A 113,419-nucleotide genomic window follows, 5' to 3' on the forward strand; every position below is an offset into this window, starting at 1 on the left:
CGCCCGCCGCACCCTTGCAGACGCGGCCTGAGAACACCGCTTACGGCTCGTCGCCTTCCTCTCCGAGGAATGCTGTGCGGAGAGCGGCTGCGGTCCGACGTCCCGACGGAGCGCGCGCGAGGAAGCCGTCTAGCGCTTTTTCGCGCTCCGCTATTTCCAAGTTTCTGGAACTATGGACATCGAAGGAGGGCATCATGAACGCATCTACCGGCCCGGCCGAGCTCCCGGTCGCCATCCTCGGCGCCGGCCCCGTCGGCCTCGCCGCCGCCGCGCACTGTGCGGCGCGCGGCCTGCCGTTCGTCGTGATCGAGGCGGGGGCCGCCGTCGGTGCGCACGTGCGCGACTGGGGCCACGTGCGCCTGTTCTCGCCCTGGCGCTACGACATCGACGATGCCGCACGCCGGCTCCTCGCCCCCACCGGCTGGACGGCGCCCGATCCGGACGCGCTGCCGACCGGTGCCGAGCTCGCCGACCGCTACCTCGCGCCGCTCGCGGACGCGCTCGCCGCTCACGGCCGGATCGAGACCGGGGCGCGCGTCCTCGCCGTGACCCGCGCGGGCATGGACAAGGTGAAGAGCGCACGGCGTGCCGAGGCGCCCTTCCGGGTCGACGTCGCCCATGCCGACGGCCGCCGGACCCGGCTCGCCGCGCGCGCCGTCGTCGACGCGACGGGCACCTGGAGCACGCCGAACCCGCTCGGCGGCGCGGGCGTGCCGGCGCTCGGCGAGGCCGAGGCGGCGGCCCGCATCGCCTACCGCATTCCCGACCCGCTCGGCCGCGACCGCACGCACTATGCGGGCGCCCGGACCCTCGTCGTCGGCGCCGGGCACTCCGCCGCGAACGCCGTCCTCGAGCTCGCCGCCCTCGCGGCGGAGACCGGCGCCGGCGCGGTCGCCTGGGCGATCCGCGGCGCACGACCGATCCGCGCCTTCGGGGGCGGCGCCGGCGACGAGCTTCCCGCCCGCGGCGCGCTCGGTGCGCGGCTCCGGGCGCTCGTCTCGCAGGGCCGGGTGCGGCTGGAGACGGGCTTCCTCGCGGCGGCCCTTCGCGAGGACGCCGACGGCGCGCTTCTCCTGTCGGACGAGGCTGGGCGCACGATCGGTCCGTTCGACCGGATCGTCGCGCTCACCGGGCAGCGGCCGGAGCTCGGCTTCCTGCGCGAGCTGCGCGTCGACGTCGACCCCTGGCTCGAGTGCGCGCGGGCGCTCGCGGGCGACATCGACCCCAACGTCCACGCCTGCGGCAGCGTCTCGCCGCACGGGCACGCGGCGCTCGCCCACCCCGAGCCCGGCTTCTACGTCGTGGGTGCCAAGAGCTACGGCCGCGCGCCGACCTTCCTGATGATGACCGGCTACGAGCAGGTCCGCTCCGTCGTCGCCGCCCTCGCGGGTGCGCGCGAGGAGGCGGACCGGGTGGAGCTCACGCTGCCGAAGACCGGCGTGTGCACCACGGATCTCGCCGACGGCACCGACGCCTGCTGCGCTCCGGCCCCGGAGGGCGCCCGCGGCTGCTGCGGCGGCGAGCAGCCGGCGACGCCGGTCGCGGCCTTCGTGCCGTCCTCGACCCCCGCGCCGGCGACCGCCGGCGGCTGCTGCGGAGCCGCCGCGTGAGCCCTCCCCAGGCGAGCCCCGCCGCCGCGGGAGCCGATCCCCGAGCGGCGGCCGAAGCGGCGGCCGCACCGACGGGGCCGTCGCGCGCGATGGTCATCACGGTGCTGGGCATCACCCAGATCCTCGCCTGGGGCTCGACCTTCTACCTCCTCGCCGTGCTCGCGCCGGTGATCGCGGGCGAGACGGGCTGGCCGAAGACCTTCGTCGTCGGAGGGCTGACCCTCGGCCTCGTCGCGGCGAGCCTCGTCTCGCCGCGGGTGGGGCGCGCGGTCGAAGCGACCGGCGGGCGGCCGGTTCTCGCGGGCTCGGCGCTGGTGATGGCGGCGGGGCTCGCCCTGCTCGGGCTCGCGACGACGCAGGCGCTCTACCTCGCCGCCTGGCTGGTGATCGGGCTCGGCATGGGGGCGGGCCTCTACGACGCCGCCTTCGCCACGCTCGGGCGCCTCTACGGATCGACGGCGCGCTCGGCGATCACCGCGCTCACGCTCTTCGGCGGCTTCGCCTCGACCGTGGGATGGCCGCTCTCGGCCTACCTGGTGGAGACGCTCGGCTGGCGCGGCGCCTGCTTCGCCTATGCCGCGATCCACGTCGTCGTGGTCGCGCCGCTCTACCTGGCGCTCCTGCCGCGCCGGCCCGGGCCGGCGCCGGTCGCGACCCCGACGCTCTCCGCGCACGCTGCCGAGACCGCCGCTCCGGCGGCCGCCTCGGCCTCTTCCCTCGGCGGCGACCGGCTCCTGCGGCTCACGCTCTCGGCGGCGCTGACGGTGAGCGGGCTCGCCACCGCGGTGCTGTCGGTCCACCTCATCACGCTCCTCCAGGCCCGCGACCTCGCGCTCGCCGCCGCCGTCGGCCTCGCCGCCATCGTCGGCCCCTCGCAGGTGGCCGCGCGCGTGCTCGAGGCGTGGCTCGGCCGGCGCCATCACCCGATCTGGACCGCGGGCGCGTCCGCCGCCCTCACCTTCGCGGGCGTGGCGATGCTCGCGCTCGGCTGGGCGATCCTGCCTGTCGCGCTCGTGTTCTACGGCGCGGGGATCGGCATCCGCTCGATCGTCAAGGGCACGCTGCCGCTCGCGCTGTTCGGCCCGCACGGCTACGCGGCGCTGATGGGCCGCCTCGCCCTCCCCCAGCTCCTCGTCGCGGCGCTGGCGCCGCTGGCCGCCGCATGGCTGCTCGAGGCGGCGGGCGCGACGGTGCTCCTGTGGGTGCTCGCCGGCGTCACCGCCCTCGACGGCGTGCTGATGGGGCTGATCCGGCTGCAGATGCGCCGGCGGCCCGCCTAGCTCAGGCCGCCGCGCGCGCCCGTTCCCGCAGGAAGTCGGGCACCGCGGCCGCCGGCATCGGCCGGCCGAAGAGCCAGCCCTGGGCCTGGGCGCAGCCGCGCGCGGCGAGGAACGCCGCCTGCGCATGCGTCTCCACCCCCTCCGCGGTGACGGCGATCTCGAGCGCGCGGCCGAGCTCGATCACGGCGGACGCGATCGCCGCGTCGTCCGGATCCTCGATCAGGTCGCGCACGAAGCTGCGGTCGATCTTGATGTCGTCGACGGGAAAGCGCTTGAGGTGGGTCAGCGAGGCGAAGCCGGTCCCGAAATCGTCCAGCGCGATGCGCATCCCCGCCTCCTGGAAGGCCCGCAGCGTCGCCTCGACGGCCTCGCCGCCCAGCCCCAGGAACACGCTCTCCGTCACCTCGACGTCGATCCGCTCCGACGGGACGCCGGCGCGCGCGAGCTGGGCGAGGACGCGCGGCGCGAGGTCGGGCCGGCGGAACTCGGCGGGGGCGAAGTTGACCGCGATCCGCCCGCAGGCGAGCCCCGCGTCCATCCACCCGCGCAGGTCGGCCGCGATGCGCGCACGCATGCGCTCGCCGATGGCGATGGCGAGCTCCGGGTCCTCGAACGCGGCCGCGAAGCCGTAGGGCGTGACGACGCTGCCGTCCGCCCGCCGCCAGCGCGCGAGCGCCTCGAAGCCGGTGATGCGGCCGGTCTCGAGGCTCACCTTCGGCTGGTAGTGTGGCTCGATCGCGTCCGCCCCGAGCGCCTCGCCGACCTCGCGCAGCAGCGTCACGCGCCGTTCGAAGCCGTCGCGCAGCCGCGGCTCGTAGACGACCAGCCGGTTGCGGCCCGCCTGCTTGGCCGCATAGAGCGCGAGATCGGCGTCCTTGACGAGCTCGCCGGGCGCCGTGTCGTGCTCGGGGCACAGCGCGAGGCCGATGCTGATGCGCCCCACGAGGACGCGGTCCCGGAAGAGCACCGGCGCGCGCATCGCGCCGAGGAAGCGCGCGGCCGTGGCCTCGGCCAGCGTTCGGTCGGCGCGGGCGAGGACGACGGCGAACTCGTCGCCGCCGAGCCGCGCGACGACGTCGTCCGCCTCGACCTCCGCGCTCAGCCGCCGGGCGACCTCGACGAGGAGCGCATCGCCGGCATCGTGGCCGAGCGTGTCGTTGACCTCCTTGAGCCCGTCGAGGTCGAGGAGGAGGAGCGCCGCCCCCGCCTCGCCGGCGCGCCCGCTGCGCGAGGCGGCCCGCGCGGCGATGGCCTCGAGCCGGGCCTGGAACTGCGCGCGGTTCGGCAGGCCCGTGAGCGCGTCGTGGTTGGCCGCGCGCCAGACGCGGCCCTCTGCGAGCTTGCGCTCGGTGATGTCGACGACGGCGGCGAGCAGCGCCTCGCGCCCGTCGATGTCGATGGCGGACGCCGCGAGCAGCACGTCGCGGACCTCGCCGTCGGGCCGGCACAGGCGCGCCTCGAATCCCTCGACGCGGCCCTGCGTCGCGACGGCGGCGACGAAGCGGGCGCGGTCGTCCGGGTTCGCGTAGAGCCCGGGCGTCGCCCACACCTCCTCCGCCTCGTGCCCGAGATAGCACCGTCCGGCGTCGTTGAGCGCCAGCACGCGCCCGCTCGCGCGCTCCGACACGAGGAGCGGGATCGGCACCGTGCGGAACATCCGCTCGAACATCTCGCGGCTGTGGGCGAGCTCGCCGTTGGCGAGCCGCTCGCGCTGCGTCGCCGCCCATTCGAGCCGGCGCAGGCGGTTCGATCGGTTGACGACGAGCAGGAGCGCGACGTTGAGCATGAGCAGGCCCAGGGCGAGGCCGAGCCCGGTCGTCTTCACGCCGGGCGGCCCCTCGCCCAGCACGGAGAAGCCGACGAGCATGCAGATCGAGGCGAAGGCGCCGGTGGCGAGCGCCGTGCGGAAATGGTTGGGCACGACGAGGTAGAACATCGTCGGCAGGACGACGACCACGAAGAGGGCGAGGTCGGAGCGCGCCGACACGAGGAGCCCGACGGCGATCGAGACGACGACCTGCCAGAGCACGATGGCGTGCTCGAGCCGCCCGCTGCGCTGGAGCCGCAGCACCGCGGCGAGGCACGCGAGAGAGGCGAGGATCGTGGCGAGCCGCGCGGGCACGGCGACCCAGAAGTGCGGGTCGCCGGCGAAACGCCAGTCCGACACGAGGAAGATCGTGTTGACGATGGCCGATGCGATCAGGAACAGCCGCGCCTGCCGGGCGGTCTCCGGCAGGCGCTCGGTCCGGAACGCGGCTTCCGTTCCGGGATTGCGGAATTCTCCGCTGAAGGGGCTGAGGGCATAGGCCGGCATGACGGCTACGCTTCGCACGCGCCGGTATAATGCCCGTTAACACCACCCATGCGCGGATGCGCAATCCGGATGGGCTATCCCTGCAGACGGGCGAGCGCTTCCGCCACCTTGGCCTTGCGCGCGAGCGTCTCGTCGAGCCGCTCGCGCTGCTCCTCGACCACCTCCTCTTTCGCGTTGGCGAGGAAGGCGGGGTTGTCGAGCTTGGCGCGGATCTTCCGCTCCTCCCCCGCGAGCTTGCCGTCCTCCTTGGCGAGGCGGGCGCGCTCGGCGTCGAGGTCGACGATGCCCTCGAGCGGGAGCGCCGCGCTCTCGCCGCGCACGACGAGGAGGATGCTCGCCTTCGGCGCGGCGTCCGCCGTCCCGATCTCGGACAGGCGCGCGAGGCGGCGGATCATGTCCGACCACGCCTGTGCCCGGGCGCGCACCTCGGCCGAGGGTGCGATCAGCAGGAGCGGCACCTGCGCGCCGCCGGGAACGCCGGTCTCCGAGCGCGCGGAGCGGATCTCGGAGACGAGGTCGACCACCCAGCCGATCTCGGCTTCCGCCGCCTCGTCGCGCAGCGCAGCGAGGTCCGGCCAGGCGGCGAGCGCGAGCACCGGCTCGTCGCGTGCCGGGCCTTCCGCCCCCTTCACCGCCCACAGCTCCTCGGTGATGAAGGGCATGAACGGGTGCAGCAGCTTGCAGACCTGGTCGAGCAGGAAGGCGGCGGTGGCGCGGGTCTCGTCCTTGGCCGGCTCGTCCTCGCCCTGGAGCACGGGCTTGGCCAGCTCGAGGTACCAGTCGCAGAACACGTTCCAGGTGAAGCGGTAGGCGGCGGCGGCGGCATCGTTGAAGCGGTAGGCCTCGATCGCCGCCGTGACGTCGGCGAAGGCGCGGGCGCATTCGGAGAGCGCCCAGCGGTTGAGCGTCTCCGTCGCCGCCTTCGGGTCGAAGCCGGCGACGCGCGCGCAGCCGTTCATCTCGGCGAAGCGCGCCGCGTTCCAGATCTTGGTCGAGAAGTTGCGGTAGCCCTCGACGCGGGAGACCGCGAGCTTGATGTCGCGCCCCTGCGCCGCCATGGCGGCCAGCGTGAACCGCAGCGCGTCGGCGCCGTACTGGTCGATGAGCGAGAGCGGGTCGATGACGTTGCCCTTCGACTTCGACATCTTGGCGCCCTTCTCGTCGCGGACGAGGGCGTGGATGTAGACCGTGTCGAACGGAACCTCGTCCATGAAGTGAAGACCCGCCATCATCATCCGGGCGACCCAGAAGAAGATGATGTCGAAGCCGGTGACGAGGGTGCTCGTCGGATAATATCGCGCCACCTCCGGCGTCGCGTCCGGCCAGCCGAGCGTCGAGAACGGCCAGAGCGCGGAGGAGAACCAGGTGTCGAGCACGTCCTCGTCGCGGACGAGCGCCACGTCGCGGCCGTGCTTCTCGCGGGCCTGCGCCAGCGCCTCGGCCTCGTCGTAGGCGACGAAGACGTTGCCCTCCTCGTCGTACCACGCCGGAATCTGGTGACCCCACCAGAGCTGGCGCGAGACGCACCATGGCTCGATGTTCTCGAGCCATTGGAAGTAGGTCTTCTCCCAGGTTTCCGGCACGAAGCGCGTGCGCCCGTCCTTCACCGCCGCGAGCGCGCGCTCGGCCAGCGGCTCGACGTTCACGAACCATTGGTCCGTGAGATACGGCTCGACGACCACGCCCGAACGGTCCCCGTGCGGCACGGCGTGGACGTTCGCCACGATCTCGACGAGGAGCCCGCGCGCCTCCATCAGCGCCACGACACGCTCGCGGGCCTCGAAGCGGTCGAGGCCGTCGAGCGCCATCGCCTCCGGCTCGGGCGCGGCATCGCGCAGGAAGTCCTCGTTCTCCTCGAGCGAAACGCGAGCCGAACGGTCGAAGATGTTGACCAGCGGCAGGGAATGCCGCTTGCCGACCTCGAAATCGTTGAAGTCGTGCGCCGGCGTGATCTTCACCGCGCCCGAGCCCTTCTCCGGGTCGGAATACTCGTCGGCGACGATGGGGATGCGCCGGCCCACCAGCGGCAGGATCGCGAACGTGCCGACGAGGTCGGCGTAGCGCTCGTCCTCCGGATGGACGGCCACTGCCGTGTCGCCGAGCATCGTCTCGGGGCGCGTGGTCGCGACCGTTATGAAGCGCCCTTCCTGCCCCTCGATCGGGTAGCGGAAGTGCCAGAGGTGGCCCTTCTGCTCGACCTGCTGGACCTCGAGGTCCGAGATCGCGGTCTGGAACTTCGGGTCCCAGTTGACGAGGCGCTTGTCCTTGTAGAGCAGGCCCTGCCGGTAGAGGTCGACGAAGACCTTCAGCACCGCCTTCGAGAGCCCCTCGTCCATGGTGAAGCGCTGGCGCGACCAGTCGCAGGAGGCGCCGAGGCGCTTGAGCTGGTTGACGATCGCCCCGCCGCTCTCCTCCTTCCAGGCCCAGACCTCCTCGAGGAAGGCCTCGCGGCCCATGGTGCGGCGGTCGGTCCGGTTCTCCGCGGCGAGCTTGCGCTCGACGACCATCTGCGTCGCGATGCCGGCGTGGTCCATGCCCGGCTGCCAGAGCACGTCGCGCCCGCGCATGCGCTCGAAGCGGCAGAGCAGGTCCTGGAGCGTGTTGTTGAGCGCGTGCCCCATGTGGAGCGAGCCCGTCACGTTCGGCGGCGGGATCATGATCGTGTAGGGCTTCGCGTCCGCACGCTCCGGGCGCCCGGCCCGGAACGCGTCCGCGTCCTCCCAAACCGCCGCGATACGCCCCTCGACGGCGGCGTGGTCGAACGTCTTGTCCATCATGAGATCGGCCGATCGTGTCTCGAAACGAATACGCGCCCGTGGTGCGCGCCTGCGGGCCCCGGCTAGAAACCGGAGGCGGGCGCGCAAGTCAACGGGTGGCGGAGCGTGCGCGCGGGTCAGCGACCGCGGGATACGCGCTCGATTTCGGCGCGCACGAGGCGCTCGACGATGCTCGGCAGGTTGTCGTCGAGCCAGTCCTTGAGCATCGGCCGCAGCATCTCCTTGACGAGGTCCTCCAGCGTGCGGCCCTGGTTCGAGAGCACGGCGTGGGCGAGCATGTTGAAGGAGCCGCCGACGGCGGCGTCCGTCGCCTCCGAGAGCAGGCGTTCCTGGTCGAGGGACCGGCGCGGCGGCGGCTCGGGCATCGGCGGGGGCACGAAGGGCGCGGGCTCGTCGAAGACGGGCTCGTCCTCCTCCTCTTCCTCCTCGAAGGCCGCCATCGCGGGCTCGGGCTCCGGCTCGGGGAGCGCGTCGAAGTCCGGCTCGGCCGAGAAGTCGGACGTGCGGAAATCGATGTCCTCGTGCTCGAGGTCGAGCGGCGAGGGCTCGGCGGCCGCCTTCGCCACCGGCTCGGCCACGGTGCCGAGGTCGAGCACCTCCTCCTCTTCCTCCGGCTCGGGCTCCGGCTCCGGATCGTCCCCGAACATGTCGTCGACGGCGGACTGCGAGTTGCCGGCCGAGCCGTCGTCCTCGGGCTCGTCCGCCTCGGGCTCCTCCTCCGGCTCCGGCTCCGCGGAGGACGCCTGGTCGTCGGCGATGATCCGGCGGATGGAGGCGAGGATGTCCTCCATCGTCGGCTCTTCGGACTTGGCGCTCTTGGGGCTGGCCGGGCTCATGAAGCACTCACGTATCGCGATTCCACGCGCCGAGCATCGGTCGGCATGGTCAATGAAAGCTTAACGCGAGGGGGTGATGCGGTGCAAAGCGGCTTTCGACACCATCCACCGCGGGTTACTGGCCGGACGGAGTCTGCGTCCCGTACCAGAGGCCGTCGACCTGCTCGAAATGCACCGAGGGGTCGTAGAGCTGGACGTTCAGCGCGAGCCGCGGCGGCGTCAGACGGCCCATGGCCTGGACGACCGAGTAGGCGGCGACCACGCGGTCGCGCTGGGCCGTGATCAGGTTGACGCGCGCGTTCAGCAGCTCCTGCTGGGCGTTGAGCACGTCGAGCGTGGTGCGCTGGCCGACGCGGGCCTCCTCGCGCACGCCGGTGAGCGCGGTCTCGGCGGCGGAGACCTGCGCCTGCGCGGCGACGATCTGCGCCGTCGAGGCCTCGTACTGCCCGAAGGCGGCGATCACCGCGGCGCGGACCTGGTCCCGCACCAGCTCCACGTCGAATCGCCGCTGCTGCGCGATCTCCTTGGCCTGGCGCACCCGCGCCGAGACCTCGCCGCCCTGGTAGAGCGGCACGTCGAGGCGCGCGACGATCTGGGCGGAGGTCGAGCGGTCTCCGGCGATGTTCGAGCTGTAGCGGTGGCTCACGGAGCCCTGCACGCCCAGGCTCGGCAGCAGCTCGCCCTCGACGAGGCGCACCTGCGCCTGCGCCGCGTCGAGCGCGTGGCGCGCGGCGATGATGTTCGGGTTCTCGGCGAGCGCGGTCTGGACCGCGGCGTCGATCGTGCCGGGGATGAGGTTCTGCGGCACGCTGCCCGGCTGGAGCTGGCGCGGGTCGACGCCGACGATGCGGCGATAGACCGCGATGCTCGAGCGCAGGTTCGCCTCGCCGAGGCTCACCTGCGAGCGCGCCGCGGCGACGCGTGCCTCGGACTGGGCCACGTCGGTGCGCGTCACCTCGCCGACATCGAATCGGTCCTGCGTCTGGCGCAGCTGCTCGCTCAGGACGTCGCGGTTGTTCGTCTGCAGGTTGAGGATCGCGGTGTCCCGGAGCACGTTCATGTAGGCCTGCACGGCCTGGAACAGCACGTCCTGGACGGAGGCCTCGAGATTCTGGCGCGCGGCGAAGACCTGGCTCTCGGCCTGGCGCACCGAGGCCGCGGTGCGGCCGCCGTTGTAGATCGACTGGTCGATCTGGAGCCCGATTCCCCGCGGGGTCAGCGCCGATTCGGTGCGCACGCCGCGCACGTCGCGCTCGCTCCACGTGCGGCCGACATCGGCGCTCGCGCTGATGCGCGGGCGGTAGCCGGCGAGCGCGCGGGGCACGTTCTCGTCCGTCGCGCGCACGCTCGCCCGCTCGCCGTTGATGATCGGGCTCGCGGTGTAGGCCCGCGCGAGCGCGGATTCGAGGGTCTCCGCCAGCGCACCGCCCGACGGCACGATCGAGAGCGCGGACGACACGCCGAGCGCGGCGGTGATCAGCGCTGCGTTCCAACGGGCGGATCTGGCGCGGGGCATCATGTATTTCCTAACTGGCCCGGCCCGCGAACCGAGTGTCGGCCTCGCAGGCTCCGAGCTTCACGCATGAGCGTCCGGAGGGCGATCCCGATCACCGTGCGTCGACGGATCGGCGGGAGGATTCCCGAAACACGGGTGCAGAATACGGGCAAGGCCCAGCCGGGCAATCCCGAAGCGCCACGCTGCGGCCATTTCGTCGACACCCGTTGCCCCAAAACCACGCCCGCCGGGCGTCCGATGGACCACTTCGGCGGGCGCCGGGCGGCGGCGCCGATCAGAAGACGAATCCGAGTTCCTCGCGGAACGGCCGCAGCAACGGCGCGGCGGCGTCGAAGACCGCACGCGATCCGAACGTGTCCCCGGAGCGCACGAACAGGCTCGCGCGGCTCGTACGGCTGCCGTCGCCGACGATGACGCCGAGCCGCCCCTCCTCCGCGAGGCACTCGAGGAGCGCCTGCGGACGCACCTGCACCGCGCCGTTCACGTAGATCACGTCGAAGGGCGCCGCATCCGGGCAGCCGCCGTCGAGGGGACCGACCACGACCTCCACCGAGCCCGCCCCGTGCTCGGCGAGGAGCGCGCGGGTGCGCTCGGCGACGCCGGCGTCCGATTCGAGGATCGTCGGCCGCGCGCCGAGCCGCTGCATGACGACCGCCTCGTAGCCGAGGGCGCTCGCCACGACGAGCGTGCGCTCGCCCGCACGCACTTGCAGGTTCTGGAGCAGGCGCCCGAAGATCATCGCCGGCAGCAGCCAGCGCCCGCCGTCCTCGGTGTGCGCCACGGGGAGGCTCTGGTCGGAATAGGCGAGCCCCTTCGCCTCGTCCGGCGCGAAGGCCTCGCGCGGCACCTCGTTCATGGCCGACAGGATGCCGAGATCGGTGATGTCGTAGGTGCGCAGCTGGTGATCCACCATCATGCGGCGCACGCGGGCGAAGTCGATCATCGGAGCCTCTCGGATCGGGTCGGCGTCTCTCTGCGAACGTCGTGGCTTTTGGTGGATCGGCCCGCAAAAGGCAAGCGGGCGCGCGAGGCTCGCGGACACGCCTGCCCCGGGCGATCGCCCGACGCCGCCGGTGACGGACGCCGTGGCCTCGCGCAACACACTTACCTAAGGTCGTTCTTCTTGACAATTTGGAGCTGCGGCGCCGAGTATGGCCACGCTCGGCGTCGACCGGGCCGGGGGCGGTCGCTCCCGGGCCGCGAGCTCAGACCGCGTTCCCTCGCGCCCGTGCCGAAGGACGAGCAGCCCCATGGCCTGGAACTCGAAGTGCCCCAATGGCGGGCCGATTCCGTTCGACCCGCACGCGGCGGTCGCCGCGGCGGATTTCACCAATTCCGTCTACGTCAACACGGCGACGGTCGGGAGCACCAAGAACCTCACGCGCTACGCCTACACCTATGTCGACGTCCCCGACGGCAACGGCGACACGTGGCGGGTGTGCGTCGTCGGCCATGCCCATTGCGTCGACGACGGGACCCGCTGGATCGCCGGCAACACCTTCATCTGCGGCTGGGACGGCTTCGACGTCCAGACCAGCGCCGCCCATCTCGCGCAGATCGTGGCGCTCCCGGCGAGCCGCGGCACCTTCCCCGACGCCGCGCGCTACCCGGTGAAGCTCACGGGCGCCGGCGCGACCCCGAACGTCGCGGCAGGCGGGAGCACGTCCTCGGCCCCGCCCGAGGCCGGCCCCGTCCCCCTCCGGCCGCCGAAGACCTCGACCAGCGCGCGCAACATCCCGATCGCGAAATACTTCGTCTTCAACGAGACGGGGAACATCATGATCGCCTCGACGGTGCAGGGGGACGCCGCCATCACCCAGGCGGCGCAGGATCTGTTCCAGGAGGTGACGGTGTTCTTCGCCGCGCTGACGAAAGCGGTCTCGAGCACGCTGCGCCCGTCGGCGAAGAACAAGGCGAATCCGGACTTCCTCGACTACTACACGCTCTACGACTACGAGCCGATCGAGGCCATCGTCGCTCGCTCGGGCATGTTCGTCGCGATGAACCGCGAGGACTACCTGTTCGAGAGCAATGCCGGCTCGACGACGTTCAACACCGACCTCATCGCCTCGATCCTCGGCTTCGCCGCCACCGACGGCGCGGACGTGGGGGCGCTGACCGAGGTGCTGCGCTCGATGGGCAAGCAGGCCACCGTGTCGTGGAAGCGCAGCGGCAAGTACGACAAGATGGGGCACCTGACCTTCGTCTGCGAGTACCTGCTCGGCATGCCGATCGTCAACGTGGAGTACTACTCCATCGACGAGGACGTGGTGAAGACGGTCGTGCACGCCGGCCCCTGCGTCTCGGTGACCGACACGAGCATCAAGCTCCAGATCCACAAGAGCAGCTTCCTGTTCGTGCCGCCTCAGTGGCTGCGCAAGTATTCCGGCGACCTCGCCGCCGTCGCCGACATGGACGACTTCCACCAGCTGGTGAAGGACCTCCAGTCCTATATCACCGGCACGCCGGTGATCGTGTCGGTCCGCGACGGCACGGGCGACGATGCGTCGATCACGCTGACCGATCAGTCGAAATACGTCATCGAGGGCATGAACTTCGGTGCCTTCACGCCCCAGGGCGCCAAGACGAGCGGCGAGGTCACGATCGGCGGCGTCAGCCAAGGCGTCACCCAGGCGGACTGGACGACCGATTCGATCACCTTCACGGCCACGAAGAGCACCGTGCAGCGCGGCGGCAAGGCGGTGGACGCCGTCGGTCCCGTCGTGGTGCGCCTGGGCGGCGACGGCCCCATCACGCAGAGCGAGGTGATCTACACGATCCCGGGGTGATGCGCGCGGCGGCCGAAACGGGAGGTCACGACCCGGGCGGTCGAGCTCCCCCCGGCCGACGCGGCGCGAGCGCCGGCAGCGACAGGAGCACCACGCCCCAGGCCGCGCCGGCGATCAGCTCGGCGTGGAGGATGGGGACCTGCTCCGTCAGCCGCCAGGCCGAGCGATAGGCGAGGAACAAGGCGGTGGCGAGCGCGAGCCATCCGAGCAGGAGCGCGCGCAGCGACCGCCCGAGGATCCGGCGCCGGGCGAGCCAGGCGCCGGCGATCACGCCCGGCACGAGCGCCACCGCCATGCGCACCCACAGGTTCGCGGCGTCGCTGCCGAACACGAAGAACAGGTCCCCGAAGGGCGAGCGCGGCTCCTCGGACGGCAGCCGGCCGAGGTCGAAGATCGTGCCCCACTCGAAGGTCCGCCAGACGAGGTAGCTGCCGGCGAGCCAGCCGGCGAGCGTCAGCGCCTCGCGCCAGGGCCGGAAGCGGCGCAGGTGGACGGCCGCGAGCAGCGCGAGGACGCCCGACACGTACCAGAGCCGCCGCCCCGGCGGGTCCCCGAGCGCCTCGACCCCGCCGCCGGAGACGCGGTTGAGCACGGCGACCGCGAGGACGACGAGAGCGGCGTAGCCGAAGTCCAGGGATCGGCGGAGGGCGGATGGGATGCGAAGGCTCATGTCCGCACGGAATGCGGCGGAGCAGTGCGGTGTTCCGCGGGACGACAGCGATGTTCGACGAGACCTGGAGCGGCTCGAAAGCGGATGCGCCGACGCTCCGTCGCCAGCTCAGGCTGCGACCTGTCGGAACTGGTCCGGATCGCTGTCGGCGGGCACGACCCTGTCCGCTTCCTCATTGAGGAGCGCCCGCAGGCTGGCCTCCGTCCCACCGTAATCCGCTAGCGCCACGACCAAGCGCGGGTGATCGTCCGCCGATCGCACGTCGCGGAGCTTCAGGCTCGCGCTCGCCACCGCACTGAACGCGGGCGACACGAACGTGAACAACGCTGCTATGCGCTTTCCCTCGTACAGTCCGGCATCGAAATCCCAGGAGCGCCAGGTGCCGCGCACACCATCCAGATCGAATGCGACGCGTTCGCCGAACGCCGAGCGGAGGCCGGATCGGAAACGTTCCTGCGATCGCTTCCGACGCATGGTTTCGAGCGCCGCTGCCGTCCGATCGACAGCTCTCGTCGAGACGTTGGCGATGACGGCCACCGCACCGGGGAGCGCCTCCCGCGACACGTTCGCTGCGAAGATGCTGCGCTCGCTCAGGGAGACGCCCAGCCGGGCAGCCTCCGTCCGTGCGATGCCGGCGAACGTAGCGCCGGCGCCCATCGTCTCGGCGATGAACGCCCCCTGCCCGTCGTCGGTGACGACATAGCCGCTCTCGTCCGCGTCGATGCGCACCACGACCGCGGAGCCGTTCGGATAGCTGACGGCGGTCGAGACATAGGCCGAACCGCCCTCCACCGTCGCAAACGACAGTGCACGGGCGACCTCCTCGGCGATGTCGGACAGAACGGTTCTTTCCAGCGTCTTCACAGCAGCACCCTCGCCCATGGTGGCGGCGGCACGCCCGGCATATCGGGGCAATTCCACAGTTCGGCACAGAGGTGAACATACTCGGAAAAGGATTCTATCGCACGCGGCAAAGGCGCAATCACGCCTGGCTCGCTTTGCGTGAAGACGGCTAAGGGGCGCTCTCGATTCAGTTCGAACGGATGCCACCGGTCGCGCAGCACGGCGAACCGATGAGCACCCGGAGCGTCGCCTGCGTTTCGATGCTCCCGCATCGGTCGCCACTCCACTGGACACAGCCTCAAGGCCTTCCGGAGTGGCGGCAGCCTGACGGTGATCTGCCCATACACGTCGCAGTCCCAAGCCGATTGCGGAGTCGACAGGAGAAGCGAGACGCCGCCACCCAGCACACCGTCGAGCCGCACTGCAACGACCAAGTCGAGACGTACACCCTCACGATGGTCGCGCTGAACCCACTCCGGCGCAGCATCGAAGGTCGTTCGAGCGGAGACGACGCGACCGAGGTACGAGATGGTCTCAGCGTCGCCCAAGCGTGCCCCCGCGATTGAGTCGCGTCGACACTCGAACTATGCGATTGAAATGCCGGTATCAGCCCCGACAACGCTGCAACGACAAACCGGCAGCGCGGTACCCGTACGTCGCGGGGGCTCCGAACGTACGGCTGATGTGGAGGCCTCGCCCGGAATCGAACCGGGGTGCAAGGATTTGCAGTCCTCTGCGTAACCACTCCGCCACGAGGCCCCACCCGCGGCGTTTCCGTCGCGGGCCATCCTCATATCAGCGGCGCGGGCGCGTTTGCAAGGGCGAAATCGGGGCGCGTGCGCCCCGCCCTCCGCGCCGGTCGCCGCCCCCGGCCGGCCGGCGTCAGGCCTTCTCCTTGAGCACGCCGCGGCGGATCTGGTCCTCCTCGATCGACTCGAACAGCGCCTTGAAGTTGCCCTCGCCGAAGCCGTCGTCGCCCTTGCGCTGGATGCACTCGAAGAAGATCGGACCGATCACCGTCTTGGTGAAGCGCTGCAGCAGCACCTTGGTGAAGCCGCCCTCCAGCACGCCCTCGCCGTCGATGAGGATGCCGTCGCGCTGGAGCCGGGCGACGTCCTCGCCGTGCTCGGGCAGGCGCTTGTCGATGCGGCCGTAGTAGATCTCGTTGGGCGCAGGCATGAACTCGACGCCCTTGTCGATCAGCGTCTCGATCGTCTCGTAGAGGTCGTGGGCGCCGAGCGCGACGTGCTGGATGCCCTCGCCCTTGTACTCCTTGAGGTATTCCTCGATCTGCCCGGACTCGCCCGCGTCCTCGTTGATCGGGATGCGGATCTTGCCGTCCGGCGATGTCATGGCGCGCGAGTGGAGGCCAGTCATCTTCCCCGAGATGTCGAAGTAGCGGATCTGGCGGAAGTTGAAGAGCCGCTCGTAGAAGCCCGCCCACTCGTTCATCCGACCGCGGTTCACGTTGTGGGTCAGATGGTCGATGTAGAACAGCCCCGCCCCCGTCGGATGCGGGTCGCGCTCGCCGGTCCAGACGAAGTCGACGTCGTAGATCGAGCCCTTCGCCCCGTAGCGGTCGACGAAGTAGATCTGCAGCCCGCCGATGCCCTCGATCGCGGGGATGGCGAGCTCCATCGGGCCGATCTGCGTCTTGGCGGGCTTGGCGCCGAGCTTGATCGCACGCTCGTAGGCGTGCTTCGCGTCGACCACGCGGAAGGCCATGGCGGGCGCGCAGGGCCCGTGCTCGGCGGCGAACTTCGCCGCGAAGCTCTCGGGCTCGGAATTGAGCACGAAGTTGATGTCGCCCTGGCGATAGAGCGTCACGTTCTTCGAGCGGTGCTTCGCCACCGCCGAGAAGCCCATGCGCTTGAACAGCGCGTCGAGCTTCTCGGGCTCCGGGTGGGCGTACTCGACGAACTCGAAGCCGTCCGTGCCCATCGGGTTGTCGTCGGTGATCTGCGGCGGCGGCGCGTCGTGCGGAAAGGGACCCATTGTCTTCCTCCTCTGATCTCGTTCGCGTTCTTGCGACGCGGGGGTTCAGGCCGCGTCGGGCTGGTTCTCCGGGGCGGCCGCCGCGAAGGCGGGATGCGCGGCGCAGGTCTCCGCGACGGCGCGGATCCGCGGGAAGGCCTCGAGCGGCACCGAGAACCGTCGTGCGTTGAAAACCTGCGGGACGATGTGGAGATCCGCCATGCCGGGCGCCTCCCCGAAGGCGTAGGGCCGCGGGTCGATCAGCCGCTCGATCGCGGAGAAGCCTTCCTGGATCCAATGCGCGTACCAGGCGTCGACGGCGGCCTGGTCGGCGCCGAGCCGCTCCTTCAGCCAGCCCAGTGTCGCGAGATTGTTGAGCGGATGGATGTCGCAGGCGACGATCGCGCACACGGCGCGCACCCGCGCCCGCTCGAGCGCGTCCTGCGGCAGGACCGGAGGCTGCGGCCAGCGCTCCTCGATCCATTCCAGGATCGCCGGCGACTGGATCAGCATCTCGCCCGCGTCCGTCTCGAGCGCCGGCACGCGCCCCTGCGGATGGCGCGCGCGCCACGCCTCGCTGCGGTGCTCGCCCTTCAGGAGATGGACGGTCGCGTGCTCGAAGGGCACGCCCTTGAGGTTCAGCGCGATTCGCACGCGGTAGGCGGCCGAGGAGCGGAAATAGCCGTGGAGCTTCATCGCGAGACCTCCGAGGCGTCCGCGGGATCGAGGTCGGGCGCCAGGCTGCGCATGCGGGCGTCGAGCCGGTCGATGAGCCCGAACAAGGTCTCGCGCTCGTCCGGCGAGAGCCCCGTGAAGACGGCGCGCTCGAACGCGAGCGCCTCGGGCGCCACCGCCTCGTAGATCCCCCTGCCCTTCGGCGTGAGCGCGAGCAGCTCCTCGCGCATGTCGTCGGCGTTCGGGCGACGCTCGACGATGCCGCGCCCGGCCAGCGAGGCGACGGCCCGCGAGACGGTCGACTTGTGCATCACCGCGTGCGCCGCGATGTCGCGTGCCGTGCGCGTCTCGAACTGGCCGAGCGTCGCGACGATGCGCCATTGCGGGATCGTGATGCCGAAGCGCTCGGCGTAGATCCGCGCCAGGGCGTTCGACACCGTGGTCGCGAGCACGTTCAGCCGATAAGGCAGGAAGCGCTCGAGCGTCAGCGGCTCGGCGCCGTGCACGGGCGCGTCGGCGTCTCGGGGAGCGTGGGCACGCATGTCGTCGGGGGATGACCGCATCGTTGACAGAAATCGGTTGCTGGTGCAACCATTATGCCCATCACGGCCATCTTGGCAAGGGTGCCGGCCCGATCCTCGCAATCGCGCCGGGCGCGCCCGCGCCGCACGGGGACGAGAGAGCGCCATCGAGACGGCCCGAGGGAGAGCATCCCTCGAGGGAACATCCGCGGAGACATCCATGACCGTCCACCAGACCACCGGCTTCACGAGCCCCGACCTCCAGGGTCGGGAGACCGCGATCAAGCCCGACTACATGTCCGGCTTCGGCAATTCCTTCGAGACCGAGGCGCTGGAGGGCGCGCTGCCCGTCGGCATGAACTCGCCGCAGAAGATCAACTACGGCCTCTACGCCGAGCAGCTCTCGGGCTCGCCCTTCACCGCGCCGCAGGCCACGAACCAGCGCTCCTGGCTCTACCGCATCCGCCCCTCGGTGAAGCACTCCCACCGCTACGCGCGGGTCGACCGGGGCTTCATCCGCACCGGCCCGTGCCGCGAGGACGCCGAGACCGCCATCGGCCAGATGCGCTGGAACCCGGTGGCGATCCCCGACGAGGCGCTGACCTTCGTCGGCGGGCTTCGCACCGTCACCACCGCGGGCGATTCGGACACGCAGGTCGGCATGGCCGCGCACCTCGCCTTCGTGACGCGCTCGATGGAGAACGAGTACTTCTTCAACGCCGACGGCGAGTATCTCGTCGTGGCCCAGGAGGGGCACCTGCGCTTCAAGACCGAGTTCGGCGTGATCGAGTTCGGCCCGGGCGAGATCTGCGTCGTGCCGCGCGGGGTGATCTTCAAGGTCGAGCTCGTGGACGGGCCGGCGCGCGCCTACGTCTGCGAGAACTACGGCGGCCAGTTCACCCTGCCCGACCGTGGGCCGATCGGCGCCAACTGCCTCGCCAACCCGCGCGACTTCCTCACGCCGGTGGCGGCCTACGAGGACGTGGAGGAGGAGAGCTTCCTCTACGTGAAGTGGGGCGGCGACCTGTTCGTGACCAGGATCGAGCAGTCCCCGCTCGACGTGGTCGCCTGGCACGGCAACTACGCGCCCTACAAGTACGACCTGCGCCGCTTCTCCCCGGTGGGCGCGCTGCTGTTCGACCACCCGGATCCGTCGATCTTCACGGTGCTGACCGCGCCCACCGAGACGCCCGGCTCGGCCAACATCGACTTCGTCATCTTCCCCGACCGCTGGATGGTGGCGGAGAACACGTTCCGGCCGCCCTGGTACCACCGCAACCTGATGAGCGAGTTCATGGGGCTCGTCTACGGCGTCTACGACGCCAAGCCCGAGGGTTTCGTCCCCGGCGGCTTCTCGCTCCACAACCAGATGCTGCCTCACGGCCCGGACATGCAGGCCTTCGAGCACGCCTCGAACGTCGATCTCGGGCCGACGAAGCTCGCCGGCACCATGGCCTTCATGTTCGAGACCCGCTTCCCCCAGCGCGTGACGGCCTGGGCCGCGGGGCTTCCCGAGCTGCAGGACTCGTACATCGACTGCTGGCAGGGCCTGAAGAAGCACTTCGACCCGAGCCGCCGCGAGCCGAAGTGAGGCCGAACGTTCGAATGCGCCCGGAAATCGAGCCGGCGGGCGCCACCGCGCCTGCCCTACCGACGAGAGCGCTCGGCGCGAGACGTGTCGTGCGGCGGCGGTGTTCGATCGACCGGTCGCGAGGCTTGGTCCCGTCCTTCCCTGTAGGGGAAGGTGGATCGGCGCGAAGCGCCGAGACGGATGGGGCACGCCGACAGGCGTGTTCGGCGAAGCCGAAACGGGCCGCCCCGGGTGATCCGGACAGGATGCGCGCGCCTCCGTTTCCACTGCGCGGAACGCGCGTCCCGCGCGCCCCATCCGTCTCGGCTTCGCCGAGCCACCTTCCCCTACAGGGAAGGAAAGCAGCCGGCATCGCGGCGGCCTCGAGGACCGCCGCGATGCGGATCGCCTCACCCGCGACCGCGGGTGCGGGCCATGAAGTTGTCGAAGGCGAGCTCGTTGACCGGCCACCACAGCAGCGCGTCGTCGCGGAAGGCGCGGTAGCTGTCCCACGAGCGCTTGAACGCCTCGTTGGCAGCGGCTGTCTCGTCGTAGTAGGCGTTCGCCGCCGAGAGCGCGGCCTCCATGACGTCCTGCGGGAAGTAGCGCAGCTCGGCGCCCTTGGAGACCAGCTCCTTGAGCGCGCCCGGGTTCACCGCGTCGTACTTGGCGAGCATCCAGTTGTTGGCCGCCTCGGAGGCGTGGCGCACAATCGCCTGGTAGTGCGCCGGCAGCGCGTTCCAGGCCTCGAGGTTGAAGGCGGCGTGCAGCATCGCCCCGCCCTCCCAGAAGCCCGGCGCATAATAGTACTTCGCCACCTCGTGGAAGCCGAGCTTGAGGTCGTCGTAAGGGCCGACGAACTCCGTCGCGTCGATCGTGCCGCGCTCCAGCGCGGAGTAGATGTCGCCCGGCGCGATCTGCTGGGGCACCACGCCGAGCCGCGCCATCACCTGGCCGCCGAGCCCGCCGATGCGGAACTTGAGGCCCTCGAGGTCGGCGAGCGAGTTGATCTCCTTGCGGAAGAAGCCGCCCATCTGCGCGCCCGAGTTGCCGCAGGCGAGCGAGATCGCGTTCATCGGCGCGAGCACCTCGTTGATCAGCCCCTCGCCGCCGCCGAAGTGCCACCACGAGTGCTGCTGGCGGGCGTTGAGGCCGAAGGGCACGCCGGTGGCGAAGCCGAGCGCCGGCTCGCGGCCGAAGTAGAAGTACAGCGGCGTGTGGCCGGCCTCGATCGTGCCGTTCGAGACCGCGTCGAGCACCTGCAGCCCGCCGACGATGTCGCCCGGCTTGAAGGTCTGGATGGTGAAATTCCCGTCGGTCGCTTCCGAGACGTAGCGCGCGAACGTCTCCATCGTGCCATAGATGGTGTCGAGCGAGTTCGGGAAGCTCGACTGCATGCGCCAGGTCACCGTCGGCTGGGACTGCGCGATCGCCGGGGCGGCGATCGTGGTCGCGGCGGCGGCGACGCCGGCGCCGAGCCCGGCGGTCTTCAGGAACGCTCTTCTGTCGGGATTGGTGGTCATGGGCGGGTCCTTCTCCGGTCGTTTCCCCTGATGGTCAGACAAGCACGAAAGGTGCGCGCTACGCCATGAAATTAGCCTCTCTCAAGCACGGCCGCGACGGCCGCCTCGTGGTCGTCTCGCGCGACCTGACGCACGCCACGGACGCCTTCCCGGTCGTCGCCACGCTCCAGGCCGCGCTCGACGACTGGGAGCGCGTCGGGCCGCGCCTCGAGGACCTCGCCGAGAGCCTCGAGCACGGGGCCGTCCCCTCCTTCCGCTTCCACGAGCACGACTGCGCCTCCCCCCTGCCCCGCGCCTACCAGTGGGCGGACGGATCGGCCTACGTGAATCACGTCGAGCTGGTGCGCAAGGCGCGCGGGGCCGAGATGCCGGAGAGCTTCTGGACCGACCCGCTGATGTACCAGGGCGGCTCGGACGCCTTCCTCGGCCCGCGCGAGCCGATCCGCATGGCCGACGAGGCCTTCGGCATCGACTTCGAGGCGGAGATCGCCGTCGTCGTCGGCGACGTGCCGATGGGCGCGACGCCGGAGGAGGCGGCCCGCGCCATCCGGCTCGTGATGCTCGTCAACGACGTCTCCCTGCGCAACCTCGTCCCCGGCGAGCTGGCCAAGGGCTTCGGCTTCTTCCAGGCCAAGCCCTCCTCCGCCTTCTCCCCGGCGGCGCTCACGCCCGACGAGCTGGGCGAGGCGTGGGACGGGGGCAAGCTGCGGCTGCCGCTGCTCAGCTTCGTCAACGGCAAGCCCTTCGGGAAGCCGAACGCTGGCGTCGACATGACCTTCGACTTCCCCCGCCTGATCGCGCATGCCGCGCGCACGCGGCCCCTGTCGGCGGGCGCGATCATCGGCTCCGGCACGGTCTCGAACAAGGACGAGGGCGGCGGCCCCGGCCGGCCCGTCGCCGACGGCGGTCTCGGCTATTCCTGCATCGCCGAGATCCGCACGGTGGAGACGATCGCGTCGGGCGAGGCGCGCACGCCGTTCCTGAAGTTCGGCGACAGCGTACGCATCGAGATGAAGGACGAGGCCGGCCACTCGCTGTTCGGCGCGATCGAGCAGGTGGTGGAGAAGAGCTGAGCTCTCGTTGCCTGGCAGTGGCGGTGCATCGGCGCCGCAGGCGGCGAAACGGATGGGGCGCGGCGAAGGCCGCGCTCCGGAAAGCGGAAATCTGGAGCGAGACATGTCGAAGAGCTTCGCCTCGACGGGCGACACGACGGAGAAGCAGGTCACCTTCTCCGAGATCGGGCCGGACCTCTACGCCTACACGGCGCAGGGCGACCCCAACTCCGGCATCATCGTCGGCGACGATTGCTGCATGGTGATCGACGCCCAGGCGACGCCGGCGATGGCGCAGGACGTCATCGCCCGCGTGCGGACGGTCACGGACAAGCCGATCCGCTACGTCCTGCTGACGCACTACCACGCAGTGCGCGTGCTGGGCGCCTCCGCCTACGATGCCCAGGGCATCATCGCCTCCGACCTCACCATGGCGCTCATCCAGGAGCGCGGGCAGCAGGATTGGGAAAGCGAGCTCGGCCGCTTCCCGCGCCTCTTCCGCGGCGCCGAGTCGATTCCCGGCCTCACCTGGCCCAACCTCGTCTTCGACACCGAGATGAGCGTCTTCCTGGGCAAGCGCGAGGTGAAGCTCTACCACCTCGGCGCGGGCCATACGGCGGGCGACGTGGTGGCCTGGGTGCCGGACGCGGAGGTCATGTTCTCCGGCGACCTCGTCGAGTATCACTCCGCCTGCTATTGCGGCGACGCCCACCTGCGCGAGTGGCCCGAGACGCTGAACGGCATCCGCAACGCCGACCCCAAGGCCCTCGTGCCCGGCCGCGGCGACGCGCTCGGCGACCGCGCCACCGTGCGCGAGGCGATCGCCATGACCCGCGACTTCGTGCAGACGCTCTACACCCAGGCGGAGCTGTCGGTGGCCAGGGGCCGCAGCCTGAAGGAGACCTACGACGCGACGCGCTCCGTGATGGACCCGCGCTTCGGCTCCTTCGCCATCTACGAGCATTGCCAGCCCTTCAACGTCGCCCGCGCCTACGACGAGGCCTCGGGCGTCGACCATCCCACGATCTGGACCGCCGAGCGCGACCGCGAGATGTGGGCCGCGCTTCAGGGGTGATCCGGGTCAGCCCGTCCCGGCAGGGGACGGTGGATCGGCGCCTCGGGCGACGAGACGGACGGGGCGCGGCGAAAGCCGCGCCCCGCGCATGCGGCAACGGACGGCGGCTCCGCGGATGGGCCCGCCCCGAGCCGCGTCGCGGCATGCCCGCCCCACGAGGCGGGAGAGAGGTCGGAGCATGGTGCAATGAACGCCCGCAAGTCCCTCTACCAATTCGCCTACCGCCGCTCGCCGGACCAGGACGGCGCCGTCGCGCGCCGTCCCGTCGTGGTGATCGGCGCCGGCCCCGTCGGTCTCGCCGGCGCGATCGACCTCGCCCAGCGCGGCATACCCGTCGTCCTCCTCGACGACGCGGACCGGATCGGCGAAGGCTCGCGGGGCCTGTGCTACGCCAAGCGCACGCTGGAGATCCTGGACCGGCTGGGCGTCGGGCGCGCCTGCGTCGAGAAGGGCGTCGGCTGGAAGCTCGGGCGCGTCTTCCAGGGCGAGGACGCGCTCTACGCCTTCGACCTCCTGCCCGAGACCGGCCACGCCATGCCGGCCTTCGTGAACCTGCAGCAATACTACCTCGAGCACTTCCTGGTGCAGCGCGCGAGCGAGCTCGAGACCCTGGAGATCCGCTGGCGCAACGAGGTGACCGGCATCTCGCACCTCCCCGACGGCGTCGCGCTGACCATCGACACGCCGGACGGCCCCTACACGCTCCAGGCCGATTGGGTCGTCGCCGCGGACGGCGCACGCTCCCCGACCCGCGCCATGCTCGGCCTCGACTTCGTCGGCGAGGCCTTCGAGGAGCGCTTCCTCATCGCGGACGTGCGCATGTCGGAGGCCTTCCCCACGGAGCGCTGGTTCTGGTTCGACCCGCCCTTCCACGCCGGGCGCTCCGCGCTCCTGCACAAGCAGCCCGACGGGATCTGGCGCATCGATCTGGGCCTCGGGGCGGACGCGGACGCAGCCCACGAGCAGAAGCCGGAGGTGGTCGGCCCGCGCATCGCGCGGATGCTCGGCCACGAGGACTTCGCGCTCGAGTGGGTCTCCGTCTACACCTTCCAGTGCCGGCGGCTGGAGCGCTTCGTGCACGGGCGGATCGTCTTCGCGGGCGACGCGGCCCACCAGGTCTCGCCCTTCGGCGCGCGCGGCGCCAATTCCGGCGTCCAGGACGCGGAGAACCTCGCCTGGAAGCTCGCGCGGGTGATCCGGGGCGAGGCGCCCGCGGCGCTGATCGACACCTACGACGTCGAGCGGGTCGCTGCGGCGGACGAGAACATCGGCCATTCCACCCGCGCGACCGATTTCATCGCGCCCCGCTCGGCGCAGGAGATGCGCTTTCGCGACGCCGCGCTGGCGCTCGCGCGCACGTGCGACTTCGCCAAGCGGATGGTGAACTCGGGCCGGCTGTCGACCCCGACAACCTATCGCGACACCCCGCTCTCGACGCCGGACGCGGAGCCCTGGGCCGGCTCCGCACGCCTCGGCGCACCGCTTCCCGACGCGCCGATGGAGCGCGCGGACGGCACGCCCGCCTGGCTCCTCGCCGAGATCGCCGGGGACGCGGTCGAGATCGTCATGCCCGACGGCGCCGACCACGGCCCGCCGCCGGACGGGGTGCGCCGGATCGTGATCGGCAAGGACCTGATCGACATCGAGGGGCGCTTCCGCGAGCGCTTCGACGCGGTGCCGGGCGCGACCTGGCTCGTGCGCCCGGACCAGCACCTCGCCGCGCGCTTCCGCCACGGGGATCCGCAGCGCATCGCCGCCGCCGCGCGCCGCATGCTGGGAGACGTCGCATGACCGAGAGACGAGACGCGCCGGCCCCCGCCGGCCTCGACACGACGAGCCGCCTTCCCGACCCGGACCGCGCCTACCGCGCCCTGATCGACGCCCATCGTGGCCTCACCGACGAGGAGAGCGCCGCCCTCGACACCCGCCTCGTGCTGATCCTGGCCAACCAGATCGGCGACGAGACCGTGCTGGAAGAGGCGATCGCGCTGGCCAAGGGGCTGTCCGACGGCTGACGCCGGCGCCCCGCCGTGGAGGCTCGTCGGGGCGGCGAGCCGCCCTCCCCGTCGACACGCGCCGCGAGCCGCGTATGATCCTGCGCGAAACGCCGCGAAACGGCGACCACGAACGACGACGAGGACACGCCATGCCCGCGCGCCGCCGCATCTCTTCCGCCGAGCTGCGCTCTCGCCTGTGGTTCGACAACCCGGACAATCCCGGCATGACGGCGCTCTACCTCGAGCGCTACCTCAACTACGGCCTCACCGGCGAGGAGCTGCGCTCGGGCCGGCCGATCATCGGCATCGCGCAGACGGGCTCCGACCTCGCGCCCTGCAACCGGCACCACATGGAGCTGGCCAAGCGCGTGCGCGACGGCATCACGGCGGCGGGCGGGCTCGCGCTCGAGTTCCCCTGCCACCCGATCCAGGAGACCGGCAAGCGCCCCACCGCCGCGCTCGACCGCAACCTCGCCTACCTCTCCCTCGTCGAGGTGCTCTACGGCTACCCGCTCGACGGCGTCGTGCTGCTGACCGGCTGCGACAAGACCACGCCCGCCTGCCTGATGGCGGCGGCGACCGTCGACATACCGGCGATCGCGCTCAACGTCGGCCCGATGCTCAACGGCTGGATGGACGGCAGCCGCACCGGCTCCGGCACGGTCGTCTGGGCCGCGCGCGAGCGGCACGCGGCGGGGGACATCGACTTCCAGCAGTTCATGGACATCGTCGGCTCGTCCGCGCCCTCGAACGGCCACTGCAACACGATGGGCACGGCGTCGACCATGAACGCGCTCGCCGAGGCGCTCGGCATGTCGCTGCCCGGCCAGGCGGCGATCCCCGCGCCCTATCGCGAGCGCGGGCAGATGTCCTACCTCACCGGCAAGCGCATCGTGGAGATGGTCTGGGAGGACTTGAAGCCCTCCGACATCCTCACCCGGGAGGCCTTCGAGAACGCCATCGTCGCCTGCTCTGCCGTCGGCGGCTCCACCAACGCGCCGATCCACATCAACGCCATCGCGCGGCACGTCGGCGTGCCGCTCGATTGCGACGACTGGGAGCGTGTCGGCTTCGAGATCCCGCTCCTCGTCGACATGCAGCCCGCGGGCCGCTTCCTCGGCGAGGAATACTTCCGCGCCGGCGGCCTGCCCGCGGTGATGGCCGAGCTGATCGAGGCCGGCAAGATCCACGAGGACGCGCTCACCGCCAACGGCGCCACGATGGGCGAGAACTGCCGCGGCAAGCACTCCTGGGATCGCGAGGTGATCCGCCCCTACGGCGCGCCGATGCGCGAGAAGGCGGGCTTCCTGCACCTGAAGGGCACGCTGTTCGATTCGGCCATCATGAAGACGAGCGTGATCTCGGACGATTTCGCGAAGCGCTACCTCGAGAACCCGGACGACCCGCTGGCCTTCGAGGGGCGCGCCGTGGTGTTCGACGGGCCGGAGGACTACCACGCCCGCATCGACGACCCGGCGCTCGGCATCGACGAGGACACGATCCTGATCATGCGCGGGGCGGGGCCGATCGGCTACCCGGGCGCCGCCGAGGTGGTGAACATGCAGCCGCCGGGCGCGCTCATCAAGCGCGGCATCCGCGCCCTGCCCTGCATCGGCGACGGCCGCCAGTCCGGCACCTCCGCCTCGCCCTCGATCCTCAACGCCTCGCCGGAGGCCGCCGCCGGCGGTGGGCTCGCGCTGCTCGAGACCGGCGACCGCGTCCGCATCGACCTGAACAAGCGCTCGGCCGACATCCTGCTCCCCGCCGACGAGCTCGAACGCCGCCGGGAGGCGCTCGCCGCCAGGGGCGGCTTCCCGCATCCCGCGAGCCAGACGCCCTGGCAGGAGATCCAGCGCGGCATGGTCGACCAGCTCTCGGACGGCATGGTGCTGAAGCCCGCGCCGAAGTACCAGCGGATCGCGACCACCTTCGGCGTGCCGCGGGACAACCATTGAGGCCTCGACACCGCCGCTCGGGGCGGTCGGCGCCCGCAGGGCGACGGGTGGGGGCGAACGGTGGCGGCCGACACTCCGGGTGCGCGCCGGGTGCCGATGCCGGCTTTCTCCTTCCCTGTAGCGGAAGGAGAAGGACCGGCGCGCCCGTCGAGCAGCGTATAGGGAGGCGCCGCGGTTGCGGCCGCCTCTCCGCCGTGATCTCCTGTCGCCACGCTAGCGCAGGAGCCCGTCCGTGAGCCTCGAATACCTTCTCACCTCGCTGATCGTCATCCTCCTGCCCGGCACGGGCGTGCTCTACACGCTGGCCTACGGGCTCGGGCGGGGCTGGCGGGCGAGCGTGCTCGCGGCGGTCGGCTGCACGCTCGGCATCGTGCCGCACATCGCGGCGAGCGTCGTCGGGCTGGCGGCGCTGCTGCACACGAGCGCGCTCGCCTTCCAGGTGGTGAAGTATCTCGGCGTCGCCTACCTCCTCTGGATGGCCTGGACGATGCTGCGCGAGGGCGGGGCGCTCGACGTCACCGAGAACAAGGCGCCCACCCCGCCGATGCGGATCGTGACCAGCGGCTTCCTGATCAACATCCTCAACCCGAAGCTGTCGCTGTTCTTCCTGGCCTTCCTGCCGCAGTTCGTCCCCGCGACCGCGCCGGCGCCGACCCTGACGATGCTCGGGCTCGCCCTCGTCTTCATGGGGCTGACCTTCGTCGTCTTCGTCGGCTACGGCGCCTTCGCGGCGGCGACGCGGGCCTACGTGATCTCGAGGCCCGCGGTGGTGACCTGGCTCAAGCGCGGCTTCGCCGGCGCCTTCGGGCTGCTCGGCCTGCGGCTGGCGCTGGCCGAGCGCTGAGGCGCCGGGTCCCGCCGCCTCAGCGCGAGGGGCGCGGGGTGCCGGCGGTGAGCCGCGCCCGGCGGCGCTCGCCCGGCAGGCCGAAGAGTGCCGCGAGGATCGGCCAGGCGACGAGGAAGCCGCCCGCGAACGCGCCCGCCGCGATCAGCGCCATGGCCACCAGGTCGATCGACGCGACCAGGTGCCGGTGGCCGGCATCCGTGAGCCACGGCGCCAGCGCCACGCCGGCGAGCGCGGCGAGGACGCCCAGAGCGAGCGCGCCCCTGCGCGGCGCGCCGCGGAACGGCGCGCGCGCCAGGACGAGGAAGCCGTAGAGCGCGACCAGGGCGGCGAGCGCGAGCAGGCCCACCCAGAGCCAGGTCCCGAAGGTCTCCTGCGCGATGGCGAGGAGGGTGTGTGGAGAAAAGTCCTTCATCGGTCGTCCTCCCTCAGGCGAGCCCGCGCAACATGGCGTGGTAGGTCGGCATCAGCGCCTTCTCCTCGATCACCCAGGCGACCCAGCTCTCCTCGAGCGGATCGATGAAGGGGAAGGACGGCGTCAGGTTGTTGTCGTAGTCGAACTCCACCAGCATCGCCGTGCCGACCCGCGTCACCAGCGGGCAGGACGTGTAGCCGTTGTACGAGGCCGCGAGCTCGCGCTCCTCCAGCCACGAGACGATATTCTCGCAGGCGACCGGCGTCTGCCACTTCACGCTGGCCGCAGTCTTGCCCTTCGGGACGCCCGCGACGTCGCCGATGGCGAAGACGTTCGGGTAGCGGGTGTGCTGCATCGTGTGCTTGTGCACCTCGACCCAGCCGTCCGCGGCGAACGCTCCCTCCTGCCAGGAGAGCCCGCTCTCGCGCACCGGGCGCGGGGCGCGCATCGGCGGCACCACGTGGATGAAGTCGTAGTCGGCCTCGACGAGGCCGTCCGGCGTGCGGTAGGTGGCGCGCTTGCGGCCGGGCTCGATCGCCGCGAGCACGTGCGAGGGGCGCCAGGAGACGTCGCGCCCGGCGAAGATGTGCTCGACCTTGGCCGCCACCGGCGGCACGGCGAAGAGCCCCTGGTTGTGGGCGAAGTAGGTCAGGTTCGCCCGCCCGCGGGTGCCGGCGCCGCGCAGGCGGTCGTCGGTGAGGAGCGCGTACTTGAGCGGCGCGCCGGCGCACTTCATCTCGGTCGCCGGGCGGCCGAAATGGCCCTCCCCGCCGGTCTCGACGAAGGCCTGCATCGCCTGCCAGGAGGCGCCCGCCGCCTCCGGTCCCGCGTAGATCGAGGCGATGCCGTCGCGGCCGATCAGGTCGCGGCTCATGCCGTCGATCGCGTCGTAGGCGAGCTCCAGCCCGGTGGCGACGACGAGAACGTCGTAGGCGACGGCCTCGCCGGTGGTCGCGACCACACGGCGGGCCTCCGGGTCGATCTCGGCGACGTCGGCCTTGATCCAGGAGACGCGCTCGGGGAGGAAGCGGGCGTTGCGGTCGACGGTGCGGCCCGGCGCCCAGACGCCGGCGCCCACCAGCGTGAAGCCCGGCTGGAACCAGTGCGCCTCGCGCGCATCGAGGATCGTGATCGTGCCGTTCGGCAGCAGCGCGGAGAGACGCGCCGCGGCGGTGAGCCCGGCGGCGCCGGCGCCGGCGATCACGACCCGGACGTTGCGGTTCGAGACCCGCGCGGCCCGCGCGGGGGAGACCGCGAGCGGCAGGGCGCCGATCGCGGCGGCGCCGGCGAGCGCCTTGAGCGCGCCGCGTCGGCTGAGGCTGGACGGGCCGGCGGCGGCGCCCCGGTCCCTGATCGTCTCGGCATCCCTCATGACGTCCCTCGGACTTATTGTCTAGAACATGCTAATATTCGCATGTTCTAATCCCGTGGAACAGTCGGGATGTTCCGGATGCGCTCAGGCCCCGCGGATCGCGGCGAACACCGCCTGCGGCGTCGCCGGCATGTCGAGATGGGCGATGCCGCAGGAACGATGGAGCGCGTCGACGACGGCGTTCATCGTGGCGGGCGCGGCGCCGATCGTCCCCGCCTCGCCGGCGCCCTTGATGCCGAGCACGTTGGTGGCGCAGGGCACGTTGCGGGTCTCGAAGACGAAGCTCGGCACGTCCGCCGCGCGCGGCAGCTGGTAGTCCATCAGCGAGGCCGTCACGAGCTGGCCGCCCGCGTCGTAGACGACCCGCTCGTGCAGCGCCTGCCCGATGCCCTGCACGACGCCGCCGTGCACCTGGCCGACGAGGAGGAGTGGGTTGAGCGTCACCCCGAAATCGTCGACGACGACGTAGCCGACGATTGCCACCATCCCGGTGTCCGGGTCGATCTCGACCTCGCAGACGTGCGTGCCGTTGGGATAGGTCGCCGCGGGCGGCTTCCAGGCGTGCGAGGCGGAGATCGGCGCGCCCGCCCGCGCGGCGAGCTCGGCGAAGCCGATCGCGCGGTCCGTGCCGGCGACGCGCACGGCGCCCTCGGCGATCTCGAGATCGGCGGCGGCCGCCTCGAGCGCGTCGGAGGCGAGCGCCGTCAACCGGGTCGCCACCTGCTCGGACGCGCCGGCGACGGCCGCGCCGCCGATCGGGATCGAGCGTGAGCCGCCGGTGCCGCCGCCCGTGGCGATCTCGTCGGTGTCGCCCTGGTGGACGCGGATGCGCTCGAGCGGCAGGTCGAGATGCTGCGAGACGAGCTGGGCGTAGGCGGTCGCGTGCCCCTGCCCGCTCGACTGCGTGCCGATCGTGACGACCGCGCTGCCGTCGGGCTCGATGCGCACGGTGGCCTCCTCCGGCCCTCCGCCGGCGCAGGCCTCGATGTAGCTCGCCATGCCGATGCCGCGGATCCGCCCGCGGGCGCGGGCGTCCGAGGCGCGCGCCTCGAAGCCGTCCCACCCCGCCAGCTCCATGGCGCGGCGCATGTGCCCCTCGAACTCGCCGCTGTCGTAGGTGCGTCCGGTCGCGGTGCGGTAGGGCATCTGCTCCGGGCGGACGACGTTCTTCGCGCGCAGCGCGTCGGGGCTCGCGCCGATCTCGCGGGCCACGTGGTCGACGAGGCGCTCGATGACGTAGGCCGCCTCCGGCCGCCCGGCGCCGCGATAGGCGTCCACGGGAAGCGTGTTGGTGTACCAGCCGCGGATGCGCGCGTGCACCGCCGGGATGTCGTAGACGCCCGGCGTCATGGTGGCGCCGCCCGTCGGGATGAAGGGCGCGAACTGGGAGAGGTAGGCGCCGAGATCCGCGTCGATCGTCACCCGCATGGCGAGGAACCGACCCTCCTCGTCGAGCGCCATCTCGGCATGGGTGCGGTTGTCGCGGCCCTGGGCGTCCCCCAGGAAGTGCTCCGTGCGGTCCGCCGCCCACTTCACCGGTGACCCGAGCTGCTCGGCGGCGAGCGCGCACAGCGGGTACTCGCGGAAGACGAACATCTTCGTGCCGAAGCCGCCGCCGACGTCGGGCGTCACCACCCGCAGCGTCCCCGGCTCGCGGTCGAGTATGCCTGCGACGATGTCGCGCACGCTGTGGCTGCCCTGCGAGCCGAGCGTCAGCGTGATCCGGCCGGTGTCCCGGTCGATCTCCGCGAGGCAGGCACGGGGCTCGACGTAGTTCGTCACGAGCCGGTTGTTGACGAGCGACAGCGAGACGACCCGCGCGGCCGCGGCGAAGGCGGCGCTCGTCGCATCCGGGTCGCCCACGCTCGAATCGAACGCGAGGTTCGTGCCGACCTCGGGCCAGACCAGCGGCGCGCCGTCGGCCTCGGCGGCGGCGATGCCGACCACGGGGTCGAGCGGCTCGTAGGTGGCCGGAAACGCGTCCGCCGCCTCGCGCGCCTGCGCGAGCGTCTCCGCGACGACCATGCCGACGACGTCGCCGACGTGGCGGACCGAATCGGACGCGATCACGGGATAGGGCGGCGTCGCCATGCGCGTGCCGTCGGAATTGCGGGCGGGCGCGAGGCAGGGCAGCGGCTTCAGGCCCGCGACGTCCGATGCCGCGAGGACGAGGCGCACGCCCGGCATCGCGCGGATCTCCGCGAGATCGCCGACGCGCAGCGTCGCGTGCGCGTGCGGGCTGCGCACCACGACGGCGTGGAGCACGCCCTCGGGCGCGAGATCGTCGGTGTAGGTTCCCGCTCCGGTGACGAACCGGACGTCCTCGACGCGACGCGCCGCCTGGCCGACGCCGAATTTCATGGGGCGCATCGCGGTCCTCCTGCTCGATCCCGGATGTCGAGAGGGTGGCGCCGCAGCGCGCCGTGTCAACCGGCGTCGTGCCCGGAACGCTCCGCGGCGGCATGGGCATCCGCGCCCGAGGCCGCCGGCGCGTCCTCGCCACGCGCCACGGGCTCCCCGCCGAGGATCCAGTCCTCGATTCCGCCCTGGTAGTTAGCGACGTCGGAGACGCCCTCGGCCAGCGCCGCGTGCGCGGCGTGCTGGGAGCGCACGCCCGCCGAGCAGGTGAAGACGAGGCGCCGGCCGTCGCGCGGCAGGCGGGCGGGCTCGAAGGCGTCGAGGGGATGGGAGACGGAGCCCGGGATGTGCCCGCGCGCGAAGGCCTCCGGCTCGCGCACGTCCACGAGGAGAATGTCGCCGGCGGCGAGGCCGCGCTTGACGTCCTCGCGGGTCAGGGCCTCGGCGTCTCCGGTCTCGAAGGTCAGCATGTCACGTCACTCCCGTCTGCCGTGCATCGGAGATGCAATGCGCGGCTTGCACATTTGGTCGCGATCGATTCAGGTTTCCGGAACCGCCGCGGGCTTATGCTGACAACGCGAAACCACCCAAGTGCGCACCATGCTCGATTTTCAGGTCCGACGCCGCTTCGCCCTGATGCGCCGCTCCTTCGCGACGCTGGGGTTCTCCGGCGACGCCGCCGGGGCGGCGCGGTCGTCCGACCTCGTCTTCGACGACAGCGGCGTCACGCCCTCGCTGCTGGAGCAGGCGAACGCCGTCGACTGGCGCTGCGACGAGGGCGATGCCGCCGACGGCGTCTCCACGCCGACGCGCGAGGCGGTCTTCCGGCTCGCCTATGCGATCCGGCGCGAGGCCGACACGCTCGACGAGCTCGCGCCGCGCGCCCGCACGGCGGCGCGGCGGCTCTCGCGCGAGGAGGCCGACATCGCCGAGGCCCTCGGCGGGCTCGACCCGCAGGACCTGCGCCCCGCGCTCGATCTGGCCACGCCGCCGGTTGCGAGCCTGGTCGGCGAGGTGGCGGCGACGGCGCTGTCGGTCTCCCTCGCCGCGGTGCGCGCGGGGGCCTCGGCCCGCGGCTTCGCCGAGGCGTCCCGACGCGTGGCGGATCTCGCGGCGCTGCTCGATGGCGCCTGGGCCGGCATCGAGGGGCTCGTCGCCGCGATCGAGGAGCGCTCGGCGGACACCGCCGCGCTGGCCGCCGACCTCCGCCGTCGCGGGGCCGGGCTCGCCGCCGGGCAGCCGGAAACGGGGCCGCGGGACGTCGCCGCGCTGCGCCGCCTCGCCCGCGAGACCGAGGCGGTGGCGAGCCGTATCGCCGAGACGGCGGAGGATCTCGCCCGCGCCGTGCGCGCGCTCTCCGACGGCCTCCTTGCGCTCGTGCGGCGCCAGCCCGAGGGAGAGCGCCGCGCCACGGCGCGCGTGTCGGTGGACCTGCCCTGCGAGGTGCGCGTGGCGACGGGCGTCGTTCGCGGGCGCGTGCGCGACCTCTCGATCACGGGCGCGCTCGTCGCGCTCGAGGAGCCGGTGGTGCTGGCCCCCGGGCAGCCGCTCTCCTTCCGCCTGCCCGACGTGGCGCCGCTCGTGGGCTCCGTCGTCGAGGTGGACGACGCGAGCCTGCGCCTGACCTTCGACCTGCGCCACGGCGCCAACGCCGGCGCCGCACCGGCGCTGGAGCGGCTCGTGCGCCTCGCGGACGATCGCTGAGCGCGCCTTCCAAATCACCTCGCGATCCCGTAGGGAGGAGCCGTCGTCTCATCGAAAGGCGCGTGCGTCCTTGCCCTCCCCCGCCCGCGCCGCTCCGCGCGCGCTCCTCGTCGTCGTCGCCTATCTCGGGTTCGTCTCGCTCGCCCTGCCGGACGTCGCCCACGGCGTCTCCTGGCCGTTCGTGCGCGAGGCGTTCGCGCTGCCGCAGAGCGGGCTGGGGCTGATCATGGCGGGGACGGCGGCGGGGTTCTTCGTCTCCTCCTTCTTCGCGGGGCGGCTGCTCGAGGCCTTCGGCGTCGGGCGCCTGCTCGCCGGCTCGACGGGCCTCGTCGCGGCCGCGCTCGTGGGCATCGCGGTCGCCCCGAGCTTCCCCGTCTTCCTCGCCGCCGCGCCTCTGGTCGGGCTCGGCTCGGGCGCGATCGATTCCGGCCTCAACGCCTATGCGGCGGCGCGCTTCTCCGCCCGCCACATGACCTGGCTCCACGCCGCCTTCGGCTTCGGCGCCGCCTGCGGGCCCTTCCTGATGACGGGCGCACTCGTGGTCGGCGGCTCCTGGCGGCTCGGCTACAGCACGATCGCGCTCATCATGGTCGCGATGGCGCTCGTCTTCCTGTCCACCCGGGGGCTCTGGCGCGCCGATGCCGGCCGCCCGATCGCGGCGGGCGACGGCCCGTCCGGCGAGAGCGCCGCGCCGGCGCGGCCGACGACCCGCGCCGCCCTCGCCCACCCGGTCGTGCGCCTGCAGATCGCGATGTTCTGCATCTACGTCGGCGTCGAGTACGGCGCGGGGCTGTGGATCTTCACCGTGCTCAGCGAGGGGCGCGGCCTGTCGGTCGAGCTCGCCGGCACCATGGCCGGGCTGTTCTGGGGCGGGCTGTTCGTCGGGCGCGTCGGCTTCGGGCTCGTCGCCGATCGGCTCGGCGAGGATCGCTCCGTGCGGCTCGGCCTCGCGGGCATGGCGCTCGGCGCCGGCGCCTTCGCGCTCGCGCCGACGCCGATCGGCCTCGCCGGCATCGTGCTGCTCGGCCTCGCCTGCGCCCCCGTCTACCCGATGCTGATGTCGCGCACGCCCGCACGGCTCGGCGAGGCGCTCGCGGCGCACGCGATCGGCTTCCAGGTCTCGGCGGCGATGCTCGGCGGCGTGATCTTCCCCGCGCTCGGCGGCCTCCTCGCCGACGCGATCGGCCTCGACGCGGTGCCCTTCATGGTCCTCGCCTCGGTCCTCGCGCTCGTCGCCCTCAACGTCGCGCTCGAGCGCCGCACCGCCTGAGCGCCCCCCGTCAGTCGAGCCGCCGGCGCAGGAAGCTCACCACCGCCTCGGCGAAGGCGTCGTTGGCGTCCCCCGCCACCATGTGGCGCGCCTCGGCGACGTCGACGAACTCCGCGTCCGGCGCCATCGCCAGGAAGTCCCGCGCCGCCTCGGGCGTCACCAGCTCGCTCGAGCCGCCACGCACGAGGAGCGTCGGCACTGCGAGTATGGCCGTGGCGTGATGGAGCCGCGCCTCCGCCCGCTCCCAGTCGGCGTTGACGGAGCGCGGGCCGTCGAGGAAGTCCGGGTCCCAGTGCCAGCGCAGCCGGCCGTCGGGCGAGGCCCGCAGGTTCTTGCGCAGGCCGTCGAGCGAGCGCGGCCGCGGGCGGTGCGGCAGGTAGGCCGCCACCGCGTCCGCCGCCGCCTCAAGCGAGACGAAGCCCTCGCGGGCGTTGGCGCGCATGAAGCCCTGGATCTTGTCGACGCCGCGGGGGTCCATCCGCGGGACGATGTCGACGAGGGCGAGCCCGCGGAACGGTGCCGGCGCGCCCTCCGGCGTCTCGCCGAGCGCGAGCAGCGAGGCGATGCCGCCGAGCGAGGCGCCGATCGCCACGGGCGCGATGCCCTCACCTTCGCCCTCGCCGGCGAGCGCGCGGCCGACGGCGGCGGCATCCGCGGCGAAGTCGAGGAAGGAATACGCTCCGCCCGGCGCGCGGTCGCTGTCGCCGTGGCCGCGCTGGTCGAGGCACACCGCCCGCCAGCCCTCGGCCGCGAGGCGCCGCGCGGTCCCCTCCCAGGCGTGACGGGTCTGGCCGCCGCCGTGCAGCAGCAGCGCCGTGCGGGGTCCCTCGCCCCGGATGTCGGCGACGAGGCGGTTGCCGGCGGCGCCGGTGAAGCTGCGCGTCGCGGTCACGGCCGCTCCTCCAGGAAGGCCAGGACGCCGGCCTTGTGCACCTTGTCGCCGACCGCGAGGTTGTGGTCGCGCCCGGGTATGTCGAGCGCCCGCGCACCGGGGATCAGCGCGGCGAGCGCCGGCCCCGAGCCGGCGACGTCGTCCTTCGTGCCCACCGACACCAGCACCGGCATCGACAGCGAGGCGACCTCCTCGCGCGAGAGCGTCTGGCGCGAGCCGCGGATGCAGGCCGCGAGCGCGGCGAGGTCGCTGCCGGTCTGCTCGGCGAAGGCGCGGAACATGCGCTGCATCGGGTCGGAGAGAGCGTCGAGCGAGGGCGCCTCCATGGCGTCGGCGATGCCGAGCGGCAGGCCCACGCCCTCGACGAGGTGGATGCCGAGGCCGCCGAGAAGCGCCGCGCGCACGCGCCCGGGGGCCATCAGCGCCAGGTGCGCCGTGATCCGCGCGCCCATCGAGTAGCCCATCACGTCCGCCCGCGCGAGGCCGAGATGGTCCATCAGCGCCAGCACGTCGCCCGCCATGACCTGCGAGCCGTAGGCCTGCGGCTCGTAGAGCTTGGCACTCTTGCCGTGGCCGCGATTGTCGAGGGCGATCACCCGGCGCCCGGCATGGGCGAGGGTCTTCGTCCACATCGTGTTGACCCAGTTGACCGCGTGGTTCGAGGCGAAGCCGTGCACGAGCACGATCGGCTCCCCGCGATCGTCGCCCGTGGGCGCGAGGTCGATATAGGCGATGTCGACGCCGTTCGAGGTGAAATGCTGCATGGGACCGGGTGGCGTGTTGGCGGGGCGCGCAGACTAGTGCGGATTTCAGCCGAAGGGAATCGAATGCCGCGCGCATCGGCGCCGCTATCGACCTCGATGCGCGCCACGCACGCCCCCGCCGCCGGACCCCGCCCCTGATCCGCTACGCGGATCGTCCCCGCCCCGACGGGGCGGGAGCGGGTGGCGGCTCCTCGCTCCTCCCCCATCGGGGGAGGTGGATCGGCGCCGAAGGCGACGAGACGGAGGGGGGTGCGCCGAAGGCGCGCTTCGGCGAAGCCGAAACCGCACGCTCGGAGCAGCGGGACCTCTCCTCGTCACCGCCCCGCCAGCGCCCCGAGATCCACCGGCGCGAAGCGCGTCGTCTCCACCGTGGTGGTGACCTCCTCCACCAGGACCTCGCGCCAGCCGCGCAGCCGCTCCAGCGTCTCGCGCACGAGCACTTCCGGCGCGGAGGCGCCCGCCGTCAGGCCGATCACGGAGACCTCGGCGACGAAGCGCTCGTCGAGCTCGGTGGCGTCGGCGATCATCAGGGCCGGGCGCCCGAGCACCGTGGCGAGCTCCTTGAGCCGGGTGGCGTTCGACGAGTTCGGCGCGCCGCACACGACGATCCGCTGCGCCCGCTCGGCGAGGACCCGCAACGCCGCCTGGCGGTTCTGGGTGGCGTAGCAGATCGTCTTCACGTCGGGGCCGACGATCGCCGGGAAGCGGGAGCACAGCACCGCGATGATCTCGCGGGTGTCATCGACCGACAGCGTGGTCTGGGTGACGTAGGCGAGGCGCTGCGGGTCCTCGGGCTCCAGCGCCGCCGCCTCCGCGACGCTGCCGACGACGTGGACGGTGCCGTCGATCCGCCCGAGGATGCCTTCGACCTCGGCGTGGCCGACATGCCCGATGACGACGAGCGCGCGTCCCTCCGCCGCGTGCCGGCGGCCCTCCAGGTGGACGCGCCGCACCAGCGGGCAGGTCGCGTCGATCACGTCGAGCCCGCGCTCGGCCGCCCGCCGCTCGACGGCGCGCGAGACGCCGTGGGCGGAGAAGATCGTCACCGCGCCGTCGGGGATCTGGTCCACCTCGTCGACGAAGACGACGCCCTTGGCGGCGAGCTCGGAGACGACGCGGCCGTTGTGCACGATCTCGTGGCGGACGTAGACGGCGCGATCCGTCGCCGCGCGCGCCGCCTCGACCGCCCCGATCGCGCGCTCGACCCCGGCGCAGAAGCCGCGCGGGGCGGCGAGCAGCACGGTCAGCGGCGGGCGCGTCATGGTGCGCTCCGCGCCGGGCGCACGAGCGGCGCCCCGGCCGCCCGCGGCGGCGGGGCGGCGAGGAGGTCGCGCGCGGCATCCTCGCCGGAGATCACGGCGGCCTCGATCGTCGCCGGCAGGCGCGAGAGCCAGTCGCCCGCGAGGCGCAGGTTGACGCAGGGCGCGCGCGGCCGCGGGCCGTCGGGGCCTGCGGCCTGGCGTATCGTCGCCCGCTTCTCCTTGACCACGCGCTGCTCCACGGGCTCGCCGACGGGTACGCCCGCCGCGCGCAACGCGGGGGCGACCTCCTCCCAGATACGCGCGGCCAGCGCCCGCGGATCGCTCCCCACCGCCGCCGCGGCGGCGGAGACCGTCACCGAGACGTGGTCGGGCCGGGCGAGCGCCCAATGCGCCAGCGCGTGGCGCAGGCCGACGAAGCGCGGCCGCGCCGGCCCGGCGACGCGGTAATGCGCGTTGACGATCGGCTCGTAGGCGTCGGGCACCGGCAGCGCCGGGAGCAGGCGCGCGATCTCGGCGGGCGGGAGGGCGAGAACGACCCCGTCGCCCGGCCCGATCGCCACCGTGCGATCCGCCATGACGAGCCCGACGACGCGATCCTCCCGCACCTCGAGCGCACGCAGCCGGGACCCCAGCGCGATCCGCCCGCCGGCGCGGGCGAGCGCCTCCAGCGCGGGCGCCACGAGGTCCGGCCCGAGCCCGCGCTCGGCGACCCAGAGGCGCGCACCGCCCGGGCGGACCACCTTGCGCAGCGCCCGCCCCAGACGGCGGGCGGAGGCGATCTCGACGGGCGTGTTCAGCACCGCCACCGTGAGCGGCTCGACGAAGCTCTCGAGCAGCGCCCGCCCGGCGAAGAGATCGCCGATGGCTCGGTCCGGCAGCGGCAGGGCGAGGCGCGCGAGGCGCGGCAGGTCGGCGAGGCCGAGCCCGTCCGGCCGCAGGCGCGGGCGCAGCCAGGCGAGCGGGTGGAGCCCGACGTGCCCGAGCCGGCCGGTGGCGGCATCGTAGACCGGCAGGCCCGCGGGCTCCGGCTCGATCCAGCGGGAGCGCGCGCCGATGCGCTCGAGCAGGGCGAGCGCGCGCGGGTTGGCGCCGAGCAGGGCATGGGTGCCGTTGTCGTGCCCGAAGCCGTCCGCGGGCGAGATCGTGCGGCAGCGCCCGCCGGCCTGCGGCGCGGCCTCGTGGAGATGCACCTCGGCCCCGGCCCGGGCCGCGTGGAGGGCGGCCGCGAGCCCGGCGACGCCCGCGCCGACGACGTGCAGGCGGCCGCCCGCGCTCATCGGGCGCCGCCGGGCAAGCGCATCGCGCGCAGGACGAGGCGCGCCTTCTCCGGCTTCGTCAGCCGCAGGCGCGGCCCTCGCGGATGCGCGAAGCCGCGGGCGCCGAGCTTGGCGAAGAGAAGGCGGTAGCCCTCCATCATCACGATCGCGGGCCTGAGCGCCCGCCGGTCGAGCGCGGCGAGCATCCGGTCGGCCTGCGCGAACCCGGCCCGCGCCTCCTCGGCGAGCGCCGCGCAGGCCTCGGCGAAGCGCGGATGCGCCACCATCTCCGGCGCGTCGCCGTCGGCGATGCCGAGCGCGGCCAGCCGGTCGAGGGGGACGTAGACGCGGTCGATGGCGGCGTCCTCGTCGACGTCGCGCAGCACGTTGACGACCTGGAGCGTGCGCCCGAGGACGAGGGCGAAGTCGTGCGCCCCCGGCGCGCCGAAGATGCGCACCGAGAGCACGCCCACCGCGCCCGCGACGCGGCGGCAGTAGAGGTCGAAGGCGGCGGCGTCGGGGATGCGCACGCGCTTGCAGGCGTCGCTCTCCATGCCGTCGAGGAGCGCGTGGAACTCGTCCCGCGGCAGGTCGCAGGCCTTCATCGCCCGGGCGAGCTCGCGGCCGATCGGGCCCGTCGGCGCGGCGGGAAGCGCGTCGATCTCGCGGCGCCAGGCGTCGAGGAAGGCGCGCTTCTCGGGCAGCGGGGCGGCGCCGTCGGCGATGTCGTCGATGACGCGGCAGAAGGCGTAGAGCGCGTAGTTGGCGCGGCGCCGCTCGGTGGCCTGCGCCGCCATGCCGAGCTTGAAGGACGAGCCCGAGACGGCGACGATCTCCTTCACCACCCGCGGATCGCTCGACCCGTGCCGCCGCGCCAGCGCCCCGGGAAGGCCGGTGACGGCGGCGGCGACGTCCCGCTTGCCGAGCGCGATGCGCGTCGCGACCGGATCCCCTGCCCGCAGCTTCGCGGCGAGCCGGCGCGCCAGCGCGAGGGTGAGCGCGCTCTCGGCGGCGAGCCGCCGCGAGCGCACGCGCTCGGGCAGGCTCGCCGCGCGGGCGAGGAGGTCGTCGACCCGGTCGAGCGCCGCGTCGAGGATCGGCCGTCGGCCGGACGAATTCGCCGGTGCGAAGAAGGCCGCCTCGCCGCCGGCCTCCTCCATCCAGGGCCCGGGCAGGTAGACGCGGTCGAGCGCCGCGCGGTCCTTCTCCAGGTCCTGGAGGTGGTTGAGGATCTGCAGCGCGCTGCACAGCGCGTCCGCCGGCGCCTGCGCCGCCGCGTCCTCGCCGTGGAGCCGCAGCAGGAAGCGCCCGACCGGGTCCGCCGACCGCCGGCAATAGGCGAGAAGCTCCGCCCAGTCGCCGTAGCGGCTCTTCACCGCATCCTGCCGGAAGGCGTCGAGCAGCGCGAGCGCCTCCTCGACGCCGGCGCCGAAGCGCCGGTCGGCGGCGTGCAGCGCCGCCGCCACGGGTTCCGCCGGATCGCCCGCGCGCAGCGCCCGCTCCATCCCCGCGAGCCGGGCGAGCTTCTCCTGCGGCGCGGCGGCGGGATCATCGGCGACGTCGTCGGCGGCGCGCGCGAAGCGATAGAAGGCGAGCACCGGCGCGCGCAGGGGGCGCGCGATCAGCCGCGAGGCGACGGGGAAGTTCTCGTCGCGATGGGTCTTCGTGGGGGCGGGCGCGGCGGCGATGCTCATGCGCTCATTGTGCCGGATAGACGCGCCCCTTCCAACCGCCCGCACGGCCGCGGCCGAGCTTCAGGAGCGACGCCCATTGGATGGCGAGGCCCACCGAGACGGTGGCCGGGTGCAGCGGCACGGTCCACCAGCTCTCGCGCGTCGCGCGCGTGATCGCCGCGCGCATGCCCAGCGAGAGGACGAGCGCCCCGAGCGCCGGCGCGAGCGGGCCGATTCCGAGGAGCGCGAGGAGCACCAGGAGCGGCGGCAGCACGTGGCCGAAGCCGAGCAGCGCCGTCCAGACCGGCAGCTGCCCCCACGACGCCATGCCCTCGTGCGCGTTCTTGATGAAGCCGGCCCAGGCCGGCCGGAAGCCGTCGTACATGCGGCAGGCGGCGAGCTCGGCGCCGAGAACGACGTCCGTCATGCGGCCGTGGTCGCGCAGGCGCCGGGCGAGCTGGATGCCGTCGTGCAGGAGGTGGCGAATCGATTCATGGCCGCCGATCGCGTCGTAGGCCTCGCGCGGGAACAGCATCGTCTGCCCGCACGCCGCGCCGAGCCCCCGGTCGGGGCGCGTGCGCATCATCGGCACGGGCAGGTAGCCGAGCATCAGGAAGTTGATCATCGGGACGGTGAGGAGCTCGCCCCAGGTCTTCATGACCTGCCGCGGCACGGCGCTGACGAGGCCGAGCCCCTTCTCCTGCTGGTGCGCCACGAGCGAGGCGGCGGCGCGCGGGGCGAGGCGCACGTCGGCGTCGACGAAGAGGAGATGCGTGCCCGACGCCGCGTCCGCGAGCCGCTGGCAGGCGTGGACCTTGCCGGTCCAGCCGGCGGGCAGCGGCGGGGCGCGCTCGAGCCGCACGCGATCGTCCCGCGCGGCGAGCGCCGCCACGATCTCGGCGGTGCGATCGGTCGAGCCGTCGTCCATGACGACGACCTCGACGGCGACGCCCTCGCTCGCGAGCGCGCTCTCGACGCAGGCGGCGATGTTCGCCTCCTCGTCGCGGGCGGGGATCAGCACGGAGACGCGCGTTCCCTCCCCGGCCGCGCGGAAGGCGGGCGTGCGCATGGCGCCCAGGTTCACGGCGGCGAGCAGCGCACCCAGAGCTGCGAAGGCGAGGGCGAGGATGGCGATCACCGTCACGGTCGGTCGTCTCCGGGATGAGGCCGGCGCCCGTGCGCGGCCTCGTAGCGCTCGCCCTTCATCGCCGCGAGCGCGCGCTTCCAGGCCCCGTAGACGCCCCCCACCCCGGCCGCGCCGGAAAGGACGGTCTCGAACCGGGCCGGGTCGCGGGTCGCGACGTCCGCCGACAGGCGGTCGAGCACGCCGGTCAGCCGCTCCTCCAGATGGGTGCGCCGCGCCTCCCGGTCCAGGGCGAGGAGATCCGCGCCGCGCTCGGGCTCGCCGAAGGCCAGGAACGCCTCCGCGCCGCGCTGCTCCCAGAACTGGTACTCCATCGCGAGCGGCACGAAGAGCGCATGCGGCGCGATCTCGGCAAGCCGCGCGACGCCCGGCCGCAGCCCGATCGGGCGCGTGCGCACGTCCATGAAACGCCCCTGCGCCGCGAGCCAGATCGCCGCGTCGTCCCGCGTCAGGATGTCGGCGGAGGCGGCGAGGAAGTCCGCGGCACCCTTCGGGCTCTCGAGGTCGATGCCGTAGGCGCCGATGCGCTTCATGAAGCCGTAGGCCTGGAGCATCTCGGCGTCGATGGGGGCGTAGGACTGGCGGTCGGGGAAGAAGGTGTCCCCGGCCAGGATGTAGGTCGCCGCGTCCCACCAGGCGGGGTGGTTCGTATACAGCACGAGCGGCGCGGCCTCGCCGGCGAAGCCGGGGACGCCCCATGGGGGAATCCACAGCGCGTTCATGTGCTTCTTGAAGTAGCGCTTGAAGTAGAAGGTGAAGAATCCGAGCCGGCGCGGATCGCGCAGGGTGGTGGGCCGCTCGGCCTCGGGCAGCCGCGCGGCGAGGCGGCGCGCCTTGGCGCGGGGGTCAATCATGCGCCCCCTCCTCCCCCATCGGGGGAGATGGATCGGCGGCGAAGCCGACGAGACGGAGGGGGGGCGCCGCAGGCGCGCTTCGGTGGAGCCGAAATCGGACGCGTCGAGCCGGGGGACCCCGCCCCTGATCCGCTCCGCGGATCGTCCCCGCCCCGACGGGGCGGGAGCGGCGCGGCGCCCACCGCCTCACGACGCCTTGGCCAGCCCGCCGCCGCGGGCGTCCTGGTCCAGCGCGTCGGCGGCGATCCAGCCGGACATCATCACCATCGGCATGCCGGGGCCGGGATGGGCCGCGCCGCCGGCGAGATAGAGCCCCTCGATGTCGCGCGAGCGGTTGCCCGGCTTGAACGCGCCGAGGAACCTGCCGTGGCTCGCCAGACCGTAGATCGCGCCGTTGAGCACCTTGTAGCGATCGTGGATGTCCTGCGGCGTGAGGTGCCGCTCGACGACGATGCGCTCGCGCAGGTCCGGCATGCCGCCGGTGCGCTCCAGCTTCTCGATGATCTTCTCGCGGTAGGGTGCGAACATCTTCGACCAGTCGTGGTGCGGGCGCAGGTAGGGCGTGTGGACGAGCACGTACAGCGCCTCCCCGCCCTCGGGCGCGACCGACGGATCGGTCGCGGCCGGCGCGGCGAGGTAGGCCGTCGGATCCGGCGCGGGCTCGCCCTTGTCGTAGATGTGGTGGAACTCCTCCTCGGGATCGCGGGAGAAGACGAAGTCGTGGTGCGCGAGATGGTCGTAGCGCTTGTCGAGCCCGAGATAGAGCACCACGCCCGAGCAGGCGGGCTCGAAGCCCTTCTTGTCGTAGCGTGCGCCGACATCGCCGCCGACGAGCTCGCGGTAGGTGCGGATCGAATCCATGTTCGATACGACCTTCTCGAAGCGCTCGGTCTCGCCCGCCGCCGTCTTCACGCCGGTGACGCGCTTGCCGGAGAGCTCCATCCCGACGATGTCGGTGGAGGGGCGCAGGGTCGCGCCGAGATCGGTGGCGAGCTTGGCCAGCCCCTCGGCGACGGCGCGGGTGCCGCCCATCGGGTACCAGACGCCCTCGGCCACCTGCATGTGGGCGATGGAGCACAGCACCGCCGGCGAGCCGTAGGGGTTCGAGCCGACGTACTGCGTGAAGTGGTCGAGCATCTGCGAGAGCCGCTCGTCCTTCACGTGCGAGCGGATCGTGCCGGCGACCGAAGCGCCCATCCGCAGGGCCATGACGTCGCGCAGGGTGTTGGGGTCGAAGTTCTTCTTGATGTTGATCGTGTCGAACAGGTCCTCGACCGGCTTCCAGAAGAAGAACCGCTCGGAGATCTCGTGCAGGTTCTTCGACTTCGCGATGAAGCGCTCGTAGCCCTCACCGGCGCCGACGCCGGGCGCGAAGGCGTTCATGTCCGCCTTCATCTTGTCGACGCTCTCGCACAGGTCGAAATGCGTGCCGTCCTCGAAGAAGCAGCGCCACTGCGGGTCGAGCCGCACCAGGTCCATGTACTGCGTGATGTCACGCTTCGCCTCGGCGAAGATGCGGTGCAGCACGCGGGGCACGGTGAGGATCGTCGGGCCCATGTCGAAGCGGAAGCCGCCCTCGTGCAGCACCGCCGCCTTGCCGCCGACCCAGGCGTTCTTGTCGAAGAGCGTCACCTCGTGCCCGCGCGCCGCGAGCACGCAGGCGCTGGCGAGGCCGCCGAGCCCGCCGCCGATCACCGCCACCTTCTTGGAAGACCCACTCACGTCACGCTCCTCTCGCTGGCCGGTCCCCCGGGCCGCTTCGTCCGCCGCCGGTGCGCTCCGCTCACCGGCTCTGTCGCTCGATCGCCTGCTGCACCGCGTCCTCGTCGTCGAGCGGCAGGCGCCCGAGCCGCACCGACACCGTGCCGCCGGTCGACGGCAGCTCGAAGGCCGCGCCGCTGAAGGTCGGCGGCGAGAACCGCCCGACGTCGTTGGAAAAGCCGTAGGGCTCGCTCGGCAGGCGCCAGACCAGGACCGGCTGCGTGTCGAGCGCACCGTTGCCGTTCACGTCCTGGTAGGCCGCCACCGCCCAGCGGCCGGGCTGCACGCCGTCGAAGCGGAAGGAGAGCGTGCCGCCGCTCGCGCGCTGGAACTTGCCGATCGGGCATGTGTCCCGATCGAGGGCGCGATCGCACAGGCCCACGAAGACCGGCCCCTGCCCGGCCGCGACGCCGCTCACCCGCACCACGAGGGAAGCGGCCGCGGCGTAGGCCGGCGCGGCGGCGAGGAGGGCGGCACACAGGAGCGCGATGCGGAGGGGCACGTCGTCGTCCTTCTTCTCAGGCGCGGGCGGGCGCGCCGGCCGCGCGCCGGAACAGCGAGCGGCCGGGCCGCGCGCGCTCGGCGGCGAGGTCCTCCAGCAGGAGCCGCGTCGTGATGCGCGCACCCTCGTAGATCACCGGCAGCCCCGAGCCGGGATGCGTGCCGCCGCCGACGAGGTAGACGCCCTTGCCGAAACGGTTGTGCGGCCGGAAGTATAGCATCTGGCCGAGGTCGTGCGCGAGGTTGAAGGTCGCGCCCTCGCTGACGGCGAACTCGTCCTGCCAGCCCGCGGGCGTGATCACCCGCTCGTAGCGGATTCGCCGCTCGATGTCGTGGAGGCCGAGCACCTTCAGCCGCTCCAGCGTCTTCGCCCGGAAGGCCGCCGTCTCGGTCGCCCAGTCGGTGCCAGAGCGCAGGTTCGGTACCGGCACGAGCACGTAGAGGCTCGAATGGCCCGCCGGCGCCATCGAGGAATCCGTGCGCGCGGCGTTCTGGACGTAGAAGGACGGCTTCGTCGGCAGCCGGCAGCTCGAGATCTCCTCGATGTTGTTGGCGTAGTCGTCCGACAGGAGGATCGTGTGGTGCTCGAGGTCGCCGAGATCGCCCTCGATGCCGAGATAGAGCATGAAGGTCGAGCAGGAGATGCGCGACTTGTCGAGCTTCCGGTCGGGCCAGCGCGGGCGATGCGCCTGCGGGATCAGCCGGCGCGCGGCATGGGCGAAGTCGCCGTTGACGACGACCGCGTCCGCCGGCTTGCGCTCGCCGTTCACGACGAGGCCCACGGCGCGGTCGCCCTCGTAGAGGATCTCGTCGACCGGCGTGTCGAGCGCGATCGTCACGCCCATCTTCTCGGCGAGCGTCGCCATCGCGTCCGAGACGGCGCCGCAGCCGCCGATCGGGTGGAACACGCCGTGCTCGTACTCGAGGAACGAGAGGATCGTGAACAGGCTCGGGCACTGGAAGGGCGACATGCCCAGGTACTTCGTCTGGAACGAGAAGGCGAGCCGCACCCGCGGGTCCTGGAAGTAGCGCTTGAGGTCCCCGTCCACGCTCGAGAACGGGCGCATCATCGGCAGCGCCTGGAGCATCGCCGGGGAGACGACGTCGAGCGGGCTGTCGAAGGGCCGCTCGAGGATCGGCCGGAAGAGCTCGAGCTTCTTGCGGTTCTCCTGCATGAAGCGCGCGACGTTCTTCGCGTCCTCGGGCGCGATCGAGGCGATCTCGGCGGCCATGCGGGCGATGTCCGGCGTGGCCTTGATGTCGCCGCCGCCCTCGAACACGACGTGGTATTGCGGATCGAGCCGAACCAGGTCGACATGGTCGGACAGCCGCTCGCCGCAGGCCTCGAAGATCTCGGCGAGGATGCGGGGATAGAGGAAGAACGTCGGCCCGATGTCGAACTTGTAGCCGCCCGGCGCCGTCACCGTCTTGGTGCGGCCGCCGACCTGGGCATCCTTCTCGTAGATCGTCACGTGCGCGCCCTGCTTGGCCAGCAGCAGCGCCGCGGCGAGGCCGCCGGGGCCGGCGCCGACGATCGCGACGCGCGCGCCCTTCGCCTCCTCCATGCCTGCCGACGCGTCGCGCAGGTCGGCGAGTTCCGCCGCCGCGTTCTCGGCGTGCCCGAAATCGGACGCCAGACCCTCCGGGTTCCTCATCGTCGCTCTAACCCCCGACACCAACGCGCGCTCGAATCCGCGGCATGTTCGCCGTCTCCTCAACACGTACGCTGCGGCGCACCCGCAGGATCACACCCGGAGGGCAGGATCATTCGGCGCGCGCGGAGCGACGCCGATCCCCGAGGGCGCGGGGGCCGCCCTGCGGGTCGCCCTCGCCAACGTCTCGTCGATCGCCGCGAGGATCGCGTCCCGAGCGAAATAGTGGACCATGTGCCCGAGACCAGGGAGGAGCGCGACGCGCGCGCCCGGAATTTCCGCGGCGAGGCGCTGGGTGTGCAGCGCGGCGGGCAGCGCCTTGTCCTCCGCACCGTGGAGGAGCGTCACCGGCACGTCGCAGCCGGCGTAGCGCGGCATCAGCTCCGCCGCGGCCGATCGCATCACCGCGAGCTCGGCGGCCGCCGCGCGGATCTGCCCGGGTCGCTCGCCGTAGGCGAAGGGGTAGTCGGCGAGCATGCGTGGCGGGATCGGGTGCGGGTCGAACAGGCGCGGGTAGAGCTTGGGCGCGAGCCGCCGCATCGTCTGCGGGCCCAGCGTCCAGGCGAGCAGATGGCCGACGACCGGCATCGCCGGCAGGCCCATCGCCGCGACGTCGCCGCGCTCCTGCGGATAGTAGAAGCCGGACATCAGCACCGCGCCGGCCACCGCCTCCGGATGATCGAGCGCCATCGCCAGGGAGAGCAGCGCCCCCCAGGAATGCCCGACGAGGAGCGGCCGCTCGACGCCGAGCTCGGCCAGGAACGCGCGCAGGAGATCGGCCTGGTCGCGCGGGTCGTAGGGCCGGCCGGAGGGGCGCGACGAATGGCCGTAGCCCGGCCGGTCGGGCACGATGCAGCGCCAGCGCGTCGCGCAGGCGTCGATCAGGCCGGAGACGAGCATGTCCTCGAGGCAGGCGCCGTTGCCGTGCACGAACAGGATCGGCGGCGCATCGCCGGGGTCGCCGTCCGTCGGGCCGACGTCCACGTAGTGCAGCCGCACCCCCTCGACCTCGACGAAGCGCCCGATCGGCGGGTGCATCTCGCGCGTGACCCGCCGGGTGTGGAGCCAGGCGTGGAGCGCCGAGCCGCCCGCGGCGAGCGCGACCGCCCCCAGCGCGGCGCCCGCGATGCGGGGAGGGTCGATCTCGGCCATGGGAATGTCGTCTCCGGTGGGTCGGCGGTGAGGCTAGCGGCAACCGCGGGCCACGCCCATCCGTTCCGGCTGCGACCCGACGGCGCGCGCGGCCCCGCCCCGGTCAGCTCCCGAACACCGTGTTGAGCTGCGCGCCCACCATCACGAAGGTGGTGCGCTTGGGCACCTCCTTGAGCGACATCGCGCCGATGTAGGTCATCATCGAGCGCACCCCGCCCATGATCTCCTGCATCGTGCCGTCGACCGGCCCGCGATAGGGCACCTCGACGGTCTTGCCCTCGGAGGCGCGGTAGGCGGCGACGCCGCCGGCGTACTTCTTCATCGCCGTGTCGGAGGACATGCCGTAGAAGATCATCTTCGCCGGCTGCTCGACGCCGTCGACCGTCTCGCGCACGATCTCGCCCTCGCACTCGTCGTGGCCCGCGAGCATGCCGCCGAGCATGACGAAGTCCGCTCCCGCGCCGTAGGCCTTCGCGACGTCGCCGGGAACGGTGCAGCCGCCGTCGGCGCAGACGAGGCCTTTCAGCCCGTGCGCGGCGTCGGCGCACTCGATCACGGCGGAGAGCTGCGGGTAGCCCACGCCCGTCATCTTGCGGGTGGTGCACACCGAGCCCGGGCCGATCCCCACCTTGACGACGTCGGCGCCCGCCAGGATCAGCGCCTCGGTCATGTCGCCGGTGACGACGTTGCCGGCCATGATCACCGCGTCGGGGTTCTCGGCGCGCGCCCTCTCCACGATCTCGACGAACTTCTCCGTGTAGCCGTTGGCGACGTCGATGCACAGGAAGTGCACCGGCGCCCGGCGCTTCACGGCGGCGAACTTCTCCCAGTCCGCCTCGGCGGTGCCGATCGTGTAGAAGGTGTTCGCCGCGTCCGGGCCGTTGAAGAAGTCGGCGAGCCTGTCGGCGGGATAGTGCTTGTGCAAGGCCACCATGGCGCCGTGGCGGGCGAGCGCGGCGGCCATGCCCATCGTGCCGGTGACGTCCATGTTGGCGGCGATCAGCGGGAAGCCCGTCCAGGTGCGCCCCGTGTGCATGAAGCGCAGCGTGCGCGTGATGTCGACGGCGGCCCGCGAGGCCAGCGTCGAGCGTTTCGGGCGGATCAGCACGTCCTTGAAGTCGAGCTTCGGGTCGTTCTCGATGCGCATTCTCGTGGGCCTCCCGAGGCCTCTGCGATCGGCGTACGCGTGGGTTGCGCGGGCTCTCGAAACCCGCGCGACGCACGCCGCGATCCGTGTGGATTTCGCCGCAGACTAGCCGCTCGCGTGCCGGCGGACAATGGCGGGCGCGCGCGCCGCGTTCCGGCGCCCGTCACGTCGCCCCTCGCCCTTCCACTCGACAAGCCGAACGCCCAACTCTAGAACGGCCCCACGCTTTCGGCGGTGTCCCCCCGCCTCCCCTTTCGCAGAGTGTCTCCATGAGCGGCGTCAACCAGATCCGGTCGGCCTTCCTGAACTACTTCGCCGCGAACGGGCACGAGATCGTCCCCTCGTCCCCGCTCGTGCCGCGCAACGACCCGACCCTGATGTTCACCAACGCCGGCATGGTGCAGTTCAAGAACGTCTTCACCGGCGTCGAGAAGCGGCCCTACACGACCGCGACGACGGCGCAGAAGGTCGTGCGCGCGGGCGGCAAGCACAACGACCTCGACAACGTCGGCTACACCGCGCGGCATCACACCTTCTTCGAGATGCTCGGTAACTTCTCCTTCGGCGACTATTTCAAGGACCGCGCGATCGAGCTCGCCTGGAACCTGATCACCAAGGAGTACGACCTCCCCGCCGAGAAGCTGCTCGTCACGGTCTATTCCGAGGACGAGGAGGCGGCGGGGCTGTGGAAGAAGATCGCCGGGCTCCCCGACAGCAGGATCATCCGCATCCCGACCTCGGACAATTTCTGGCAGATGGGCGACACCGGCCCCTGCGGCCCCTGCTCGGAGATCTTCTACGACCACGGCTCGCACATCCCCGGCGGCCCCCCCGGCTCGCCGGACGAGGACGGCGACCGGTTCATCGAGATCTGGAACCTCGTGTTCATGCAGTACGAGCAGCTCTCGCCGGAGGAGCGGGTGAACCTGCCGCGGCCGTCGATCGACACCGGCATGGGGCTCGAGCGCATCGCCGCCGTCCTCCAGGGCACGCACGACAACTACGAGATCGACACGATGCGCCTGCTCACGGGCGCCGTGGAGACTCTCACGAACGTCGACGCCAAGGGGCCGCAGAAGGCCTCCCACCGCGTCATCGCCGACCATCTGCGCGCCTCCGCCTTCCTCGTCGCCGACGGCGTGCTGCCGTCGAACGAGGGCCGCGGCTACGTCCTGCGCCGCATCATGCGCCGCGCCATGCGCCACGCGCAGCTGCTCGGCGCGCGCGATCCGCTGATGCACCGCCTCGTGCATCCCCTCGTGCGCGAGATGGGCGAGGCCTATCCCGAGCTGGAGCGGGCGGAGCCTCTGATCCGCGAGACGCTCGAGCTCGAGGAGCGGCGCTTCCGCAAGACGCTCGAGCGCGGGCTCGCGATCCTCGACGACGAGACGAAGGCGCTCGGGCGCGGCGACGAGCTCTCCGGCGAGACCGCCTTCACGCTCTACGACACCTACGGCTTCCCGCTCGACCTGACGCAGGACGCTCTGCGCGCCCGCGGCATCGGCGTCGACAAGGCCGCCTTCGACGCCGCGATGGAGCGCCAGCGCGAGAAGGCCCGCGCCGCCTGGGCCGGCTCGGGCGAAGCCGCGACCGAGACCGTCTGGTACGGCATCCGCGAGGCGGTGGGCGCGACCGAGTTCCTCGGCTACGAGACCGAGCGCGCCGAGGGCGTCGTCGCCGCGCTCGTGCGCGACGGCGCGCGGGTCGACACGATCGGCGTCGGCGACACCGGCCTCCTCGTCGCCAACCAGACGCCCTTCTACGCGGAGAGCGGCGGCCAGGTGGGCGATACCGGCATCATCGCCGGCGCGGGCTTCCGCGCGCGGGTGACGAACGTCGAGAAGAAGCTCGGCGACCTGTGGGTCCACCACGTCACGGTGGTGGACGGGCACCTCGTCGTCGGCCATGCCGCGGAGTTCACCGTCGACCACGCGCGGCGCGCCACGATCCGCGCGCACCATTCGGCCACCCACCTCCTGCACGAGGCGCTGCGCCAGGTGCTCGGCGATCACGTCCAGCAGAAGGGCTCGCTCGTGGCGCCGGATCGGCTGCGCTTCGACATCTCGCACCCCAAGCCCATCGGCGAGGAGGAGCTCGGCCGCGTCGAGGCGCTGACGAACGCGCTGGTGCTGCAGAACGAGCCCGTGGTCACCAAGCTGATGGGCGTCGACGACGCCATCGCGTCCGGCGCCCGCGCGCTCTTCGGCGAGAAGTACGGCGAGGAGGTCCGCGTCGTGTCCATGGGCACGAACCGCGACGGGGCGCTCGCCGGCAAGCCCTACTCGATCGAGCTGTGCGGCGGCACGCACGTGGCACGCACGGGCGAGATCGGCATGGTCTCCATCGTCGGCGAGAGCGCGGTCGCGGCCGGCGTGCGCCGCATCGAGGCGCTCACCGGCGAGGCCGCGCGGCGGCACCTCGCGGAGGAATCGAAGGCGCTGCACGGCGTCGCGGGACTGCTCAAGACGACCGTCGACGAGGTGCCCGGGCGCGTCGCCGCCCTCGTCGAGGAGCGCCGCAAGCTCGAGCGCGAGCTCGCCGATGCGAGGAAGAAGCTCGCCATGGGCGGCGGCGGGGACGGCTCCGGCGCGTCCGACGTGCGCGAGATCGCGGGCGTGAAGCTCATGGCCCGGGCGGTCGAGGGCGTCGCGCCGAAGGACCTCAAGAGCCTCGTCGACGAGGGCAAGCGCCGGCTCGGCTCGGGCATCGTCGCCATCGTCGGCGTGTCGGACGACGGCAAGGCCGGCGTCGTCGTCGGCGTCACCGAGGACCTCACCGAGCGCTTCGACGCGGTGGCGCTGGTGCGCGCGGCCTCCGAGGCGCTCGGCGGCAAGGGCGGCGGCGGGCGCCGCGACATGGCCCAGGCCGGCGGCCCCGACGGCGCGCAGGCGCCGGCCGCGCTGGAGGCGATCGTCGCGGCGATCGGCTGAACGCCGCCGACACGCTCCGACCGCCTCCTCCCCGCAGGGGAGGACGACGGCCGCAGGCCGGAGGGTGGGGAGGGCGGCGATACCGCTCGCCGGAACGATCGAACCGCCCCACCGCCCGCACCTTATCGGTTGCAATCGCGGCCTCTTCCGCTATGTTCTGTATGAGAACAGAACAGGAATGCTCGCCATGCCCGCCGGCCCGACGGGTCGCCCCGTCTCCACGGTCCCCGTCGCACGGATCCAGCAGCTGCGCCACGATGCGACGCGTCAGGAACGGCGCATGTGGGCGGCTCTGCGCCGGCTTCGCCCGGCCGGCTTCCATTTCCGGCGCCAGGTGCCGATCGGCCCCTTCGTCGTCGACTTCGCCTGCCTGAAGGCGCGGCTCGTTCTGGAGATCGACGGCGCACATCATGGCGAGGCGCCGCACGAGGCGCGCGATCGCCGGCGCGACGCCGACCTGCGCCGCGAAGGCTTCCGCGTCGCCCGCTATTGGAACGGGCAGGTCATGCACGAGCTGCCCGACGTGATGGACGACGTCTACGCCCGCCTCACGGATCCGGCCCGTTATTGGTCCTGATCGGGCAGAGGCGGCACGACATCGGCGCCGGCCACCGACCGCCACCTCCCCGCAGGTGAGGACGGAGGGTGGGGAGGGCGGCGATACCGCCCGCCGGGACGATCGAACCGCCCCACCGCCCGCGCTTCGCGCGGACTCCTCCCCTCCGGGGAGGACGCGGGGTCGGCGCATGTGGCGAACGCCGACGACACGCTCCGACCGCCTCCTCCCCGCAGGGGAGGACGACGGCCGCAGGCCGGAGGGTGGGGAGGGCGGCGATACCGCTCGCCGGGACGATCGAACCGCCCCACCGCCCGCGCTACGCGCGGACTCTTCCCCTCCGGGGAGGACGCGGGGTCGGCGCATGTGGCGAACGGCGACGGCACGCTCCGACCGCCTCCTCCCCGCAGGGGAGGACGACGGCCGAAGGCCGGAGGGTGGGGAGGGCGGCGACACCGCCCGCCGGGGCGATCGAACGGCCCCACCGCCCGCGCGTGCCGCGCGGACTCCTCCCCTCCGGGGAGGACCCGGTGTTTAGGCCGCCTCCTCCGCCCGCGCATCGAACTCCGTCGCCAGCCGCGCGGACGCCCGCTCCAGCAGCACCGGTTCGTCGACGATGCGCACCGCCCGCGGCTCGGGGCCGCCGAAGGCCTCGCGCGGGGGCGCGAGGCCGAGCAGGGTCGCGGTCGCGATCGCGGGCAGGTTGACGCCCGCCGCCGCGGAATAGCCGACGCCGCCGGCATAGCGGGTGTTGACCTCGAGGAGCTTCGGCACGCCCTCCCCGTCCGCCTTCGTCTGCACGTTGACGAGCCCGTCGAGGCCGAGCGTGGCCACGACGGCCTCGGCCAGGTCGATCTCGGGCCCGCGGGTCGTCACGACCTGGTAGGCGCCCGACTTGCGCCGCGCCGCGGCGGCGACGAGGCGACCCTCGTCGCAGACGACGTCGACGGAGTGCTCGTCCCCCGGCAGGTAGTCCATCACGACGAGCCGGTCCCGCTCGCGCGCGGCCGCCCAGGCGGCGGCGAACACGTCGGGGTGGACGACGCGACGGTCCGGGTCCTCCAGATGCGCGAAGGCGTCAGCATGCCCGTCGAGGCGCCAGAAGCCCCGGCCGTAGACGCCGGACGCGGGCTTCACGCAGGCGCCGTGCGCGCCCGAGAGGGTCGCGAGCGCATGGGAGAGGCCGGCGGCGTCGACCACGGCGATCGTCTCCGGCACCGGCAGGCCAGCCGTCCGCATCCGGGCGGCGAACAGGTCCTTGCGCGCGCAGGCTTCGAGCGCGTCGGGCGTCGTCGCCCCGCAGGCGAGGCGGATGCCCGCCGCCGAAAAGTCCTCCCGCGCCGCGGCGAGCGCCGCGCGCTCGCGCATGGCGAGGACTGCCCCGACCGCGGAGGCGCGCGCCTCGGCGAGGAGCCAGGCGGCGTAGGCCGCGCCCTCGGCGCGCGGATCGGGTCGCGCGGGCTCGCGCAGGGCGACGTCCGCCCCGTCGAGGATGTCCTCGCGGTCGTCCGCGTGCGAGGCGAGGACGCGCAGGCCCGCGGGAGAGGCGGAGGGCGCGGCGGCGCGCGCGAGCCGGACCACCGCGCGCTGGCTGGCGTGGCCCTGCGTGAACAGGATCGTCTTCATGACGACATGAACCCGTCATCGAGAGAGAGCATGTGCGGAGAGCCGGCGCGCGGATACGCACCGGCCGATTCGCCGCCTGGCTCGGCGCGTTCGCTCGTCGGATGGGTGTCTCGGCGGGTCGGACGGGATGAAAACACCTGCGCGCGACGCGAATTCGGAAAGAACGTCTCGCGCAGTGTTTCCAAGCTTTGCGGCTTGACAGCATTCTCTAGCGGAACCACTTAACGGCGCAAGGGAAATTCGACGCGCGACCACGTTCGGACGAGTCGCGCGTCTCGGAGGGAGGCACGCATGGCGATCTCGTTGTCCAAGGGCCAGACCATCTCGCTCGCCAAGGAGAGCGCCGGCCTCTCGAAGGTGCGCATGGGTCTCGGCTGGGATCCGGTGAAGAAGAAGGGCGGCTTCCTGTCCGGCCTGCTCGGCGGCGGCGGCGGCGGGGACATCGACCTCGACGCGTCCTGCCTGATGTTCGACGGGGGCAAGCAGCTCGTCGACATCGTCTGGTTCCGCCAGCTCAAGTCCGGCGACGGCGCCGTCGTCCATTCCGGCGACAACCTCACCGGAGAGGGCGACGGAGACGACGAGACGATCGGCGTCGACCTCGAGCGCCTGCCCGCCGCGGTGCAGACGCTGGTCTTCACGGTGAACTCCTTCCGCGGCCAGACCTTCAACGAGGTCGAGAACGCCTTCTGCCGCCTCGTCGACGAGCGTGCGCGCAAGGAGATCGCCCGCTACACTCTCACCGAGCAGGGCGCCCATACCGGCGTCGTGATGGCCGTCCTCAGCCGCGCCTCCGGCGAGTGGACGATGAAGGCGATCGGTGCGCCCGCGAACGGGCGTACCGCCCAGGATCTTGCGGGCGCGGCCACCGCTCATATCTGAGACGCAGCCGTCGAGGCCGCGCGAACGGAGGGGTGAGACCGTGACGCAGCTCACGAAGGGCGCGAACGCGCCGGTGAACGCCAGCCAGCCCGTGGTGCGGGTGCGCTTCGCGCCGTCCGGGCCGGTCGCGGAGATCGACGTCTCCGCCTTCCTCCTGCAGGGGAGCGGCAAGGTCTCGGGCGACACGGACATGGTGTTCTACGGCCAGCCGGAGGGGCCCGGCGGCGCCGTGCGGCTCACCTCGCAGAACGCTCCCGCCGCGGGCGGCGTCAAGGAGACCACGTTCTCGGTCTCCCTCGGCGCGATGCCGGCGGGCGTCGAGAAGGTCGCCGTGACCGCGACGATCCACGGTGCCGGGCGGGGTGTCTCCTTCTCGCAGGTCGCGTCGCTCGAGGTGGCGGTGCTCGACGGCGGCAGCACGGTCGTGACCTACCCCGTCGAGACCGCCGGCATGGTCGAGACGGCGCTGATCCTGGGCGAGCTCTACCTGCGCAACGGCCAATGGAAGTTCCGCGCCGTCGGCCAGGGCTTCGCGGGGGGGCTGAAGCCGCTGGCCGAGAGCTTCGGCGTCTCGGTGGACGACGAGCCCGAGCCCGCGCCACCGCCGCAACCCGCCCCCTCCGCCCGGCCCCCGAGCGTGCCGCGCGTCGGCGCCGCGAGCACCGGGAACAGCGGTGCTGCACCCGCTGCGGCACCGTCGATCAACCTCTCCAAGGTGACGCTCACCAAGGAGCGCAAGTCGATCGACCTGACGAAGAAGGCGTCGGGCGGCTACGGCGAGGTGCGGATCAACCTCAACTGGAACCGCAACCAGGCCCCGCCGTCGGGCGGCGGCGGCTTCTTCGGGTTCGGCAAGCCCAAGGGCGTCGATCTCGACCTCGGCTGCCTGTTCGAGCTCGCCGACGGCCGCAAGGGCGCCGTGCAGGCGCTGGGCGACTCGTTCGGCTATTTCGACGGGCCGCCCTACGTCCAGCTGTCGGCGGACGACCGCACCGGCCAGAGCGCCGACGGCGAGTGGCTGCGCATCAACGGCCGGCACTGGGACGAGATCCGCCGCGTGCTGGTCTACGCCTTCATCTACGAGGGCGCGCCGAACTGGGCGGCGACGGACGGCGTGGTGACCGTCTACGCGCCGGACCAGCCGCCGGTGGAGGTGCGTCTCGACGAGACCTCCAACATGGGCATGTGCGCCGTGACGCTCGTCGAGAACGTCGGCGGGCAGATGCGGGTGTCGCGCGAGATCAAGTATTTCCAGAACCACAAGCCGATGGACGAGGCCTACGGCTGGGGCATGCGCTGGACCCGCGGCTCCAAGTAGACCCCGGCAGGGGCACGGAGCCGACCGGCAGAACGGAGCGCGCCCGGCGCGCCTCGCCCCGCCGCACCGTGCGCCGCACGGGGCGGCCCATTCACGAAGAGGGAAGGACCAGGACCATGGTGCTCGACTGGCTCAAGACGAACGTGACGAAGGCCCGCGAGGCGCTGCAGACCGAGGTCGGCCGCTTCAAGAACCGCGAGTTCATGGAGGCGGTGGTGGCCGGCTGCGCCCTCGTCGCCGCCGCCGACGGGGACATCTCCTCGTCCGAGAAGCAGAAGATGATGAAGTACATCGAGAACTCGGACGAGCTGAAGGTCTTCAAGCTCGAGGAGGTGATCGCCTTCTTCAAGAAGATCACCGAGAAGTTCGAGTTCGATGCCGAGATCGGCCGGGCCGAGGCGCTCAAGCACGTCGGCAAGCTGCGCGACAAGCCGGACGCGGCCCGCGTCATGGTGCGCGTGTGCATCGCCATCGGCGCCTCCGACGGCGACTTCGACGACAAGGAGAAGGCCGTCGTTCGCACGATCTGCCGCGAGCTCTCCCTCGACCCCGCCGATTTCGATCTCTGATCCGGCACGCGCGGGCAACGCTCCCGTCGTCCCCGGCGCGCGCCGGGGACGACGGGTCGTGGCCTTCCCCTGCCCTCTCCCCAATCGTACCACCTTCGGAGCCCCGCGTACCCCATGAACGAGCTCGGCGACTACCAACTGACCGTCCTGGCCTTCGGTGCCATTGCGTTCGGTCTCTTCCTCCTGATCAAGGGAGGCGACTGGACGGTCGATGCCGCCGCCTTCATCGCGGAGCGCGCGGGGCTCTCGAAGCTCTTCATCGGGGCGACGATCGTCGCCTTCGGCACCTCGGCGCCCGAGCTGTTCACCTCGGTGAACGCCAACCTGACGGGCTTCCCGGGCATCTCGCTCGGCAACATCGTCGGGTCGAACATCGCCAACATCCTGCTCATCATCGGCGCCACGGCCGTGGTCTTCACGCTCCAGGGCAAGCCGCGGGAGCTGTTCCGCGACATGGCGATGATGCTCGTCGCCACCGTCATCCTCGTCGCGCTGATGCTCTACGGCATCGTGCCGCGCTGGGCGGGCTTCGGCATGTTCGCGCTGCTCGCCGCCTTCATCGCCTACCAGTACTGGAAGGACACGGGCATCGCGGACGACGACGTCCACGACGAGGACGCCGACGAGAAGGGCATCGACACGCCGCTCAAGGGGCTCGGCTTCCTGCTCGCGGGCCTCGCCGCGCTGGTGGTCGGCTCCGAGATGCTGGTGCAGGGGGCGGTGGCCGCCGGCAACGCGCTCGGCGTGCCCGAGGCGGTGATCGGCCTGACGGTGATCGCCGTCGGCACCTCTCTGCCGGAGCTCTCGACCTGCCTGGCCGCGGCCCTGAAGCGCCAGACCAACATGATCATCGGCAACATCGTCGGCTCTAACCTGTTCAACATCCTCTCGATCGTCGGCATCACGGCGATGATCAAGCCGCTCGTCGTCGACGCGACGCTGGTGGACATCGACATGTGGGTGATGGCCGGCGCGACGGCCGCCTTCGCGGCCTGGATGCTCACGGTCTCGCGCATCGGGCGCGGCATGGGCATCGCGATGCTCGCAGCCTATGCGGGCTTCATTCTCTTCGCCTATCAGGACCTGCTTTTCGCCTGACGGGCATGCGACTTCACGAGGCGGCCGGCGGATCGCCGGCCGCGCAACAAGAGGAGACGATCATGGGTGTTTCTCTCTCGAAGGGCGGCAACGTATCCCTTTCCAAGGAGGCTCCCGGCCTGACGAACGTCATCGTCGGCCTCGGCTGGGATCCGCGTGCGACCGACGGCGCAGAGTTCGACCTCGACGCGAGCATCTTCCTGGTGAAGGACGACGGCAAGGTCCGCTCCGACCAGGATTTCATCTTCTACAACAACAAGATCGGCGGCGACGGCTCCGTCGAGCACACCGGCGACAACCGCTCCGGCGAGGGCGAGGGCGACGACGAGCAGGTCAAGGTCGACCTCTCCAAGCTCCCCGCCGAAGTCAAGAAGCTCGTCTTCTGCGTCACGATCCACGAGGGCGAGAGCCGCAAGCAGAGCTTCGGCCAGGTCTCGAACGCCTTCATCCGCGTGATGAACGCCGCCGGCGGCGCCGAGATCGCCCGCTACGACCTCTCGGAGGACGCCTCCGTCGAGACGGCGATGATCTTCGGCGAGGTCTACCGCCACGGTGACGAGTGGAAGTTCAAGGCCGTCGGCCAGGGCTTCGCCGGCGGGCTGGGCCCGCTCGCCAAGCACCACGGCGTCAACGTGGGCTGAGCCCCCTCCCCGCGTATCGACGCGATCCGAGAAGGCCCGTCGCGCCACGCGCGGCGGGCCTTCGCGCGTCAGGGGAGCCGCACGATCCGCGTCACCGGGCCGAAGCTCTTCTCCAGGATGCGGGCGCGGGCCTGCGCCAGCGGCTCGCTCGCGACCGCCATGTGCCAGCCGTTGGCGTGGAGCAGGGTCGCCTCGTCGCGCATGATGCCAACGTGGCCCTTCCAGAAGACGAGGTCGCCGCGGCGGAGCGGCGCGCCTTCGGGCACGGCCTCGCCGAGCGCCGCCTCCTGCATGTCCGTGTCGCGCGGGCAGGCGCGCCCGGCGGCATGGAGCGCCGCGCGCACCAGGCCCGAGCAGTCGAGCCCCAGGCTCGAGACGCCGCCCCAGAGATAGGGCGTGTGCAGGAAGCGCTCCGCCACGGCCACGAAGTCGGCCTCGGGCGCCGCGTCGCGGGCGGCGAGGTGGGGCATGTGGAGCCAGCCGGCGCCCGGCGCGTGGGCGAAGTCGCCGCGGGTCTCGACGATCGCCACCTCGGCGCCGAGGCTCAGCCAGCCTGCGATCGGCAGCTTCATCGACGGGCCGGGATAGAGGAAGGTGCGCAGCGCCGCCACGCGGTGCGTGGGGGCGGGCTCCGCCTCGCCCAGCGCATCCGCGGAGAGCCAGCCGACATAGCCGTCTCGCGCGAGGCGGACGAAGGCGAAGCCTTCCTCGTCGACGTCGAGCACGTCCACCGCCTCGCCCATCAGCGCCTGCGTGTCGATGCCCGCGTCGAGCCGCGGCTGCGGCCGCAGGTCGACGAGCGGCGCGCGCACGCGCTTGGGGGTCGGCGCGGCGTAGCGCGCGGCCGGGACGATGCCCTCGAGGGCGGCGTCGGCGAGGTCCGGGCGGGCGAGGGTGAGGCGGCGGTCGGGGGTCATGCGCTGTCCGGGAGATGCGGGTCGAATGTCCTTCCCTGTAGGGGAAGGTGGATCGGCGCGCAGCGCCGAGACGGATGGGGCACGCTGCGAGGCGTGTACGGCGCAGCCGAAGCGACGCGCATCGACGGCAGGCGACGGACCCCGGCCCTAGCCGGCTGCGCCGGCATTCCCCTCCCCTACGGGGAGGGACGCGTCAGGCGGCGACGCCCGCCATCAGCAGGCCGAGCTCCCCTTCGTTCGTCTCCTCGGGCCGCCGCTCGCCGGTGATGATGCCGCCGCACATGGCCAGGATGCGGTCGGAAAGGCTCATGATCTCGTCGAGCTCGACCGAGACGAGCAGGATCGCAACGCCCTCGTCGCGCAGCGCGATCAGGCGCTTGTGGATGAACTCGATGGCGCCGATGTCGACGCCGCGCGTCGGCTGGCCGACGAGCAGGACCTTGGGGCCGCGCTCGATCTCGCGGGCGAGGACGAGCTTCTGCTGGTTGCCGCCGGAGAAGCTCGCGGTCCTGAGCCGCGGCGCCGGCGGACGCACGTCGTAGAGCTCCATCTTGCGCTGCGCGTCGGCGATCATCCGCCCCTGGCTCAGCATCGGCCCGGTGCCGTAGGCGGGGTCGTCCGTGAAGCCCAGCGCCGCGCTCTCCCAGGCCTCGAAGGACGGCACGAGGCCCATGCGGATGCGGTCCTCCGGCACGTGGAGGAGGCCCATCTGCCGCAGGCGGTGCGGGTCGCGCTCCCCGGCCTCGAGCACGCGCCCGCGCACCGCGATCGTGCCGGCAGCGATCGGCCGCATGCCTGCGATCGCCTCGAGCAGCTCGCTCTGGCCGTTGCCGGCGACGCCGGCGATGCCGACGATCTCGCCGGCTCGCACGTCGAAGGAGACATCGATCACGCGCATGACGCCGAGCGTGTCGGCGACCGAGAGGTTGCGCACCGACAGCATCGGCTCGCCGGGATGATGCGCGCCCTTCTCGACGTGGAGGAGCACGTGGCGGCCGACCATCAGGTCCGCGAGCTGCGCCGGCGAGGTCTCGGCGGTGCGGACCGTCGCCACCATCTCGCCCCGGCGCATCACCGAGACGCTGTCGGTCGCGGCCATGATCTCGTGCAGCTTGTGCGTGATCAGCACGATCGTGACGCCGCGGGACTTCAGCGTCCGCAGCAGCTCGAACAGGCCCTGCGCCTCGTGCGGGGTGAGCACGGCGGTCGGCTCGTCGAGGATCAGGATCTCGGCGCCCCGGTAGAGCGCCTTGATGATCTCGACGCGCTGCTGGAGACCCACGGAGAGGTCCCCCACCAGCGCGTCGGGATCGATGGTCAGCCCGTAGTCGGCGTCGAAGCGTGCGAGCTCCTTGCGCACCTTCGCCTCGCCGCCCGCGAGCAGCTGCCCGCCCTCCGCGCCGAGCATGACGTTCTCGACGACGGTGAGCGTGTCCACGAGCATGAAATGCTGGTGGACCATGCCGATGCCCGCCGCGATCGCGTCCGCCGAGGAGCGGATGCGCAGCCGCTGCCCCTTGACCCTGACCTCCCCCGTATCGGCCTCGTAGAAGCCGTAGAGGATCGACATCAGGGTGGACTTGCCGGCACCGTTCTCGCCCACGATTCCGTGGATCGTGCCGGCCTCGACCCGGAGGTTCACGTCCTTGTTGGCGTGGACCGGGCCGAAGCTCTTGTTGACGCCGACGAGCTCGATGGCGGGGGGCGACGCGGAGGACATGGACGGGCTGGCCCTTACGCTCGTGCGTGCGTGACGATCACATCGACACGGCGGGGCAGGACGAGTCCGTCATGTAGTCGTGCACATCGATCTCGCCGGCGATGATCTGCCGCTCCGCCTCGGCGACCGCGTCCTTCATCTCTTGCGTGATCAGGTTCTCGTTGTTCTCGTCGAGCGCCCAGCCGACGCCGCCCTCGGCGAGGCCCAGCACCTGCACGCCCGGCTCGAACTCGCCCGCCCGCGAGGCGGTGAAGAGCTGGTAGGTGGCGTTGTCGACGCGCTTGAGCATCGAGGTGAGCACCGAGCCCGGATGCAGCATGTTCTGGTTCGAATCGACGCCGATGCCGAGCTTGCCGGCGTCCGCCGCCGCGCGCAGCACGCCGATGCCGGTGCCACCGGCCGCATGGTAGATCACGTCCGCGCCCTGCTCGATCTGCGAGCGGGTGAGCTCGCCGCCGCGGACGGGATCGTTCCAGGCCGCGCCGGTCGTGCCGGTCATGTTGACCAGGACCTCGGCATCGGGCGCCACGGCCTTGACGCCCTGGGCGTAGCCGCAGGCGAACTTGCGGATGAGCGGGATGTCCATGCCGCCGACGAAGCCGACCGTGTCGGACTCCGAGGCCATCGCGGCGAGCATGCCGACGAGGTAGGAGCCCTCGTGCTCCTTGAAGACGTAGGAGGCGACGTTCGGCAGGTCGACGACGGAGTCGATGATCGCGAAGTCGGTCTCCGGGAACTCGGCGGCGACGCGCTCGAGCGCGGACTGCTGCGAGAAGCCCACCGCCAGGATCGGCTCGAAGCCCTGCTCGGCGAAGCGGCGCATGGCCTGCTCGCGCTGGGCGTCGTTCTGGGGCTCGAACTCGCGGAAGTCGATGCCGGTCTCCTCCTCGAAGCGCGTGGCCCCGTTGAAGACGCCCTCGTTGAACGAACGGTCGAACTTGCCGCCCAGGTCGTAGATGATGGCCGGGCGCACGTCCTCCTGCGCCGCGGCCGGGCCGAAGGCGGCGAGCGTGAGCGCGGTCGCGCCCAGGAGGGCGGTGATCGTCTTCTTCATGTGAGCGAACCCCTCTTGCGGAGCGGAGGCGATGCCCCCGTTGAGCGCCAAAGTGGCACGGGCTTTCGCGCACAGTAAAGCCCGTTCGCGTCGCACCGCCGCGATATTCACGGCCGACGCGTGGACCCGCCGCGTCGCACCGCGGCGGCGCGGAGGTGGACGTCCGCGAGCGCACGGCGCGCGGCCGCGATCCGTCGGTCGGCGAGCTCCCCCGAGAGCGCCCGTACGGCGGCGAGCGCCGACTCGATTCTGGCTGCCGCGTCCCCCTCCCGGTGCCTGCCCGACGTCTCCTGCATCCGTCTGCTCCCCGCGCTCGCGCGCGCCACGTCCATGATGATTGCGCGGCGCGTCATCGCCGCCCTTTGCGGCAGGCTCGCGACCCGGATGCGGCGCGCCGGCGGCACTTCCCCTTCGGAAGCGCTTCACGAGGACGTGTAAAAATTGGGCAACCATGCTGTCCTTTTCATCTTGGATTTTGCACTGCACGCGCCTATCTTCCGATCGTGGACGATGCGATCCGTCGCCCGGCCACATGCCCTCCTTGGGCGTTTCCTCCCTAGACTTCAGGCCGCCGTACCCCGGCGGCTTTTTTTTGCGTGGCGGCGCCACGAGGGGTCGAACAATCGCCACGTGCCGTCGCTCGGTTGCCGAGACGCGGACCGCGCCGGCGGACGGCGGCGCCTGCCGGACACGGCGGCGTGCGGCGGTCGGTCGCCGAGAGCGGGCGGTAAGCCGAGGGAGTGCGCGACCCCGGAGCGCGGGTTAACCGTGCTCGCGATTGAGCATTGCGGCCGCGGCCGGCAGATGGTGCATCTCACACGCTGGAACGGTGTGAGCGAGCGAGATGGGATCGACAGGCGATATCCGGCTCTACTGGAGCCTCGGCAAGGCGGTGGTGTCGCTTCTGCTCGCCCTTCCGCTGCTCCTGGTCTCGGCCCTGATCGATCTCATGGCGGACGGGCCGTTCTGGTCCCATCCGGCGACGCTGCTCCTGGCGCCGCCGCCGGCGCTCGCGGCCGCGTACCTGCTCGTTCTCGGCCTGTGGGAGCTCTTCGACCGGATGCCGGTGATCACGATCGGGCCGTCCGGCATCCGCTCGCGGCCCTGGCTCTCGGCACCGCTCCCGTGGAGCGACGTCGCGAGCGTGGCATCGATCCGCATCGGGCGGCCGTTCCGGCCGAGCCTCCGCGCGCTCGGCATCCGGCTCCGGCCCGCCGCGCGCGCCGGTGTTGCCGGGCGCTACGCTCCCGCTCCCGGCTGGCGCGACGCGTTGCAATACGACATCTACCTTCCCGTCGAGCGGCTCGGACTCGCTCCGGATCGCGTGGTCGAGGCGATCGAGGCGTTCGCCCCCGGCATCGTCGAGCCGGACGACGCGCGGGAGCGCCGCGCCTACGGCTACGGGTTCGGCAAGACCCTCGGTCTGGCGCTCCTCACGGCACCGATCGTCGCCCTCTTCGCGTCCTTGGGCGCGTACGGATGGGCGATGGAGCCGCCGCCGAGTCGCGAAGGCCCCATCTTGGCCGCAGTGCTCGTTCTCTTCGCCGCCGGCATGGTCCTCACGGTGATCTGGCGCTTCGCCTCCTCGAGGCCCATCGTCGTTCTCGCCCCCGAGGGCCTGCTCTACACGCACTACATGAAGTGCCCGCTGCCCTGGACCGAGATCGCGAGGATCGAGCGCGACACCCGCACGAGCCGGCACGGTCGGTACGTCTACATCGGCCTCTTCCTGAAGAACCCCGCCGCCCATCCGCACCTGACGCGGCGACGGCTGCCGGGCATTCTCAGCCACCTCCAGGGCCGCTTCGATGCGGTGCTCTGCGTCAACCTCGTCCGGGACACCGGCAAGGCGGGCCTCTTCGATGCCCTGGCGCGCTTCCACAAGCGTTACGGCGCGCCACCTCCCCCGTCCCCCTCGCCCGCCCCGTCCTCCTCGTCGCGGAACAGCACGTAGGCGAAGGCGATGCGCGAGATCGCGGTCATCGCGGTGAGCCCGGCGAAGGCGTAGGCGATGATGGGGAACCAGTCCGGGACGAGGATCATCAGCGCGAAGGCCAGGATCGTCTCCGTGCCCTCCGCCAGCCCGGCGGTGAAGTAGATCGATTTGATGCCCCGCGTCGCGGTCTCCATGCCGCGCTTGGCGGCGACAGCGGCGAAGGCGAGAAAGCTCGCGCCGTTGACGTAGAACGCGAACAGGATCACCGCCGCCGGCAGGCCGAACGCCGCCGGGTCGCGCAGCGCGAAGCCCAGCGGCACCGCGCCGTAGAAGACGAAGTCGAAGACGATGTCGAGAAAGCCGCCGCGGTCGGTCTTGGCGCTCGCGCGCGCCACCGCCCCGTCGAGCCCGTCGCACAGGCGCGAGAGCGCCAGCATGGCGAGCGCGACGGCGTCGGCCGAGACCGCGATCGCCGCCGAGCAGGCGAGCCCGAAGGCGAGGCCCGCGATGGTGATCGCGTCCGCCCCGACGCCCGCACGGGCGAGGATCGCACCCATCCGGTCGAGCGGCGGGTCGATCAGGCGGCGCATCACCCCGTCGAGCACGGATGCCCTCCCGTAGGCGTTCGCGGATTGCCGCGATTGACGATGGGCATGTGCCGGCTTACCACCTCGTGCATCATTTCACCTCGTGTCCGCACGGGCCGGACGCGCCCGGGCCGACCGTGCCGGAGGCCGCTCATGTACACCGCCGTGACGAACGGCGTCCGCGTGACCGTGACGCCGTCCTACATGGAGGAGCAGTCCCGCCCCGAGGAGGGGCGGTACTTCTTCGCCTACACCGTCGAGATCGTGAACCTCAATCCCGAGCGCGTGCGCCTACGCGATCGTTACTGGAAGATCGTCGACGGCCGAGGCCGCGTGCAGGAGGTTCACGGATCCGGCGTCGTCGGGCAGCAGCCCGTGCTCGGCCCGGGCGAGATGTTCACCTACACGAGCGGCTGCCCGCTGGACACGCCCGACGGCACGATGCAAGGCCATTATCGCATGGAGCGTGGCGAGGGCGAGGTCTTCGAGGCCGAGATCCCCGCCTTCTCCCTCGACGCGCCGGACGCGCGCCGCTCGCTGCACTGACTCTCCCCCACCCGCCCCGGAAGGTCCCCGCCTCGATGAGCCCCGCTTCCCTGTCGCCGCTCGAGATGCTCGAGCGGCTCGTCGGCTTCGACACCGAAAGCCAGAAATCGAACCTCCCGCTCATCGACTTCGCCCAGGACTGGCTCGCCGCCCACGGCGTCGAGGCGATCCGCCTGCCCAACGCGGCGGGCGACAAGGCGGCGCTCGTCGCCACCATCGGGCCGCGGGTCGACGGGGGCATCGTGCTCTCGGGCCACACCGACGTCGTCCCCGTCGCGGGCCAGGCCTGGTCGAGCGATCCGTACCGCCTGCGCGTGGCGGACGGGCGGGCCTACGGGCGCGGCGCGACCGACATGAAGGGCTTCGACGCGCTCGTTCTCGCCCTCGTGCCGCATTTCGTCGCCGCGGACCTCGCCCGGCCGATCCATATCGTCCTCTCCTACGACGAGGAGACGACCTGCCTCGGCGTCGTCGACGCCATCGCCGCCTTCGGGCGCGCCCTGCCGCGCCCGGCCGCCGTGATCGTCGGCGAGCCCACCGGGCTCGAGGTCGCGGACGCGCACAAGGGCGTCGCGATGTGCGAGACCCGGGTGACGGGAACGGAGGCGCATTCCTCGCGCATCACCGAGGGCGCGAGCGCCGTGATGGCCGCGGGAGCGCTCGTTGCGCGGCTGAACGCCCTGGGCGACCGGCTGATCGGCGACGGCGACCCGACGGGGCGCTTCGATCCGCCCTTCTCGACGCTCCACGTCGCCACCATCGCCGGCGGGAGCGCGCGCAACATCCTCGCGCGCGTGTGCGACATCGGGTGGGAGATCCGCTACATTCCCGGCGTGGACATGGGCGCGCTCCAGGCCGAGGTCGAGGCGCTCTCGCGCGCCGTGGAGGAAGAGCGGCTGACGCGGTGGGGACCGTTCGGGACGATCTCGAACGTCTGGTCGGTCGACGTGCCGGGGCTCGCGCCGGAGCCGGGATCGGAGGCGGAGCGGCTCGCGCTGCGCATCGGTCGCCGGAACCGGCCGGTCACGGTCTCCTACGGCAGCGAGGCGGGCCGCTTCCAGGGCGCGGGCCTGCCGACCGTCCTGTGCGGGCCCGGCGACATCGCCCGCGCCCACAAGGCGGACGAGTACATCACGCTCGACGAGCTCGCGGACGGCGAGGCGTTCCTGCACCGCCTCGCGGCCGAGCTCTCCCGCTGAGGCATCGCGCACACGACGCCGACCTCCGCGCCCGGGAGGCGCCGTCGGCATCGCGGCCCCGCGACTGCTGAAGGCGACGGGGCGGTGGACGAGGTTCGTGCCCCGGCGGCGCCGTTTGTTCGGCAGAGCGAGGTGGAGCAGGAGGCGAGGTCCGGCGCCGAGGCCCGACCGCCCGATCGCCCGATCGCCCCGAGGTGAGGCCCCCCGGCTTGCTTGCAACTCGCCTCGGAGACGAAGATACGGGGCTCGAGCGCGATGCGCCGGCTCAGCGCCGCGCGCGGGTCTCGCGCGGGGTCTCACCGAAGCGGGCCCGGTAGGCCTGGGCCGTGCGGCCGAAGTGCCAGAGGCCGAGGTCGAGCATCAGCGTCGCGACCCCGCGGGGCTCCGCCGGGTCCACGAGGCAGGCGCGCAGCGCGTCGAGGCGCCGCTCGCGCACCACCTCACCGATGCTCCGCCCGAGGCTCCGCCGGAATGCCGCCTGGAGGGCCCGCAGCCCCGTCCCGGCGGCTTCCGCAAGCGCGACCTGGTCGATCTCGTCGGCGAGATGCGCGTCGATGAAGGCGAGCGCCCGCGCGACGGCTCGCGGCGGCGCCGGCGCCGCGGCCTCGGGGGCGGCGGCGTCGGAGGGCTGCCCGAAGAGAAGCGTCGCCAGCGCCGCGTCCAGCACCTCCCCCATCCGCGCCAGCGCGGCGGGCTCCCGCACCCCCGCCTCGGCCAGGGTGGCCAGGCGCCGCATCTGCGCGACGATCACCGGCCCGACGCCGCGCTCCAGGTCGAGCCGCGGCGCGAACACGAGCGCTCCCTCCCGCCGGTCGAGCAGGCGCGCGGCGGCGCGCTCCACGTGAGCGCGCTCCAGCATCAGGATGAGCTGCGAGCAGGAGCGAGACCAGCGCATCGTCACCGGCTCGGTCGGCGAGAGGATCGACGCGGCCCGCCCCGGTCCGGTCTGCGTCTCGCGGCGGCCACAGGCGATCGTCGCCTCGCCGGCGAGCGGAACTTGCACGAGGTAGAAGCGATCGAGGCAGCCGGGATCGATGGCGACGTCGCCGCCGTAGGCGACGAGATTGATCGCACCCGCCCGCGCCTCGCCGACGCTCACCCCGCAATGGTGATGGCGCGCATTGAACGTCCGCTCGCGCGAAAGAGCCGTGAGACGATGGGCGCAGAAGATGCGGCCGACCTGCTCGGCGGCTTCGTCGACGTCGCGCGTGTCGACCTTCGCGTAGGCGGACAGCAACGGCTCCGGCATTGCGCGACCTCCCTTCGGGAAGGACAGGTCGAGGAGCCTAGCAGGTCGGGCATCCCGTGTCAGCGTCGCGCATTCGCGCGATCGATGCTTCGCCCGGGGGATAGTCGGTTCGCGCAGCGGATAGACGGCCAAGTCCCGCCCGCGCTTCACTCGTCGTCGGGAACAGACGCGGCCGCACGAACCGGAAAACCGGCCGGCCGCGGGAGGAGAGCGACATGGACACGACTCCAGCCAACTTCGCCCCCGTCATGACCGAGCCGGGCATCACCCGGGCCGGAACCGGGGTGCGCTCCGTCGAATGGTCGATCCTCGGCCACACCTACTGGCTGAAGACCGAGGGGCAGAGCTGCTTCTCCTTCGAGACGCTGGATCCGCCGGGCACCTTCGTGCCCCCGCACGTCCACCCGACGCAGGACGAGTTCATCTACGTGCTCGAGGGGCGCTTCGACCTCTACCTCGACGGCGAGCACCACCAGGCGAACCCGGGAGACCTGGTGCGCATGCCGATGGGCATTCCGCACGGCTACTACAACCTCACCGACCGGGACGCCCGCGCCCTGTTCTGGGTGAGCCCGGCCCGGCGCCTGCGCGAGCTGTTCGACAACCTCCACAACCTCGGCGACCCGGCCGAGGTCGTCCGCCAGTCGGCCATGCGCGAGGTCCTCTTCCTGAAGCCGGAGGAGATGACCTTCGATCCCCTGACGATGTCCTGAGGACCGGTCGCGCACCCGCAGCCGACGTCGGAAGAGCTGGAGAACCATCATGACGACACGCAAGCGCGTGTGCGTCGTCGGAGCCGGCGTGTCCGGCCTCGCGGCGGCGAACGCCTTCGCGCGCCACGGGCACGAGCCGACCGTCTACGAACGCGCCGCCGATCTGGGCGGGGTCTGGGAGCCGTCGCGTTCCTATCCGGGCATCAAGACCCAGAGCCCCAAGGACCTCTACTGCTACACGAGCCGGCCGATGCCGACCGGCTATGCGGAATGGCCGAGCGGCCGCGAGGTCTACGAGTACCTGCGCGGGTTCGCCGAGGAAAACGGGCTCATGGCCCACATCTCCTTCGGTCGCAGCGTCGTGCGGGCCGAGCGCCGCGAGGGCGGTGGCTGGGAAGTGCGCACGCGCTGCCGGAACGGCGGCGAGGCGACGTCGAGCTTCGACGCGCTCGTGGTCGCCTCGGGCACGTTCAACGAGAAGAACAGCCCCCGCCATCCCGGCCAGGAGGACTTCGAGACGAACGGCGGACGGGTGCTCCACTCGAGCGAGTACACGGACCCGGCCATGGTCGCGGACAAGGACGTCGTCGTGCTCGGTTTCTCGAAATCCGCGACCGACGTCGCGGTGAGCGCGGCGAAGGCGGGCGCACGCTCGGTTGCGATCGTCTACCGCGAGCCGGTCTGGCGCATCCCCTACCGCTTCGCCGAGCGGATCAACTTCAAGCACATCCTCTACTGCCGCGCGTCGGAGGCGATGTTCCCCGGCTGGAACACCGGCGGCGCCGGACGCGTCGCCTACGCGCTCGCCAAGCCGGCGATCTGGGCGAACTGGCGGGCATTGGAGACGCTGCTCGACCGGCAGTTCGGGCTCACGAAGCTCGGCATGCGCCCCTCCGTCCCCATCGAGGACGCCATCTCCTGCGGCCTGCCGATCGCGACGGAAGGCTTCTACGAGATGCTGCACGCCGGCCGCATCACCGCCCATCGCGGCACGTTCGAGCATTACGAGCCCGGCACGGTCGTCCTCACCGGCGGCGAGCGCCTCGCGATCGACGTGGCGATCCAGGCCACCGGCTGGACGCTCGGCGTCTCCTATCTGCCTCGGGACGTGCTCGACACGATCCGCGAGGCCGACGGTCAGTACCGCCTCCACCGGCTCGCCGCGAGCCCGGACGTGCCCGACCTCGGCTTCGTCGGCTTCAACTCGAGCTTCGCCACCGTGCTGACGAGCGAGATCTCGGCGGAATGGCTGGTGCGCTACATGGACGGGACGCTGGCGCGCCAGCCGACGCCCGAGGCGATGAACGCGGCGATCGACGCGCACCTCGCCTGGCGGCGCAGGGTCCGGCCGGCGGCACAGGTCTATGGGGGGCTGTGCTCGGCACCCTACCACTTCCGCTATCTCGACGAGCTCCTCGCCGACATCGGCTGCCGGGAGCGACGCGGCGGCATCCTCGCCGAGACATTCCTGCCCCCGAGCGCGGCCGCCTACGGGCGCTATCTCGCGAGCGCTCCGGCCTACCGCGCCGCCTGATCCTGCCCGGCCTTGTGGGCGAGCCGGATCGGCTCGGGCAGGCGGTATTTCTCGGTGGTGCGCAGCACGAGCGCGACCGCGCCGTCGAGATCGGCGTGGTGGCCCGGCGAGATGAACATCGGATTCATGCGCGTGCGCGTGCGCACCGCCATGCCGATCGTCTCGCCGTCGTCGGTGAGCGGCGCCATCGCGCCCTTGTCCTCCGGCAGGAGCGCGAAGCGCCCGCACAGCCGCGTCTTGCCGCAGCCGACCGTGGGGCGCCCCAGGAAGAGCCCGAGATGGCAGGCGGTTCCGAAGCGCTGCGGGTGCGCGATGCCCGCCCCGTCGAAGAGGAAGACGTCGGGCTCGTGCTCCAGCTTCTCGAACGCGTCGAGGAGCGCCGGCCCCTCGCGAAAGCTCGTCATCGCCGGGGTGTTGGGCAGCCGCACCGTGCCGCGGCCGTGTACGGTCTCCACCGGCTGGAGATCCGGGAAGGTGGCGACGACGACGACGGCGTGAGCCTCGTCGTCCTTGATGACGACGTCCGATCCCGCGATCAGCCGGATGGCGTCGAGATCGAGCGGCGTCGAGACGTCGACATCCCCCTTCAGCGCCTCCTGGAGGCGCAGGGCGGCGTCGACGTCGAGATCCCAGTCGTGGCGGCGTTCGAGCTTCATGCGATGCCGAACGCCGCGAGGGTCCGTAAGGTTGCGGAGGGGGATTAGGCCGGGATCGACGGCGATCGGCCTCCCCTCAGGGGGCGAAGCGGAAGTGCATCACGTCGCCGTCGCGCACGACGTACTCCTTGCCCTCGAGCCGCATCTTCCCCGCCTCGCGCGCCCCGGCCTCGCCCTCGAGCGACACGTAGTCGTCGTAGGCGATGGTTTCGGCGCGGATGAACCCCTTCTCGAAGTCGGTGTGGATCACGCCCGCCGCCTGCGGCGCGCGGGTTCCGTTCGCGATCGTCCAGGCGCGGGCCTCCTTCGGACCGACCGTGAAGTAGGTCAAGAGGCCCAGCAGCTTGTAGCCGGCGCGGATCACGCGGTTGAGGCCGGGCTCGGCGAGGCCCACCGCCTCGAGGTACTCCGCCTGCTCGGCCTCGGGGAGGACGGCGATCTCGCTCTCGATCTTGGCGGAGACGACCACGGCCTGTGCGCCCTCCTCCTTCGCCCGGGCGAAGACCCGCGCCGAGAAGTCGTTGCCCGCGTCGGCGGAGGCCTCCTCGACATTGCAGACGTAGAGCACGGGCTTGGCCGTGAGGAGCTGCAGCATGTCGAAGGCGCGGCGCTCCTCCGCAGTCACCTGGACGAGCCGTGCGGGCTTGCCGTCGCGCAGCAGCACGAGCGCGCGATTGCACAGGTCGAGGCTCTCCTTCGCCTCCTTGTCGCCGCCCTTTGCCTTCTTCTCGAGGCCGGTCACGCGCCGCTCCAGGCTGTCGAGATCGGCCAGCATCAGCTCGGTCTCGATGGTCTCGATGTCGGCGACGGGGTCGATCTTGCCCTCGACGTGGGTGACGTCCTCGTCCTCGAAGCAGCGCACCACGTGGGCGATGGCGTCGACCTCGCGGATATTGGCCAGGAACTGGTTGCCGAGCCCCTCCCCGCGCGAGGCGCCGCGCACCAGGCCGGCGATGTCGACGAAGGTGAGGCGGGTCGGGATCACCTGCGCCGACTTGCCGATCGCGGCGAGCGTGTCGAGCCGCTCGTCGGGCACGGCGACGTCGCCGACATTGGGCTCGATCGTGCAGAACGGATAGTTCGCCGCCTGCGCCGCGGCCGTCTGGGTCAGCGCGTTGAAGAGGGTGGACTTGCCGACGTTCGGCAGCCCGACGATGCCCATGCGAAAGCCCATGTCCGTCCTGCTCGTCTCGTGTTCAGATCTCGTGAGGCGCGACCTCGAAGGGACTGATCACGGTCACGCCTTCGAAGCGGGTTTCGTGTACCATGTCTTCGCTTCGGGTGAAGCGGCAAATCTCTTCGCGTGCGCTCGGCTCACTTCGGATCGTCGTCGTAGATCTGGTCGCGCGTCGGCGCCCTGCCGTTCTCGTCGAGAAGATCCATGGGCGGCCCGGCGAGGAAGCGCTGCATCGCGATCGTCTGTGGTGTCGGACGCGGCTCGCCCAGGAGATCCGCGATGAGGTCCAGCAAGCCGATACCCCGCAGAGCAGCTTCGTTCCTCAGCTTGTCCAAGACGATGAGATCGTCTCGATCTTCCAACTCCACGGTGGACCTCCTATCGCCCCGGATGGATGAATGACATGAGGGGGCGTTCCTCAAGTCAACCGCCCTTCTCCCCCGGCCGCTTCACGTCGCCCCAGCCGCGCCCCTCCATGGCGAGGTGCACCTTGTTCTGGAACGAGGCGTCGTCGCCCTTGGCCAGCAGCTCGGCGTGGTCGGCCACCGCGCGGCAGAGGTCCTCCACCCACGGCTGCTCGGACTTGGCGAAGTCGTTGAGGACGTAGCCGTGGACCAGCGCCTTGTCGCCGGGGTGCCCGATGCCCAGCCTCACCCGGCGGTAGTCGTTGCCGCATTGCGCGGTGATCGAGCGCAGGCCGTTGTGGCCGGCGTTGCCGCCGCCCTTCTTCATGCGCAGCTTGGCGGGGGCGAGGTCGAGCTCGTCGTGGAGGACGGCGACGTCGTCGAGCGGGATCTTGTAGAAGCGCATCGCCTCGGAGACCGCGCGCCCGCTCTCGTTCATGTAGGTGAGCGGCTTGAGCAGCAGCACACGCTCGCGCCCGACGAGCGCCTCGGACGCCTCGCCCTGGAAGCGTCGGCGCCAGGGGGCGGCAGCGTGGACGCGGGCGATCTCGTCCACAGCCATGAAGCCGATATTGTGCCGGTTGCCGGCATAGCGCGTGCCGGGATTGCCCAGCCCGACGATCAGGCGCACGGGCCCCTCCCCTTCGACGGCGAAACGCTCCGGCCCTGCGGCCGGAGCGCTCGATCCGAACAGACGTCTCAGCCGGCGGAGGATCAGCCCTCGTCCCCGCCGCCCTCGGCCTTCTCGGCGGCCTCCTGCTGCAGCTGCTCGCGCACGCCGGCCGGGACGGCGATCGTCGCGATCGTGAAGTCGCGATCGGTGATCGTCGGCGTCACGCCCTTGGGCAGGGTGACGGCCGAGATGTGCAGGCTGTCGCCGATGTCGAGCGTCGAGATGTCGATGTCGATCGAATCCGGGATCGCGTCGGCGGGGACGTTCAGCTCCACCGTGTGGCGCACGACGTTGAGCGTGCCGCCGCGCTTGATGCCGACCGCCTTCTCCTGGTTGACGAAGTGCACCGGCACCTCGACCGCGATGGTCTGGCCCTTGCCCACGCGGAAGAAGTCGACGTGGATCGGCATGTCCTTGACGGGATCGAGCTGGTAGTCGCGCGGGATCGCGTGCTCGGTCTCGCCGCCGACCTCGATGTCGAACATCGTGGTCATGAAGCCGCCGGCGTAGATCAGCTTCTTCATCTCGTTGAAGTCGACTGCGATGGCGCGGGGCGGCTTGCCGGCCCCGTAGACGACGGCGGGCACGCGGCCTTGACGGCGAGCTTCACGGGCGGCCCCCTTGCCGACCCGATCGCGCGCCACGGCCTGGAGAGTCTTGGTCTCGGACATGGTCGTGGATTTCCTCGATAGTGCTGGAAACGCCGAAGGCCGCCAACGCGGCGGCCCGGCGCGCGCCCGTGCCTCCAAGGGTGTCTAGCGGGCGCGGGCGGCTTATAGGCGGGTTCGGCAGGAAGGGCAAGGCGGAACGCCGCGCGCGCGGCATTCACGAGCGCTGCGTGAGCGGCCGCCCCTTCAGGCCGCGAGCCCGAGCCGCCGCGAGCGGATCGCCTCGACGATGCCGCGCTCGACATGGGCGAGCGCGACGTCGAGCGCCGCGTCCTCCGCCATCGCCCGGCTCGCCTCGCGGGCCTCCTCGCGCGCGGCCTCGACCTCGTAGCGGCGCAGGAGCACGAGGAGCTTGCCGGCCTCCTCCGCCGGCAGCGCCGCGCAGGCGGAGAGCACGCGCTCGACCATCCGCCGCGAGAGCTGCGCGCCGCCGCTCGCCCGGTCTCCCTCCGGCTCGCGCAGCGCCGACAGGGCGGCCTCGAAGGCCGGCAGCAGGGCGGCCGGCAGCTTCGCGCGGCGGTACAGCGCCGGGAAGCCCGCGCCGCGCGGGTCGTGCAGCAGCGCCACGACGCGCTTCGCCGGCATCTCCGCGAGATCCGCGAAGGCGGCCTCGGCGAACGGCATGGCGCGGGAGAGGACGGCGCGCAGGATCATGGCCGGCGTGAGCTGGCCCGAGCGGCGCAGGTGCACGACGAGGCGCATCGCGTCCGCCTGCGCACCGGCCGAGAGCGCGACCGTGGTCTTCTCCCGCGCCTCGCGCACGACGCGCGCGCCGCGCTCCGCCGAGAGCCAGCCGCAGCCGACGACGAAGCGCTCGAGCCGCGCCGCCACGGCGACGGCGATCGTCTGGCGCACGTCGACGGGGCAGTCGGCGCGGGCGAGCAGCGCCTCGCGGATCGCGGGTTCCTCGCCGAGCCGCTCGTGGATGCGGGCGAAGGTCGAGGGCGCGAGGCCCGCCGCGGGATTGCCGAGGAGCTCCTCGACCGCCTGCGGGCAGGCGATCTCCGCGAGCGCCGCCGAGACGGCGGACGAGAGCCGCGGACGCAGCGCGATCGCGGTCTGCACGAAGTCGTCGCCGAGCGCGGCGCAGTCGACGAGATCGGCGTCGGTCAAGAGCGGCGAGCGCGCGAGGACGAGGGCGGCGATGCCGCTCTGGTCGGAGGCGAGCGCCACCACGATGTGGCGCGGCGCCTCCGGCGCGTTCGCCACCGCCTCCGCCAGCGCCCGGCGCACGAGCGGCGAGGGATCGTCGAGCATCGCGGTGAGCGCGGTCTCGGCGTCCCGGCGGTCGGCGTGGGCGAGGTCGCCGTAGAGATAGGCCCGCGCGAGCGCGCTCACCGCCTCGGCGCGGTCGCCGGGGGAGGCCGTGCGGGCCCACAGGAGGAAGCGCCGGACGATCATCGCGCCCCCCGAGCCACGGCGGCGAGGTCGAGCGGGCCCTCGACGCGGCCGGCGGCGCCGCGGATCGGCGCCGTCGAGGGCGCGACCGGCGGCGCGGGCGCCGCGGCGGGCGTCGGGAGGGCACCGTCCGGCGGCGCGCTCCACAGGCTCGCCACCGCCCCGGAGACCGGGCCGGGCGCTGCGCCGTCGGTCCGGAACAGGCCGTGGAAGGCCGGCCCGTCGCGGCGGGCGAAGGCGAGCGGCGCGTCGGCGCCGAAGGCGGGCGCGGCGCCGTCGGGCGCGGGCGCCGTTCCCGCCGTCGCGGCGTGCGTGCGGGCCGCCTCGTGCGCGTCCGCGATCGTGCGATAGAGCGCCGCCGCCGAGCGGGGCGCACCCGCGCCGTCGCGGAACAGGGCCGGGTTCGCCTCCGCCGCGCGCGGGAAGAGCGTCTCGGCGGGGGTCTGCGGGCGTTCGCCGGCGGCGCGGATCAGCGTCGCGGCGCCGGTCGCGCCGAGCACGTGGGCGACGGCGAGGTCGGCCTCGCTCGGCGCCCCGCCCAGCGCCGATTCGAGCGCGGCCGCGTTGCGGTTCGTCAGCGCGCCGGCGAGCTGTGCGGCCAGCCGCGGGTCCTCGCGCAGCGCCAGGATCTCGGCGCGCTGCGCGGGATCGGGCACGTGGTAGCGTCCGTCCGCCCCGCGCACGACGGCGCGTGCCTCCTCGGCGAGGCCCAGGCGCGGCCCCTCGCTGTCGACGAGGCCGAGCCAGGTCTGCTCGATGAACTGGAACAGGCCCGTCGCGGACGACGTGCTCGCCTGCGCGGAAGGATCGAGCGCCGATTCGCGTTGCGCGGTGGCGAGGAGGTAGTCGAAACTGAGCCCGCTCGCCCGCGCTCCGTCGCGGATCGCATCGACGACGGGCGGCGGCACGGCCGTTGCGGACGGGCTGGTCTGCGCGGGAAGCGAGGTGAACAGGAACATGGCGCGCCGCGGGTCCTCGGGCCCGGTCGCGGCCGACGGGCGCGGCTCGGGTCTGGGCTGCATCATCGCCCGATCATGGTAAACGAAGGCTTTAGAGGGCGCCGCGAGCGCACCCGCGAGGAGGATGAACGGCATGGTCGACGAGGCGCGGCGCCACCCCAGGGGCGGGATCTACTTCGAGGACTTCGAGCCGGGCACGGTCATCCCCCATCGCCTCACCCGCACGGTGACGCAGATGGACAACATGCTGTTCTCCAACATGACGCTCAACCCGCAGCCGCTCCACATCGACGCGCATTTCTGCGAGACGCAGACGGAGTTCGGGCGCCCGCTGATGAACTCGCTCTTCACGCTGGGCCTGATGATCGGCATCTCGGTGAACGACACGACGGTCGGGACCACGATCGCCAACCTCGGCATGACGGACGTCACCTTCCCCGCACCGCTGTTCGAGGGGGACACCGTGCGGTGCGAGACCGAGGTCGTCGAGAAGCGCGAATCGCGATCGCGACCGAACGCCGGCATCGTCACCTTCCGCCACAGGGCCTACAAGCAGGACGGCACGCTCGTCGCGCAGTGCACCCGCCAGGCCTTCATGCTCAAGCGCCCGGCGGCGTGAGGAGGCACGGATGCGGTCGTATCTCTTCGTTCCCGGGGACAGCGAGAAGAAGCTCGAGAAGGCGCTCGGCGCGGGGGCCGACGCGCTGATCGTCGATCTCGAGGATTCCGTCGCGCCCGCCGAGAAGGCCCGCGGGCGCGCCGTCGCCGCCGCCTTCCTCGCCCGCGCCGCGGCCGTGGAGGGCCGCCCGCGCCTCCTGGTGCGCGTGAACGCGCTCGACACCGATCTCATCGGCGCGGATCTCGACGCCGTGATGCCGGCGTCGCCCGACGGGATCGTGCTGCCGAAGGCGGCAGGCGGCCAGGACGTCGCGCACCTCGCCGCGCTGATCGCGGTGCGCGAGGCGGAATACGGCCTGCCGGACGGCGGCACCGTCATCCACGCCATCGCCACCGAGACGGCGCGCGCGATCTTCGGGCTCGGCACCTACGGCGGCGCGAGCCACCGCCTGCGCGGCCTCGCCTGGGGCGGCGAGGATCTCTCGGCCGATCTCGGCGCCGAGAGCAACCGCGACGAGGCCGGCGCCTGGACGGAGCCCTACCGGATCGCCCGCAACATGATGCTGTTCGCGGCCGCAGCGGCGGAGGTCGACGCCATCGATGGTGTCCACACCGCCTTCCGCGACCTCGACGGCCTCGCCGCCGAATGCCGCGCGGCGCGCCGGGACGGCTTTGCGGGCAAGCTCGCGATCCATCCGGCGCAGGTGCCGGTGATCAACGAGGCCTTCACGCCCTCCCCCACCGAGGTCGCCCGCGCGCGCGCCATCGTCGCCGCCTTCGAGGCCGACCCCGGTGCCGGCGTGGTTGCGATCGAGGGCGAGATGATCGACATGCCCCACCTCAAGCGGGCCCGGCGGGTCCTCGCGCGGGCCGTGTGACGCCGTCGCTCCGCCCCCGTCGGGGAGGCGGCGGCGCGCGCGTTACCCTGGCGTGATGTCGAGCGGCGGGGCGGGCGGCGGGGCTTCGAGCGCGGGGCCGCGGCGGGTCGGGGCGCCGGCGCCGAAGAGGCGGCGCAGCACGCCCGGCGCGATCGCCGAGAGCGGGTTGATCGTCAGCGCCGGGTCGGAGACCGGGCCGGCGACGCGGAAGTTCACGGCGAACAGCCCCTCGTATTGGCTCCCGCCGAGGATCGTGCCGAAGACCGGCACCTGCGCGAAGGCGTTGTTGAGCCCGTAGGCCGGCACGTAGCTGCCGGCGATGTCGAGGCGCTGCGCCTCCAGGTCGACCCAGCCCTCGAGCGTGAAGCCGAGCTGCGGGCCCCACATCCGCGCGTCGGCGAGCGTCAGGACCGAGCCGTCGCGGATGAAGTCGACCTGCGCCTTCGTGAACAACGCCTCGCTCGCGTCGACTGCGGGGCCGGAGAGGCCGAACCGAGCGTCGCTGCCCGCGCTCGCCGGCAGCTGGCGACCGACGACGCTGCGCAGCGCCGGCTCGTCGCGCAGCACGAAGTCCCACAGGATCAGCTGGCCGGGCGCGCGCGCGCCGTCGAGGCCGACCTGCAGGGCGAGCCGCCCGCCGATCATGCGGTCGTAGAGGTCGAGGAAGCGCAGGGTCGCGCCGGCGTCGGCCGTCTCCACTGCGAGACGCCCGTCGACGATGCGCGCCGTCAGCGGCCCGCCCGGGTAGCGGGCGTCGATCGTGCCGTCCCGAACGGCGCCGTCGACGACACGCAGGCCCGCCGCGACGTTCGTGAGCACCTCGCCGCCGAAGCCGCCGAGAATGTCGACGCGCGCGTCCAGCCTCGCGTCGAGGGCGGCAGCGCCGTCGTCGCCGCCCCCACCGTCGTCGCGCAGGTGCGTCATGATCGGGCGCAGATCGAAGACCGATCCCGTCAGCCGCGCGGCCCAGGCGCCGCCCTCGGTGCGCGAGACGGTCAGCGCAGCGTCGTCGCCTCGGGAGAGCCGTGCGGTGGCGAGATCGAGGCTCCGGAGCGCGCCGTCCGGGCCGACCCGTCCGCCGCCGCGCAGCACGACGGGACCCGATTCGAGCGCGAGATCGCGGAAGACGATCCCCTCCGGGTCGGTGGCGAGGCTGACCGCGAGCGTACCCGGCGCGCCCGCGGCCTTGGTCCAGCCGGGCAGCAGACCGTCGAGCCGCGCCCCGGCGAGATCCGCGGCGATCGTCGCCGAGAGTGCGTCTCCCGGCCCGAGCCGCGCCTCGACCTCGAGGGCGACCGGCCCGCTCGCGGCGCCCTGCGGCACGAGCCCACGCGCGGCGAGGAGGCCCGCGTCGACGCTGCCCGAGACGCGCGCCTCGCCGGGGCTCCCGCGGGGATCGACGAGCGCGACCGTCACCGGCGAGCCCGCGATCGTCCCGGTCCCGTCGAGCCGCAGCGTCCCGTCGGGATCGAAGCCGAGGGCGAGCGAGCCGTCCTCCAGGCGTTCGGCGTCGCCGACGAGCGGCGCCGAGACGTTCTCGAGCCGGCCCGTCGCGGCGATCGGCAGGCGCGCCACCTCGACCGGCTCGCCGATCGGGAAGGAGAAGGCGACATCGAGCGCGACATCGCCGGCCACGGCGTCCGGATCGAGCGCGAGGTCGGCCGCGCCCGAGAGCGCGGGCGTGCGCAGGAAGGCGGCGAGCGCATCGAGCCCGCCCGTGGCGGAGAAGGCGATGCGCGCCGGCGAGGTGGATTCCCAGTAATTCTCCAGGCGGAAGCGGCCGTCGCTCGCGTCGAGCCGCCGGCCGTCCGCGGTGAGGACGTGGGCGCTCGTCGCATCGACGAAGGCGTCCTCCCCGGTGACGGTGCCGCTGACCACGGCGTCGCGCAGCGGCGGGAAGTCCTCGTCGAGCACCAGGCGCACGCCCTCCATGGCGAAGCGCACGTCGATCGCCTCGGGCGGCAGCGGCTGCTTCTCGAAGAGGCCGGCGAGGTCCTCGCCGGTGAGCGCGACGGCGACGTCGAGGTCGGTGACGGTGCCCCTCGTCAGCGCCCGGCGCAGGAAGAGCCTCGGGATCGGTGCGACGAAATCCGGCCACAGCGCGAGCGCGGCGCGCACGGGCAGGTCGACGGCGTCGAGCGCGACGCGCAGGCCGCCGCGATCCTCGGCGCCGCCGAAGGACGCCATCAGCGCGAGATCGACACCCGGTCCGGCGAGGGAGAGCTCCTCGACGACGACCCCGTCCGACCCGCCGCGTGCGGCCACCGACACGCGCGACAGCGCGAGCGTCGGCTCGGCGTCGGTGGCGCCGCGCACGACCGCGTCGCCCCCGGCGAGGGCGAGGCGCCAGCGGCCGTCGCTCCCCTCGGGCACGAGGGCGCCGGCGAGAGTCACGCGGGTGCGCCCGCCGGCGATCTCGACGTTTCGCAGCGCGAGCCGCTTCTCCCCGGGCAGCCAGGTGGCCTCGGCTGCGAGCCGCTCCACCGGGACGAGCGGCATGAACGGATCGCGCGTGCGCAGCCAGCCGGAATTGCTCTCGAGGCGGGCCGAAAAGCGGCGCAGGTCGCCGTCGGGACCGATCGCGATCGCCGCCTCGCCGGTGAGCGTCAGGTCGCGCGAGCCGAGCGCATCGGAAAGGCCGGTCACCAGGGTGAGGTCGCGCACCGGCATCGCCTCGACGGCGAGCCGGGCCGCGCGCCCGCCGTCGGGCTCGCGTCCGACGGAGCCCTCCACGCTCCAGGCGCCGCCGGGGCCGTCGAAGGTCGCCTCGATGCGGCGCATCGCGCCGTCGCGCCGCACGCGCGCATCGACCCGCGCGAAGCCCACGCGCTCGCGGCCGTCGGCACCGACGAGCGTGAGCCGGGCATTCTCGAGCCGCGCCCGCGAGAGCCCGCCCAGCGGGCTCGCCTCGTCGAGGATGCCCGCGAGCGCGCCCGCCACGGCGGCGACCGGGCCCACCGCGGGCAGGTCCGAAGCCGGCGATTCGCCGGCGGGCCGGATGGGCGCGGCGACCGGCTCGCCGCCGTCGGGCGGCAGCAGGGAGACCGTGCCGTCCTCCGCCACGAGGACGCGCAGCTCGACATCCGAGAGCACGACCGCCCGCGGCACGGGCGCACCCGTCAGCAGAGAGAGCGCGCCGACCGATACGATCGCCCGCGGGGCATGCGCGATGCGCGCGCCGTCGCGATCGGTGAGGTCGAGCCCGTCGACGGCGAGCGCGGGCGATCCCTCGTGGAGGGTCAGCGCCGAATCGGCGAGCGACACGCGCCAGGCGGCGCCGAGCCGATCCTCGACCGCGGCGGCGACCCGCTCGGACAGCCCCGCGATCTCGAGCGGCGCCGAATCGAGGCGCAGGTAGAGCGCGCCGCCGAGCGCCACGAGCCCGGCGACGAGCCAGAGCTTGAGGACGAGCAGGCGCCGGCCGACGCCGCGGCGGCGCTTGGCGTCGCGCAGCCCGGCGCTCCGACCGAAACGCCCGCCGCGCAAGGCGCTCGGGCGCAGATGGGTCACCTCCTCGTCCACGCGCTGGTCCGCTCCGGCCACACGCCCCGTGGGGGATGCCGCGCGCGCGTGCGCGGGGCTGGCCCCGGGGTGTGATCCCTGCTTGATTGCCCGCCGTACACGGCGCGCGTTCCTCGCGCGACGACCATATCGCAAAACCGACGAAAGGATGGCACATGGCGCTCGTCATCGGCGACCCGGCTCCCGCCTTCACCCTCCCGGCCGACGGCGGCCGGTCCGTCTCCCTCTCGGACCTGAGGGGCAAGACGGTGGTGCTGTACTTCTACCCCAAGGACGACACCTCCGGCTGCACCAAGGAAGCGCAGGCCTTCAACGGCATGCGCGACGCCTTCGAGGCCGCCGGCGCCGTCATCGTCGGCGTGTCTCCCGATTCGGCGAAGAGCCACGACAAGTTCAAGGCCAAGTACGAGCTCGGCTTCGACCTCCTCGCCGACGAGGAGAAGGGCATGCTGGAGGCCTACGGCGTCTGGGTCGAGAAGAGCATGTACGGCAAGAAGTACATGGGCGTGGAGCGCACGACGGTGCTGATCGACGCCGAGGGCAGGGTCGCCAGGGTGTGGCCCAAGGTGAAGGTCCCCGGCCACGCCGAGGAAGTGCTCGCGGCGGTGCAGGCGCTCTGAGCCGGCCGGGTGTGTTTCCCGTTTGCGGGATCTTAACCCTAACGGGTGTTGAATAGCGTCGAGTTTCCGCAAGGGGATGCGACGCATGCACGACGGACGAGGACGCCTGCGGGGTGAGCGCCTGTCGCACGACCACGTGGTCCGCGAGCGCGACCTCGTGCCGCGCGCGAGCGCACCGCCCCGCACGCTCTTCGCCGTCGGCCCCTTCGCCGCCGCCGCGCTCGGCGTCGTGCTCACGCTGCTCACCGCCTGGGCGGCGGGGGCGACGTGGTACATTGCCTCGCGCGAGGATCTCGTCGCCGAGCTGTTGCGCCGCCAGGCCCTGACGGAGGCGCGCTACGAGGATCACCTCGGCGCCCTGCGGGCGCGGCTCGACCGGGTCGCGAGCCGCAAGCTGATCGACCAAGATACGATGGAGCAGCGCGTCGCCTCGCTGGTGAGCCGACAGGTCGAGGTCGAGACGCGCCAGGCGGTGCTCGCGGACCTCGCCCAGCGGATCGCGCCGGCGGCGGTCACGGGCGCCATCGCCGGCGCGGCGGTCCTGCCGGACGCGGCCTCGGCCTTCGCGCCGCTCGCGAGCCCGCCCGCGCGACCGGAGGACCTCGCGCCTCAGACGCGTCCCCGCCCCGAGCCGAGGCCCGCGCCCGGCCCGTTCGAGCTGCGGCTGCGCGGCGACGCGACGGGCGAGACGGCCGTGGAGCGCGCCGCGACGCTCGCCCTGCCCGCCGCCGCCAGCGTCGGCGCGAATCTCGATGCGGCCGAGCGCTCCCTCTCCGTCGTCGAGGAGGGCCAGATCCGCGCCTTGGAGCGCATCCGCCTGCAGGTCGAGCTCGAGGCCGGCATCATGCGCGACGCGATCGAGACCGCCGGCCTCGATCCCTATGCCCTCGAGCCCGCCCATCCCGACGTGCTCGCAGCCGAAGGGATCGGCGGCCCGTTCATCCCGATCGGCATCGACGCGGAGGCCGGCGGCTTCGAGGCGCGGGTCGCCGAGCTGCAGGAGAGCCTCGTCGCCCGCGACCGCCTGCGCCGCACGACGATCACCATCCCCTTCGAGCGCCCCGTCGACGGCGACATCGCGGTCACCTCGAACTTCGGCGTGCGCTCCGATCCGTTCACGCGCCGCCCGGCCTTCCACGCCGGCATCGATTTCCGCGCGCGCACCGGCGAGCCGGTCTACGCCACGGCGGCCGGACGCATCGTCGCCGCCGGGCGCGCCGGCGGCTATGGCAAGCTCGTCGAGATCGACCACGGCAACGGGCTGACGACGCGCTTCGCCCATCTCTCCGCGATCACGGTGAGCGACGGCGCGGAGGTCGCCGCCGGCGACCTGATCGGGCGGGCCGGCTCGAGCGGCCGCTCAACCGGTCCGCACCTGCACTACGAGACCCGCCTCGACGGCCGCGCCGTCGACCCGTGGCGCTTCCTGCGCGCGGCCGAGGTGCTCGCCGAGCTCAAGGGCGGTCTCAGCCCGGACGCGACCCGCTGAGGTAGCCCCCGACCGCCTCCACCATCTCCCGCGACCCGAACACGAGCGGGCAGCGCTCGTGCAGCGATCCGGCCTCCAGGTCGAGGATGCGCCGGCGCCCGTCCGTGGCGAGCCCCCCGGCCTGCTCCGCGAGGAAGGCGATCGGCCGCCCCTCGTAGACGAGCCGCAGGCGCCCGCGCGCGTAGCCGGCGCGTGCGTCCGCCGGGTAGAGGTAGACGCCGCCGCGGGTGAAGATCCGGTAGGTCTCCGCCACGAGCGAGGCGATCCAGCGCATGTTGTGGTCGACGCGGAGCGGCCCCTCGCAGCCGGCGAGGCAATCGGCGAACCAGGCCGCGAGCGGCGGCTCCCAGTGGCGGCGGTTCGAGGCGTTGATCGCGAATTCCCGCGCGCTCTCTGGCACCCGAAGCCCCGCCCGCGCGAGCCGGAACCCACCCGAGACGCGGTCGAGCACGTAGAGATCGACGCCGCGCCCGACGCTCAGGACGAGCGTCGTCGCCGGCCCGAAGACGAAGAAGCCGGCCGCGCACTGCCCCGTGCCGGGTGCGAGGAAGGCGGCTCGCGGTTCGGCGCCCGCGCCGGCTTCGACGATCGAGAAGATGGCGCCCACCGGGGCGTTGACGTCGATGTTCGAGGAGCCGTCGAGCGGATCGATCGCGACCGCGAGCGGCGCGCCCGGCGCGAGCACGTGCACGTCCTCCCGCTCCTCGGACGCGACGGCGGCGACCGGCGCGCCCGCGAGCGCCGTCAGGAACAGCTCGTCGGCGACGGCGTCGAGCGCGCGCTGCGCGTCGCCCGCTTCGTGCCCCTCCCCGATCTCGGCGCCGAGCGCGCTCTCCAGCGCGCCGCGAGCGACGAGGCCCGAGAGCTCGGCCGCGGCGGAGGCGAGCGCGAGGATGGTGCGCGCGATCGCCTCGCCGTGGAGGCCGTCGGTCGGAAGGCGGGTCTCGAGCGGGGCTCCCACGCGCATGCCCGGGTCTCCTGTGCCGCGGCGGTGGCACCACGCCTATTGCAGATGGCCATCCGTGGCAACGCCGCGGGGAGCGCGGGTCGCGTCAGTCGATCCGCCCGTCCCGCGACATCAGGATGGCGATCGCCCGCGTCTGCGGGCCGGAGGCGAGCACGATCATCAGGATCGAGGTCAGCGGCACGGCGAGGATCGCCCCGGGCATGCCCCAGAGCGCGCCCCAGACGACGAGGGAGAGCAGCACGACGAAGGGGCCGAGATTCGACGAGCGGCTCAGCCAGCGCGGCTCGAGCCAGTTGCCGACGTAGACCTGCGCCGCCACCAGCAGGCCGAGCCCCACGAGCGTCGTCGCGAGCGAGCCCGTCTGCGCCAGGATCTGCAGCACGACGAGCGCCACCGCCGCGAGCGAGCCGATGTAGGGCACGTAGTTGGCGAGCGCGATGAACAGCGACCAGAACACGGCGAACTCGACCCCGAGCAGCATCAGCACGCCGAAGGAGAGGACGCCGAGCACGAGGTTCACCGCCGTTTTCGCGGACAGGTAGGAGGTGATCTGCCCGTTGATGCGCGCGAGGACCTCCTGCGATCGCCCGCTCGGCGCCCTGTCACCGGCGATGGCGCGCAGCTTCTTGGGCATCACCGTCCGCTCCGGCAGGAGGAAGACGACATAGGTCACGATGAGGACGAGGTACGCGCCCGCGTTCGCCAGGGTGTTGAGGATCCACAGCGCCGCGCGGCCGGCGTCGATCCGGTCGATCGTGAGCGCCCGCACCCCCTCCCACAGCGCGGTCCCGGTGGCGCCGAAGGGGGCCGCGACCCGGTCGAGGAGCTCGCGCAGGTTCGACTCGTAGGCGGGCAGCACGAGGGTGAGGCCGCGCAGGTTCGCCGCGGCGAGGAGCCCGAGGAGCGCGAGCGCCGCCAGGAAGGTGATCACCGCCACCACGTAGCGCAGCCAGGTGGGGGTGTGGCCGAGGAGCGGCGCGCGGCCGAGCGCATCGACCGCCCCGACGATGACGTAGGTCAGCATGATCGCCACGACGACCGGCACGAGCACGGTGCGGCCGAGATGCAGGATGACGCCGACGAGCGCGCCGAGCGCCACGAGATAGAACAGGTCCCGGACCGCCATCGGCTCACGCCCTCTGCCGTCCCGCCGCGGCGCGACGATGCGCCAGCGCGATGCGGGGGTCAACGCGCGGCGCCCCCATTTCTGCCGCCGTGCTCGAACCCGGCGCGCGCTCGCGCATTCGTGCTCCCGTCCAACAACCGACGGGAGACGCTCATGACCAGGAATTGGCTCACCACCACCGCCGCGGCCTCGCTCGCCCTCGCCCTGATGGCCGCTCCGGCCGGCGCCCAGGCGTACAACGACTGGGACGCCAACACCGACGCCGTGATCGACCAGACCGAGTGGAACACCGGCTGGGCGAACCAGGGCCTCACCGGCTCGATCGACGCCGACGGCGACGGCTCGATCACGCGCACCGAGTTCGAGGAGGCCCGCGGCGACGAGGCGCGCTTCACCGAGCGCTACGGCGAGACCGCTTTCGAGGACTGGGATACGAACGACGACGACATGCTGAACGACGAGGAGCTCTCGGCGGGCATGTACTCGGCCTACGATGCCGACGACAGCGGCGGCATCGACGAGACCGAGTTCGGCATGTGGGAGGACGACGTGGGCGAGGAGGGCCTCTTCGACATCTGACGTCCTCCTGCTCCGCCGGGATCGAGCGAGGGGCGTGCTCCGGGAAGCCGGGGCGCGCCCCCTGCGCGTGCGGACTCAGCCGACCTTGCGGCTCGCCTCCTCCACCGCGAGCTCGATCTCCGTGCCCCAGTCCCGGCAGAGCTTGCGCACCGGCTCGGGCGGGGGGGCGTCGGTGAAGAACGTGTCGACGTCCTCCAGCGAGGCGATGCGCACGGGCGCGCTGCGCGAGAACTTCGAATGGTCGGCCACGAGGTAGGCCCGCCGCGCCTGGCGCAGGATCGCCTGGGAGACCCGCACCTCGCGGAAGTCGAAGTCGAGCAGGTCGCCCTCCAGGTCGAGCGCCGAGGCGCCGATGACGGCGACGTCGACCTTGAAATGCTTGACGATCTCGAGCGTGACGTCGCCGACGAGCCCGCCGTCGGGCCGGCGCATGACGCCGCCGGCGACGACCACCTCGCAGCTCTCGTTGGCGGAGAGGATGTTGGCCACGTTGATGTTGTTGGTCACGACCATGAGGTTGCGGTGCGACAGCAACGCGCGGGCCACCGCCTCCGTGGTCGTGCCGATGTTGAGGAAGAGCGAGGCGTCGTCGGGGATGGCGCGGGCGCAGGCGCGGGCGATCGCGTCCTTCTCCTCCGCCATCAGGCCGCGGCGGTCCTCGTAGCCGATGTTGGCGACGCCCGAGCGCAGGATCGCGCCGCCGTAGACGCGCGTCAGCTCGCCGGCCTCGCAGAGCTCGGTGAGGTCGCGGCGGATGGTCTGGACGGTGACGTCGAAATGCGCCGCGAGATCCTCCACGACGACCTTGCCGTGCTGGCGGGCGAGATCGAGGATCTCCTTCTGGCGGAAGTTCTGAGCCATGCCGGCCACGCTCCGTACCTGCTCTCCGGCGCGGACCGTGGCAGGACGCGCGGCGAAAGGCAACGCGCATGGCCCGCGCATCCGCGAAAGCGCCGGCGCGCGCTCCGCTGCCCCGGATGCGTCGCGGGAGGCGATTTCACGCGCGAACGCAGTCGATACGAAAATTTGCGAAAATAACGGTTGACTCACCGAAGCCGAGACGCGACGCTCAGCGAAAATAAGCGAGAGGGACGGAACGTCGTGTCGGAGGAAGCCGGAGGCCGCGAGGCCTTCGATCTGTTCATCATCGGTGGAGGCGTGAACGGCTGCGGCATCGCCCGCGATGCGGCCGGCCGGGGCCTCTCGGTCGCGCTCGCGGAGATGAACGATCTCGCGTCGGCGACATCGTCGGCCTCGACGAAGCTCTTCCACGGTGGGCTGCGCTATCTCGAGTACTACGAGTTCCGCTTGGTGCGGGAATCGCTGATCGAGCGCGAGACGCTGCTGCGCGCCATGCCGCACATCTCCTGGCCGCTGCGCTTCGTGCTGCCGCACCATCGCGGCCTGCGTCCGGCCTGGCTCCTGCGGCTCGGCCTGTTCATCTACGACCACCTGGGCGGCAGGAAGGTCCTGCCCGCCACGCGCTCTCTCGACCTCGCCCGCGATCCGGCGGGCGCGCCGCTCAAGGACGACTTCGCGCGGGGCTTCGAGTATTCCGACTGCTGGGTCGAGGACAGCCGCCTCGTCGTGCTCAACGCCCGGGACGCGGAGGCGCGCGGGGCGCGCATCCTGCCGCGCGCCAAGGTCGTCTCGGCGCGCCGCGAGGGCGGCCTGTGGACGATCGACATCGCCCACGCCGACGGGCGGCGGGAGACGGCGCGGGCGAAGGCGCTCGTCAACGCCGGCGGGCCGTGGGTCGCGGACGTGATCGCGGGCGTGCTCGGCATCAACTCGTCCGAGAAGGTGCGCCTCGTGCGCGGCAGCCACATCGTCACGAAGCGGCTGTTCGAGCACGACCGCTGCTACATCTTCCAGGGCGGCGACGGGCGCATCGTCTTCGCCATTCCCTACGAGACCGACTTCACGCTGATCGGCACGACCGACCGCGACCACGAGGGCGGGCCGGGCGAGGCGAAGGCGACGGACGCCGAGATCGACTATCTCTGCGGCTTCGTCTCGGAATACCTGAAGACGCCCATCGGCCGCTCGGACGTGGTCTGGACCTATTCCGGCGTGCGCCCGCTCTACGACGACGGTGCGAAGTCCGCCACGGCCGCGACGCGCGACTACGTGCTCTCGCTCGACGAGAACGGCCCGCCGCTGCTCAATGTCTTCGGCGGCAAGATCACGACCTACCGTCGCCTGGCGGAATCGGCGATGGCCAAGATCGCCCGCTTCTTCCCGCAGGCGTCCGGCCCGTGGACGGCCGGCGTGCCGCTGCCGGGCGGGGACTTCCCCGTCGACGGATTCGAGCGGCTCGTCGCCGATCTCGCGCGCGACTATCCCTTCCTCGGGCCGTTCTGGGCGCACCGGCTGGTGCGCGCATACGGCACGCAGGCGCGCGACGTGCTCGGCGACGCGACGCGCGCGGAGGATCTCGGACGCGCCTTCGGCGCGACGCTGACCGAGCGCGAGATCGTCTGGCTGATGGAGCGCGAGTACGCCGCGCGCGCCGAGGACGTGATCTGGCGGCGCACGAAGCTCGGGCTGCGGCTGACCCGCGAGGAGGCGCAGGCGCTCGACGCCTTCATGCGCGATCGCGGGACGGCGGTTCGCAGCCTGGCGGCGGAATGACGGGAGGCAACACGCGCATGACGCTCGTGCTCGACAACGTGTCCAAGGTGGTCGACGGACGCACCCACATCTACCCGACGTCGCTGACGCTCGAGAAGGGGACGATGAACGTGCTGCTCGGGCCGACGCTCGCCGGCAAGACCTCGCTCATGCGCCTGATGGCCGGCCTCGACAAGCCGGCGACCGGCCGCATCGTCTGGAACGGCGAGGACGTCACGGACCGGCGCGTGCAGGACCGCAACGTCGCCATGGTCTACCAGCAGTTCGTGAACTATCCCACCCTGTCCGTGTGGGAGAACATCGCCTCCCCGCTGAAGGTCGCCCGTCGCCCGAGGGCGGAGATCGACGCCGCGGTGAAGAAGACGGCGGCCCTGATGAAGCTCGACGGGCTGCTCGACCGCAAGCCGCTCGAGCTCTCGGGGGGCCAGCAGCAGCGCTGCGCGCTCGCCCGTGCGCTCGTGAAGGACGCGGGCCTCGTGCTGCTCGACGAGCCGCTCGCCAACCTCGACTACAAGCTGCGCGAGGAGCTGCGCGCGGAGATCCCGCGCATCTTCGAGGAATCGGGCGCGATCTTCGTCTACGCCACGACCGAGCCCGAGGAGGCGCTGCTGCTGGGCGGCAACACGGCGACGCTCTGGGAGGGTCGCGTCACCCAGTTCGGCCGCACGCCGGACGTCTACCGTCGCCCGGCCGACGCGGTGACGGCGCGGGTGTTCTCCGATCCGCCGATGAACTTCCTCAAGATCGCCAAGGCGGGCGACCGGCTCCTGTTCGGCGAGGGCCAGAGCGTGCCGGCGCTGGGCGCGCTCGGCGCACTGAAGGACGGGCGCTATCTCGCCGGCTTTCGGCCGAACCATCTCGAGCTCGAGCCGCCCCATCCGGGCTGCCTCGCCTTCCCGGCGGTGCTCTCGGAGACCGAGATCACCGGCTCGGAGACCTACGTCCACATCGATCACGGCGGTGAGCGGTGGGTCGGCCTCGTTCACGGGGTACGGGCGCTCGAGCACGGGCGGGCGCTGACGGTGCATGTCGACCCCGCCCACGTCTACGTCTTCGAGGAGGACGGCGCGCTCGCCGCACCCGCCTCCTACGCGCTCGCGGCTTGAGGAGGCGCAAGGTGGCCCGCATCCATCTCTCGAACCTCGCCCATTCCTACTCCGGCACGCCGCGATCGGAAGCCGATTACGCATTGAAGCGTCTCGACCTCGTCTGGGACGACGGCTCCGCCTATGCGCTGCTCGGCCCGTCGGGCTGCGGGAAGACGACGCTGCTCAACATCATCTCCGGGCTGATCATCCCCTCGGAGGGACAGATCCTGTTCGGCGAGGAGGACGTGACGCAGCTGCCGACGGCCGCGCGCAACATCGCCCAGGTGTTCCAGTTCCCCGTCGTCTACGACACGATGACGGTGCGCGAGAACCTCGCCTTCCCGCTCGTGAACCGCGGCGCCGACCGCGACTACGTGCGCCGGCGCGTCGAGCAGATCGCCGACATGATCGGCATGGCGGACGTGCTCGATCGCGCGGCGCGGCGGCTCACGGCGGACGCCAAGCAGAAGATCTCGCTGGGCCGCGGCATGGTGCGCGAGGACGTCAACGCCATCCTGTTCGACGAGCCGCTCACCGTCATCGACCCGCACATGAAGTGGGAGCTGCGCACGCAGCTCAAGGCGCTCCATCGCGAGTTCGGGCACACGATGATCTACGTGACGCACGACCAGACCGAGGCGCTCACGTTCGCCGACAAGGTCGTCGTCATGTACGACGGCCAGGTCGTGCAGACGGGCACGCCGGCGGAGCTGTTCGAGCGCCCGGCGCACACCTTCGTCGGCTACTTCATCGGCTCGCCGGGGATGAACGTGATCCCGGCGCGCGTCGAGGGGACGTCCGCGCACGTCGAGGGCGTCGAGATCCCGCTCGACGCCTCCTACCCCGCCCTCTCGGGCAAGGTCGAGATCGGCGTCCGCCCGGAATTCCTCACCCTGTCGAAGGACGGCCCGGGACTGCCGGTGCGGGTGCGGCGGATCGAGGACGTGGGGCGCCACCGCATCGTGCGGCTCGAGTTCTTCGGGCGCGAGATCAACGTCGTCGTGCCGGAGGGCCGCCCGGTCTCGCAGGAGATGAACCGCGTCGTCTTCGACCCCGCGCGGGTCGGTGTCTACGTCGAGGATCGCCTCGTCGAGGGGCGCATGCTGCAAGGGCGGGCCGCGTGATGGACAAGACCGTCAACCAAAAGGCCTGGTTCCTGGTCCTGCCGGTCCTGGTGCTCGTCGCCTTCTCGGCCGTCATCCCGCTGATGACGGTGGTGAACTACTCGTTCCAGGACACGTTCGGCCAGAACGTGTTCTTCTGGGCCGGTTTCGAGTGGTTCGAGCAGGTGCTCGCCTCCGAGCGCATCCGCGACGCGCTCGGCCGCCAGATCCTGTTCTCGGCCATCATCCTCGCCATCGAGGTGCCGCTCGGGATCCTGGTCGCGCTGTGCATGCCGAGGAAGGGGATCTGGGTCTCGGTCTGCCTCGTCCTGATGGCGCTGCCGCTGCTCATCCCGTGGAACGTGGTCGGCACGATCTGGCAGGTCTTCGCGCGCGTCGACATCGGGCTGCTCGGCCGCACGCTCTCGGAGCTCGGGATCGACTACAACTACACGCAGGATGCGCTCGACGCCTGGATCACCATCATCGTGATGGACGTCTGGCACTGGACCTCGCTCGTGGCGCTGCTCGCCTATGCCGGCCTCGTCTCGATCCCCTCGGCCTACTACCAGGCCGCCAAGATCGACCAGGCGAGCCGCTGGAAGGTGTTCCGCTACATCGAGCTGCCGAAGATGCAGGGCGTGCTGCTCATCGCGATCCTGCTGCGCTTCATGGACAGCTTCATGATCTATACCGAGCCCTTCGTCCTCACCGGCGGCGGCCCCGGAAACGCGACGACGTTCCTGTCGATCGACCTGGTGAAGACCGCCATCGGCCAGTTCGACCTCGGTCCCGCGGCAGCGTTCTCGCTGATCTACTTCCTCGTGATCCTGTTGATCTCGTGGGTCTTCTATACGGTGATGGTCAACCTCGACAAGAAGGAGGGCGTGTGATGGCGCAGGCCGCTGTCGTCCGGGCCCAGGGCGCGACGCTCGCGCGCACCAGCGCCGCCGCCGGGCCGCGCGTGAAGACGTCCGCCGTCGTCATGACGCTGTACCTCGTCTTCCTGCTCCTGCCGATCTACTGGCTCTTCAACATGAGCCTGAAGGACAACAGCGAGATCCTCTCGTCCTTCTCGCTGTGGCCGCAGGAACCGACGCTGGACAATTACCGCACGATCCTCACCGACGCGTCCTGGTACATGGGCTACGTCAACTCGATGATCTACGTGGTGATGAACACGGTCATCTCGGTGACGGTGGCGCTGCCCGCGGCCTACGCCTTCAGCCGCTACCGCTTCATGGGCGACAAGCACCTGTTCTTCTGGCTGCTGACGAACCGCATGGCGCCGCCGGCCGTGTTCGCCCTGCCCTTCTTCCAGCTCTACTCGGCGGTGGGGCTGTTCGATACCCACATCGCGGTGGCGCTCGCGCATTGCCTCTTCAACGTGCCGCTCGCGGTGTGGATCCTGGAGGGCTTCATGCGCGGCGTGCCCAAGGAGATCGACGAGACGGCCTATATCGACGGCTACTCGTTCCCGCGCTTCTTCGTGAAGATCTTCATGCCGCTGATCGCGAGCGGCATCGGGGTGGCCGCGTTCTTCGCCTTCATGTTCTCCTGGGTCGAGCTCTTGCTGTCCCGCACGCTCACCTCGGTCGACGCCAAGCCCATCGCCGCGACCATGACCCGCACGGTCTCGGCGTCGGGCCTCGACTGGGGCGTGCTCGCCGCGGCGGGAATCCTGACCATCGTGCCGGGCGCGCTCGTGATCTGGTTCGTCCGCAACTACATCGCCAAGGGCTTCGCGCTCGGCCGCGTCTGAGGAGGAACTTCCATGGACTGGATGGCCTGGACCTGGCCCACCGCGATCTTCTTCATGGTCATCGGCGCGCTCCTCGTGACGATGACGATCATCGCCGCGCTCCGTCCGGAGACGCCGCGGGTCGGGATCCTGCGCATCGAGACGACGCGCGGCGACCGGCTCTTCATCAGCCTTCTCGGGTCGGCCTTCATCTCGCTGGCCTGGCTCGGAATGTTCGGCCCGCCCCTGTGGGGTGCGCTGATCGCCTGCCTGATCTACGCCGCGGCGGTCTTCCGCTTCGTCTGATCGGGTCTGCAACCTGCCGGCTGCACGCCAGGAGCCGGCGGCTCTCTCAACGACAACGGTTCGGGAGGACCACGAATGCGCAAGTACCTGACGACATCGGTCGCCGCGGCGGCCCTCTTCGCGATGGCGACGCCCGCCTTCGCGGACATGGAGGCCGCCCGCGGCTTCCTCGATGCCGAGATCGGCGATCTCTCCAGCCTCTCCCGCGAGGAGCAGGAAGCGGAGATGCAATGGTTCATCGACGCGGCAGAGCAGTTCCGCGGCATGGACATCCGCGTCGTGTCGGAGACCATCACGACCCACGAGTACGAGAGCCAGGTGCTCGCGCCGGCGTTCTCGGCCATCACCGGCATCAACGTCACGCACGACCTGATCGGCGAGGGCGACGTGATCGAGCGTCTGCAGACGCAGATGCAGACCGGCGAGAACATCTACGACATGTACGTCAACGATTCCGACCTGATCGGGACGCACTGGCGCTACCAGCAGGTCCGCAACCTCACCGACTGGATGGCGAACGAGGCCGCGGACGTCACCAACCCGAACCTCGACATCGAGGACTTCGTCGGCATCAGCTTCACCACCGGGCCGGACGGCAAGGTCTACCAGCTGCCGATCCAGCAGTTCGCGAACCTCTACTGGTTCCGATACGACTGGTTCACCGATCCGGAGATCATGGCCGCCTTCAAGGAGGAGTACGGCTACGACCTCGGCGTGCCGGTGAACTGGTCGGCCTACGAGGACATCGCCGAGTTCTTCACCGGCCGCGAGATCGACGGCCGCACCGTGTTCGGCCACATGGACTACGGCCGCAAGGACCCGTCGCTGGGCTGGCGCTTCACCGACGCCTGGCTCTCCATGGCCGGCGCCGGCGACAAGGGCATCCCCAACGGCCTGCCCGTGGACGAGTGGGGCATCCGCGTCGACGAGAACTCCCGTCCGGTCGGCTCCTGCGTCGCCCGCGGCGGCGCGACCAACGGCCCGGCCGCCGTCTACTCGGTCGAGCGTTACGTCGACTGGCTGCAGAACTTCGCGCCCCCGGCCGCCGCCGGCATGACCTTCTCCGAGGCGGGCCCGGTCCCGGCCCAGGGCGAGATCGCGCAGCAGATCTTCTGGTACACCGCCTTCACCGCCGACATGGTCGCCGAGGGCCTGCCGGTCGTGAACGAGGACGGCACGCCCAAGTGGCGCATGGCCCCCTCGCCCCGCGGCGCCTACTGGGAAGAGGGCATGAAGCTCGGCTACCAGGACGCCGGCTCGGTGACGCTGATGAAGTCGACGCCGGAGGATCGCGCCAAGGCCGCCTGGCTCTACGCGCAGTTCATCGCCTCGAAGACCGTGGACGTGAAGAAGTCGCACGTCGGCCTCACCTTCGTGCGTGAATCGACCATCCAGCACGAGAGCTTCACCGAGCGCGCCCCGATGCTCGGCGGGCTCGTCGAGTTCTATCGCTCGCCCGCGCGCGTGCAGTGGACCCCGACGGGCACCAACGTGCCGGACTACCCGCGTCTCGCGCAGCTCTGGTGGCAGGCGATCGGCGACGCGTCGTCGGGCGCGACCAGCGCCCAGCAGGCGATGGACAACCTGTGCGCCGAGCAGGAGCAGGTGCTCTCGCGTCTCGAGCGCGCCGGCGTGCTGGGCGATCTCGGCCCGGTGCTGAACGAGGAGCGCGACCCGCAGTACTGGCTCGACCAGCCCGGCGCGCCCAAGCCGGCCCTCGAGAACGAGGACCCGCAGCCGATCACGATCGGCTACGACGAGCTGATCCAGAGCTGGCAGAACAACTGAGCCGGAAGGCTTGCGAAAAGGGGGCGGGGCCGCGAGGTCCCGCCTCTTCGTCATCCCGGGTCCCGAAGGGAGCCCGGGACCCAGAACCACAGGTGTTCTGCTCAGCGTGCGCGGGAGCGCGCGCGTCCACGAACGCCGCGGGACCCGTCCCCGCCGCGGCGCCGGCGCGCCGCTCGATCGGCACCTGCGGTTCTGTCATCCCGGATTGCGAAGCAAGTCCGGGATGACAGAACCGCGTCATGACCGAACCTCCCGAGAAGCGCCCCGATGCCCCTCCCCTCATTCACCTTCGGCCCCTCCGGCCAGATCGTCTTCGGCCGTGGCCGCGCGGCGGAGGCGCCGGGGCTCGTGGCCGCGATGGCGCGCCGCGTCGTGCTCGTGCACGGGCGCGACTCGGCGCGAGCCGGCTGGCTCCACGAGGGCCTCGTGGCGTGCGGTGTCGCCGTCACGGCGCTCGGCTGCCCCGGCGAGCCGACGTTGCCGCTGCTGGAGGACGCGCTCGAGACCGCCCGCGCTTTCGCCCCCGACGCCGTCGTCGCCATCGGCGGCGGGGCCGCGATCGACCTCGGCAAGGCGCTCGCGGCGCTGATCCCCCAGGAGACGGCACCGCTCGACCACCTCGAGGTCGTCGGCCGAGGCCTGCCGCTGGGGCGCGCGCCCCTCCCCTGCATCGCCCTTCCGACCACCGCCGGCACCGGTGCGGAGGTGACGAAGAACGCCGTCGTCGGCGTGCCGGAGCACCGCCGCAAGGTGAGCCTGCGCGATGCGCGCATGGTGCCGCGCCTCGCCATCGTCGACCCGGCGCTCACCGACGGCCTCCCCCGCGCCCCGACGCTGGCGTCGGGCCTCGACGCACTGACCCAGGTGATCGAGCCCTATCTCAGCGCACGCGCGAACCCCTTCACCGACGCGCTCTGCCGCGCCGCGATCCCGCTGGCGCTGCCGGCGCTGGCGCGGCTGATGGAGGCCGAGGACGCGGACGCCCGCGACGCCATGGCGTTCGTGAGCCTGTGCGGCGGCCTCGCGCTCGCCCATGCCGGCCTCGGCGTCGTCCACGGCCTCGCCGGGCCGATCGGCGGGCTGGCCGACGCGCCCCACGGCGCCGTCTGCGGCGCGCTGCTGCCGCACGCGCTCGAGGCCCTCGACGCCGCGGCCGCGCCCGGATCGGAGCTCGCGCGGCGCCTCGCCGAGGTGCGTCCCGATCTCGCGCCGGCGCTCGGCGTTTCGCCCGAGGAGACGCCGCGCGCGCTGGCCGCCTTCTCCGCCCGCCACGGCCTGCCGGGCCTCGCAGCGCTCGGCGTCGATCCCGCCGACCACGAGACCCTCGCCGAGATGGCGGAGACGTCGTCCTCGATGAAGGCGAGCGCGATCGCCTTCGACGCGCCCGCCCTCGTCGCCGTGCTGCGCGCGGCGGCCTGACGCGCGCCGGCCTCGGAACGGCGCGCGCAGGCGTCGGTTCTCCCGCGACACGCATCGCGAGGAGATCCCATGCGCACGCACCGTCCCCCGAGAGTTCCGCTCGCAGCGACGACGGCCCTCGTCGCAGGCGCGCTCGCCGCCGGCGCCGCCCCGGCGCAGGAGCCGACCTTCCCGACCATCGCCGAGGTCGAGACGCTCTCCACCGACGCCGGCCCGATCGCGGTCGAGCGGATCGCGGAGGGGCTCGTGCACCCGTGGGGCATGGCCTTCCTGCCGGACGGGCGGCTTCTCGTCACCGAGCGGCCGGGCCGCCTGCGCATCCTCGCCACCGACGGCACGCTGTCCGAGCCGATCGAAGGCGTGCCGGAGGTGTTCGCGCAGGGCCAGGGCGGGCTGCTCGATGTGGCGCTCGACCCCGATTTCGCCGAGAACGACCTGGTCTGGCTCAGCTTCGCCGATCCCGCCGCCGGCGGCGCCGCCACGGCGCTCGGCCGCGGGCGGCTCGTCGAGGGCCGGATCGCGGGGTTCGAGACGATCTTCCGCCAGGAGCCGGCGACGTCCGGCGAGAACCACTTCGGCAGCCGCATCGTCTTCACGCCCGACGGCCACGTCTTCCTCGCAATGGCCGAACGCTTCGAGTTCGAGCCGGCGCAGGACCTGTCGAACACGCTCGGCACCATCGTGCGCCTGAACCGCGACGGCTCGATCCCGCAGGACAACCCCTTCGTCGGCGACCCGAACGCCGAGGACGCGATCTGGTCGTACGGCCACCGCAACATCCAGGCCGCGGCGCTGCATCCGGACACCGGCGAACTCTGGGTGGCCGAGATGGGCCCGATGGGCGGCGACGAGCTCAACCAGCCGGAGGCGGGCCGCAACTACGGCTGGCCCGTCGTGAGCTGGGGCCGGCACTACGACGGCCGTGACATCCCCGATCCGCCGACGCATCCGGACTTCGCCGACGCGGCCCTGCAATGGACCCCGGTGATCGCGCCCGCGGGCATGATCTTCTACACGGGCGACCTCTACGAGGCGTGGCGGGGGGACGCGCTGATCGGTGGCCTCGTCTCGCAGGGTCTGGTGCGCGTCGACTTCGAGGACGGGGAGGCGCGCGAGGAGGCGGAGCGCATCCCGCTGGGTACGCGCGTCCGCGACGTCGTGCAGGGCCCGGACGGGCGCGTCTTCGTCCTCTCCGACCAGCAGGACGGCGCCGTCCTGCGGCTCTCTCCGGTCGAGTGAGCGAACGCGCCGCGCGACCGCGGGCCGGAACCCGCGGCGCGCTCCCGCATTCGCGCCCCGCGTCGATGGGCCGGGAGCGATTTCCAGGCAGGAGGCATCATGAGCGACGAGACCACGTTTCGCGAGAACGCCGCACGCGTGGCGCAGGAATACCGCGCGATTCAGGAGCGCATCGACCGGGCTGACCGGACGGGGCAGAGCGGAAGCGCCGGCCGCGAGGGCCCCATGCAGGCGGGCGCACGGCCCTATCCCGAGCTGCCCTATGCGAAGACGCATCAGGACAAGCCGGGCTCCGAGGCCGACCTCGACCCGCGCCCGCTCTACGATGCGCCGTTCTACAGGGGCTCGGGCAAGCTCGACGGAATGGCGACGATCGTCACGGGTGGCGATTCCGGCATCGGCCGCTCCGTCGCCGTGCTCTTCGCCCGCGAGGGCGCCGACGTCACGGTCGTCCACCTCGCCGAGGACGAGGACGCCGAGGAGACGCGCCGCGCCGTCGAGGCCGAGGGCCGGCGCTGCCTCGTCCTGTCCGGCGACGTCTCGGACGAAGCCTTCTGCCGCTTCGCCGTCGCGCGCACCCTGGAGGCCTTCGGCCGGCTCGACGTGCTCGTCAACAACGCCGCCTTCCAGGAGCACGCCATGGCGCTGGAGGACATCTCGGAGGAGCACTTCGACCGCACCATGCGCACGAACCTGCGCGGCTACTTCAACATGACGAAGGCCGCCGTGCCGCACCTGCCCTACGGCGGGTCGATCGTGAACACGGGCTCGGTCACCGGCATCATGGGCAACAAGACGCTGCTCGACTACTCGATGACCAAGGGCGGCATCCATTCCTTCACCCGGGCGCTGGCGAGCCAGCTCCTGCCCCGCGGAATCCGCGCGAACGTGGTGGCGCCCGGGCCCGTCTGGACACCGCTCAACCCCGCGGACGCCCCGGCCGACATCGTCGAGAATTTCGGCGGCGGATCGCCCATGGGCCGCCCCGCACAGCCCGAGGAGCTGGCGCCGGCCTACGTCTTCCTCGCCTCGCCGCAGACGGCGAGCTACATCACGGGCGAGATCCTGCCCGTCGTCGGCGGCTATTGAGGCCGCCGATCAGCGCCGCGCGAGCCGGACGCGGGCGAGCTTGAGGCCCACGAGCACGAGCGCGCCGTAGACGAGCGCGCCCGCGCCGGCGAGGAGGAGGAGGTGCGTCTCCGCCTCGAGCGACGGAAGTCGTGCGGCCAGCGTGCCGGCGGGCTCGCGCAGCGCCAGGACCGCGCCCGCGAGCGCGAGCGCGCCGGCGAGGCTCACCGCCACGGTCTTGCCGAGCATGGCGTCCGGCGCCGTCCAGCGCCGGCGTCGCGCGAGGACGAACAGGAGCCCGACGTTCACCCAGGCGCCGATCGCCGTGGCGACCGCGAGGCCCGGTGCGCCGAGGGGCTCGGTCAGCACGATCTTGAAGGCGACGTTGACCGCGACGCCCGTCAGCGAGGCGAGGACCGGCGTCGCCGTGTCCGAGCGCGCGTGGAAGCTCGCGAGCCCCGCCCGGATCAGCACGACCGCGGGGAGCGCCGTCGCATAGGCCGCGAGCACCGCGCCGGCCGCGGCGGCGTCGGCCGCCGTGAAGGCGCCGCGCCCGAACAGGGCGTACATGATGAGGTCGGGCACCGCCACGAAGGCCGCCGCCGCCGGCAGCGCCAGCACCAGAACGAGGCCGACCGCGCGGTTCTGCGAGCGGTGCGCGCCCGCGACGTCTCCCTCGGCGATGCGCCGGCTCATCTCCGGCAGGAGCACGGTGCCCGCCGCGATGCCGATCACGCCGACGGGGAGCTGGTAGAGCCGGTCGGCGTAGTAGAGCGACGACACCGCGCCCGCCGGCAGCAGCGAGGCGATGATCGTGTCGGCGAACATGGCGATCTGGACGCCGGCCGAGCCGACCAGCGCGGGACCGAGCGTCTTGAAGAACTTGCGGACATCCGGGTCGAGCGTCGGGCGGGCGAGCTTCGGGGCGATGCCCCGCGCGGCGGCGTCCCACCACACGAGCAGGAGCTCGAGCACGCCCGCCACCGCGACGCCCCAGGCGGCGGCGTGACCGGCGCTCGGGAAGAAGCCCGCGAGCAGCAGCCCCGCGACGAGGGAGACGTTCAGCAGGATCGGCGCCCCCGCCGCCGCCGCGAAGCGGTCGTGCGCGTTCAGAACCGCCGAGAGCAGCGTCACCAGCGTGACGAAGAGGAGGTAGGGAAAGGTGATGCGCGTGAGCGTCACCGTCAGGTCGAAGCGGCCGGGATCGTCGACGAAGCCCGGCGCGAGCAGGCCGACGAGCTGCGGCATGAAGGCGAGCGCCGCCGCCAGCACGAGAAGCTGGACCGCGAGCACGAGCGCCGTGATCCGCCCCGCGAAGATCCGCGCGTCCCCGTCTCCCCGCGCCGCGCGCGCCTGGGCATAGGTCGGGATGAAGGCGGCGTTGAAGGCGCCCTCGCCGAAGATGGCGCGGAAATGGTTGGGCAGGCGCAGCGCGACCACGAAGGCGTCGGTGACCGGTCCGGCGCCCAGCACGGCCGCCATCGTCACGTCCCGCGCGAAGCCGGTCACGCGCGAGAGCAGGGTCCATCCGCCGACGGAGACGATCTTCTTGAGCATGGTCGGTCCGCGCTGCCTCGGGCGCTTCGCTCTAGCGCGGCGGCGCGCGCCTGTCATGCGTCCTCACGGCAGGCGACCGAGCCGCAGCGCGATGGGCCAGCACACCGCCTTCGGCTCCGACGGATCGCCCCAGGCCTGCGCCAGCCGCTCCCGGAACACCTCGATCGGCGCCTCTCCCTGGGCGCGGCGCAGCCCGGCGAGGGCGGACCAGGTGGCGACGTAGCCGAGGAAGGCCTCGAGCGGCCAGCGCACGCGGATCGCGAGCGGCTCGTATGCGATCTCCGGGAACGGGAAGGGCAGCGACGCGTATCCGGCCTCGACGTGGGCGCGCTCCGCCGGCCAGTACGGGCCTGCCACGTTCCCGTAGAAATCGCGGACGACCGCGTCCGCCGCCGCATCCTCCGGCAGGTCGAGCGTCGCGTAGGTCACGAGCGCGATCGCCGCGCCCGGCCGGGCGACGCGGCGGGCCTCGGCGTAGAAGGCGTCGAGCGCGAACCAGTGCGCCGCCTGCGCGGCGACGACGAGATCGGCCGTGCCGGGCGCGACGCCGGTCGCCTCCGCGGGCGCGCAGCGATAGGCGATGCGCGGATGCGCCGTCGCGCGTGCGATCTGCTCGGCGCTGGCATCGACGCCCACCACCCGCTCGAACCGCTCGGCGAGAAGCGCGGTGAGCTGCCCGCTGCCGCAGCCGACGTCGAGGGCGAGCCCCGTCGCGGGCGACACGTCCGCCAGCATGCGCGCCAGCTCCGGCGGGTAGGTCGGCCTGCAGCGCGCATAGTCCGCGGAGGTGCCCGAGAAGTGATCCTTGAACGCGGGCATGCTTCGCCTCCGAATCGAGCCGCCACGCTAGCGCCGGGGCAGCGCGCGGGCCAACCGGACGCGAGCGGATGCGTGCGGAAGCTCGCCGACGGGCGGCCCGCCGACTCCCTGTCGTCGCCAAGCTACGCCGACCTGATGGAGGTGCTCTCCTGGCGCCTCGTCCCGGCGCCCGGCTCGGAGTCGCCGTAGAAGCGGTCGACGAGCCGCAGCGGAAAGCTCATCTCGGCGAGGCTGCGGTGCAGGTGCGGCTCGATCGCGGCCAGGCTCTCGCCCACCGGCCCGACGGAGACGAGCCGCAGGCCCGCGACCGCCAGATGGAAGCGATTTCCCACGAAGGCGCCGCCGAGCCCCCGCCGCCGGCCGTCGGGCTCGGCTCCCTCGGCGACGGCGACGAGCGCGTCGAGAAAGGGGCCGTTCAGCCAGGCGCGCGCGGCCGCGGGATCCTGCGCGTACGCCTCGAAGGCGGCCTCGAAGCCCGGGTGGTCGATCTCGACCCGCGCGAGCCGGCCGCGCAGGCTCCTGAGGAGCCCGCCTACCGCGTTGAGCACGCGCCCGTTGTCCTGCGCGATGACGATCGCGCCGGGCGCCGGCCGCGGCGTCGAGAGCGTCGCGACCACGCCCTGGAACACGGTCTCGTGCCGCGTGCGGCTCTTGCCGTCCGAATCGGTGTCGCGCCGGCGCTCGCTGAGGCCGAGCTCGCAGGCGCGAATCTCGACGTCGCGGTGGCGGCCGGCGACCCCGTCCGCCCAGCTCGCACGATCGTAGGGCGGCAGCAGGTCGAGTTCGCGCAGCGGCGCGAAGTCCGGCCGCTCGTCGGCGGCGGGATCGTAGCGCAGTCCGAGGAAGCCGGCGAGGTGCGGCATCAGCTCGGCCTTCACCCGCGCGGCGAAGTCGTCCTGCCCGAGGCTGGCGACGAGGATCGCGGCGGCGAGCCCGCCGAAGGCGACGAACGCGGCCAGTACGAGCCGCAGGTCCCAGTCGATCGGCAGCGCGGCCGTGAGCCCGAACCCGGCGAGGGCCACCGCACCGACGATCCGCAGGCGTCTCGTCCGCCGCCCGAGGATGGCGAGACGCTCGCGCTCGAGCTTCGGCAGGAGGGGCGCGATCTCACGCGCGAAGACCTCCGCGAAGCCGCGCTCCCACGGCGCGCTCTCGGTGAAGGGCTCGATGTGCATGGCGTGCGCACCTCCGCTGCCGTTCTCGACCGCTCCTTCGTCGGGCGCGGGCGCTTTCCGGTTCACCGGGGCGATCGACCAGCCCCGGCGTCACCCCACCCCGAGCCGGTCCATCCAGGCGAGCCCCTCCGCCGTGTCTCCGCGGGGCTTGTACTCGAGGCCGATCAGGCCCTCGTAGCCGCTCCCGGCGATCGCCTCGAAGATCGCGCGATAGGCGATCTCGCCCCCGTCCGGCTCGCCGCGGTCGGGCACGGCGGCGACCTGGACGTGGCCGACGAGCGGGAGGAGCCTGAGAAAGCGGCGGATCAGGTCGCCCTCCCCGATCTGCACGTGGTAGAAGTCGAACAGGAGCTTCACGTTGTCCCGATCGACCTCGGCCAGGACCTCGGCGATCTCGTCCGCCCGCGAGACGAGATAGCCGGGCCGGTCGTACGCGTTGAGCGGCTCCAGCAGGATCGTGATCCCGTCGGGCGCCGCCCGGTCCGCCGCCTCGCGCAGGTTCGCGACATAGGTCGCGCGCGCGGCCTCCCGGTCCGCCGGAACGGGATGGCCCGCCATGACGTGGATGCCCTTCACGCCGAGCCCGCGCGCATAGCCGAGCGCCTCGTCGAGATCGGCGCGGAAGGCCTCCTCGCGGCCCGGCAGCGCCGCGCGGCCCCATTCGCCCGGGCCGCCCGGGCGGGTGTTGAGCCCCGTCATCCGCACGCCCGCCGCCTCGAGGCGCGCGGCGAGCGTCTCGACCGGATGATCGTAGGGGAAATGACACTCGACCTGCGCGAAGCCGCAGGCCGCAGCGGCATCGATGCGCTCGAGGAAGGGCCTGTCGGGGAAGAGCAGCGCGATGTTCGCGGTGAAGCGCGCACGGGGCAGGATCCGGGTCACGGCGCGCCCTCCCCCTCGGCGACCTCCCAGCGCCAGAAGGCGTCGCCCTCCTGCGCCAGGTGGCGGTTGAGCACCATCTTGTGGACCTCGTCGGCGCCGTCGACGAGGCGCGCCTGGCGGGCGTAGCGATAGATCCACTCGAGCACGGTGTCCTTCGAATAGCCCCGCGCGCCGTTGATCTGGATGGCGACGTCCGCCGCCTCGTGCAGCAGGTTCGCCGCGGCGATCTTCGCCATCGAGATCTCCTTCCTGGCGAAGGAGCCGCGATCGAGCGCCCAGGCGGCCTTCATCACGAGGAGGCGCCCCACCTCGATCTTCATGGCGAGGTCACCGAGCATCAGCTGCACGCTCTCCCGGTCGGCGAGGTGCACGCCGAAGCCCTCGCGCTCGGCGGCGTAGGCGCGGGCGATCTCGACGCAGCGCCTGGCGAGGCCGAGCCAGCGCATGCAATGGGTCAGCCGCGCGGGCCCCAGCCGGATCTGCGTCGCCTTGAGCCCGTCGCCCACCCCCATCAGCACGGCGTCGTCGGGGACGACGAGACCGTCGAAGACGAGCTCGCAATGCCCGCCGTGCTCCTCCGGCCCCATGATCGGGATGCGCCGGACGATCTCCCAGCCGGGCTGGGCGGCGTCGAACAGGAAGGCGGTGAGCCCGCGCCGCGCGTCGTCCGACGTGCGGGCGATCAGCACGAAGTGGCGCGCCTCGGCGGCGCCGGTGATGAACCACTTGCGCCCGGTGATCCGCCAGCCGCCCGCGACCCGTTCCGCGCGCGTCGCGATCATGCCGGGATCCGAGCCCCCTCCGGGATGCGGCTCCGTCATGGCGAAGGCGGAGCGGACCGCGCCCGAGACGATCGGCGCCAGCCAGCGCGCCTTCTGCTCCGGCGTCGCGACCTTCTCGAGCAGCATCATGGTGCCGTCGTCGGGCGCGGCGGAATTGAACACGACGGGGCCGAAGATCGAGCGGTTCATCGCCTCGTAGCAGACCGCCATGCCCTGCTTGGTCAGGCCTCCGCCGCCGGTCTCCGGCCGCAGTTGCAGGCACCAGAGCCCTTCCGCCCGCGCCTTCGCGCGCATCTCCCCGAGCACGGGGAGCGCGATGTTCTCGTGCGCGTCCCAGGCGCCGGGATCGCTCTCGAGCGGGATCAGCTCGCGCTCCACGAAGGCGGCTATGCGCCGGCGCAGGTCCTCGACCAGCGGGGGAATGGTGAAGTCCATGGTCACTCCGCGTTCGGGCCGGCCATCGCCGTCAAAGCCCCGACACCAGATGCCCGCCGTCGACCGGCACCAGCGCGCCCGTCATCCACGGCGCGGCGTCGGTGGCGAGCAGCAGGAAGGCCGCGTCGAGGTCCTCCGGGCGGCCGAGCCGGCGCATCGGGATGCGCTTGACGAGCGCCTCCCCCGCCGGCGTGTCGAAGAAGCCCGCGTTGATCTCGGTCTCGATGTAGCCCGGCGCCAGCGCGTTGACGCGGATGCCGTGGCGCGCCCACTCGAGGGCGAGCGCCGCATTCATCTGCTTCACGCCGGCCTTGGAGATGCAATAGGGCGCGACGCCGCCGGCGACGCGCTCGGCCACGATCGAGGCGATCGTGACGATCGTCCCGCCGCGCCCGCCGTCGCGCCAGGCGCGCGCGGCGTGGGTCGCCATCAGCCAGGGTCCGCGCAGGTTCGTCGCCATCACCGCGTCGAACGTGTCGAGCGGCAGGTCGATGGCCGCGCCGGGGCCGCTGACGCCGGCATTGTTGACCAGGACGTCGAGGGGCGCGGACAGCGCCCCGAAGCAGTCGGCGACCGAGTGGGCGTCCGTCACGTCGAGATCGAGCGCGGCCGCACCCGCGGCGCCCGCGTCCTCCAGCTCGCCGACGAGGGTGGCGAGCCGGTCGCGCCGGCGTGCGGCGACGCTCACCCGGGCGCCGTGGCGGGCGCACAGCCGCGCGAAATGCGCGCCGAGCCCGCTCGAGGCCCCCGTGATCAGGACATGCCGCCCGGCGAGCCGCGCCCCGAGATCCATGCCGCTCCTCCACCCGCGGTCTCGCGCCGCGTCGCGACAGGTTCGAACGCCCGCGCCCCACGGTCAAGCGCCACGCTCCTGCGGCATCGGGCGCGGTCCGCGTGGGAGACGCTGCAGCGCGGGAGGAGGCCACTTGACGCCGAGCAACTCGAAGACCTATCATGCCACGATGTGCAATTGATGCGGGAGTGGGCACCAAACGCCGAAACAACATGCGGGCAGCTATATTGACTCAGGGTTGCCGTCATGTCCCATATTGCGGTGCAACATTCCGCACTGCGAGGGCCATGCCATGAACCTCTCCTTCCCGTCCGGCCACGTTCCCCGCTACGCCGACTTCGAGCTCGCCGGCCTCCTCGACGAGACCATGCGCGAGGGCGCCGAGCGCTGCCCCTTCTCGGTTCCCGCCGACCGCAAGGCGGCGCTCGCCCGGCGCATCGTCGACACCGGCGTGCGCGACCTCGTCTTCGGCTCCGCGCCGACCGATCCCGACCTGATGGCGACGGTGCTCGCCGAGCTCGAGCGCGACGGCGCCGCCGAGGGCGTACGGCTCGCCTTCATCCTGCTGCTCAATTGCTGGGAGCCGCTGTTCGAGCGGTTCACCCGCTTCCCCGACGCCCTCAAGGACCATGTCTGCATCAGCTACGGCATGGTCGACCACCGCTCCGACGAGCGGCTGTTCGAGCGCGTGCACGAGCGATTCCGTGGGCTCGGCTTCCGGCACTTCCGCGTCAGCCTGATCAACAACTTCGCACGGGGCGTCGACGAGACGGCCTACGCCCACATCGTCGGCCAGATCGATCGGTCGCTGGCACTCGGCATCGACACGGTGCGCATCAACGATTCGCTGGGCGTCTGCTACCCGGAGACGATGGCGGTGCTCGCCGCGAACCTGGTGCACGACTACCCGCAGGTGCACTTCTGCGTCCACGCCCACAACGACAAGGGGCTCGGGCTGCAGAACGCGCTGGCCTCGATCTACAACGGCTTCGACCTGATCGAGGGCGGCTTCTCGGGCTTCGGCAACCGCTCGGGCCTGCCCGCGATCGAGGTCCTGCTCGCGATCTTCGCCGAGAAGAACATCACCATCCGCGGCATCGGCATCGATCCCGACGCCGCGCGCGAGACGGGCTACGCCGCCGAGGACACGTTCCTCGTCGTGCCCAACGTCTACCGGGCTATGACGGGGCGCATCGTGAACTGGGAGAACCTCGGCGTGGCGAACATCCCCGACTACCTCGGCTCGGAGCGGCGCGCGCGCAAGTTCCTCACCGACGTCGGCACCCACGACCAGACACTGCGCGCCGTGCTGCGCGCGGCGGGCCGCCCGGCGCCGGACGAGAGCAACGGCCTCGAGCCGCTGCGCGCGGCGCTGCACGCGGAGCTCGACGCCGCCTACGTCGCCAAGCGCCGGGCCTACGAGACGCTGGTGGACGGCATCGAGGCGCTCTACGGCGCGGACGTGATGTTCGAGGACGTGGCGATCGCCCGCGCCAAGGCATTGGCCGGTTGACGGCCCTCGCCAATCGATGATCGGGATCGGCGCGTTGCCGATCCCCCGAGAAAGGTCGTGTCGGCGATGCTCCAGATCGTGGCGCCCATCTTCGCGGTGATCCTGGCGGGATACCTCTTCGCCCTGTGGCGGGGCGTCGACAAGGCGGGGACGCGGCTCCTCAACGAGTACGTCCTCTACGGCGCCCTGCCGGCGCTGCTGTTCGTCGCCGTGGCGCGGGCGGACCCCGCGGAGCTGCAGCAATGGAGCTTCATGGGCGCGACGCTCGCGGGCATCGCCGCCGCCTTCGTGCTCGGCGTGCTCGCGGCGCGGCTCGGCGGCACGGCGATGCCGCAGGCGACGATCCCCGCCATGGCGGCCTCCTACGGCACGACCGGGTACATGGGGGTGCCGATCCTGATCACCGCGCTCGGCACCGGCGCGGCGGTGCCGGCCGCCATCGCGACGATCCTCCACAATGTGCCGGTGATCATGACGGTGATCCTGCTCAACGACCTGCTGTCGCGCCGCGCCGACGGTGGCGCGGGCGGCGCAGCGGCGGTCGCGGGCGCGCTCAAGGCGACGCTCACGAACCCGCTCACCGTGGCGGTCGTGGCGGGCGTCGTCGTCAGCGTCGCCGGCGTCGCCCTGCCCGCCTCCCTCGCGCGCTTCGCCGACTTCCTCGGCGCCGCTGCGGGCCCCACGGCACTCTTCGCGCTCGGGCTCGGCCTCGCCCAGCTCGACGCCTCGGCGCTGCTCGACGGGCGGCGGATCGCGCGCATCCTGCCGCTCATCGTCATCAAGGTCGTGATCCAGCCGCTCGTCACCTTCGCGGTGGCGATCTACCTGCTGGGGATGGACCCGACGGACCTCTGGTTCGTGGCCGCGCTGATCATGGCGGCACAGCCGATCGGCGCCGGCGTGTTCGTCTTCGCCTCGAAGTACCGGCATTTCGAGGACGAGACGTCGGTCGCGATCATCGCCTCCCTGATCGTCACGCTGGTGACGCTGCCCATCCTGCTCGCCATCTACGCGAGCTGAAACGAGAACGGGACCCCGCGAGGGGTCCCGTTCGAGGCTCCGTGCCGGAGAGCGCGGCGATCAGGCCGCCTCGTTGTAGAGCTTCTCGACGTATTCCCAGTTCACCAGGTGGTCGAGGAAGGCCTTGATGTAGTCCGGCCGGCGGTTGCGGTAGTCGATGTAGTAGGAGTGCTCCCACACGTCGCAGCCGAGGATCGGCGTCGCGCCGTGGACGAGCGGGCTCTCGCCGTTGGGCGTCTTCATGATGGCGAGCTTGCCGTCCTTCACCGCGACCCAGCACCAGCCGGAACCGAACTGGCCGACGCCCGCCGCGACGAAGTCCTGCTTCATCTTCTCGACGCCGCCGAGGTCCTCGACGATCTTCTTCTCCAGCGCGCCCGGGATGGCGCCGCCGCCGTTCGGCTTCATCCAGCTCCAGAAGTGGAGGTGGTTGTAGTGCTGGCCGGCGTTGTTGAACAGCGCCTGGTTCGTGCCGTAGGAACCCTTGACGATCTCCTCGAGCGACTTGCCGGCGAGCTCCGACCCTTCCAGCAGCTCGTTGCCCTTCGTCACGTAGGCATTGTGGTGCTTGTCGTGGTGGAATTCGAGCGTCTCGGCCGACATGTAGGGCGAGAGCGCGTCGTAGGCGTAAGGCAGGGGGGGAAGCTCGAAGGACATGATACCTCTCCTGGGCCGTTCGTCTCGGTGCGCGCAGGTGCGCGCGGCGCCACAGAACTAAGCCTCGCGCCGCCGTCCGGCAACCGCCGGCGCGGCACGCCGGCACGCGAATAACGCACGAGGACGCCGTTTCGCCCCGCCGCGCGGGCGCGGTGCAAACCTTTTTCGATCTCCGCACGACGAAGTCCTGCCGGCGAGATGTCGGTACAGCTCACGTCCGGAGACCATCATGACGATTCGATCGCTCCTCCTCGAGGACCTCGTGGAGCCCCTGGAAGACGGCGCGCACGATGCCCGCCCGTCCTCTCCCGCCGCCCCGCTCGCGAGCACGCAGCGCTCCGGCATGGTGCTGCCGGCGGCGCCGGACGGCCTCGCGGCCCCGTATCGCGGCGCGGACGCCGGCGGCGCGCCGCGGGCGCCGGAGCCCTTCGGCGCGCTCGTCGGCGAGCGGGACCCGATGAGCGGGGAGCCGACGCAGCAGCTCGCGATCATCTCCGGCACGGAGTACGCCGACATCCTGACCGCCACGGCCGCGACGATCCCGGAGAATTTCATCGGCGTCGCCGCGTACGGTGGCGACGACCTGATCGTCCGCGACCGGACCGGCGACATGAGCGGCAACGACGACATCACCATCGACGGCGGCGAAGGCCACGACACGGTCGACTACTCGCAGGCCGTCGGCCGGGTGGTGGTCGACTTCCTCTTCGGGACCGTGCAGGAGCTCGCCCCGATCTGGGCGCCGCCGGGCTCGCTCGTCCGCAGCCATGACGACCTGATCTCGATCGAGGCCGTGATCGGAACCGATCACGACGACATCTTCAGCGGCAACCATGTCGCCAACGAGATGCACGGCGGCGACGGCGACGACGAGATGTTCGGCTACGGCGGCGAGGACCTGATCCTCGGCGGCGACGACGACGACTACATCGACGGCGGGGACGACGACGACCTGCTCCACGGCGGCCAGGGAGACGACGCCATTCTCGGCGGCGCCGGGAACGACCTGATCACCGGCGGCAGCGGCAGCGACGACATCCTCGGGCAGGACGGCGACGACACCATCATCGCCGGCTCGGGCGACGACCTCGTTTTCGGCGGCGCGGGCAACGACACGATCCATGTCGGCTCGGGCAACGACACGGTCTGGGCCGACGGCGACGACGACACGGTTCACCTCGCGGGCGCCGGCGACAATACGCTCCACGGCGGCACGGGGGTCGACCGGCTCGTGATCACGGGGCCCGTCGACTCCGTCAGCCTGTATCACGGCTGGGTGGACCGGCCCGACGGCTTCGATACGATCAGCGGGTTCGAGAACCTCACCACCGGGAACGACGCCCAGTCGATCATCGGCAGCGACGTCGCCAACGACATCCGGTCGAACGGCGGGAACGACGTCGTCCTCGGCAACGGCGGCAACGATTTCGTCCTCGCCGGCGACGGCGACGATATCGTCGACGGCGGATCGGGGCACGACAGCCTGCGGGGCGGCAATGGCAACGACACCGTCCTCGGCGGGTACGGCAACGACACGATCTTCGGCAACGACGGCAACGACACGCTGAACGGAGACGAGGGCGCGGACGCGATCAGGGGCGGTCGCGGCGCGGACACGATCCGCGGCGGCGACGGCAACGACGACCTGCGGGGCGGGGCGCATGCCGACACCTTCGTCTGGGGCGTCGGCGACGGCGGCACCGACACGATCGCGGACTTCTCGCTCGCGCAGGACAAGCTCTCCTTCCTGCCGGGCTTCCTCGCCGCCGGCCCGATCACATCGGTACTCGGGGCGATCGACGCGGGCGATCTCGGAGCCGCTCTCCTGGGCCACACGGCGCATGGCGGCCTGAAGGTGATCGCCTACCTCGAAGGGGTCGACGCCGACGCGCTGTCGCAGGCGATCGTCGACGGCTCGATCTTCCAGGTCGAGACGACGGGCCTCGGCGACGACGCGCCCGGCGGCTTCGATTTCGGCGGGCTCGGCGGCGGCGTGCTTCCGCTCGAGCCGCAGGGCGGCCTGCTGCTCTGATCCATCGCGAACCGGACGGCGCGCGCGGCCACCCGGCCGCGCGCGTTCTTCGTTCGGCGCTGGCGCGAACCGTTTCGCCCGCCGCCACGACAAAGCAGCATCCGCGCCGCTTCCCGCGCGCCCCGCCTGCTCCGAGGACCCTCCGATGCGCCGAGACGCGACTCAGCCTTCCCCCGCCGCTGCCGCCCGCGGGGGCGTCCTCGCCGTGGCGCTGTTCAGCGCGGTGATCAACATCCTGATGCTCACCGGCGCGCTCTACATGCTCGAGGTCTACGACCGGGTGCTGCCGAGCCGTTCCGTGGAGACGCTCGTCGCGCTCTCCGTCATCGCGCTCGCGCTGTTCGGCCTGCTCGGCGTCCTCGACGTGGTGCGCGGACGGCTCCTGGCGCGGATCGGCGCGCGGATCGACGCGGGGATGGCCGAGCGCGCCTTCGGCTTCAGCGTGCGCCTGCCGCTCGCCGCGCCGGGGGCCGACGCCCGCGCGCCGCTGCGCGACCTCGACCTCGTGCGCTCCTTCCTGGCGGGCCCGGGGCCCACGGCCTTCCTCGACCTGCCCTGGCTGCCGGTCTACCTCGTCGTCGCCTTCGCGATCCACCCGACGATCGGCTGGACCACGGCGGCGGGGGCGGGCCTGCTGATCGGCCTCGCGCTCCTCGCCGAGCGCGCCAGCCGCGGTCCCGGCGCCGCCGCGCTCGAGGCCGGCGCGCACCGCGACCGCATCGCCGAGGCGGGCCGCCGCAACGCGGAGAGCCTCGCCGGCATGGGCCTCGCCGCGCGCATCGGCGACATCTGGAACGAGGCGCACACGGCCGCCGTCGCGGCGCAGCAGCGCGGGTCGGACATCGTCGGCGGGCTCGGTGCCGTCTCGCGGGCGCTGCGCCTCGTGCTGCAGTCCGCTGTGCTCGGTGTCGGCGCGTATCTCGTCGTCGCCGGCGAGCTGAGCGCCGGGCTGATCATCGCCGCCTCGGTCCTCGCCTCGCGGGCGCTCGCGCCGGTGGAGCAGGCGATCGCGCATTGGCGCGGGTTCAATCAGGCCCGCGGCGCCTGGCGCCGGCTCGGCGACCTCGATGCGGCCCTGCCCGCGCCCCCGCAGCCGCTGGCGCTGCCCGCCCCGCGCACGGAGCTGCGCGTCGAGGACCTCGCCGTCGCCACGCCCGGCGACCGGCGCACCGTCCTCGTCGGCGCGAGCTTCGTCCTGCGCGCCGGCGATGCGCTCGGCATCGTCGGCCCGTCGGGATCGGGCAAGTCGAGCCTCGCCCGTGCGCTGGTCGGCGTGTGGCCGGCGCAGCAGGGCGCCGTGCGCCTCGACGGCGCGCCGCTCGAGCGCTACGCGCCCGAGACGCTCGGCCGCCACGTCGGCTGGCTGCCGCAGGACCCGAGCCTCGTCGAGGGCACCGTGGCGCAGACGATCTCGCGCTTCGACCCGCAGGCCCCGGCCGAGGCGATCGTCGCCGCCGCCCGCGCGGCGGACGTGCACGAGCTCGTGCTGCGGCTGCCGCAGGGCTACGAGACGCGCGTCGGCGAGGGCGGCATGGCGCTCTCCGGCGGGCAGCGCCAACGCCTCGCGCTCGCCCGCGCGCTCTACGGCGAGCCCTTCCTCGTCGTGCTCGACGAGCCGAACGCCAGCCTCGACGCGGAGGGCGAGGCCGCGCTGGCGCGCGCGATCGCCGGCGTACGGGCGCGCGGCGGCATCGTCGTGATCATCGCCCACGCCCTCTCGGCGCTCGCCGGCGTCGACACGCTCGCCGCCATGGTCGGCGGGCGCATCGCCGCCTACGGCCCGAAGGCCGACGTCCTCGCCCGCATCGCCCCGCCGCGGCGCGCGCCGCGCCCGAGCCTCGAAGTCGTCGCCGACGGCACCCGCTGACGTCCCGCGAGAGGAAACCGACATGACCAGGACCCGACAGCCCTCCCTCGCCCTGCGGGGCCCCGTCCTCGCCGGCCTCGCCGCGATCGCGCTCGTGCTCGGCGGCCTCGGCGCCTTCTCGGCGACGGCCGCGATCTCCGGGGCCGTCGTGGCGCCGGGCCGGGTCGTGGTCGAGAGCGCGCCCTCGCCGGTGCAGCACCCGACCGGCGGGATCGTGGGCGAGATCCGCGTGCGCGACGGCGCCCGCGTCGCCGCCGGCGCCGTGCTGATGCGCCTGGACGGGACCCAGACGCGGGCCGATCTCGCGGTGATCGACGCCCGCATCGCCACGCTCGCCGCGCGCAAGGCGCGGCTCGAGGCCGAGCGCGACGGGTCGGACACGCTGCCGGCTGCGATCGAAGGGGTCGACGCCGCGCAGCTCGCCGCCGAGACGCGCCTCTTCCGGCTGCGCGAAGAGACCCGCAGCGGGCAGGTGGCGCAGCTCGAGGAGCGCGTGCGGCAATCCGAGGAGGAGCGCGCGGGCCTGCTCCTGCAGGCGCAAGCGAAGGCGGACGAGGCGGCGCTGGTCGGCGCCGAGCTCGCCGGCGTGCGGACGCTGTTCGAGAAGGCGCTCGTGCCGACGACGCGCGTGACCGCGCTCGAGCGCGACCTGACGCGGCTCGAGGGCGACCGCGGCCGCTTCCTCGCGGCGGTGGCCCAGGTCGGCGGGAGGATCGCGGAGACGCGGCTGCAGATCCTCGGCCTCGACCAGGCCCGCCGCAGCGAGGCGGCCGACGAGATCCGCGCGATCGAGGGCGAGCTCGCCGGGTTGATCGAGCGGCGCACCGCAGCCCGTGCCGTGCTCGCCCGCGTCGACATCCGCGCGCCGGCGAGCGGGATCGTGCACGCGCTCGCCGTGCGCGGCGCCGGCGCCGTCGTCGCGCCGGGCGCGACGCTGCTGGAGATCGTACCCGACGACGGGCCGCTGGCCGTCGAGCTGCGGATCGCGCCGCAGGACATCGACCAGCTCGTGGCGGGCCGGGCCGCGCTCCTGCGCTTCTCCGCCTTCGACCAGCGCACCACGCCCGAGGTCGCGGGCGTGCTCGAGCGGGTCTCACCCGATCTCGTCGTCACGGACGGCGTCGCGCACTACCAGGGTCGCGTCGTACTCTCCGCCGAGGCGGCGCGGAGCCTCGGAAGCCGGACGCTCGTCCCGGGCATGCCGGTCGAGGCCTTCGTGCGAACCTCGGAACGCACGCTGCTCTCGCACCTGACGAAGCCGCTGGGGGACCATCTCGCGCGGGCCTTCCGGCAGGATTGAGCCGCACTGGTGCCGGTCGGAGGTCTCGAAGGCGTGCGTGGCATGGAACCGATCGTGCGCCCGGTCGATCCTGCTCGATTGGCAACGGCGTCCGTTCGACATACCGTGGCGGCGCCGCGCGGCCCATGCCACGAGTCTCGAAGGGAACCCATGTTCGCAGTCCTCTACGCCCTCGCCGTCGTCATGGTCGCGGGAGGCGCCTTCGCGATCCTCGCCGGCTGGGAGATCCTGCTGCTCGAGCGCGGATGGTCGATGGTGATCGCGGGGGCGACGCTCGCCACCGGCGGGCTCGTGCTGGGCGGCGTCGCGGCGGCGGCGCGGGCGCTCGCGACGCGGCTCGATACGCTCGCCGAAACCGTGCGCGCGAGCCGGCCTACGCCCGCACCCATGCCCC

General features: G+C 72.2%; 96 protein-coding genes and 1 tRNA gene (1 of these 97 cut by a window edge). 45 read left to right on the forward strand and 52 right to left on the reverse strand.

The window, feature by feature from the left end; all coding sequences use genetic code 11:
- The first annotated feature begins 194 nt into the window (after window positions 1-194).
- Window positions 195-1,610 (forward strand): NAD(P)-binding domain-containing protein, encoded by a 1,416-nt coding sequence (locus G407_RS28010; RefSeq protein WP_052341434.1) that lies wholly within the window; start codon window positions 195-197, stop codon window positions 1,608-1,610.
- An 89-nt stretch (window positions 1,611-1,699) separates the two neighbouring features.
- Window positions 1,700-2,890 (forward strand): MFS transporter, encoded by a 1,191-nt coding sequence (locus tag G407_RS28015; RefSeq protein WP_043539946.1) that lies wholly within the window; start codon window positions 1,700-1,702, stop codon window positions 2,888-2,890.
- 1 nt (window position 2,891) lies between these two features.
- Here G407_RS28015 and G407_RS0115405 read toward each other — a convergent pair whose 3' ends face one another.
- The 5 genes from G407_RS0115405 to G407_RS0115425 all read right to left on the reverse strand — a co-directional run bounded on the left by G407_RS0115405 (window position 2,892) and on the right by G407_RS0115425 (window position 11,276).
- On the reverse strand, window positions 2,892-5,204 hold the full coding sequence (locus G407_RS0115405) for a putative bifunctional diguanylate cyclase/phosphodiesterase (protein WP_029031532.1): 2,313 nt from the start codon (window positions 5,202-5,204) through the stop codon (window positions 2,892-2,894).
- A gap of 74 nt (window positions 5,205-5,278) precedes the next feature.
- Complete coding sequence (locus G407_RS0115410; RefSeq protein ID WP_029031533.1) at window positions 5,279-7,981, reverse strand: valine--tRNA ligase; 2,703 nt, start codon at window positions 7,979-7,981, stop codon at window positions 5,279-5,281.
- Window positions 7,982-8,097: 116 nt separating this feature from the next.
- Window positions 8,098-8,817, reverse strand: a complete 720-nt coding sequence (locus G407_RS0115415; RefSeq protein ID WP_245259098.1) for a PopZ family protein — start codon at window positions 8,815-8,817, stop codon at window positions 8,098-8,100.
- Between the two features lie 115 nt (window positions 8,818-8,932).
- A complete protein-coding gene (locus G407_RS0115420) occupies window positions 8,933-10,333 on the reverse strand; it encodes a TolC family outer membrane protein (RefSeq protein WP_156917604.1) in 1,401 nt (466 codons plus the stop codon).
- 274 nt (window positions 10,334-10,607) lie between these two features.
- Window positions 10,608-11,276: a protein-L-isoaspartate O-methyltransferase family protein gene (locus tag G407_RS0115425; protein ID WP_029031536.1), complete on the reverse strand. Its 669-nt coding sequence runs from the start codon at window positions 11,274-11,276 to the stop codon at window positions 10,608-10,610.
- A gap of 307 nt (window positions 11,277-11,583) precedes the next feature.
- Here G407_RS0115425 and G407_RS0115430 point away from each other — a divergent pair, with 307 nt between their 5' ends.
- Window positions 11,584-13,122, forward strand: a complete 1,539-nt coding sequence (locus tag G407_RS0115430) for a hypothetical protein (protein ID WP_029031537.1) — start codon at window positions 11,584-11,586, stop codon at window positions 13,120-13,122.
- 25 nt (window positions 13,123-13,147) lie between these two features.
- Here G407_RS0115430 and G407_RS0115435 read toward each other — a convergent pair whose 3' ends face one another.
- The 6 genes from G407_RS0115435 to G407_RS0115460 form a co-directional block, all read right to left on the reverse strand.
- Window positions 13,148-13,792, reverse strand: coding sequence for a hypothetical protein (locus tag G407_RS0115435; RefSeq protein WP_029031538.1), 645 nt, complete (start codon window positions 13,790-13,792; stop codon window positions 13,148-13,150).
- A 108-nt stretch (window positions 13,793-13,900) separates the two neighbouring features.
- Window positions 13,901-14,656 (reverse strand): hypothetical protein, encoded by a 756-nt coding sequence (locus G407_RS0115440; RefSeq protein WP_156917605.1) that lies wholly within the window; start codon window positions 14,654-14,656, stop codon window positions 13,901-13,903.
- A gap of 664 nt (window positions 14,657-15,320) precedes the next feature.
- Window positions 15,321-15,394: transfer RNA gene (locus tag G407_RS0115445), tRNA-Cys, on the reverse strand.
- Window positions 15,395-15,517: 123 nt separating this feature from the next.
- Window positions 15,518-16,630 carry a 4-hydroxyphenylpyruvate dioxygenase gene (gene hppD, locus G407_RS0115450; RefSeq protein WP_029031540.1) on the reverse strand — a complete coding sequence of 371 codons (1,113 nt, stop codon included), beginning with the start codon at window positions 16,628-16,630 and terminating at the stop codon, window positions 15,518-15,520.
- 45 nt (window positions 16,631-16,675) lie between these two features.
- Entirely contained in the window at window positions 16,676-17,305 is a 630-nt protein-coding gene (gene maiA / locus G407_RS0115455) for a maleylacetoacetate isomerase (RefSeq protein ID WP_029031541.1), read from the reverse strand.
- On the reverse strand, window positions 17,302-17,847 hold the full coding sequence (locus G407_RS0115460; protein WP_245259099.1) for a MarR family winged helix-turn-helix transcriptional regulator: 546 nt from the start codon (window positions 17,845-17,847) through the stop codon (window positions 17,302-17,304). Before G407_RS0115460 ends, maiA begins: the two co-directional genes overlap by 4 nt.
- A gap of 178 nt (window positions 17,848-18,025) precedes the next feature.
- Between G407_RS0115460 and hmgA the strand changes: the two genes are divergently transcribed.
- Window positions 18,026-19,396 (forward strand): homogentisate 1,2-dioxygenase, encoded by a 1,371-nt coding sequence (hmgA, locus tag G407_RS0115465; protein ID WP_029031543.1) that lies wholly within the window; start codon window positions 18,026-18,028, stop codon window positions 19,394-19,396.
- 389 nt (window positions 19,397-19,785) lie between these two features.
- Here hmgA and G407_RS0115470 read toward each other — a convergent pair whose 3' ends face one another.
- Window positions 19,786-20,898, reverse strand: a complete 1,113-nt coding sequence (locus G407_RS0115470; protein ID WP_043539949.1) for a TRAP transporter substrate-binding protein — start codon at window positions 20,896-20,898, stop codon at window positions 19,786-19,788.
- A gap of 65 nt (window positions 20,899-20,963) precedes the next feature.
- Here G407_RS0115470 and G407_RS0115475 point away from each other — a divergent pair, with 65 nt between their 5' ends.
- From G407_RS0115475 to G407_RS0115500, 6 genes are all read left to right on the forward strand, one after another.
- Window positions 20,964-21,971: a fumarylacetoacetate hydrolase family protein gene (locus G407_RS0115475; RefSeq protein WP_029031545.1), complete on the forward strand. Its 1,008-nt coding sequence runs from the start codon at window positions 20,964-20,966 to the stop codon at window positions 21,969-21,971.
- Window positions 21,972-22,074: 103 nt separating this feature from the next.
- Window positions 22,075-23,025, forward strand: coding sequence for an MBL fold metallo-hydrolase (locus G407_RS0115480; RefSeq protein WP_029031546.1), 951 nt, complete (start codon window positions 22,075-22,077; stop codon window positions 23,023-23,025).
- A 186-nt stretch (window positions 23,026-23,211) separates the two neighbouring features.
- On the forward strand, window positions 23,212-24,816 hold the full coding sequence (locus G407_RS0115485; protein WP_029031547.1) for an FAD-dependent oxidoreductase: 1,605 nt from the start codon (window positions 23,212-23,214) through the stop codon (window positions 24,814-24,816).
- Complete coding sequence (locus tag G407_RS0115490; protein WP_029031548.1) at window positions 24,813-25,040, forward strand: DUF2783 domain-containing protein; 228 nt, start codon at window positions 24,813-24,815, stop codon at window positions 25,038-25,040. The genes G407_RS0115485 and G407_RS0115490 overlap by 4 nt, the downstream gene beginning before the upstream one ends.
- Before the next feature lie 131 nt (window positions 25,041-25,171).
- Window positions 25,172-26,977, forward strand: coding sequence for an IlvD/Edd family dehydratase (locus G407_RS0115495; protein ID WP_029031549.1), 1,806 nt, complete (start codon window positions 25,172-25,174; stop codon window positions 26,975-26,977).
- A gap of 232 nt (window positions 26,978-27,209) precedes the next feature.
- On the forward strand, window positions 27,210-27,821 hold the full coding sequence (locus G407_RS0115500; protein WP_029031550.1) for a LysE family translocator: 612 nt from the start codon (window positions 27,210-27,212) through the stop codon (window positions 27,819-27,821).
- Window positions 27,822-27,840: 19 nt separating this feature from the next.
- Here G407_RS0115500 and G407_RS0115505 read toward each other — a convergent pair whose 3' ends face one another.
- From G407_RS0115505 to G407_RS28020, 4 genes are all read right to left on the reverse strand, one after another.
- A complete protein-coding gene (locus tag G407_RS0115505; protein ID WP_029031551.1) occupies window positions 27,841-28,236 on the reverse strand; it encodes a DUF5368 family protein in 396 nt (131 codons plus the stop codon).
- A gap of 13 nt (window positions 28,237-28,249) precedes the next feature.
- Complete coding sequence (locus tag G407_RS0115510; protein ID WP_029031552.1) at window positions 28,250-29,608, reverse strand: NAD(P)/FAD-dependent oxidoreductase; 1,359 nt, start codon at window positions 29,606-29,608, stop codon at window positions 28,250-28,252.
- An 84-nt stretch (window positions 29,609-29,692) separates the two neighbouring features.
- Window positions 29,693-31,978, reverse strand: a complete 2,286-nt coding sequence (locus G407_RS0115515; RefSeq protein WP_029031553.1) for a xanthine dehydrogenase family protein molybdopterin-binding subunit — start codon at window positions 31,976-31,978, stop codon at window positions 29,693-29,695.
- Window positions 31,979-32,034: 56 nt separating this feature from the next.
- Complete coding sequence (locus G407_RS28020) at window positions 32,035-32,436, reverse strand: rhodanese-like domain-containing protein (RefSeq protein WP_084327565.1); 402 nt, start codon at window positions 32,434-32,436, stop codon at window positions 32,035-32,037.
- Between the two features lie 130 nt (window positions 32,437-32,566).
- Here G407_RS28020 and G407_RS0115525 point away from each other — a divergent pair, with 130 nt between their 5' ends.
- Window positions 32,567-33,670: a PilZ domain-containing protein gene (locus tag G407_RS0115525; protein ID WP_156917606.1), complete on the forward strand. Its 1,104-nt coding sequence runs from the start codon at window positions 32,567-32,569 to the stop codon at window positions 33,668-33,670.
- Between the two features lie 70 nt (window positions 33,671-33,740).
- Window positions 33,741-34,940 carry an MFS transporter gene (locus G407_RS0115530; protein ID WP_029031555.1) on the forward strand — a complete coding sequence of 400 codons (1,200 nt, stop codon included), beginning with the start codon at window positions 33,741-33,743 and terminating at the stop codon, window positions 34,938-34,940.
- Window positions 34,941-34,950: 10 nt separating this feature from the next.
- Here G407_RS0115530 and G407_RS0115535 read toward each other — a convergent pair whose 3' ends face one another.
- The 12 genes from G407_RS0115535 to G407_RS0115590 all read right to left on the reverse strand — a co-directional run bounded on the left by G407_RS0115535 (window position 34,951) and on the right by G407_RS0115590 (window position 48,998).
- On the reverse strand, window positions 34,951-35,832 hold the full coding sequence (locus G407_RS0115535; protein WP_029031556.1) for an alpha/beta fold hydrolase: 882 nt from the start codon (window positions 35,830-35,832) through the stop codon (window positions 34,951-34,953).
- Window positions 35,829-36,596, reverse strand: coding sequence for an alpha/beta fold hydrolase (locus G407_RS0115540; protein WP_029031557.1), 768 nt, complete (start codon window positions 36,594-36,596; stop codon window positions 35,829-35,831). The genes G407_RS0115535 and G407_RS0115540 overlap by 4 nt, the downstream gene beginning before the upstream one ends.
- A gap of 314 nt (window positions 36,597-36,910) precedes the next feature.
- Window positions 36,911-37,858: a 4-hydroxy-3-methylbut-2-enyl diphosphate reductase gene (gene ispH / locus G407_RS0115545; protein ID WP_029031558.1), complete on the reverse strand. Its 948-nt coding sequence runs from the start codon at window positions 37,856-37,858 to the stop codon at window positions 36,911-36,913.
- Window positions 37,855-39,135 carry a hydroxysqualene dehydroxylase gene (locus G407_RS28025; protein WP_052341436.1) on the reverse strand — a complete coding sequence of 427 codons (1,281 nt, stop codon included), beginning with the start codon at window positions 39,133-39,135 and terminating at the stop codon, window positions 37,855-37,857. Before G407_RS28025 ends, ispH begins: the two co-directional genes overlap by 4 nt.
- Window positions 39,132-40,808, reverse strand: a complete 1,677-nt coding sequence (locus G407_RS30585) for a squalene/phytoene synthase family protein (RefSeq protein ID WP_052341437.1) — start codon at window positions 40,806-40,808, stop codon at window positions 39,132-39,134. Before G407_RS30585 ends, G407_RS28025 begins: the two co-directional genes overlap by 4 nt.
- Before the next feature lie 4 nt (window positions 40,809-40,812).
- A complete protein-coding gene (locus G407_RS0115560; protein WP_029031559.1) occupies window positions 40,813-41,931 on the reverse strand; it encodes a glycosyltransferase family 2 protein in 1,119 nt (372 codons plus the stop codon).
- A complete protein-coding gene (locus tag G407_RS28035) occupies window positions 41,928-42,785 on the reverse strand; it encodes a lysophospholipid acyltransferase family protein (protein WP_245259100.1) in 858 nt (285 codons plus the stop codon). Before G407_RS28035 ends, G407_RS0115560 begins: the two co-directional genes overlap by 4 nt.
- Window positions 42,786-42,971: 186 nt before the next feature.
- Window positions 42,972-44,507: a phytoene desaturase family protein gene (locus tag G407_RS0115570; protein ID WP_029031560.1), complete on the reverse strand. Its 1,536-nt coding sequence runs from the start codon at window positions 44,505-44,507 to the stop codon at window positions 42,972-42,974.
- 61 nt (window positions 44,508-44,568) lie between these two features.
- Window positions 44,569-45,048, reverse strand: a complete 480-nt coding sequence (locus G407_RS28040; protein WP_156917607.1) for a DUF2141 domain-containing protein — start codon at window positions 45,046-45,048, stop codon at window positions 44,569-44,571.
- 16 nt (window positions 45,049-45,064) lie between these two features.
- Window positions 45,065-46,612, reverse strand: a complete 1,548-nt coding sequence (gene crtI, locus G407_RS28045; protein WP_052341451.1) for a phytoene desaturase family protein — start codon at window positions 46,610-46,612, stop codon at window positions 45,065-45,067.
- A gap of 180 nt (window positions 46,613-46,792) precedes the next feature.
- Entirely contained in the window at window positions 46,793-47,851 is a 1,059-nt protein-coding gene (locus tag G407_RS28050) for an alpha/beta fold hydrolase (RefSeq protein ID WP_043539954.1), read from the reverse strand.
- A gap of 103 nt (window positions 47,852-47,954) precedes the next feature.
- Entirely contained in the window at window positions 47,955-48,998 is a 1,044-nt protein-coding gene (locus G407_RS0115590) for a GMP reductase (RefSeq protein ID WP_029031561.1), read from the reverse strand.
- A 269-nt stretch (window positions 48,999-49,267) separates the two neighbouring features.
- Between G407_RS0115590 and alaS the strand changes: the two genes are divergently transcribed.
- Together alaS and G407_RS0115600 are read left to right on the forward strand one after the other, a co-directional pair.
- Window positions 49,268-51,928, forward strand: coding sequence for an alanine--tRNA ligase (gene alaS / locus G407_RS0115595; protein ID WP_029031562.1), 2,661 nt, complete (start codon window positions 49,268-49,270; stop codon window positions 51,926-51,928).
- A gap of 187 nt (window positions 51,929-52,115) precedes the next feature.
- Entirely contained in the window at window positions 52,116-52,505 is a 390-nt protein-coding gene (locus G407_RS0115600; RefSeq protein WP_210163121.1) for an endonuclease domain-containing protein, read from the forward strand.
- Window positions 52,506-53,018: 513 nt separating this feature from the next.
- On the opposite strand, the gene G407_RS28055 is transcribed toward G407_RS0115600, so the two are convergent.
- Window positions 53,019-54,110, reverse strand: a complete 1,092-nt coding sequence (locus G407_RS28055; protein ID WP_052341440.1) for an ATP-grasp domain-containing protein — start codon at window positions 54,108-54,110, stop codon at window positions 53,019-53,021.
- A 291-nt stretch (window positions 54,111-54,401) separates the two neighbouring features.
- On the opposite strand from G407_RS28055, the gene G407_RS0115610 reads away from it, so the two are divergent.
- The 5 genes from G407_RS0115610 to G407_RS0115630 all read left to right on the forward strand — a co-directional run bounded on the left by G407_RS0115610 (window position 54,402) and on the right by G407_RS0115630 (window position 58,618).
- Window positions 54,402-54,992, forward strand: a complete 591-nt coding sequence (locus G407_RS0115610) for a TerD family protein (RefSeq protein ID WP_029031564.1) — start codon at window positions 54,402-54,404, stop codon at window positions 54,990-54,992.
- 40 nt (window positions 54,993-55,032) lie between these two features.
- The gene (locus tag G407_RS0115615) at window positions 55,033-56,310 is read left to right on the forward strand and encodes a TerD family protein (protein ID WP_029031565.1); all 1,278 of its coding nucleotides are present in this window, start codon (window positions 55,033-55,035) and stop codon (window positions 56,308-56,310) included.
- 116 nt (window positions 56,311-56,426) lie between these two features.
- Window positions 56,427-56,879 (forward strand): tellurite resistance TerB family protein, encoded by a 453-nt coding sequence (locus G407_RS0115620; protein ID WP_210163122.1) that lies wholly within the window; start codon window positions 56,427-56,429, stop codon window positions 56,877-56,879.
- A 114-nt stretch (window positions 56,880-56,993) separates the two neighbouring features.
- Complete coding sequence (locus tag G407_RS0115625; protein WP_029031567.1) at window positions 56,994-57,977, forward strand: calcium/sodium antiporter; 984 nt, start codon at window positions 56,994-56,996, stop codon at window positions 57,975-57,977.
- 62 nt (window positions 57,978-58,039) lie between these two features.
- Window positions 58,040-58,618, forward strand: coding sequence for a TerD family protein (locus tag G407_RS0115630; protein WP_029031568.1), 579 nt, complete (start codon window positions 58,040-58,042; stop codon window positions 58,616-58,618).
- A gap of 68 nt (window positions 58,619-58,686) precedes the next feature.
- Here G407_RS0115630 and G407_RS0115635 read toward each other — a convergent pair whose 3' ends face one another.
- The 3 genes from G407_RS0115635 to G407_RS0115645 form a co-directional block, all read right to left on the reverse strand.
- Window positions 58,687-59,535 carry a C40 family peptidase gene (locus G407_RS0115635; RefSeq protein ID WP_029031569.1) on the reverse strand — a complete coding sequence of 283 codons (849 nt, stop codon included), beginning with the start codon at window positions 59,533-59,535 and terminating at the stop codon, window positions 58,687-58,689.
- 193 nt (window positions 59,536-59,728) lie between these two features.
- Window positions 59,729-61,255 carry an ABC transporter ATP-binding protein gene (locus tag G407_RS0115640; RefSeq protein ID WP_029031570.1) on the reverse strand — a complete coding sequence of 509 codons (1,527 nt, stop codon included), beginning with the start codon at window positions 61,253-61,255 and terminating at the stop codon, window positions 59,729-59,731.
- A 37-nt stretch (window positions 61,256-61,292) separates the two neighbouring features.
- Entirely contained in the window at window positions 61,293-62,309 is a 1,017-nt protein-coding gene (locus tag G407_RS0115645; protein WP_029031571.1) for a BMP family lipoprotein, read from the reverse strand.
- An 844-nt stretch (window positions 62,310-63,153) separates the two neighbouring features.
- On the opposite strand from G407_RS0115645, the gene G407_RS0115655 reads away from it, so the two are divergent.
- On the forward strand, window positions 63,154-64,263 hold the full coding sequence (locus tag G407_RS0115655) for a hypothetical protein (protein ID WP_029031573.1): 1,110 nt from the start codon (window positions 63,154-63,156) through the stop codon (window positions 64,261-64,263).
- On the opposite strand, the gene G407_RS0115660 is transcribed toward G407_RS0115655, so the two are convergent.
- Entirely contained in the window at window positions 64,197-64,850 is a 654-nt protein-coding gene (locus G407_RS0115660; RefSeq protein WP_029031574.1) for a CDP-alcohol phosphatidyltransferase family protein, read from the reverse strand. The two genes, G407_RS0115655 and G407_RS0115660, sit on opposite strands and share 67 nt — an antisense overlap.
- 135 nt (window positions 64,851-64,985) lie before the next feature.
- Between G407_RS0115660 and apaG the strand changes: the two genes are divergently transcribed.
- Both apaG and argE read left to right on the forward strand, forming a co-directional pair.
- Complete coding sequence (apaG, locus tag G407_RS0115665; protein WP_029031575.1) at window positions 64,986-65,378, forward strand: Co2+/Mg2+ efflux protein ApaG; 393 nt, start codon at window positions 64,986-64,988, stop codon at window positions 65,376-65,378.
- Between the two features lie 35 nt (window positions 65,379-65,413).
- Window positions 65,414-66,577: an acetylornithine deacetylase gene (argE, locus tag G407_RS0115670; RefSeq protein ID WP_029031576.1), complete on the forward strand. Its 1,164-nt coding sequence runs from the start codon at window positions 65,414-65,416 to the stop codon at window positions 66,575-66,577.
- 265 nt (window positions 66,578-66,842) lie between these two features.
- Here the strand turns inward: argE and G407_RS0115675 are convergent, their stop codons facing one another.
- Window positions 66,843-67,826: an AraC family transcriptional regulator gene (locus tag G407_RS0115675; protein WP_052341441.1), complete on the reverse strand. Its 984-nt coding sequence runs from the start codon at window positions 67,824-67,826 to the stop codon at window positions 66,843-66,845.
- Between the two features lie 215 nt (window positions 67,827-68,041).
- Between G407_RS0115675 and G407_RS0115680 the strand changes: the two genes are divergently transcribed.
- Both G407_RS0115680 and G407_RS0115685 read left to right on the forward strand, forming a co-directional pair.
- Window positions 68,042-68,539: a cupin domain-containing protein gene (locus G407_RS0115680; protein ID WP_425337502.1), complete on the forward strand. Its 498-nt coding sequence runs from the start codon at window positions 68,042-68,044 to the stop codon at window positions 68,537-68,539.
- Window positions 68,540-68,588: 49 nt separating this feature from the next.
- Entirely contained in the window at window positions 68,589-70,073 is a 1,485-nt protein-coding gene (locus tag G407_RS0115685; RefSeq protein WP_029031579.1) for a flavin-containing monooxygenase, read from the forward strand.
- Here the strand turns inward: G407_RS0115685 and G407_RS0115690 are convergent.
- From G407_RS0115690 to G407_RS28060, 7 genes are all read right to left on the reverse strand, one after another.
- Window positions 70,058-70,729, reverse strand: coding sequence for an endonuclease V (locus tag G407_RS0115690; protein WP_029031580.1), 672 nt, complete (start codon window positions 70,727-70,729; stop codon window positions 70,058-70,060). The two genes, G407_RS0115685 and G407_RS0115690, sit on opposite strands and share 16 nt — an antisense overlap.
- Window positions 70,730-70,805: 76 nt before the next feature.
- Entirely contained in the window at window positions 70,806-71,903 is a 1,098-nt protein-coding gene (gene ychF / locus G407_RS0115695; protein ID WP_029031581.1) for a redox-regulated ATPase YchF, read from the reverse strand.
- A 140-nt stretch (window positions 71,904-72,043) separates the two neighbouring features.
- Window positions 72,044-72,274 (reverse strand): hypothetical protein, encoded by a 231-nt coding sequence (locus tag G407_RS31810; protein ID WP_029031582.1) that lies wholly within the window; start codon window positions 72,272-72,274, stop codon window positions 72,044-72,046.
- Window positions 72,275-72,329: 55 nt separating this feature from the next.
- Window positions 72,330-72,941 (reverse strand): aminoacyl-tRNA hydrolase, encoded by a 612-nt coding sequence (gene pth, locus G407_RS0115705; RefSeq protein WP_029031583.1) that lies wholly within the window; start codon window positions 72,939-72,941, stop codon window positions 72,330-72,332.
- Between the two features lie 83 nt (window positions 72,942-73,024).
- Window positions 73,025-73,654, reverse strand: coding sequence for a 50S ribosomal protein L25/general stress protein Ctc (locus G407_RS0115710; protein WP_029031584.1), 630 nt, complete (start codon window positions 73,652-73,654; stop codon window positions 73,025-73,027).
- 183 nt (window positions 73,655-73,837) lie between these two features.
- A complete protein-coding gene (locus tag G407_RS0115715) occupies window positions 73,838-75,052 on the reverse strand; it encodes a DUF2336 domain-containing protein (RefSeq protein ID WP_029031585.1) in 1,215 nt (404 codons plus the stop codon).
- The gene (locus G407_RS28060) at window positions 75,049-76,074 is read right to left on the reverse strand and encodes a lytic transglycosylase domain-containing protein (RefSeq protein ID WP_156917608.1); all 1,026 of its coding nucleotides are present in this window, start codon (window positions 76,072-76,074) and stop codon (window positions 75,049-75,051) included. Before G407_RS28060 ends, G407_RS0115715 begins: the two co-directional genes overlap by 4 nt.
- Before the next feature lie 67 nt (window positions 76,075-76,141).
- On the opposite strand from G407_RS28060, the gene G407_RS0115725 reads away from it, so the two are divergent.
- Both G407_RS0115725 and G407_RS0115730 read left to right on the forward strand, forming a co-directional pair.
- Window positions 76,142-76,627 carry a MaoC family dehydratase gene (locus G407_RS0115725; protein WP_029031586.1) on the forward strand — a complete coding sequence of 162 codons (486 nt, stop codon included), beginning with the start codon at window positions 76,142-76,144 and terminating at the stop codon, window positions 76,625-76,627.
- A 10-nt stretch (window positions 76,628-76,637) separates the two neighbouring features.
- On the forward strand, window positions 76,638-77,504 hold the full coding sequence (locus G407_RS0115730) for an HpcH/HpaI aldolase/citrate lyase family protein (RefSeq protein ID WP_029031587.1): 867 nt from the start codon (window positions 76,638-76,640) through the stop codon (window positions 77,502-77,504).
- A 42-nt stretch (window positions 77,505-77,546) separates the two neighbouring features.
- Here the strand turns inward: G407_RS0115730 and G407_RS0115735 are convergent, their stop codons facing one another.
- The gene (locus G407_RS0115735) at window positions 77,547-81,026 is read right to left on the reverse strand and encodes an AsmA-like C-terminal region-containing protein (protein WP_029031588.1); all 3,480 of its coding nucleotides are present in this window, start codon (window positions 81,024-81,026) and stop codon (window positions 77,547-77,549) included.
- 155 nt (window positions 81,027-81,181) lie between these two features.
- On the opposite strand from G407_RS0115735, the gene G407_RS0115740 reads away from it, so the two are divergent.
- The gene (locus G407_RS0115740) at window positions 81,182-81,646 is read left to right on the forward strand and encodes a peroxiredoxin (RefSeq protein ID WP_029031589.1); all 465 of its coding nucleotides are present in this window, start codon (window positions 81,182-81,184) and stop codon (window positions 81,644-81,646) included.
- A gap of 85 nt (window positions 81,647-81,731) precedes the next feature.
- Entirely contained in the window at window positions 81,732-83,135 is a 1,404-nt protein-coding gene (locus G407_RS28065; protein ID WP_156917609.1) for a M23 family metallopeptidase, read from the forward strand.
- Here the strand turns inward: G407_RS28065 and G407_RS28070 are convergent.
- Together G407_RS28070 and G407_RS0115755 are read right to left on the reverse strand one after the other, a co-directional pair.
- Window positions 83,113-84,102, reverse strand: coding sequence for a class 1 fructose-bisphosphatase (locus G407_RS28070; protein WP_052341444.1), 990 nt, complete (start codon window positions 84,100-84,102; stop codon window positions 83,113-83,115). The genes G407_RS28065 and G407_RS28070 overlap by 23 nt on opposite strands.
- Window positions 84,103-84,187: 85 nt before the next feature.
- Window positions 84,188-85,228: an AI-2E family transporter gene (locus G407_RS0115755; RefSeq protein WP_029031590.1), complete on the reverse strand. Its 1,041-nt coding sequence runs from the start codon at window positions 85,226-85,228 to the stop codon at window positions 84,188-84,190.
- Between the two features lie 153 nt (window positions 85,229-85,381).
- On the opposite strand from G407_RS0115755, the gene G407_RS28075 reads away from it, so the two are divergent.
- Window positions 85,382-85,807 (forward strand): hypothetical protein, encoded by a 426-nt coding sequence (locus tag G407_RS28075; RefSeq protein WP_043539956.1) that lies wholly within the window; start codon window positions 85,382-85,384, stop codon window positions 85,805-85,807.
- 75 nt (window positions 85,808-85,882) lie between these two features.
- On the opposite strand, the gene G407_RS0115765 is transcribed toward G407_RS28075, so the two are convergent.
- Window positions 85,883-86,668: a DeoR/GlpR family DNA-binding transcription regulator gene (locus G407_RS0115765; protein ID WP_029031591.1), complete on the reverse strand. Its 786-nt coding sequence runs from the start codon at window positions 86,666-86,668 to the stop codon at window positions 85,883-85,885.
- 240 nt (window positions 86,669-86,908) lie between these two features.
- Between G407_RS0115765 and glpD the strand changes: the two genes are divergently transcribed.
- The 10 genes from glpD to G407_RS0115815 all read left to right on the forward strand — a co-directional run bounded on the left by glpD (window position 86,909) and on the right by G407_RS0115815 (window position 98,214).
- Window positions 86,909-88,441 carry a glycerol-3-phosphate dehydrogenase gene (gene glpD / locus G407_RS0115770; RefSeq protein ID WP_029031592.1) on the forward strand — a complete coding sequence of 511 codons (1,533 nt, stop codon included), beginning with the start codon at window positions 86,909-86,911 and terminating at the stop codon, window positions 88,439-88,441.
- A gap of 17 nt (window positions 88,442-88,458) precedes the next feature.
- Window positions 88,459-89,547 carry an ABC transporter ATP-binding protein gene (locus G407_RS0115775; RefSeq protein WP_029031593.1) on the forward strand — a complete coding sequence of 363 codons (1,089 nt, stop codon included), beginning with the start codon at window positions 88,459-88,461 and terminating at the stop codon, window positions 89,545-89,547.
- A gap of 11 nt (window positions 89,548-89,558) precedes the next feature.
- On the forward strand, window positions 89,559-90,653 hold the full coding sequence (locus G407_RS0115780; protein ID WP_029031594.1) for an ABC transporter ATP-binding protein: 1,095 nt from the start codon (window positions 89,559-89,561) through the stop codon (window positions 90,651-90,653).
- The gene (locus tag G407_RS0115785) at window positions 90,653-91,525 is read left to right on the forward strand and encodes a carbohydrate ABC transporter permease (protein WP_029031595.1); all 873 of its coding nucleotides are present in this window, start codon (window positions 90,653-90,655) and stop codon (window positions 91,523-91,525) included. Before G407_RS0115780 ends, G407_RS0115785 begins: the two co-directional genes overlap by 1 nt.
- 92 nt (window positions 91,526-91,617) lie before the next feature.
- Entirely contained in the window at window positions 91,618-92,394 is a 777-nt protein-coding gene (locus tag G407_RS0115790) for a carbohydrate ABC transporter permease (RefSeq protein WP_245259101.1), read from the forward strand.
- A 12-nt stretch (window positions 92,395-92,406) separates the two neighbouring features.
- On the forward strand, window positions 92,407-92,679 hold the full coding sequence (locus tag G407_RS0115795; protein ID WP_029031597.1) for a DUF2160 domain-containing protein: 273 nt from the start codon (window positions 92,407-92,409) through the stop codon (window positions 92,677-92,679).
- A gap of 75 nt (window positions 92,680-92,754) precedes the next feature.
- Window positions 92,755-94,467, forward strand: a complete 1,713-nt coding sequence (locus G407_RS0115800) for an ABC transporter substrate-binding protein (protein ID WP_029031598.1) — start codon at window positions 92,755-92,757, stop codon at window positions 94,465-94,467.
- A 267-nt stretch (window positions 94,468-94,734) separates the two neighbouring features.
- Complete coding sequence (locus G407_RS0115805; protein WP_029031599.1) at window positions 94,735-95,886, forward strand: iron-containing alcohol dehydrogenase; 1,152 nt, start codon at window positions 94,735-94,737, stop codon at window positions 95,884-95,886.
- A 69-nt stretch (window positions 95,887-95,955) separates the two neighbouring features.
- Window positions 95,956-97,125 carry a PQQ-dependent sugar dehydrogenase gene (locus G407_RS28080; protein ID WP_084327567.1) on the forward strand — a complete coding sequence of 390 codons (1,170 nt, stop codon included), beginning with the start codon at window positions 95,956-95,958 and terminating at the stop codon, window positions 97,123-97,125.
- Window positions 97,126-97,224: 99 nt separating this feature from the next.
- Window positions 97,225-98,214, forward strand: coding sequence for an SDR family oxidoreductase (locus G407_RS0115815; RefSeq protein ID WP_043539957.1), 990 nt, complete (start codon window positions 97,225-97,227; stop codon window positions 98,212-98,214).
- Between the two features lie 9 nt (window positions 98,215-98,223).
- Here the strand turns inward: G407_RS0115815 and murJ are convergent, their stop codons facing one another.
- The 6 genes from murJ to G407_RS0115845 form a co-directional block, all read right to left on the reverse strand.
- Window positions 98,224-99,750, reverse strand: coding sequence for a murein biosynthesis integral membrane protein MurJ (gene murJ / locus G407_RS0115820; protein ID WP_029031601.1), 1,527 nt, complete (start codon window positions 99,748-99,750; stop codon window positions 98,224-98,226).
- A gap of 63 nt (window positions 99,751-99,813) precedes the next feature.
- A complete protein-coding gene (locus tag G407_RS0115825) occupies window positions 99,814-100,569 on the reverse strand; it encodes a class I SAM-dependent methyltransferase (RefSeq protein ID WP_029031602.1) in 756 nt (251 codons plus the stop codon).
- Between the two features lie 122 nt (window positions 100,570-100,691).
- Window positions 100,692-101,744 (reverse strand): DUF3137 domain-containing protein, encoded by a 1,053-nt coding sequence (locus G407_RS0115830; protein ID WP_029031603.1) that lies wholly within the window; start codon window positions 101,742-101,744, stop codon window positions 100,692-100,694.
- Window positions 101,745-101,834: 90 nt separating this feature from the next.
- A complete protein-coding gene (locus tag G407_RS0115835) occupies window positions 101,835-102,626 on the reverse strand; it encodes a hydroxypyruvate isomerase family protein (RefSeq protein ID WP_029031604.1) in 792 nt (263 codons plus the stop codon).
- Window positions 102,623-103,843, reverse strand: coding sequence for an acyl-CoA dehydrogenase family protein (locus G407_RS0115840; protein ID WP_029031605.1), 1,221 nt, complete (start codon window positions 103,841-103,843; stop codon window positions 102,623-102,625). Before G407_RS0115840 ends, G407_RS0115835 begins: the two co-directional genes overlap by 4 nt.
- Window positions 103,844-103,874: 31 nt before the next feature.
- Window positions 103,875-104,636 (reverse strand): SDR family NAD(P)-dependent oxidoreductase, encoded by a 762-nt coding sequence (locus G407_RS0115845; RefSeq protein WP_029031606.1) that lies wholly within the window; start codon window positions 104,634-104,636, stop codon window positions 103,875-103,877.
- 292 nt (window positions 104,637-104,928) lie between these two features.
- Between G407_RS0115845 and G407_RS28085 the strand changes: the two genes are divergently transcribed.
- Together G407_RS28085 and G407_RS0115855 are read left to right on the forward strand one after the other, a co-directional pair.
- Entirely contained in the window at window positions 104,929-106,149 is a 1,221-nt protein-coding gene (locus tag G407_RS28085; RefSeq protein ID WP_052341445.1) for a beta/alpha barrel domain-containing protein, read from the forward strand.
- 66 nt (window positions 106,150-106,215) lie between these two features.
- Window positions 106,216-107,169: an AEC family transporter gene (locus G407_RS0115855; protein WP_029031607.1), complete on the forward strand. Its 954-nt coding sequence runs from the start codon at window positions 106,216-106,218 to the stop codon at window positions 107,167-107,169.
- Between the two features lie 60 nt (window positions 107,170-107,229).
- On the opposite strand, the gene G407_RS0115860 is transcribed toward G407_RS0115855, so the two are convergent.
- Window positions 107,230-107,826 (reverse strand): superoxide dismutase, encoded by a 597-nt coding sequence (locus G407_RS0115860; RefSeq protein WP_029031608.1) that lies wholly within the window; start codon window positions 107,824-107,826, stop codon window positions 107,230-107,232.
- A 229-nt stretch (window positions 107,827-108,055) separates the two neighbouring features.
- Here G407_RS0115860 and G407_RS30590 point away from each other — a divergent pair, with 229 nt between their 5' ends.
- From G407_RS30590 to G407_RS0115880, 4 genes are all read left to right on the forward strand, one after another.
- Window positions 108,056-109,858: a calcium-binding protein gene (locus G407_RS30590; protein WP_052341446.1), complete on the forward strand. Its 1,803-nt coding sequence runs from the start codon at window positions 108,056-108,058 to the stop codon at window positions 109,856-109,858.
- Between the two features lie 145 nt (window positions 109,859-110,003).
- Window positions 110,004-111,725: a type I secretion system permease/ATPase gene (locus tag G407_RS0115870; protein ID WP_029031609.1), complete on the forward strand. Its 1,722-nt coding sequence runs from the start codon at window positions 110,004-110,006 to the stop codon at window positions 111,723-111,725.
- A 22-nt stretch (window positions 111,726-111,747) separates the two neighbouring features.
- Window positions 111,748-113,025 carry an HlyD family type I secretion periplasmic adaptor subunit gene (locus tag G407_RS0115875; RefSeq protein WP_029031610.1) on the forward strand — a complete coding sequence of 426 codons (1,278 nt, stop codon included), beginning with the start codon at window positions 111,748-111,750 and terminating at the stop codon, window positions 113,023-113,025.
- A 150-nt stretch (window positions 113,026-113,175) separates the two neighbouring features.
- Window positions 113,176-113,419, forward strand: the 5' end (the start) of a protein-coding gene (locus G407_RS0115880; RefSeq protein WP_029031611.1) for a hypothetical protein. The gene runs 1,040 nt beyond the window's last position; the window shows 244 of its 1,284 coding nt (coding positions 1-244); it begins with the start codon at window positions 113,176-113,178; its stop codon lies beyond the right edge, outside the window.

It is taken from the genome of Salinarimonas rosea DSM 21201 (genome assembly GCF_000429045.1).
Classification (GTDB): domain Bacteria; phylum Pseudomonadota; class Alphaproteobacteria; order Rhizobiales; family Beijerinckiaceae; genus Salinarimonas; species Salinarimonas rosea.

What these genes read in the sequence shown, in the direction of transcription:
- G407_RS0115460 (WP_245259099.1), bottom strand. Translation starts at nt 17,847, where the DNA reads ATGCGGTCATCCCCCGACGACATGCGTGCCCACGCTCCCCGAGACGCC.
- G407_RS0115655 (WP_029031573.1), top strand. Translation starts at nt 63,154, where the DNA reads ATGGGATCGACAGGCGATATCCGGCTCTACTGGAGCCTCGGCAAGGCG.
- G407_RS28070 (WP_052341444.1), bottom strand. Translation starts at nt 84,102, where the DNA reads ATGCGCGTGGGAGCCCCGCTCGAGACCCGCCTTCCGACCGACGGCCTC.
- G407_RS0115525 (WP_156917606.1), top strand. Translation starts at nt 32,567, where the DNA reads ATGCTCGATTTTCAGGTCCGACGCCGCTTCGCCCTGATGCGCCGCTCC.
- ispH (WP_029031558.1), bottom strand. Translation starts at nt 37,858, where the DNA reads ATGACGCGCCCGCCGCTGACCGTGCTGCTCGCCGCCCCGCGCGGCTTC.
- G407_RS0115690 (WP_029031580.1), bottom strand. Translation starts at nt 70,729, where the DNA reads ATGAAGCTCGAACGCCGCCACGACTGGGATCTCGACGTCGACGCCGCC.
- hmgA (WP_029031543.1), top strand. Translation starts at nt 18,026, where the DNA reads ATGACCGTCCACCAGACCACCGGCTTCACGAGCCCCGACCTCCAGGGT.
- G407_RS0115420 (WP_156917604.1), bottom strand. Translation starts at nt 10,333, where the DNA reads ATGCCCCGCGCCAGATCCGCCCGTTGGAACGCAGCGCTGATCACCGCC.
- G407_RS0115405 (WP_029031532.1), bottom strand. Translation starts at nt 5,204, where the DNA reads ATGCCGGCCTATGCCCTCAGCCCCTTCAGCGGAGAATTCCGCAATCCC.
- G407_RS0115610 (WP_029031564.1), top strand. Translation starts at nt 54,402, where the DNA reads ATGGCGATCTCGTTGTCCAAGGGCCAGACCATCTCGCTCGCCAAGGAG.
- G407_RS0115830 (WP_029031603.1), bottom strand. Translation starts at nt 101,744, where the DNA reads ATGCACATCGAGCCCTTCACCGAGAGCGCGCCGTGGGAGCGCGGCTTC.
- G407_RS0115775 (WP_029031593.1), top strand. Translation starts at nt 88,459, where the DNA reads ATGACGCTCGTGCTCGACAACGTGTCCAAGGTGGTCGACGGACGCACC.
- G407_RS28075 (WP_043539956.1), top strand. Translation starts at nt 85,382, where the DNA reads ATGACCAGGAATTGGCTCACCACCACCGCCGCGGCCTCGCTCGCCCTC.
- G407_RS28015 (WP_043539946.1), top strand. Translation starts at nt 1,700, where the DNA reads ATGGTCATCACGGTGCTGGGCATCACCCAGATCCTCGCCTGGGGCTCG.
- argE (WP_029031576.1), top strand. Translation starts at nt 65,414, where the DNA reads ATGAGCCCCGCTTCCCTGTCGCCGCTCGAGATGCTCGAGCGGCTCGTC.
- G407_RS0115490 (WP_029031548.1), top strand. Translation starts at nt 24,813, where the DNA reads ATGACCGAGAGACGAGACGCGCCGGCCCCCGCCGGCCTCGACACGACG.
- G407_RS0115515 (WP_029031553.1), bottom strand. Translation starts at nt 31,978, where the DNA reads ATGCGCCCCATGAAATTCGGCGTCGGCCAGGCGGCGCGTCGCGTCGAG.
- G407_RS28055 (WP_052341440.1), bottom strand. Translation starts at nt 54,110, where the DNA reads ATGAAGACGATCCTGTTCACGCAGGGCCACGCCAGCCAGCGCGCGGTG.
- G407_RS0115645 (WP_029031571.1), bottom strand. Translation starts at nt 62,309, where the DNA reads ATGAAGAAGACGATCACCGCCCTCCTGGGCGCGACCGCGCTCACGCTC.
- G407_RS0115675 (WP_052341441.1), bottom strand. Translation starts at nt 67,826, where the DNA reads ATGCCGGAGCCGTTGCTGTCCGCCTACGCGAAGGTCGACACGCGCGAC.
- G407_RS0115805 (WP_029031599.1), top strand. Translation starts at nt 94,735, where the DNA reads ATGCCCCTCCCCTCATTCACCTTCGGCCCCTCCGGCCAGATCGTCTTC.
- G407_RS0115620 (WP_210163122.1), top strand. Translation starts at nt 56,427, where the DNA reads ATGGTGCTCGACTGGCTCAAGACGAACGTGACGAAGGCCCGCGAGGCG.
- G407_RS0115790 (WP_245259101.1), top strand. Translation starts at nt 91,618, where the DNA reads ATGACGCTGTACCTCGTCTTCCTGCTCCTGCCGATCTACTGGCTCTTC.
- G407_RS0115505 (WP_029031551.1), bottom strand. Translation starts at nt 28,236, where the DNA reads ATGAAGGACTTTTCTCCACACACCCTCCTCGCCATCGCGCAGGAGACC.
- G407_RS0115725 (WP_029031586.1), top strand. Translation starts at nt 76,142, where the DNA reads ATGGTCGACGAGGCGCGGCGCCACCCCAGGGGCGGGATCTACTTCGAG.
- G407_RS0115800 (WP_029031598.1), top strand. Translation starts at nt 92,755, where the DNA reads ATGCGCAAGTACCTGACGACATCGGTCGCCGCGGCGGCCCTCTTCGCG.
- G407_RS0115685 (WP_029031579.1), top strand. Translation starts at nt 68,589, where the DNA reads ATGACGACACGCAAGCGCGTGTGCGTCGTCGGAGCCGGCGTGTCCGGC.
- alaS (WP_029031562.1), top strand. Translation starts at nt 49,268, where the DNA reads ATGAGCGGCGTCAACCAGATCCGGTCGGCCTTCCTGAACTACTTCGCC.
- G407_RS0115860 (WP_029031608.1), bottom strand. Translation starts at nt 107,826, where the DNA reads ATGTCCTTCGAGCTTCCCCCCCTGCCTTACGCCTACGACGCGCTCTCG.
- G407_RS0115435 (WP_029031538.1), bottom strand. Translation starts at nt 13,792, where the DNA reads ATGAGCCTTCGCATCCCATCCGCCCTCCGCCGATCCCTGGACTTCGGC.
- G407_RS0115425 (WP_029031536.1), bottom strand. Translation starts at nt 11,276, where the DNA reads ATGATCGACTTCGCCCGCGTGCGCCGCATGATGGTGGATCACCAGCTG.
- G407_RS0115410 (WP_029031533.1), bottom strand. Translation starts at nt 7,981, where the DNA reads ATGATGGACAAGACGTTCGACCACGCCGCCGTCGAGGGGCGTATCGCG.
- G407_RS0115795 (WP_029031597.1), top strand. Translation starts at nt 92,407, where the DNA reads ATGGACTGGATGGCCTGGACCTGGCCCACCGCGATCTTCTTCATGGTC.
- G407_RS0115485 (WP_029031547.1), top strand. Translation starts at nt 23,212, where the DNA reads ATGAACGCCCGCAAGTCCCTCTACCAATTCGCCTACCGCCGCTCGCCG.
- G407_RS0115715 (WP_029031585.1), bottom strand. Translation starts at nt 75,052, where the DNA reads ATGATCGTCCGGCGCTTCCTCCTGTGGGCCCGCACGGCCTCCCCCGGC.
- G407_RS30585 (WP_052341437.1), bottom strand. Translation starts at nt 40,808, where the DNA reads ATGAGCATCGCCGCCGCGCCCGCCCCCACGAAGACCCATCGCGACGAG.
- G407_RS0115765 (WP_029031591.1), bottom strand. Translation starts at nt 86,668, where the DNA reads ATGGCTCAGAACTTCCGCCAGAAGGAGATCCTCGATCTCGCCCGCCAG.
- G407_RS28035 (WP_245259100.1), bottom strand. Translation starts at nt 42,785, where the DNA reads ATGATTGACCCCCGCGCCAAGGCGCGCCGCCTCGCCGCGCGGCTGCCC.
- G407_RS30590 (WP_052341446.1), top strand. Translation starts at nt 108,056, where the DNA reads ATGACGATTCGATCGCTCCTCCTCGAGGACCTCGTGGAGCCCCTGGAA.
- G407_RS28060 (WP_156917608.1), bottom strand. Translation starts at nt 76,074, where the DNA reads ATGATGCAGCCCAGACCCGAGCCGCGCCCGTCGGCCGCGACCGGGCCC.
- G407_RS0115430 (WP_029031537.1), top strand. Translation starts at nt 11,584, where the DNA reads ATGGCCTGGAACTCGAAGTGCCCCAATGGCGGGCCGATTCCGTTCGAC.
- G407_RS0115855 (WP_029031607.1), top strand. Translation starts at nt 106,216, where the DNA reads ATGCTCCAGATCGTGGCGCCCATCTTCGCGGTGATCCTGGCGGGATAC.
- G407_RS0115510 (WP_029031552.1), bottom strand. Translation starts at nt 29,608, where the DNA reads ATGAGGGATGCCGAGACGATCAGGGACCGGGGCGCCGCCGCCGGCCCG.
- hppD (WP_029031540.1), bottom strand. Translation starts at nt 16,630, where the DNA reads ATGGGTCCCTTTCCGCACGACGCGCCGCCGCCGCAGATCACCGACGAC.
- G407_RS0115600 (WP_210163121.1), top strand. Translation starts at nt 52,116, where the DNA reads ATGCCCGCCGGCCCGACGGGTCGCCCCGTCTCCACGGTCCCCGTCGCA.
- G407_RS0115590 (WP_029031561.1), bottom strand. Translation starts at nt 48,998, where the DNA reads ATGCGCATCGAGAACGACCCGAAGCTCGACTTCAAGGACGTGCTGATC.
- G407_RS0115875 (WP_029031610.1), top strand. Translation starts at nt 111,748, where the DNA reads ATGACCAGGACCCGACAGCCCTCCCTCGCCCTGCGGGGCCCCGTCCTC.
- G407_RS0115815 (WP_043539957.1), top strand. Translation starts at nt 97,225, where the DNA reads ATGAGCGACGAGACCACGTTTCGCGAGAACGCCGCACGCGTGGCGCAG.
- crtI (WP_052341451.1), bottom strand. Translation starts at nt 46,612, where the DNA reads ATGGAGGAGGCGAAGGGCGCGCGCGTCGCGATCGTCGGCGCCGGCCCC.
- G407_RS28010 (WP_052341434.1), top strand. Translation starts at nt 195, where the DNA reads ATGAACGCATCTACCGGCCCGGCCGAGCTCCCGGTCGCCATCCTCGGC.
- G407_RS0115475 (WP_029031545.1), top strand. Translation starts at nt 20,964, where the DNA reads ATGAAATTAGCCTCTCTCAAGCACGGCCGCGACGGCCGCCTCGTGGTC.
- G407_RS28050 (WP_043539954.1), bottom strand. Translation starts at nt 47,851, where the DNA reads ATGGCCGAGATCGACCCTCCCCGCATCGCGGGCGCCGCGCTGGGGGCG.
- G407_RS0115740 (WP_029031589.1), top strand. Translation starts at nt 81,182, where the DNA reads ATGGCGCTCGTCATCGGCGACCCGGCTCCCGCCTTCACCCTCCCGGCC.
- G407_RS0115755 (WP_029031590.1), bottom strand. Translation starts at nt 85,228, where the DNA reads ATGGCGGTCCGGGACCTGTTCTATCTCGTGGCGCTCGGCGCGCTCGTC.
- G407_RS28025 (WP_052341436.1), bottom strand. Translation starts at nt 39,135, where the DNA reads ATGAGCGCGGGCGGCCGCCTGCACGTCGTCGGCGCGGGCGTCGCCGGG.
- G407_RS0115785 (WP_029031595.1), top strand. Translation starts at nt 90,653, where the DNA reads ATGGACAAGACCGTCAACCAAAAGGCCTGGTTCCTGGTCCTGCCGGTC.
- G407_RS28020 (WP_084327565.1), bottom strand. Translation starts at nt 32,436, where the DNA reads ATGCTGACCTTCGAGACCGGAGACGCCGAGGCCCTGACCCGCGAGGAC.
- maiA (WP_029031541.1), bottom strand. Translation starts at nt 17,305, where the DNA reads ATGAAGCTCCACGGCTATTTCCGCTCCTCGGCCGCCTACCGCGTGCGA.
- G407_RS0115710 (WP_029031584.1), bottom strand. Translation starts at nt 73,654, where the DNA reads ATGTCCGAGACCAAGACTCTCCAGGCCGTGGCGCGCGATCGGGTCGGC.
- G407_RS0115680 (WP_425337502.1), top strand. Translation starts at nt 68,042, where the DNA reads ATGGACACGACTCCAGCCAACTTCGCCCCCGTCATGACCGAGCCGGGC.
- G407_RS0115640 (WP_029031570.1), bottom strand. Translation starts at nt 61,255, where the DNA reads ATGTCCTCCGCGTCGCCCCCCGCCATCGAGCTCGTCGGCGTCAACAAG.
- G407_RS0115470 (WP_043539949.1), bottom strand. Translation starts at nt 20,898, where the DNA reads ATGACCACCAATCCCGACAGAAGAGCGTTCCTGAAGACCGCCGGGCTC.
- G407_RS0115630 (WP_029031568.1), top strand. Translation starts at nt 58,040, where the DNA reads ATGGGTGTTTCTCTCTCGAAGGGCGGCAACGTATCCCTTTCCAAGGAG.
- G407_RS0115625 (WP_029031567.1), top strand. Translation starts at nt 56,994, where the DNA reads ATGAACGAGCTCGGCGACTACCAACTGACCGTCCTGGCCTTCGGTGCC.
- G407_RS0115730 (WP_029031587.1), top strand. Translation starts at nt 76,638, where the DNA reads ATGCGGTCGTATCTCTTCGTTCCCGGGGACAGCGAGAAGAAGCTCGAG.
- G407_RS0115840 (WP_029031605.1), bottom strand. Translation starts at nt 103,843, where the DNA reads ATGGACTTCACCATTCCCCCGCTGGTCGAGGACCTGCGCCGGCGCATA.
- G407_RS0115825 (WP_029031602.1), bottom strand. Translation starts at nt 100,569, where the DNA reads ATGCCCGCGTTCAAGGATCACTTCTCGGGCACCTCCGCGGACTATGCG.
- G407_RS0115845 (WP_029031606.1), bottom strand. Translation starts at nt 104,636, where the DNA reads ATGGATCTCGGGGCGCGGCTCGCCGGGCGGCATGTCCTGATCACGGGG.
- G407_RS28065 (WP_156917609.1), top strand. Translation starts at nt 81,732, where the DNA reads ATGCACGACGGACGAGGACGCCTGCGGGGTGAGCGCCTGTCGCACGAC.
- G407_RS0115540 (WP_029031557.1), bottom strand. Translation starts at nt 36,596, where the DNA reads ATGCAGCATTTCACCTCGAACGGCGTCGACATCGCCTATATCGACCTC.
- apaG (WP_029031575.1), top strand. Translation starts at nt 64,986, where the DNA reads ATGTACACCGCCGTGACGAACGGCGTCCGCGTGACCGTGACGCCGTCC.
- G407_RS0115480 (WP_029031546.1), top strand. Translation starts at nt 22,075, where the DNA reads ATGTCGAAGAGCTTCGCCTCGACGGGCGACACGACGGAGAAGCAGGTC.
- G407_RS28080 (WP_084327567.1), top strand. Translation starts at nt 95,956, where the DNA reads ATGCGCACGCACCGTCCCCCGAGAGTTCCGCTCGCAGCGACGACGGCC.
- G407_RS0115635 (WP_029031569.1), bottom strand. Translation starts at nt 59,535, where the DNA reads ATGACCCCCGACCGCCGCCTCACCCTCGCCCGCCCGGACCTCGCCGAC.
- G407_RS0115870 (WP_029031609.1), top strand. Translation starts at nt 110,004, where the DNA reads ATGCGCCGAGACGCGACTCAGCCTTCCCCCGCCGCTGCCGCCCGCGGG.
- G407_RS0115495 (WP_029031549.1), top strand. Translation starts at nt 25,172, where the DNA reads ATGCCCGCGCGCCGCCGCATCTCTTCCGCCGAGCTGCGCTCTCGCCTG.
- ychF (WP_029031581.1), bottom strand. Translation starts at nt 71,903, where the DNA reads ATGGGCTTTCGCATGGGCATCGTCGGGCTGCCGAACGTCGGCAAGTCC.
- murJ (WP_029031601.1), bottom strand. Translation starts at nt 99,750, where the DNA reads ATGCTCAAGAAGATCGTCTCCGTCGGCGGATGGACCCTGCTCTCGCGC.
- G407_RS0115415 (WP_245259098.1), bottom strand. Translation starts at nt 8,817, where the DNA reads ATGAGCCCGGCCAGCCCCAAGAGCGCCAAGTCCGAAGAGCCGACGATG.
- G407_RS28085 (WP_052341445.1), top strand. Translation starts at nt 104,929, where the DNA reads ATGAACCTCTCCTTCCCGTCCGGCCACGTTCCCCGCTACGCCGACTTC.